We start from the raw sequence: 115343 nt of genomic DNA on the forward strand, positions 1-115343 counted from the left end.
GCTATGCATTGACCCCAAGCACCCATTTATATGGAGAGTATCAATACATCGATTTTGGTGGCGACGTACAAACAGGACAAGACGGCTTTAGCGATGGCTTTGAGCTCAACGACGCTTCTGCTCATGAATTTAACTTAGGCTTACGTTATCAGTTTTAAGGTTTTGTAATTTATTAACTTATCTTAGCCTCGATATTTCATCTGTCTCTAAATACTTAAAACAAATTCTAAATCATCAATCTATCCAAAAGGTATCACTATGAAGATTTCAAAAGCTGCTTTATTAACCACTGTTGTTATTAGTACATTTGCATTGACCGCTTGCAACAACTTACAACCTGCTCATCAAGCTCAAAAGCATACACAGTATAACAGCCATCATCAAGGTGCTGACGTAGTATCAAACGCCAAAGTGATTGAGATTGCCTCTTTCAAACTTAAACCAAGTATCTCTTATGGTGACTTTGCCGTTCTTGATCACAGCGTTGAAGTCAATCATGTGGCAAAACAAAAGGGCTTTGTGTCTCGTGAGTCAGCAATGGGCGAAAACGGCGAATGGGTGGTTGTGGTGCATTGGGAAACGTTAGCGGATGCGGATGCTTCCATGACAAGTTTTACTAAAACACCTATGGCAGCTGAATTTATGGGCAGTATAGATTTAAAGACGATGGCAATGAATCGTTATACCTTAGTAGATTAGTTTGAAATAAACAGCAATTTCAATCAGTTGCAAACCAGTAGCTCGATTAGGGTCAATAGATAGACCCTAATCGACTTTCATTCTAGTTAAGCGAATCAAAGAGGTGCACTATGAAAATCGCAGTTACAGCCGCTAATGGAAAACTAGGGTCTGCCATTATTGAGAACCTACTACAGGCGCATGCCGAAACAGACATCGTGGCGCTGGCACGCACTCCTGCCAAAGCTGAGTTTTTGACTAAGCAGTATGGCATCGAGGTCAGAGCAGGTGATTATGATGATGTACAACAGCTTGAGAACTCATTACAAGGTATAGATAGCGTTTTACTGGTGTCTAGTATGGATGAGCCTGCTAAGCGTATTGGTCAGCACCGCAATGTTATCGAGTCTGCGAAAAAAAATGGTGTGACAAAAATCGTATATACCAGTATTCAGGGTGCTAGTACTCAAACTGCGTTTGCGCCGATTGTGAAGAGTAATCAGCAAACAGAACAAGATATCAAAGATAGTGGTCTCAATTGGGTGATAGGCCGTAATGGTATCTATATCGAGCCTGATGTGGATTATATCGATAGCTATAAGGCGCAAGGTAAGATTGCTAACTGTGCAGGTGAGGGCAAGTGTGGCTATACCACTCATGAAGAATTGGCGGTCGCTTATAGCCAAATGCTAATCAATGCTAAGCACGATGCCAATACTTATAATTTAAATGGTGAATCCATTACCCAGCAGCAGCTCACTCAGTACTTGAATGACAGGTTTGGTGCAACGCTTAGTTATCGCTATATGACTGTGGAGGCGTTCAAACAAGACCGTATTGATGAACTAGGCGAGTTTATCGGTACAGTGATCGCTGGTATTTACGAGCAAATAGCAATAGGTGCTATGCACAACCAAAGCGATTTTGCCAAGGTAGTGGGGCGCGAACATATGAGCTGGACTGAGTACTTTAACAATTAATAAGACCGCGCATACTCAAGCTAGATATTATTTGAACGCTCTTTGATGTAATGCAAAATGTAAGGAAGACTATTATGCCTATGATTACGCCTACGAATAAATCCGTTACCAAATTCGAAGGTTTACACTTGTATCACGCGCCATTTTCCAACTATGCTATGCGCGTAAGGATTGCATTAGCGGAGAAGCAGCTAGAGTGGACAAGCCATCTTATTGATCTATCCAAAGGTGAACAGCGTAGCAAAAAATATCTAGGAATCAACCCTAACGGTGTGGTGCCAACCTTGGTAGATGAGGGTGTGGTTATTATTGATTCGACTGATATCATTGATTATTTAGACACCACCTATGAACCCAATTCGTTGTGTCCTGATAGTGAAGCTGAAATGCAGGCCATGTATGATTGGATGCATATGGCAAAAGATAATCATCTGTCCATAAAAACTTATATGTATTATAAATTAGGGGCCACGGGTCTTAGCGAAGAAGAGCTAACAGAATACCGAAAAAACCAAAGTTATGACAAAGCACTGTTAGCATTTCATGAGAATCGTAGTAGATATGGTTTTAGTCAAGAGGATATTGATAAGGCAACCGCAGTTCTTGACGACTGTTTTGCAAAAATGGACGTGCGTCTCAAAGATCATGATTGGCTAGTTGGCGACACCTTTTCATTGGCGGATATTACTTGGATTCCGCAACTGGTTGTTTTAGGTAGATCAGGCTATCCTTTTGCGCAGTATGCACACTTTGAGCGCTGGAAAAATGCAATTATGGCACGCCCTAGTTTTAAACAAGCAGTTACTGATTGGTTGAAGTAGAGATGAGTAACAATAATCATGTGCCTGAGTGATTAATAGTTCGTTATAGATGTGCTTTGGCTATAGCTTTACCATCAAGTAATAGCATACGCTTAGCCAGTGCATCTCCCTTTGCTTGAGTTTGATATTAGTGATCAAACATAAAAAAAGCGCCCATCATAGGCACTATTTTTTATTCTATTTAATAAGCAAAAATCATGATAGCTTTTTGGTAAAAACTATTTTTAGTAGTTGGCTTTGATTTGTGTTTCTAAGAAATTAGCCGCGACGTCATTGTACAGACTACAATAAACTTCTTCGATGTCAGGATTAGTATTGAAATTCTCTTGGACTCCGCTTTGATTATAGAAAGCACCATATATCAAACCGTTGTATCTAACAGCTGCCACGATCTCGCCATCTTCATCAGTATACCGAGCAGCTGGTAGCTCGTTGTCGATTCCGATGTTTTCTTTGACAAGATTGGTGACAGTATTATACGTTTTCTCGTTAGCAATCCACTCATCTATAGTCATGCTACCTTCATCTTCGTCTTCAGAAAAGGTATAGAAATTTTGATTAGGTGTCTCTAGGAATATATAGCATTGAGAGCCATTAGGAAAAACAGGGTTAACACTGCTAGGAAAAGAAGATAAATCAGTGTCAATACCTGTTTTAGCGTTGGATGGCTGTTTGCCTACGCCTTCAAGGTCAAGGGTTATAATGTCATAAGTTGAATTGACAGAAGCATTTCCTGAACGAATATTTAGCTTGAACGTATCACTATCAACAAAGTTAATGTTATAAAACTGACTATCAAAATCCTCAGGAACCGCAATGAACAAATTTTGGCCAGCGTAAAATTCTAATTCAGAGACATCACCTACGCTGTCCTGATATGCAGTAGGTGAGCTTCCTACAATAGTAGATATTGTCTGCATTAAGCCGCTATTGCTAAGTCTATAAGCGAGCTTACCCCATCCATCTTTATATTGGTTATTTGATATATCAGTAAAGGGGTCAAACTCTGTATAGCTTAGTTCACTATTAACGATAGGACCACCATTTCCATTGCTTGCGACGTACTGACCGTCACTATCTCCACCACATCCTGTAAGTACTAGGGCACTGGCCAATGCGAGGCCCGTATATAATTTATTAATTTGCATATTGTTACCTATCGTTAGCTTCCCGTAAGAAAGTAATCATAGTTAAAGCTATATTAAATTGCAAAACAAAATTTCAGTCTTAACGTTATCGCTACAATTGTAATATATTTTACTTAGTGAGATTGTCCTGATTATTTATTAAAAATCTACAATTTATAAATTGTGTCATTTGAGCAGCTAATAGCAATGGTCTGATTTATAGCAAGATAAAAAGACATTGATACAGGTATTATTGATGGGTAAAAAGTGAATGATTATTAATGGAAAAGATTATCGTATCGTTTTATTAGCTAGCTTTAGACAAGTTATTTATATTTATCATATAAAATATATTCATGGAAAATGATGAATATTTCTGATATACCTAGTTATACTAATTAATTTGGTTAGTTTATCTAATTAAACTAATTGGCTGTATGGATTTTTAATCTTATGTATTGGAGTTAAGCAACCATAAAGGATTGTAACTATGAAATTAGCAAAAGCTGTACTCGCCAGCATCTGTATCTTACCGTTAGCCACCATCGCTTATGCTGAAGACGTTAATACTCAAAACTTACGTATTTCTGAAACCTCAATGATGAGCGTCAATGAAGCAGCACCAGCAACCATGAAAATGCACAATGATAATGATCATATGGGCGAAAAATCGAACGCCATTCAAGACGGCAGCGATGTAGAAGTGGACAAAGAAAGAACGTGGCGCTGGCCTTGGCAAAAGAAGAACAAAGAAGTAGCGACACCTGAGCGTCCAAAGTGCTGTTAGTTCATTAACTATAAAGGACTACCACGATGAAATTATGGAAAGCCATCTTAACTAGCATTTTTATTTTTCCGTTAGCTACCATCTCTCATGCTGAAGACGTCAATACTCAAAACTTACGCATCTCTGAAACTTCAATGATGAGTGTCAAGGACGCTGCACCCTTAAGTATGCAGAAAAAAGAAAAAGTACCGACAGATAATAAATCCAGTGCCATTAATCATTCAAATGATGTTGAAATTGATAAAGAACAAGGTTTCAGATGGCCTTGGCAAAGAAGAAAAGACAAGGCTCTTGAAGCTATCGAAGACTTTAAGAATCAATCAAGACCCTGAAGAGGCTCAAGGAGAAAATCCATCATATGGATCATTTGATGGTAAACCTAACGTAGTTTTTTACAGTGGTTTCAGATGTTCACAGTGATTTATTGATATTAAATACTTTTACACAAGGATGTATATTATGAATATTTATAAGCAAATAACGATACTGACACTGAGCATGTCTTTAGTAGGGCTCAGCCATGCCGCCGATGATATGGCAGGTGCCAAAAATGGTATTACTTTAACTGAGAATAGTGACGTGAGTATCAGAAACCACAACTGGAGCACAACGAATAGAGAACCTAAGCATAAGCGTAAACGTAGTACTGTTAAAGTGAGTGCACCGATGGAAGAAACCGCCTCGCAAGTAGCTCTTACTAAGTTTGCTGAAGACAATAACATGATTGAAAAAAGCTATGGTGACGTTTGTGGCGCTTTTATGGAAAGCCAAATGGCAGAGACTAAATCGCAAGGACATCGCTGGGGCAAGTCTGAGTCACATTGGACCAAAAAATCATTTAAGATTTTTAAAGCACGTGTATTTACGAGTGGTGAAGAAGAGCTGGCGCAAAGCGCAGGTCATCTATTTGGTAAAACTATAAAAAAACATAACTGTATTACTACTAAAGTAGGGATCAATGACGAAAACGTTGAACTTGAGTCCATGAAACTAGCAAAATAATTGAAAAATGCTATATATGCTATCTAGGAGTAGAACAAAGTGACAGTTAAAAATTTAGCTGTCATTTTTTATGTACTAAGCCACATTTTGGAGAGTATTCATGAAAACCTTTTGTTACCTACTGGTGAGTCTGCTTTTTTTGTATTCTGCTCAAGCCAATGCCCTAAATACTAACGAGAAAATGATCAATGAGCTGTATCAGGATACTGAGCTTGATATTGATAATGTAGATGACGTTTTTGCATACGTGTTATCACAGACTGACGATACCCTCACTATTTACCCTTCAGAGGGCTATTATTACTTTAACTTTTACCATCAGGGCAACTTAATAAAAGGCAATATGTTGGTGGGTCATAAGTTAAGACAGCAAGGCAGCTTATCCTTTATATATTTTTATGACATAGCCGGCAAAGAACGAGGTGAGTTTAAAACGCATCATAAACTATATAAGTCATCAGACATATTTAGCTTGAAAAAGTATCAACCTAACTTATATCAATTGACCTTCAAGAATATTAAAAAAAATCTTAAGATTAATCAGATAGAAACAGATGCTGATTTTGTAAAGACGCTTGAGAGTCAAGGTTTTGAAGTCAACCTACCAATGATGGATGATTCGGGAGTCACACTCTATTTGGCATTTCATCCTACTACCAATAACTTTTATTATATTAATCCTTTATCGAGAGATGATGAGTTTTATTATCCTGTTGGCGAGGTACTTAAAGTGGGTGCTAGGACTCAATTTGTCTACCTACCTATGGAAAAATTTGCCATATTAGTAGGCGTTGATGCCAATAATGTTTATAAAAATAACTATTACGATGGCCCTTTTGATCAGCTCCCTGACGAGGCATTAGCTAATATAGAATATAAGTCTTATTTGTATCGAGTGAATCCAAGTTGGAAAAATAAAATATATGATGACGGCTATTTTATAAACGACCCCGACGCCCGTGTTGCACTGACCAATTATTTTGAATATCTATCGCTTGATGAACTCAAAAAAATTCAACCTTGTGCATCTGATAAAAATCCGCTGCAATGTTTAGAAAACAGTGGGATGCGTTTTTGATTTTGCATGATGCTGTTTGATATAAGAACACTGCTAGTTATCGCAATACGTTGCATCACGATTGATGATAGTAGATCAGGCAAAGGTATAGTCTATGGGATTTCCATAGTAAAAAACGCAATATGGCTTAACACTTCTTAAAGTTTCTCTAAAGTAAAAATTGATATTATCTTTTTAATATAATAGATCTATTATTTTGTCACTATAATTTTTTGAATGAGTAACGACAAGTAGCCACGATGGTTAGACAGGTACATAGGTGTATCCTGACTATGGCCAACTTTTAAATATCAATTCAAACGAGAGCGTGTTATGACCCTTACAAAAACGGCTCGAGCTTTCAGCTTGCTGGCTATTGTCACTGCCATACAAGTTTCATCACTGACCTCTGCCTACGCCCATGACCTTAGTGAACATACCATCGCTGCCAAAGAGTGGCAGATCGCCGGCCAGCCTAGTGTCGCTGCTGATTTTATTAAGTTAGAAGACGATACTGTTTATTTAACGGATAGCCATCATCAGTTGCTCTCTTTTGATTTGTCGGACTTTTCAGCCAATGATCAAACCTATATTTTGGAAAAAAACGCTCATATTCAAGCGATCAATCAGCTAGCAGTGATTGAAAATCTAGTAAGTAGTAATCAATTAACGGCTATCCAAAATCCAAGCGATACCGCTGTTATCGCCAATAATAATGAGACTGCACTAAACAAAGCTGATGCGGAAAGTTCTGTTATAACGGATAACAGTGACACGCGCTCTGTTTTATTCTTCTACTTGTTGGGTGGTTTGGTCTTAGCGAGTGGTTTGGTTTTGTTCTATGTTTTGAATATACGCCACAAGAAAAACCGAACCTTAAAAGTAGCTTATTCAGTTTTTGGTGCATTGGGTTCAGCTGCTTTACTTGTCGCCTGTAGCAGTACTGAGACGGCCCAAAATATCGGTGAAAAGACTAAAGAGGCGGTTGCTCATTTGCCAGTACCAGCCAATGATATTGATTTGATGACGTCAGTATTTGGCTCATTCGATAACGTCAGTACTCATCATGATGATAAATATCTGTATGTTGAATCAAATGGTATTCCAAGCCACGAAATGATGACAGGTATCACCAGTTGGCAACAGCAAGTACCTATAGACCAGGATTATACCAATGAGAACAGTTGGGTCATTCCTTTACAGCCTGAGCTTGCCGATGAGCCTTTAATGGCCAAAGACAATTTTATGAAAGGGGCCATCGCTATTGCAGCTAATGGCATTCCTATATTTAACCCATTAAACAATCGTGGTGAGGACGCCAAAGCATTCGGAGAGTTAGACAATTGGGGCGGGCATTCTGGACGCGCTGATGATTACCACTATCATCTTGCACCAACCCACCTACAGTCACAAGTTGGTGAAGGTAAGCCCATTGCTTATGCACTAGACGGCTTTCCTGTCTATGGTGAAACTGATGATGAGCTTGATGAGTATCTAGGCAAATTCAATGAAGACGGTAGTTATGAATACCATGCTACCTCAGAGTTTCCGTATTTAATAGCAGGTTTGCGCGGTAAGGTCACTATAAACCCAGATACAAAAGCGCCAGAAAATGAAATTTCACCGCAAGCACATACTCATGGCGTTCGCCCAGCGCTGACGCCTTTGCGCGGAGCTGAGATCACAGATTACAAGATTGTAAGTCCGACTCAATACAGTCTAACGTATACCTATGACGGTCAAGAGCATAAGCTTAACTATGGTTGGGGCGCTACTGAAGCGACCAAAGATATTTATACTTTTGAATTTATTGATCCAGAGGGTACGACCGTACAGACTTATAAACGCACTGATGACATACAGAAAAAATAGTGTGCATTCAATGATAATGATCAGTTATAGAAATAATAAGCTGAGTTCAAAAACCATCTTATATAATGCTAAGGAATCCTAATGAAACCTATTTTAATACCTGCTTTGCTAACCACGACAGTATCGGCTGTATTGCTGGCGGCGTGTAGCCAAACTCAGATAGACTCAGCGGCTACCGATGCCAATGAGCAAACGACAGCATCAGTAAATAGTAGTGCAGATGCCAGCAGCTATACTGGCACCGCTAGCTTAACCCAAGGTGTTGCTCAGACTGACGTGACAAACGCCTATGAATGTGACCGCGGTCGTCAAACCAACATCGGCAGTATCCAGTCAACTGATGGTAAATCGTGGACGGTACCAGCAGTAACCAATTTGCTCAATACAGATTTCCCAGTGGCGTCTGACTTAAACAACCCTTGTACGGGCAACGACTATCGCACCGCCAGTGAAGCTTTAGCTCAACTTGATGGCTCAGACATCATTGAAATAGACGCAGATGGCGAAGTGTATACCGCTTACGTCTTTGCAGATAATTACTTTGAGATGTACGTCAATGGTGTAGCCGTCGGGCGTGACAATGTACCGTTTACTCAGTTCAATTCAAACATTGTACGTTTCAAGGCAAAAGCACCGTTTACCGTTGCTATGCATTTGGTCGATTGGGAAGAAAACTTAGGTATTGGTTCAGAGAGTAATCAAGGCTCAGAATTCCATGCAGGAGACGGTGGTCTAGTCGCTGTGATCAAAGATAAAGACAATAGCATCATCGCCAAGACTGATGAAACCTGGAAAGCACAAACCTTTTATACCGCACCGATTAGAGACTTGTCCTGTGTTAGTGAGTCAGGTAGCGAACGACTATCTAGTAATTGTGTTACCACAGCTAATGTACAAGACGGTTCGGCAGATTATGGACTGCACTGGGAATTGCCTACCAACTGGCAACAAGCAGACTTTGATGATTCTAGTTGGCCGAACGCCACCACTTATAGTAACCAAACCATTGGGGTAGACAACAAATCAGCTTATACCAATTTCATAGATATTTTTGATAATGAAAAAGCAGATGCTGAATTCATCTGGTCAACCAATGTCGTACTCGATAATGAAGTTATCGTACGTTACACAGTCAATGGATTATAGAATTTTATTTAGATTGGTCAGCCTTTATGACAGCTACTAGGTAGTAAATTTTCAGCTATTAAACGCCTATATTAATAACATTATTTAGTACAACTGAACTTCATGCCTGAGCACTTTATACTTATAGCTAATAGTGCTCAGGCATTCTTTGCTTTGATTAAAGCGAAGTCGACATATATGACTATTATCGTCAAACACTCTCATCCATCTTTGCTTATTCATATGAAAAACAGGCTTATTACTTAGCAGTAGTAAGCCTGTTTTTGATGTAATGATTCTCGCAAATGCGCTACAAGCAGTTTCAATTTTTGGTCCGGTTGCCGTGCCTTGGGGTAAACCGCATACATGCCCATTTTCTTTCTTGTAAAGCGTTGCAAAATCTGGGTGAGCGTATTTTGCTGCATTTCTTCATAAACAAGTGCTTGTGGTAAAAAGGCGATACCTAGGTCGCTGAGAGTCGCTTGTTTAATCGCATTAAGATGATTGCTATGAAACCGCCCCTGTACAGGAAGCAATTGCTCTGTACCATCTATATATAGCGGCCATATACCATTCGCCGTATGATCAAACTTATAGACCAAACACTCATGACTCCGTAATTGTTCAGGGGTTTGAGGTGTACCGTGTCGCTCTAAATAGTCTGGTGTCGCACATATGACCCACTGGCTATCTATAAGACGTCTTGCAATGAGTGATGAGTCTTCAAGCTCTGCTGTCCTTATCGCCAGATCAAATCCTTCTTCTATCAAATCAACCAATCGATTGGTAATCTGTAAATCTACTGATATTTCTGGGTGTTGTTTACAGAATTCGGCAATGGATTCGCTCAATATTAGATTTGCAGAGACCGCTGGCATGGTTATACGTATGTTGCCTTTCATGTCCTCACCATAGCCTGTAACGGCATTTTCAGCTTCCTGAAAGGCAAATTTAGCGATTTTAGCTTTGTTATAAAGCGTCCTTCCTGCATCGGTTAAGCTTAACTTTCTGGTTGTCCTATAAAGCAGCTGTGCATTTAAGCTTTCTTCTAATCTTGCAATGCGTTTACTTACCACTGAATTCGTTAATGACAGCTTTTCAGCGACCCGAGAAAATGACCCTTCATCAACCACTTGGACGAATAAAACCATATCGTCAGCTTTGCCCATACTTGTTCCCCAATTGGTGTAATACGTTTTGGATTATAGCAAAAAAAGAAAATAATATTATCCTTTGATGCAATATATCAATGTATTGACAAGGCGTAGAATATTTTAGGGAATTTTGAGCATTTGACCATTTAATCATTCTATTAATCATGTGACTGACAGAGATTGTTTTCGGCTTCGTCTGACCGACAGCATGAAGTTATAAAAACAAATGCTTAGATGAAGTGGTTCAAGGAAGATTACACGATAAAAAAAGGATTATGATTTTGAATCAAACAATATATGGACTGTTGGCATTACTGCCAATCGTTCTCTGTGGTATTTTTTTGATAGGCTTGCAATGGTCAGCCAAAAGGACCATGCCAATCGTTCTGGCGGTTACTGCCGCGCTTGCCCTCTTTGTATGGGATATGACGCTTAATCGCGTGTCTTCATCTATTATTCAGGGATTGGTCATTACGGTTTCAGTATTGTGGATCGTATTTGGCGCTATTTTCTTATTGAATACGTTGAAGCATACTGGTGCCATTGCTGTTATCCGTGCTGGGTTTACCAATGTATCGCCAGATAGGCGGGTGCAAGCCATTATTATTGCTTGGTGCTTTGGCTGCTTTCTTGAGGGGGCTGCTGGCTTTGGTACAGCGGCCGCTATTGCCGCGCCTTTACTCGTCGCGATAGGATTTCCAGCGCTGGGTGCTGTGTTGATGGGAATGATGATACAAAGTACGCCTGTGTCATTTGGGGCAGTCGGTACGCCTATCGTTATTGGAGTAAATAAGGGGTTAGATACAGTAGCCATTAGCGCCCAACTGGCACAACAAGGACTAGAGTGGGGCGATTTTTTACAACTGATTACCAGCCAAGTAGCCATTATGCACGGTGTTATTGGTACATTTATGCCACTTTTTATGGTGATGATGCTCACACGTTTCTTTGGTAAAAATAAAAGCTGGAGAGAAGGCTTCGCTATTTGGCCATTTGCTATTTTTGCGGGTTTGGCATTCACAGTCCCTTATACCCTAACAGGTATTTTTTTAGGGCCAGAGTTTCCATCATTGGTCGGTGGTTTGGTCAGTATCACTATCGTTGTTAATGCGGCAAAACGTGGATTTTTAGTACCAAAGACCACATGGGATTTTGAACCGAAAAAAAGCTGGCCAAGTGAATGGCTTGGTAAGCTAGTAGTTAGCAAAGAAGACATCACTCCTGCGTTGAGTGATAAAAAGATGTCCACGGTCATGGCGTGGTTTCCTTATTTGTTAGTTGCCCTTTTATTGGTGTGTTCTAGAGTATTAACAGGCTTTCAGTCTTTGCTGAACAGCGCGACAGTAGACCTAACCTCGATTTTAAGTGAGGCAGATATCAGTGCTAGCTTCAGTCCTTTATACTTACCAGGCGGCTTGTTATTAATTAGCGCCTTGGTTGCCGCGGCTTTTCAAACCAAAAGACCTGCCAGTGCACTAAATAGTGCCTTTAAAGAATCAGGCAAGACTGTACTAGGGGCTGGGTTTGTCCTTATTTTTACGATTCCAATGGTTAGGATTTTTATTAATTCAGGCATAAACTTATCAGATGTGGCGAGTATGCCTGTCGCCAGTGCAGAGTTGTTTGCGGGTACTTTTGGTAGTGTTTTCCCTCTAATTAGTGCAACCATTGGAGCGTTAGGTGCTTTTATCGCGGGCTCTAATACCGTATCCAACATGATGTTCAGTCAATTCCAATACGAAGCCGCCATGAGCTTACATATTTCACCTTCTCTAATCATCGCGGCTCAAGCAGTTGGCGCCGCTGCTGGTAACATGATTGCAGTACATAATGTGGTGGCTGCATCGGCAACGGTGGGCCTACTCGGTATGGAGGGCGCCACACTTAGACGTACTATTTTACCTACTATCTATTATGTGTTGTTCTGCGGGATTATCGTCATGGCTGCCATTTACTTCTTTGGTTTTCAAGGGCCTTTAGCATCATGAGTGACACACAATCACCAAATAAAGAGCGTCATATGCCGTCATTAAATAGAGCTTCATCAAACCTTTTCTTATCAAATATAGCGCATCAAGATCAAGACACACTTCATCCTGAGCAAGTGTTAGACAAGCTAACCCATTTACTGGGAGCCGGCAATGTACAGGCCGATCCAGAAAAAAACGAACACTATAGAATGGGGTGGCGCTCTGGTGGCGGCAGCGCTTTGGCTGTTTTGTTTCCACAAACACTGCTGGAGATTTGGCGTAGTCTAGAAATATGTGTGGAAGGCGACTGTATTATTATCATGCAAGCAGCAAAAACGGGACTGACTGAAGGCTCAACCCCGAGCGGTAACGACTACGATAGACCAGTGGTTGTGATCAATACCCTTGCAATGAATCAGTTGTATTTGGTGAATGATAACGAGCAAGTGATTAGCTTACCTGGCGCCACGTTGTATCAGTTGCAAAGTCAGCTTAAAGCCGTAAATAGAGCACCTCACTCGGTCATCGGTTCATCGACGTTAGGTGCATCTATCATTGGCGGTGTCTCTAATAATTCAGGTGGGGCTCTGGTGAAAAGAGGTCCTGCTTATACCGAACTTGCTTTGTTTGCCCAAATAGACAAGCACGGTCAGCTAGTGCTGGTTAATCACCTAGATGTAGAATTGGGTGATACTCCAGAAGAAATACTCACTAACTTGCAAACAGGTAATTTTGACAAAAGAGCATTACCTGACACTGGTAAGATGGCATCTGATAAAGAATATATCGCCAGAGTCAAAGACGTTGATGCAAGCACACCAAGTCGTTTCAATGCTGACAAGCGAAGACTGTATGAAGCAAGCGGCTGTGCTGGCAAGCTGGCGGTATTTGCAGTGCGTCTTGATACCTATCCAACGGCTACAAAAGAGAAAACCTTTTATATAGGTACCAACAGTGTGAGTGAGCTTGCACAGCTCAGAAGGCAAATATTATCGAGCTTCGATAATATCCCTGAAGTGGGTGAGTATATGCATCGTGATATATTTGATGTATCTGCTAAGTATGGCAAGGACACGTTCCTGAGTATTAAGCATCTTGGTACCAATGCTTTACCTCGACTATTTTCTATCAAAGGCGCTATGGATGCAAAATTCCATAAATGGCCATGGATGCCAAAGCATTTCACTGACAAAGTCATGCAGTTCGTCGCCAATATATTTCCAAAGCATTTACCGAAGCGAATGCTAGAGTACCGCGACCAATATGAGCATCATCTCATCTTAAAAATGAGTAATGCTGGCATAGCAGAAGCACAGGATTTTCTGAAGGTATTTTTCGACGCTTCAAATACGGGTAACTATTTTGAATGTAGTCAAGAAGAGTCAGAAAGCGCCTTTTTACATCGTTTTGCCGCCGCAGGTGCCGCATTACGTTATGAAGTCATACATGAAAAAGAAGTCGGCGATATATTGGCATTGGATATTGCTATACCACGTAACGAATTAGAATGGCTTGAAACGTTACCTGAAGATATTGAACAACATTTGGAAAAGAAACTCTATTATGGACACTTCTTTTGTTATGTATTTCATCAAGACTATATTCTGAAGAAGGGTAGTGATGCACATCTTGTTAAAAAAATGATGTTAGAGCTACTGAGCGCCCGCGGAGCCAAATATCCTGCTGAGCATAATGTCGGACACCTATACGAAGCGGAACCTGATTTGCAGAACTTTTATAAAAGTCTAGACCCAACCAATACCTTTAATCCGGGTATTGGTAAAATGTTGAAAACCAAACGCAATTGCTCGTGTTGTTTATAACTGAACTCTATAACTGATATTTAAAACTGGCCATGGGCTGATTATTTATCAGTAGCTAAGTAGCTAAGTAGCTAAGTAGCTAAGTTGCTGAATAGTTCAGTGTTTGTCCATTATAAATTGTTCAATACACCCTCAGAAGCACTGCCGATTGGTAGTGCTTTTTTATTATTTCTCGGTAAATGTATCAGTGGCCTTGAGTTCAGAAGCATATTTATTCAAAATGATTTTGTTATCTATTGTTAAATACCAGTCGATGCTATGTATAATGCAGCACTAGCATAGCTTTCACTCAGTATGGCTTTCACTCATATGCCTTTAATAAGAAGATTACATTATGTCAAACAAGCGTCCTTTATATATTCCTGTTGCTGGACCCGCTCTTTTAGAGACACCTTTACTGAATAAAGGTAGTGCTTTTTCATCAGAAGAACGTAGTAGTTTTAATTTAACGGGGCTATTACCTCATAATATTGAAACGATTGAGGAGCAATCATTACGTGCTTATCATCAACTAAGCTCATTCACTGATGCGATGGATAAGCATATTTACTTGCGTAACATCCAAGATACCAATGAAACCTTATTTCATCATCTCATTGAGCAGCATATCGAAGAAGTCATGCCGCTCATTTATACCCCAACCGTTGGTCAGGCGTGTGAAAAGTTCTCGCAAATCTATCGTCGTAAACGGGGTTTGTTTATCTCATATCCTGAGCGTCACAAAATCGACGATATGCTACAAAATGCCACCAAACAAAACGTCAAAGTGATCGTTGTTACTGACGGTGAACGTATCTTGGGCCTAGGGGATCAGGGTATTGGTGGTATGGGTATTCCAATCGGTAAGTTGTCTTTATACACGGCTTGTGGTGGTATTAGCCCAGCTTATTGTCTACCTATTTTGCTGGATGTCGGCACCAATAACCAACAGTTGCTTGATGATCCTATGTATATGGGCTGGAGAAATCCGCGCATCTCTGGCAATGAATATAATGAATTTGTGGACTTATTTATTCAGGCCGTTAAGCGCCGTTGGCCAGAAGTGTTATTGCAATTTGAAGATTTTGCTCAGGAAAACGCTACCCCGTTATTGAATAAATATCGTGATCAGCTATGCTGCTTTAATGATGATATTCAAGGGACTGCTGCGGTATCGGTTGGTACTCTGATTGCAGCGTGTCTAAATAAAGGTCAAAAACTTAGCCAACAGAATATCGCATTTTTAGGCGCAGGATCTGCAGGTTGCGGTATTGCTGAGCATATTATTCGCCAAATGCAGCGTGAAGGATTGACTGAAGAGCAAGCTCGTAGTCAAGTATTCATGGTTGACCGTTATGGCTTGCTAACAGATGGCATGACAGAGCTGCAAAAATTCCAAGAACCATTAGTACAAAAAGAATCAGCTATTGCAAGCTGGGATAAAAGTAAGAAACTCGGCTTAGCGCAAGTGGTTAAACAAGCAAAAATTACCGTATTATTTGGTGTTAGCGGACAAAAAGGTCTGTTCACCCAAGAAGTGATCGAGTCGCTATGTGCTAATACTGAGCACCCAATTGTACTACCACTTTCAAATCCAACGTCTCGTGTGGAAGCAACGCCGCAAGAAGTCATGAATTGGAGTAAAGGTAAGGCAATTGTTGCGACGGGTAGTCCGTTTCCTCATACCACTTATAACGGTCAGTCTTTTGAGGTTTCTCAATGTAATAACAGCTATATTTTCCCTGGTATTGGTCTGGGTGTTTTAGCAGCACGTGCGACAGGTATCAGCGATAATATGCTAACAGCAGCAAGCCAAGCCCTTGCAGATATATCAATGGAATACGAAAAAGCACCTGGAGCCATCTTACCGCCGATCAAAGTTATCAGAGAGATCAGTGAAAAAATAGCGTATGCAGTGGCATTACAAGCGGCTCAAGATAAGCTAGCACTACCTATCACATCGGAGAATTTACAACGCCGATTAAAAGCGAACTTTTGGTTACCTGAATATCGTAACTATCGCCGTACTTCTTTCTAGGTTAGAAGTTAGATAGGAAAATTCCTAATATTAGGTACATTATCTAAGTAAAATGCTAAATCAAAAAGGTTGCTAGCGCTATATTACATATAGTGTTGGCAACCTTTTTTGTTTCTATCAAAGTCCATTAGTTTATCAAGTTTACTTCTACCATTCCTTCAGTATAGCTAAGCTTAAGTATTCAAGCATGCATCTGCTTAAAGAAAAAGGTAGTGATTAACCGTTGAAGTTAGGAGTACCCCCAATTATTGATTCAACTTTATACGTAAGATATGGTATGGCTTCACAGAGCCCTCTTTACCTTGATTTAACGCAGGGTTAAGATGTAGTGAGTTTTGAGTGATGTATAAGTAGCCATTTTGAATTGAAAACCCATCAGCCCATGATAGTAGATTGTCATCTTGAGCAAAGGTCTTGAAACCATCTTTAGTCACGATACTGACGGCATTTTTTTCAATATCTCCAACGTAGATATCTCCATTATCTGCCATAATCATCCCATCACTAGGACGTTTTTCACCATAAAACTCTATGGTTTTACTCAGTTGGCTGTCTGTTAAATTATCATTGGCAAGTGATGAGGCAGGCAAGCGGTAAATTACACTACCATTCACTGTACCGAAATATACCCATTCATTTTGGGCATCCATAGTGATTGGGTTTAAACTTAGGTAAATTGCATCGGAACTACCATTTTCACGCTTAGTTGCCATTAATGACCCATCAATAGTAAGGTCATGCTCAGGTGCTAAAAGTGCTTTATTTGCTTGAAGAACACGGCGAGAGTTACCTGTGTCTAAGTCAACAACTACAAAAGCAGGTGCAGGTGCTCCTGACAAATTACCGAGACTAGTATCAGCTATGTATATTTTATTGCGCTTAGTATCGATAACAAAATCTTGTAAGAACGAGTTGTCTACAGTAGCATCACTATCGATCTCAATGCGTTTAAAGAGTCTGTTATTTAAGGTATCCCAAGCTACGATTTGAGCAGGCGAATTTTTGCTACCCATATCTAGAATCCAAACCACTCCATCGGGAGTGCTTTCAATACCAATAACTGAAGCAAATCCAACATCCCCTTTATCTGGACCATCAGCCCAATCTATGTTTGGAAAAGGTTTAGTTGAGCCATCACTCATCAATTCAACCACACGGTATTCAGGGTTGTCTAGGGGCTGCATGGATAGAAATGTTCGTCCTTGTTGAGTTACCGTGATATTACCAGGGCGAGTATCATCTATTTGCGCAACGACTTCAATATTGTTGGCATGAGCTGTGCCTAATACCAATGCAGCACTTATAGCCAGTAGTGACTTTAAATATTTCATTTGAATCTCCTGTATTTATTGATGTATATAGGTACTCAAGCATAATATTGAGTGTATGACGTTTAGCACCTAATACTATTTATTCACTAATCGTTATTAATACTTTTAGTTTAATGTTAGTTACTCAATAACGATCATTTCATTCAAAGTGAATTTTTCTATTGCACCTTCAGTGGCTTTTGAGTAATCGTCAAAATGCTTATTACTCATATGAGCTTGCCAAAGTTCACGTGACACCCAATTTTCGTAGAACATAAAATGAGCAGGATTTTCATTATCTTGATGTAAGTCGTAATTGATACACCCTTCTTCAGCGCGAGTAACACCAATCAGTTTTATCAATTCTGTTTTAACCAGTTCGATTTGGTTTGGTTTTGCCATGATATTGGCAACGATGGTTAATCTAGCCATAATAGAATCCTTTTTAATCACTAATGTTAAGTTTTATCAAGTCAAAAGATATCGTTAGTGATCGACTGCTTTAAAACGATTATATATAGCTAGCTATAGTGGAGGTAGAGGCTTAAATCAAGAAACACTTTCAATGATATCTTGAAAGTAGTTGTTGTTTATCATAATTAATGCTGCCGAAATTCTCATTGACCAAACCGAAGTATTAATAATAATGCCTAAGAAAACCAAACTACATATCTGAGCACTTTATACTGATAGCTAATAGTATTTAGGCGTTGTTGCTTTGATCAGAGCGAAGCCTATAAATGGCTATTGTCAATATTACAAACACCATAATATTGAAAGAGGTATTACCTAAAAAACTATGGTTCAGTTAATGTTTTTTCTGATTGGACTGCCATGTATGTAGTATTAAAAGGACGACTTGTATTGTATTTATTTTCTTAGAAAGCAGCTTCCCAAACCCAAAGAAATCACCTTAACTTGAACAGCTAGGGTGATTTTCTGTCTATGCAGTGATATAAAAGTATAAGGTCTGTATGGTCGCTTAGCTTATTTTAGTTATGTATAAATCAATATACGTAAAAAACCCTTGTAGCTCGATGCTTACAAGGGTTTAAATGATTAATACTCATATTTTAACTGGTGTGCTTACTCAGAGTAAGCTGTGGGCTTAACGGTTTTTTATACCAAGCTATATTTCGTGGAATTGTTGAAAGTCCATTTCTACATATATTTATGGTTAGTTCTCTGTAATGGCGAACGGTACAATAAAAATGCTGCATCGAATAGTAATATAGCATTTTTGTTCGATGCAGCGCTATGTTATGTGTCTCTGTACTACTCGTATTTTAGCTTAGAAACTGATTGATATGCTCACCAATTTCATCAGGCTTCTCATCAATCAACCAATGAGCGACATCTTTAATCCAGACAAGCTCTGCATTTGGAATCGCTTCTGCCAGCTTTGGTGCATATTCCGGTTTTTGGAAAGGGTCTTTGTCGCCCCACATAATGAACGTCTGATGTGGAAGGTTGCTAAGTTCGTCAGTAAGGGCCTGAGTATACTCTTTATTCAACCGTCTGAGATTGCGAAAGAAGGCATGCTTGCCATCTTCAGTTGACCAAGGTTCAAGATACATCTCGATAAGCTCATCAGTCATGACACTGTTATCATATACACCTTTTGGTAGGAAACCTCGCATCATGCTCAAAAAGTCCTCTAGACTCATCTCTGACTCGGCACCAGGTTCCTGTAGCGGCTCAAAATCTGGGATAGGCCATGAATCGAAGCAGATGCTATCTATCAAAATAAGCTTTCGAACTTTCTCTGGATAATTGACAGCTATCAACTGAGCAACGCCTCCACCAATATCATGTCCAACAATATCTGCTTGCCGCGCACCTAGGACATCCATGAGTTTTACAATCATGTTGCTTTGCGCATTAATGGACACATCTGCGCTTTTTGGTTTTGCAGATTTCCCATAGTTGAGAAGGTCAGGGGCGATGACCCGATTTGTTTTTGCAAGTTGTGGAATAATATTTCGCCACATGAGGCTATTGGTTGGAATCCCGTGCAGCAGGATTATTGGACTACCTGAACCTTGTTCCAGAAATGCAATCTTATGCCCGTCAATGTATGTATAATTTTCTGTTATTTGAGTGCTCATAGCATCCTCCTAAAGATGAATATTAATAATCTTGGAATCGTTCTACGGAAAGGAGAGACAGTTTTTTCAGCTAGGATAAGGCAATAACTGACCCAACGTTAAAATAGTAATGTGAAGGAATTCTTCAGTAAGTATGCGGTCTCAGTGATCAACGGCAACATGGCTATCAAAAATAGCACTAACTGTTTACGGATCCTTATTTATGAGAAGCTTAGTACCATCACACTATTTCTTCTTCTCACTTATTCAAAAGCCTGATGAAATGGCTTTATTGAAATAACGCGACTTTACAAAAGACTGTTGTAACGAAGGTCGTACTGAAGTTAGATAAACCAACCTGATGAAAGGGATATTAATCATACATTAATAACAAAAGCATTATGGCTTCAGCCGTTATAGGTTTGTAGCTCAACCGTTATTAATCGTTAACTACCGTGTATTAGAAGTAATAAAAAACCCCACAGCATATAAGCTATGGGGTTTTTTATTACTTCTAATATTATTTGATGGTGCGCCCACCAAGACTCGAACTCGGATCGATCGCTTAGGAGGCAACTGCTCTATCCTGTTGAGCTATAGGCGCATTATGGAGTGACATTGTAGAAAAAAGCAGTCATAAAAGCAATCAACAAAAGATAAATAAAGACAATTTATCCTTACTCACCATTGCTAAGCGCGTCAGTGACATCTACAGCATGATCACCTGATGCATTTTTCGCCTGTGAGGTTGGTTTAAATAAGTCATTTACACTGTTCTTATAACCACTAATGTTCTGATAATCATATTTTTTTAGTATATCTTGACCTGTGCTCGATAGTAAAAAATTACGGAAGTTAATAGCAGTTGTATCGTCTGTCAGGATGACACCTTCAAGCGCTTGTTCATCTTTTAGCGCATAGTTAAAGGGATTTAGAGTGTGTATCTTTTTATCTTTGTTATGCGTACTATTATCACTATTTTTATCATATGTATTACTTATATCATTGGCTTCAGTACTTTTTTGACTTTGACCATTTCTATCTTGTGCCCGTTGCAATTCTGATTGTAGGAGTGATACCCGTTCTGTAGATAGGCTGTCGTCATTAGTAATAATCATATCTGTATCAAAAACGAAGTCAGAGAGTTTGTCTTTGGTAGAACCATTACTTGGTACTGTAAGAAGGTCGTTAGAGGGGACATAGCTCGCTAACACTTGCACGTGCGGATAACGAGATTCAAAGCTCACAATGATATCGTCCAATGGTATCTGTAACTTCTCCTCTGCTCGAATGTATAAAACACTGTCAGCAATCTCTCTTGATTCATTCCCTTTCGTACTAGGGTCTGCTTCACTTTCACTTGCCATGATTGGCAATGGGTCTGTGTTTTTTCGATTACTGGTCCACAACCAAATAAAGACTGCGATAAAGATTGTGAGCAGTAGCAAAATTAGCCCAGCCAGCAGTAGTTTGTAGTCTTTCATATATTACTGCTCTTTTATTATTAGTTGATTCATAGCAACGTTTATATACAGGGTGGTATCTAGTTTTTAAAGCTTTTGTTCTAGTACTTCATCGGTTAATTCAGCCAACATGTCTGCAAAGATATCCGTGTCTGCAGAAGGGGTAGATACTTGTTCTTCATTAACTTCACCACTTTCATCAGTATGGCCATTGGTTTGGCGATTTATTAGAGAATCAGGTTGGTCGTTTAATACCTTGGCAGCGGGTGTAGTAGTTTGATGCGCTGCTAACGGCGATTCACCGGTCAACAATCTGTCTTTTAACCATCTAAACCCATGTGTCTCCCACCATGCTTCAAAACGTGGCAACGTGCTACCACGTACTGCTACAGGTAGATCTAGCGTTCTCAATTTCTGCGCAAGGACAGGGTCGCTGATAGCTTGATGGATGCTCAAATAAAGTGAGCTGCTATCATCCGTATATGGTCGTCTGTTTTGCCATGATCTGTCATCGATTTTCATACGTGGCAGTTGCCACAACTCACCGCGATAATACACGACGTATAAGCGTTGTTTTGGATGGACAAAAATGGCATCAATGGGACGCAATGGCATAATATTAAGTAATCCCGTCAATAGAAAGTGTTATTTAGATACAGGTTGTAAAGGCCCATTTAAAAACCGCAATGAGATTATTTCATTGTAAATATGAATGATAGTATAAAACGACACTAAATGTCGCAAGCTTATTATAATATCAGCATCTACACTAGTAAACGATAACCATCAATGGCACACTGATAGCAAATTTGGCATGTCAACGTTATCAATGGATATGTAGAGTTTGCTACTATGATTGTTTTTGTTTACGGCCCTCATGCTAGCAGAAATGCACCATAGTAACGACCATCAAACATAGATTGATGAGTATCGATTTTTGTTTTGTATGGACGTTTTATAGCGTTTTTGACATTGGATACAGACGTCTCATCTATAAGTGAAGCCTTTTTTATCAATCCTAATATCTCACCTTTATTGCAATCAGATTATTGTCTATGTTCACTATTATTCAGTCGCACCGTACCGAAAACCTCGTTGATCAATTGCTTGTACAATACCAGTCCAAGGATCAGCCGGTTTTTGAACCCTTTATTGTCATTGTACCGTCAATGGTATTGGGTGATTGGTTGGACAAAACTATTGCTAGCCGTGCTGGTATTAGTACCTTGGTGCGTACTAAATTTTGGGGCCAGTATCAGTGGATGCTGATGCAAGATGTATTGACCCGCCATAATGCATACTTACTGGCGCAAAACCCTGAAGCGACAACTCTAAACGTGCCCGAAGTGGCAGTGTTATCACCGACAGTAATGCAGTGGCGATTGTTTGGGTATTTGACTTATTATCAGGAGTCGATTGTTGCAGATGAAAAGCATCCAGTTCATCCGTTGCTAGCGTCTTTGATTGATGACCCACAGGCAAGCGCTCAACAAGACAGCTTACAACAGGATAAGGCGCAACAAGATGCTCGTATTTGGCAGCTGGCAAGCGATTTGGCTAGGGTGTTTAACCGCTATTTGACTCACCGTGAGGATTGGTTGGCATTATGGTCGCAAAACAAGCCGTTGAGCGTAAGTGAGTTGATAGCAGATAAAGACGCCTTATCCCTGCGCTTTGATAAGTATGCGCGCGACACACCTGAGTGGTTGGTCGAGCATTATGTTGAGTTAGAAATCGCCCAACGATTCTTGTGGTCGCATTTGTTTGCTGATGTTCATCTACACCGTGTGGCACTGGAGCGTGCGTTCTGGTCGGCTTTGAAAGGTAACAAGGCGAATGAGCGCGATCAGTTACCCAAAGTACTGCGTATATTTACTATCCAACAACTGCCACAGACCGAGTTAGACTTCCTACAGCGCCTGTCGCAATACATGAATATCACGCTATTGCATTACAATCCATCAAAACTGTTTTGGGCGGATATCGTTGATAAATCATGGTTACAGCGTCAGCAGATTATCAACCCTGAGAGTGTCTTTTTACGTGATTATGGTCATAGCTTGCTATCGCGTTTGGGTAAGCAGTCGCGCGATGCGTTTGCCATGCTTGCCAATTTATCAGGTAATGAGCAATACGACGATGCGCTAGTCGAATGGCAAGACAACTTTGATAATGGTGTAGATGATGCGCTCGTTCATGGCATGTATAAAAGTGTCGTCCCTGCTGAAGACGCTGTCAGTACTCAAGATGCGCAAGGTAACCTGAGCTTATTAAAACGTTTGCAAAATGATGTGTTGATGCTTGATGAGCAATCTACCCAGCAGGCGACAGCTGCTACAGTCTCACAAGCGGTAAGTGAGCAGATAGAGTCAAGCTTTAATGAAGCTAAGCCAGCAACGGCTTGGTATGAAGATGAAGCGTTAGAGAATAAGCGTTTTGAGAAAGACCGTTTTTGGGCAATCTCTTCCCAAGATAATAGCCTAAGCATTCATTCGTGTCATAGTTTGCAGCGTCAGCTTGAAGTGCTGCGTATTATGATTGGTCGTTGGCTGAACGAACCTATCAAACTAGGTGAAAAGAAACGTCATATCTCCGACATTGTTGTACTGCTACCTGATGTTGAACGTCATCATGCATTGATTGGGTCTATCTTCGTCAATGGTAAGGGTCAAGACGGTTTGACTTTGCCTGCTAAAGTGACTGGTGTTGTTGACGCTGACATTCGCCAGTTATGGGAAGCGATTATCGGTTTTTACAAACTATTGGGTAGCCATAGTGCCCGTTTTGAAGCAGCTGAAGTCTTAGACTGGTTGATGTTACCGCCCTTGTTTGAAAGCTTTGGACTGACTTATGAGCAGATGAGTCGTGGCTGTGATTTATTGGTAGAGGCGGGCTTTATTCGCGGTTTTGACGAGCTGCATCTTAAACAAACATTGGATAGTAATGATTACGACTATCGCTTTAGCTTTGCACAGGCATTAGACAGATTGACCCTAGGTCTGGTCATGCCAGAGGCTGAGTTGAGTGATTGCTTATATGATCTAAATGACGATGAATGGCCAAGCACTGCGTTACCAGAAATGACCTTGCCGTTACCACAAGTGAGCCTAAATGATGCGTTGATTGTTGAAGCGCTTTGCCGCATTTATACCGGCTTGGTCGCACGACGTGATGATCATACACAAAAAATGAAAGCGGAAGATTGGCTCGACCAGATTGAGACACAAGTTATCCATCGCTACTTTGGCGATGTGGATCAAACGCGTACCATGCGCGCCATCTACAACGCGATGAATGGCTTTAAATCAAGTCTACGAGCCAATCGTCACTACAGGCAGTACGCTAGTGGTGATGTCGACAACAGAGAAGTGGAGCAAAGGCTGGCAGGTGTGGAACAATTGCCACTCAAGCTGAGCTTTATGCTAGACAGTATCGAAAACGAGCTTGAAAGTCAGCAAGTCAGTGCGGAGCCGACGGGGGTGATTACTTTTGGTCGATTCGGTGCACTAAGAAACGTGCCATTTGAGCTGGTGGTGATGCTCAATATGGACCTCTCTGAGTTTCCTGGGCGTGACCGTGATAACCGCTATGATTTGATGAAAGCGACCAATGCACGCCGCGGTGACAGAGTCAGTGAAGATGATGACAATGGCGCATTTTTAGATGCGCTACTGTGCGCGCGCAGTGCATGCTGGATGTTCTATAACGGTCAAAGCTTGACGGACACCCATGAGCATTTGCCAGCCAATCCAGTGAGTGAGCTATTGCAGTTTTTGCAAGGCGAGGTGCAATGGCAGGTAAACTCGCTTGAGACATTACCTGAGAATATTGACCCCACCACCGAAAGCCTCAAGCGCTATTTGCCTAAATTGATTAAACAGTGGTTGGTGACTGAGCATCCTGCACTACCTTTTCATGAGAGTCTGTTTGAGACAGAAATTGAAGGTGCTAATGTTTTTGAGCAAGCGTCTCCTGATATTGATGGCAGTGCTAATGCCAACATTAATATCAATGCTCAGGATATCAGCCCTGTTGATATGATTGATGAGCTGGATACTTTATTAAATACCGCCATGCGCAGAACCAAACTGGCTCAGAAAAAACAGTTTCCTCCTGCACCGCTTTGGCAAGCGGTGTTTGACACATTGAAAGGGCGAGTATCTAATGAGCATAAAGAGTTGGTGGGCTTACCCACGAAGGCGCAGTATGAGTCAATCGCTCAGGTGCTTGGTCAAGGCTTGGGTCAGCTAGGTCAAGTAGACAATCAAACCTTGTCTGCATTGGTTGAACTATTGACGCTAGATACGGTTGTTGATGCTAACGATGTCGGTAGCATGACGGAAGCGCTATCTGATAGCATATTTAACATCGGAGAGATTGATATTGAAGGGGCATTGGCTTACCAAGTGCGCCATCCTGCCAAAGCATTCTTACGGTCTCAGAAGGTGCATGTGGTACAAGGTGAGGAAGCACTGTCGCATCAAGAGCCGCTATTTCTAAACAGTTTAACTACCTATCAAATCAAAGATCATTTGATTAAACAGTTGATTACTGATGAGAATAAGAAGAATGATAGTGATGCAGCGGCTGAAACCACTACGCCAATTTTAATGTATCAAAAAATTATGCCCGCTGGTGTCGCTCGCCAAACCACGCTACCCAATCAACAAAAGAAACTGCAACAGCAATGCTTGGAATTCAAAGAGCAATTAATGGCTAATGGCTTTGATGAAAGCAGTATTCTCAACGAGAGTACGGCAGATATCAGCAGTGTATTACACCTATTGACGCCAACCGCCGAGCACCCTGTTCAGATAGAGCTAAAAAATATACTGAGTAGCACTGACAACGAGTCAAGTAATCAGACGAATATAGAGGGTATAGAAACACTGCTTAAGCTGTTGCCGAAAGTCATTAAGATAAAGGGCTCAGTACCAATATTAGCACCCATATCAGTTATTCAGGCAGGCGTGCCTTATGCTCAGCAATCGCCTAAGCAATGGTTAAATATACTGCCCAATTCTGCTAGCCCTAGGCATTTGCTCAAGTTTTGGTTGTCACATTTGTATTGGCAAGTGGCCAGACGTACCACTGCCGAGCAAGTGGCATTAAATGATGGTGTGAGTATTTGGCGTTTTAATAAGTCCAACTCGCAGGTTAAAAAGTATGACAAAGCAATTGCATTTAAACTAAGCCCAATTGTCTATGAAGACGCTGTGATTGAGCTGATAAAATGGGCAGTTTTTGGCAAGTTAACGGGTCAAGTGCCTATTACGTTATTACCAGAATATGCACTTAACTACCTTGATAAGTATCTAAAACCTGAAGAAGGTGACGGTAGTAGCTACTGGCCAAAACGTGCCGATTTCTCAGACTGGTTAAGACCTAACTATAATTCAGACACGGTATACGATACTTGCTCGCAGCATGCTATTTGGCAGTACGTGCTACGTGACCAAGATGCGTTTAAGGCGTTATCATCAGCGTTGACTACATTAGCCCAGCCATTATACGCACCGATGTTTAATGCGTTAACTAACTTAGATGGTTAGCCAGTTATTTAGAATCGTTCTTTTTGATCTCTTGCTCTAATAAATAATAATTAAAAGTATGCGCCCATATGACAGACCTTAGCGATCCAACCAATACCATTGACTTGTCTACACAACCGAATTTATTTGATGAATATTCAGATGAGCTGCCTTCGTCTGCTGTGTCTGAATGTAAAGCTGATGTCATACCGGCAGTCGATGTTGACCTAACAGGCAAGCACCTAATTGAAGCCTCAGCAGGCACGGGTAAGACTTGGACGTTGACCGGTATTGTACTGCGCCTACTGATCGAAGCGCGACGTGCGCCAGAGCAGATCATTGCCACGACTTTTACTCGAGCTGCCGCTGCTGAAATGCGTCAGCGTATCCATGATCGTTTGGTAGATTTCTATCAGCTATTACAATGGGTCAATAGCCTAAGTGCTGATATTAGCAATAAAGAGAGTCTCTATCCCAACATACTGCAAGTCATGCCTGAGAATGATAAGGATAAGGATAAAGACGCACAAGCAGATAATGACTCAAGTACTGATGCAAATGTTGAAATAGATATTAACGAGTTGAATCAAGACCTTGCTGCTGATAAGCAAGCGGCGGCTGAGCAACGTAAACAAGCAAAAAAAGACCGTGAATATTGGCTGGTTAATCAGGCCAAATATGTGCGCTTAGATGGCATCATGCAAGATCCTATTAACTTGCATCTCGTCGGCTATTTGCTAGATCACGTGTACAGTTATCCAATGGCGGAAGCTATCAGGCGCACTGCATTGGTACTAACTACCCTAGATAAGCTATTCGTAGGCACGCTAGATAGCTTGGCGCAAAAATGGCTGACGGAGTACAGTAGCGAAACTGGTCACCAGCAGGGTATGGGGATTATTGAAGACAGCAGTATTGAGCAAGTTACCGATAGCATTGTTCATGATGAGCTACGTCAGTTTCAAAGCCGCTTATACTATGAGCAGCCTAAACTTTACGCGCTAATGGATCAGCAAGGTAAACTGACTGCAGTTAGCGATCATAAGAAATATGTGACGCGCTCGCTCAACTTTATCTCTGCGCCGATTGATGAGATTTTGGCAAGTGATTTTTCGTTTGATGGTTATGAGCGGCTTATACATACTATTATTGAACGTAGCGATGAGCTTGATATTTTCTTTAGACCTGAGGGTGAGTACTATGAAGTGCCAAAAGGACAGTTATTTAATAATAGAGATACTTGGCCAAAAATAATTGAAACATTACAGGATTTTGGAACAGCTGCTTATAAGTTTGTATCTGATAAAAAGAAGAAAACAAGCAAGTTAATTGAGGCTTTTCAAAAAACTGACAATATTGGTAATCAATTTCGTGTTCCTCAAGATGGCAAAAGAATTAATTTAATATTCAATGAGTTGCAGGTCGTGCGCGACTTTAAACGGTATATTGAACAAAGCAAAAAGTTAGACGAATACATAATAACTGTTTTAGCCAATCTGAACCGTAATATTGTGCTAGCTGTGCGCAATAGACTACCAGTCATTTTAGAAGAGCGCGGCGAAACGACCTTTAGTTTGCAGATGGTACGCTTAAACCAAGCATTAACTGGTCGTCAAGGGGATAAGCTGGCACGTTATATTCGTCATCACTATCCAGTAGCATTGATTGACGAGTCGCAAGATATCAATGGTGAGCAAGCCATTATGATTGAAAGCATTTATTTGCCAAAGAATAAACGCAAACAGTCGGACAGTGATAAGCAGTCAACCACTAAGAAAGCCAATCATGAGTTTCTGCTATTGGTTGGTGATCCCAAACAGGCTATTTATGGGTTTCGTGGCGGTGATGTGGCCAATTATAACTACATGAAAGCCCAGTTTGATAAAAGTGCTCTTTGGACGCTTGATATCAATCGCCGTTCGAATGCCGGTGTGATTAACGCATTGAACTGTTGGTTTGGTATGGCGAGTGCAACAACTACTGAGAACAAACTGTCGCAATTGGGTGCTGGTATTCATTACCAACATATCAAAGCAGCAAAACCAGAATATGAGCTATCTTGGTTTAATGCGTCCGATAGGCTGGACGATGTACTGGTGACAGAAGTGCTTTCTGCTCAGCCAGTAAGCTTATTGCACTTGCCTTATGACAAGGAAAAAGAGTTTGATTATGATGAGCATGAAATAACAGCTCGCCATATAGCCACTTTGCTTAATAGTGGTCAGACACTTAAAGGTAAGCCCATTCAGCCCAGTGATATTGGGGTGCTGGCACGTGCCAAAAAAGATCTGAAGCGAGTCGAAGACGAGCTAGTAAAGCTTAATGTGCCGACCTTGACCACCAGTGACGTCAGTATCTTTGAGACTATTATGGCAGAAGATGTGGCCGCATTGTTGAGTGCTATGCTATATCCGTATCGTCATGACATGATTAATCGGGTATTGACCAGCCATCTATATGGACTGAGTATCAAAAACATCAAAGCCATGATGACGGACCATGAGTCAGGCGTTACTGAAGGCAGCAGTACGCCAAGCGCCCATTCACAAAATTCTAATTCGAAAGTCTTCTCAGCGAATGAAGCTACTGATACTAAAAAGAGCTATCAAGACTTTATTACCTATTTAAAAGAAGGGGCACAGCGTTGGCAGCACTTTGGCATATTATCGGCGCTACATTATTTATTAGATAAAAGCCCTGTGCAGCCGCAAGGCGTTTGGCAAGCACTAGCTGCTCATCCAGAAGGTGACCGTCACATTATGGACTTGCGTCATGTAATGGATATCTTGGCGCAGTATGGTCTAGGCATGGGTGAGCATGAGCTACTGGCGTGGTTCAGGCAGCATATAGATGCAGCGCCTAACAGTGACTGGGCTAAGCAATATCCGCTACCGACAGAGTCTGGTGTGCAATTGATGACCATTCATAAGTCAAAAGGGCTTGAGTTCCCTATTGTCTATGTATTGGGAATGGGTGATGCCAGTAGGAAGTCTGGCAATAAAGAAGACTATGGGCTGTATCTATATAACGTGCAACAAGCGCCTTCAGCGCTAGTGCGGCAGTCGATAGAAGTACAGCAGCCGATAGACAGTCAATCGACGGGAAATCAGCGCCGCTTCTCACCACTGCAAGGCTCTGCTACTGTCGAGGATTATTATACTGATATCGAAACACAAGAAGGTTTTGATGAGATAAGACGACTTGGCTATGTGGCATTTACTCGAGCCAGTGAGCAGCTTTATGTTGTGCTGCGAGATCCGAGTAACAAGACAGGATTTGAGCTAAAACCAGTGTTCTATTGGTTTGAATCGCCAGAAGCAAAATTTGAGCTACCTGATAGACTCAAAGGTATCGTAGGCATGCTTAGAGGGCATAAAGTTAATGAGTTTTATGACAATAGTTACGCAAGCAATGATGCTAACTCAGCAGGTATAAATGACAGTCTTCAATTGGCTATTACCAAATCAAATGCTCATAGGCCTACGACAGAGGCTATTGAGTACGCACCCTTTGCCGAGGTTATGAAAACCAATTATTTCTATGGTTGGGCTAAGACCAGCTTTACCGCTTTGGCGCGTCAGCTAGATGAATCTACACAAGCAATGGCGATAGTGGATGAGCGTATTGATGATGCGATAGACATTGATATGACAGAGTCTTCTGTTTCAGACCTCTCTTTACTTAATAACGACGAGTCTCTCGAACAAGACAGTGAACTAAGCCTCAAGGTAGAAGATGATATCCGCTTTACCTTTGTAAAGGGTGCCAATGCCGGTACGTTTTTGCATGAGATATTTGAACAAATAGACTTTGCCAATAAAGCCCAGTGGCCTCAGGTTATTGATAGAGCGATTAGTAGCTATCAATTGCCGCTGATATATAGCAGTGCGGAACAGCAGAGCCGCAGATCACAAGGTAAGAAACAAAGAGGTAGCGATGGGTTTGATCTTGAGTCAATAGATACAACGAAGCATGAGGCATTAATTAATTGGATTGAAGAAGTGTTGCATGCGCCACTATTGGCTTCCAATCAACCCTTGATTGCTCTTAATAAAGGTAAGCGATTTGCCGAGTTAGAGTTCAACATGGGATTGTCAGAGAATTTTAAAGCACAGGATATTAGTAAGCTTTTTCAACGGTATTTACCTGATGAGATGGATAAGCACGTCACTCTAGTGCCACAAAATAAAGCACATCTATATCGTTATTTGCGTGGTGAGATTGACTTGGTGTATGAGCATGCTGGCAAGTATTATGTGGTCGATTATAAGAGTAACTTTCTAGGAAATAGCCTAAGCGATTACAATGAAGATACGCTCAAGAAAGCAATGTCCAAGGCAGGGTACTGGCTACAAGCAGCAATCTATCAAGTAGCATTGCATCGGTTCCTTGCTATGAGGATCAGTGATTATACGGGTAACGAAGATAAATATTTAGGCGCTGTAGAGTACGTATTTTTACGCGGTGTGTATGACCCGAATGCTCAGGCAACTACTATGCCTACATCGCAAGATGTGGTTCAGTCTAATCACAATAACTTGAGCAGTAATAGTTGCTATGGATTGGTCACTTGGGATATTCCTATCGCCTTTATTAAAGGTCTAGATTCCTTGTTTGGCCTGCCGGACTAATAAACCTTATATAGCAATTAGATAGATAAAAATTGTTATAGCAGTTAATCAGATTAAAAAGAGATAAATATACGATGAGTAATAATAACAACAAGAGCAAGTCAGCCATTAGTTTACAAGAGAGCTGGGCAAGTAATCTCAGTGATTATATTTTGCTGCGCCGTCAGCAAACACATGTAGCATATGACGTGGCAGATGCAAAGACAAACGATGAAAATAGAAGAATCGGTAAGTCAAAAGATAGCGATTTATTTACGGCTCTATTCGTTATTTTAGCGGCTCATTTGGAAGAAGGGCATACTGTATTAACTGTCGATACAGCCGATCATGAAACGCCGCTACAAGGGCAAATTAATGGTGAGTTGGTCAAACTATATGCATGGCAGCAGAACTTACTAGAGATACTGGCAACACCAATTTTTGCGCTGATTGATACTCAGATAAAAACGCAAATAGACACGCAAATAGACGATGACACTATAACGGAGACATCGCTATTTGTATTACTAGATACTTTGTTTGGTCAGCGAGATTACCTGTGGGCGCAGCTAGCACTGAGTAATCATGAAAAAGAGACGTTGATCAAACGTTTTGATGCGATAACTACGTTATACCAGCGCTTTAAAAATAGCGACTTAAATACTTTCGTTCATTCAATCCATGAGCATGCTTTATTCGCTAATGTTAATGCGAACACTAACTGTAACAACAATCAAAATAGCCTAAGCAAAGATAATCAGCCAATTATTTATAACATAACTAAGAATAAAGAAACCCAAAGTTCGAAAATCACATTTTGGCTACACCGCACATGGCAAGCAGAATTTAACTTAGCGCAGCATATCAGTCATATTTTGAATCAGCAGATAGTGCCTTTAGACATTGCCATACCTGAGAACTTAAATGACCAACAGATAGCCGCTATCAATGTGGCGAACAATAATGCATTTAGTATCATTACTGGTGGCCCAGGGACAGGTAAAACATATACCGTTGCTCAATTGGTTATCGCGTTACAACAGGCGACAGAGAGTAGGGGAGATGAGTCTAAACATATCAGATTTAGTACAGACAGTGCTAGCCTAGCATTAGCAGCGCCAACGGGTAAGGCAGCCCAGCGTATGCAAGAGTCTCTACAGGCGGCTTTAGACGACGCAAATGTAGAGCTGCAGTTGCAAGAGGCAAAAACCATCCATCGTCTACTAGGTATCGGTCGAACGGGTAGACCTCGTTATAATGCCAACAACCCACTGGGCGAAGATATTATCATCGTTGATGAAGCATCTATGCTCGGAGTTGAGTTGGCCAATTATCTTGTGAGCGCGGTAAAGCCAGGTGCTAGGCTGATATTATTAGGCGATGCTAATCAGTTAGCAGCCGTCGATGCAGGAGCAGTATTGGCTGATCTCTGTCGTATTCCTCTACTGCAACCTATACATGCAGAACTAACAGAGAGCCGCCGATTTAGCGCCGAGTCAGGTATCGGTAAACTGGCCGCTCAAATTAATAAAGCAGAGACAAGTCTTCAAGCTATTTGGCAATTATTAAGGCAAGACGCTGCTTTGAGTTTTCAATATGTTAATACGTTACAAGCAGAGTCCATATCAAATAATGAGATAAAAAATAGCCTAAGCAAAGAAAAAATTATTTCAAAAGTATCCAATAATTACCAATCATACATAAATAAAGTTAAAAATTTACTGAAAAATCCAATGGAAAAATCCGTGCCAGAATCAGTTAAAAATACTACCTCTTCGTTAATGGAGATATTTAATCAATTTAGAATCCTTACTGCTGGCCATAATGGTGAGTGGGGCGACCACTATATCAATAACTACCTTACTCAATGGCATCTCGCTGAGCTAAAGTTACCATTGGGTCAAAACACGTGGTTCCATGGACGTCCTGTTATGGTGCTACAAAATAACTATGAGCTTGGGCTATTTAATGGTGATATTGGTTTCTGCTTACAAACATCAGATGAAAGCCGCCAGTTAGAGGTATTCTTTGAAAATAAAACACAAGGGATTGCGGTCAACTTGCTAAATGAAGAGGTGATAGCCACGGCATATGCAATGACTATTCACAAGTCACAAGGATCCGAATTTGATCATGTTGCTATTACTTTTGATAATAGTCATGCAAGATTGCTGAGCAAAGAGCTTATCTATACGGCAGTGACTCGTGCTAAGAAGCAAGTAACGATATATAGTACCAAGCACGCCTTAGAAAAAGCAGTTCAAACACCAACTGAGCGTCATACTGGTTTGGCATTACAGTTTTAACGATTCATTCAAGTGATTGTCGGTGCAATAAGTCAGCGCAATAAAAAAGCATCCAAATTGGATGCTTTTTTAGGACTTAACTATTTTAATCAATTAAGTCTAAGACTTAAACTTTGTCTTCTTTGATTGCATAGATACCTGGTAGGTGACGCAAGTAACCATGGAAATCCATACCACAACCGTAAACATAGCGATCTGCAACATCAATACCCACAAAATCTACGTCAAAATCTGCAACTTTGCGATCATGTTGCTTGTTAAGCAATACACAAGACTCAAGTGATAGAGGCTTTTCTTTGCTTAATTCTTCAACAACTGCTTTTAGAGTAATACCTTCGTCAAAGATGTCGTCGATTAACAATACGTGCTCACCTTCGATACTAACATCAGGCTTGAATTTCCAATCAAGCTCATTAGTACCTTCGTTATCACGATAACGAGTCGCATGGATATAATGCATGCGATGGTAGAACGTAAGATGTGTCAGTAGTTGACCAGCTGGAATCAATCCGCCGTTCATCACGACCATAACAATTGGGTTTAGACCAGCATAATGTAGATTGAGCTGAGCGGCCAAACGCTCATAAGCAGCAGCTACTTCGATACTGCTAATAAGGCACTCTGAGTTGCGTAAGGTTTTTTCAATTTCTTGGTTACTGATTTGGGTCATCGGGTGCGCCTTTGGTAAAAAGTGCCGCTTATTTTAGCAAATTTTAGTGAATTTGCCCAACGTCATATGACTTTTGGGACAAAATTAATCCAACTTTTGGGGTGATTCTGGCTTTTCTATAATAAATGGACGGTAATAATTGGCCAATCTATTCAATGAGTCATTTGGTAGGTCAGGTAATAGCTTATTAAGTGCCATACTCATACCTTTATCAATTGCCGATTTGGCAACTGGAACTGACTTACGTTTGATCATGCCTAGCTTTAATGTCTCGGCATAACGACTAATAAAATGGGTCAATGTTTCTTCGTTCATGGTTTCAAGTGCCGTTTTAAATTTGGCTCTATCTACATGCTCAGGCGTGACAGCAGCAAACCCTTCAGTGATAGTATTGGCATCTTTTTCTGATAGTTTAAAGCCGACACGTTTAACACCTTCATTATCAATAAAGGTTGCATGATCTCTTAGAAAATGAAAACTTGGTAATACGTCTTTGTTGTTTTCTTTACCCAGTAAGATATTGAGCAAAGTATCTGTTGCGCGTTCAATCGTTCCAACAATTTTACGCATAGAGGCTTGACGTTCAGGGTTAGGAATAATCTCTACCAAACCAACCAATAAATTATCAGTAAGATCACGCGCTGTCTGATGCGTAAGAGCGTCGCGATAAGGGTAGTACTCTACATTCTCATTTGAAGCAACGACTTGTTCGGCCTCACTGATTAAAGCTTTTAGTTTATCTGAGGGTACGAATCCAAAATAATGTGCCATTGCACTTCCTTTATTTGTTGTTTTTTATGTCTTACTTGCGTTACATTTATCACCAAATCGGTTATTATTCAAACAAAGTTTTAGTCTCAGGCTCATCATACCAAATGCTGATTAGTGACACGCCCTAGTTATAAGATAAATGACTTTGTTGATTGGTAATAATTTTGCAAATTGCTAGAATTTACCTAAACGATAGATGAGCTGAGTCACTCATCGCACACTAATTTAGCATATTTTTCATATTTTAATTCAAAAAGCTTGAACTTATAAGGCTATTGACTACTTGTCTAGGGAGAGATGAGATGAATAGTGCTATCGTACTACTATTCGCCGTTGCCGCTATGCTCTGCGGCTACGTATTTTATTCAAAATTTATCGCCACCAAAATTTTAGCATTGGACAACAGCCGTCCTACACCCGCACATACGATGAAAGATGGGATCGATTATGTTCCCACCAATAAGTATGTATTGTGGGGGCATCACTTTACGTCAGTAGCAGGGGCTGCACCAATTATCGGTCCTGCCATTGCGGTTATTTGGGGCTGGGTGCCTGCCATTATTTGGGTAGTGGTAGGTACTATCTTTATGGCTGGTGTACATGATATGTCTGCTATTTGGGCAAGTATGCGCAATAGAGGTCAGTCGATTGGCTCTATTGCTGGTACTGTCATGGGCACACGTGTTCGCAGCTTGATGATGGTTGTTATCTTCTTATTACTACTGATGGTCAATGCTGTATTTGGCGTAGCTATCGCCAATATGATGATCAAGACGCCATCTGCGGTATTGCCAGTTTGGGGTGCCTTGGTGGTTGCCTTTATCATCGGGCAGTGTATCTATCGCTACAATATGAATTTGGTCTGGGTGTCCATTATCGGGGTAACTGCCTTGTACGGGCTTATCTATCTCGGCCCTATGTTCCCGATTGTGTTACCTGAAACCGTGATGGGCTTGCCTGATAACGCAGTATGGATCTTGATCTTGTTCGCCTATGCGGCGATTGCGTCGTTGTTGCCCGTATGGATGCTGCTTCAACCTCGTGATTATATTAATGGCTTACAGTTATTTGTCGGTTTGATTTTATTATATGCTGCTATTTTTATTGGCACGCCTAATATTGTCGCGCCAGCCGTTAACACTGCATTACCAGCCGATACACCGTCACTGCTGCCATTGTTGTTTGTGACAATTGCTTGTGGTGCCATATCAGGTTTCCATGGTTTGGTCGCAACAGGGACTACCTCTAAGCAGATTGATAAAGAAGAAGACGTTCGTTTCGTTGGTTACTTCGGTGCATTGGGTGAGGGTATGCTAGCACTTGGGGCAATCCTTGCAGCAACCGCAGGTTTTGCGACTCTTGGTGATTGGCAAGCGGTCTATCAAAAGTTCGGTGATGGCTCTATCGGTGCATTCATCGATGGCGGTGCGACCATCTTGAATGCTGGCGTTGGCATCGACATGGTGCTATCACAGACCATGCTTACGGTAATGGCTGCATTGTTTGCTGGTACGACGATGGATACTGGCGTACGTTTACAACGTTATATCTTCCAAGAATTTGGTGAATTTTATAATTTACCCATATTGAATAAGAGTGTCGTTGCAACGTTACTTGCTGTCGGAAGCTGTTTGTTATTAGCGTTCGGTGCTGGTGGTATCGATGGCGCTGGCGGTATGATTATTTGGCCACTATTTGGTACAACCAACCAGTTAATGGCTGCTTTAACCTTGATGATCGTTACCATTATCTTGTTACGTAAGGGCAAGCCAGTTTGGTACACCTTAGCACCATTGTCGTTCTTGTTGGTTATGACTGTCTTTGCACTATTGATTCAGCTCAAAACCTTCTTTACTGATGGTAATTGGCTCCTTATTATTATGGATATTATTATCTTAATCGCGACCATTTTGGTGACGTTTGAGAGTTTGTCTGTACTACGAAAAGAGTGGTCACTACATAAAGGTAAAAGCGGTGAGGTTTAAACGTTAAACCATATTGAGTGTCTGTTTAATAAAAAACGCTAGCAGCAGTTGCTGGCGTTTTTTGTATCATATAGGCATGATAGATCATAAGAATTAAGTAAAATACGAGCACATTATGGAAAATGAAAACACATCGAATGATATAGAAAACGTTCAACCATTAGAGAACACTCAACCATGGTGGCAACGGTTTAAGAGTGGATTAAATGAGTTTTATCACGCGCCTTATCGTCAGACGATGGCACGCGCTGCACGTGATGAAGAAGACTTTTTTATGTTGCTTATGTTTGCTGAGAGCTTGGGTATTGATAATCCCGCCAGCTTTTATACATTAGAGTTGCAACCTCTGTTTTTAGAGAACTTTCATGAGTGGCATACACGTATGGGGATGGATAGATGTCCATTTGACCACGTCGGCTGCTGCTAACAGTAGTGGATTGACTATATAAAAAAGTAGCTAAGCATTTATTAGATAATGAGACAAAACACGAGATAACAATATGGCATTACATCCTTTACATGGATTGGTAGAGCAGTTAGAGACACAACCTATTATATTTATCGGCGGCAAAGGCGGTGTAGGGAAGACCACCACAGCAGCAGCTCTAGCCAGCTACTATGCAAGCCAGCAGCAAAAAACCTTAATTGTCTCAACCGATCCAGCACATAGTTTGGGCGATGTATTGAATGTACGACTCAATAATGAGAGAACGGTGATATCACCCTATCTAGATGCGATTGAGTTAAATCCTGATGTGATTGTCGATGAACATTTTGCTCAAGTCGAACGTACAATTAAAGCTTATGCCAACCCAGATATGATGCCAAAAATTCGTGAGCATCTGAGGTTATCTAAGTCGGCACCTGGCGCTCAAGAAGCCGCGATGCTCGAATCCATGTGTCACCATTTAGTCGAAGCGGCAGATGCTGGGTATGAACACATCATCTTTGATACCGCACCGACAGGTCATACTTTGCGATTATTGGTATTACCGGAAATGATGGGGGCGTGGACGGATGGGCTGCTTGCACAGCAGCGACGACAAGCCAAACTACGTTCGGTGGCGACGCATTTGGACAGTCACAATCAGAAAAACAATCAAAAACAGAGCACACAAAAGAACGACGTGGCCAATCCATTTGCAGCAAAAAAATCAGATCGCTGGGAGCAAGCTGTATCCGTATTAGAAAAGCGCAAGCAACTGTTCCGTCAAGCAGGGTTGCTACTACATGACCGTACACAAACAGCGATTGTGTTGGTGATGACCGCTGATGTTTTACCATTGGCTGAGACCAAACGCGCTATCGAGCAGTTAGAAGACAGTAAACTTACGCCAGCAGCAATCGTCATCAATCAGCTGATAGCTCCCACGCAGTCGGATGAATTTTGGCAGCGTCGGGCAGATAGACAACAGCAAATTATGCAAGATATAGAACAAAGCTTTACCAAGTACCCACTATATCCAATTTATCTGCAGCAAACGGATGTACGTGGTACTGATGCATTGAGTGCTTTACTGAAACCAGTACTTAAATAATAAAGATGAAGGTTTCAAAATGATTATTAAGGTTCATGATTGGCAGGATATTTCTAAGGAATTTTCCGATAGTATTTTACTTGGAAATGGGGCTTCCATAAGCATTGATAAAAGTTTTACATATGATTCATTAAGGAGATATGCTACTGACAACAGCTTACTAAGCGACAGCATTACAACCTTATTTGATTTCTTCAAGACAAGTGATTTTGAGTTAATACTACGTTTGGTTTGGCATGCAACTAAAGTAAATGAAGCTTTAGGAGTAATAGACAGTAAAACTGAAAATGCATATCAACATGTACGTGATTGCCTAATCAACACTGTTCAATGCATTCATCCTGAACATAGTAAGGTTAAGGATCAGTTTCTAGCCATTACTGACTTTCTCAGTTCGTTCAAAACAGTTCTTTCTCTCAACTATGATTTAACTTTATATTGGGTCATGATGTATGCAAAAGGTCTTGATAATAATCATATGTTTAAAGATTGCATGATTAATGGTGAATTCAAATCAGATTGGCAAGAGTTGCGAAAATCGGTAAACCATCGATTTAAAAACACTTCGTTAGTATTTTATCCGCACGGAAGTCTTGTTTTAGCTCGTAATATCACCGAACAAGAGGTGAAACTAGTATCCCATAAAGATAATGATTTATTAGAATCTATTTTGAAGCATTGGCGATCAAGTAATTATATTCCTCTTTTCGTCAGCGAAGGAACTTCTGAGCAGAAGGTAAAAGCTATTAAAAATAGCCATTACCTGAGTATTGTCTATAGAGAGGTTATTCCTTCACTTGGTGATAACCTAACGATATTTGGTTGGGGATTTGGAGAAGAGGATACTCATATTTTGAAGAAATTAAAAGATTCAGGTGTTAAAAGAATAGCCGTATCTGTGTATCAAAATGATCAACTCTACTGTCGTAGAGTTTCTGAAATGATTCATACTCATATTAGAAATAATATTGAAGTTATTTTTTTTGATAGCGAAAGTAATGACTGTTGGAACAAAAAAAACAGCTATGACACTTAAAAAAGTCTTCGAAAACAGATTATGACTTTTCTTAAAACTAATATCTAAAATGTATTATAGTCATGGCTATTCACGCTTGTACGACTGTAGTTTACCTGACAGTGACCATGCCATGTCTGTGCGTAATAACTGAGCTTGTTCGGACTTACCGCTGCTAAGCGACGACCATTGCGGTTTACCTCGAGCTTTTTTTAGCTCACTTGGTAGTTTGTGTGCCGGCCATACAGTAATTGGATTATTGTCTTCATCAGGATTATTATCACTTCCTGATGTTCCAAGACTGCTGTTTTCGCCTTTATATAATAACTGAGTGGCATCTGTAGCAGCATGACCACGATGACGTAATGCCGTAAGTAAGTCTAATGCTCGCGTGGCTAATAGCGTCAACGTAGCAGGATCGATATATAAGCGTTTTACCCCAGTAATCCTATCGGCAATACTGCTGGTATTCGATAGCAACCCTCCTGCGATCCCACCTATTGCGGCACCCAATCCCAGTGTCGTACCTAGGGCTGCTGCATCGATACCTAGTCCTAGAAGCGCACCTGCTGCTGCACCAGAAGTGGTACGAATGCCGTAGCTTTTGAGAAGTTCAGGGTCGAAAGGGTCTTGTTGATAGGCTTGTAGTTCAAGCGGTGTTGCTGCAACCGCATTGTCATAAAACTTATATAGGTTAAGGAGATTGTGCTGCATCGCACGCTCACTTTGCCTGACCGCTTCTTGCATTTGCTGTAGTACAGGAAGTGGGTCGTCATTTTCGTTTATCTCGCGCACGAAAGCGGCGACATTCAATAAAAAATCAGCGATGATGATATTGGCCTCATCATACAGCTGCGCCCAATCCTCCGTTCGACGTTGCATCAACTGCTCAAGCATCTCAGAGTGGGTGAGCATAGTGGCTAGGTTTTTCCATAGACGCATCTCATCCTCAAACTCAAACGCGACCGAATCAAAACGCGTTGAAATATGCAGATTGCGTCTTGCCAGCATCGTTTGCCAGTCGTCGATATTGGCATTCTGACTGTCGGTAAAATTAAAAACAGGCATCACAGGAATCGCAGCCCAAGACAAAATCGATAGCTCGTCTTTATATTTACCCAATACAGGCTCACGAGCATCTACCACGTAAATGGCCATATCACTTGTCAGTAGCTGACGAATTACTTTGGCTTCTTGACTATAATCATAGGGCAAGTCATAGCTGTCTGAACCTTGAGCAATATCCGCCGCCAAAAACTGCTGTAATCGTTCAATACCATCACGGCGACTGGCAGTGTTGTCCTCTAGCCAGTCCATAAGCCCTGAAGCATCTTCCAGACCAGGTGTGTCGTATAATGCCACTAGCACTTCACCAGTTCGACTGTCTGTCAGCTGTGCTTGCTCGACGTGACGTGTGGTTGCCGCTTCGTTTTTGACTTCACCAAAATATACGTCTCGCAATAACGTGCGCAATATAGAGGTTTTGCCTGTATTAGTATGACCGACGACAGCCAATTTAAGCGGTTCACCACTGGCAATCGTTTTCTTTGCCATCCTTGACACTGGTGCTGTCGTTGTTGATGCTTCTGATACAGGTTGATTATCCTGAGTAGCTATTGACTGAGCTACTGTAGGTTTTGTAGGTTTTAAAGTGTTGTCTGAAGGAATACTTGAGACATCAGGGGTTGGCTCATAAGCTTTGTCCGCAAAGAGACCTGCAGGCTTATTATTCTCATGATTATTTTTATTGTCATTATTCATAGTAACGTCTTATATTTATTGATGGCAAAAACACACAGTAGCCATTTATTGTAAAACAAATCTGCTTGGGTAACGGTTATGAATGCGTATTGCCCATATCATAGATCGTAATCTACGCATTGATAATCAGGCTCTAGTCGGTTCAATATACTTTGGATACAAGGAAGGCGAGTGATAGAAGATCGACTATATTAGACAGCACTTGGTGGACGCAGCAGTACCTTTAGCTTTTTCTTAAACCCTTTAGCACGAAAGAACCGCTGCCACATACGGTAAAAGACCCCAAATATCAGGCTAATGATATTATCGTGGCTGGCTTCACCAACGGCACCGTATTTGACTGGGTTGTTGATAGTATCTTCTTCTACATAAGTGCCGAACCAGCGATCAAAAATAATGAGAACGCCGCCGTAATTTTGGTCAATATATTCGTTGTTAGTGCCATGATGGGCACGGTGATTGGATGGGGTATCAAAGACATACTCAACCCATTTGGGAAATTTCCCCACGGTTTCGGTATGGATAAAGAATTGATAAATCAAATCTAACGCATAAAAGAAGAATACCCAGACAGGATGCACACCTAACATCATCAGTGGGACAAAAAATAACCACCAACCCGTCACTGAGTACAGCAGGCTTTGACGCATGGCAGTGGACAGATTCATATAGTCATCCGAATGGTGCACGACATGCGCTGACCAAAACCAATTCATACGGTGTGACGCGCGATGGAACCAGTAATAGCTAAACTCAACCGCAACGAATATAGGGATGGCGGTAAGCCATGTCACCTCAATAGTAAATAAGCGATATTGATATAACCATAAGCAGATAGGTATGACGATAAGCGCTTGGACAATCAATTCAAACCCTAGATAAGAGCCACCTAAGCTAAAATTGGTCATCGCACGGCGCCAACTAAAGCTTTTACTATTGCCGCGCTTGGACTGATAGAGCCATTCTGCCAAAAATAAAAAGAAAAATGGACCACCAGCCAGCGGTAGTAGCCACTCTTGCCAATACGCGGGTAGAATGCTTGCCAACATTGGCTGCCATGACTCTGGCGCAGCCGTTAAGATATTTTGGTTTAACGCCTCTCGGTAACCATCCAATAGTTGACCATACTGACCTAGGGTCATAAGGGGGCTGTCTAAAGAGATATCTGCTGCCATCTTGGGCTCCTAGCCACTATAAAACATCCTTGTCGTCTTGATATGACGTCACAGCTATCAAAATATATCTTAACAACTGTTATATCAATAAGTCTTTAAGCCTGTCTGAGGTGATAGGCCTATAATATTTACTTATTGCATATTATGCTAGCCATGTTAGTCATAATGATAAGTTAAGGTATGAGTAATAGATTAAAAATTAGAATGTATCAAGTATCTATATCAACCAAGCCAATTTTTCGTGCAGAGAGCGCTGTTTGCCACTGTTGATAGCGAACGGCTTGTTTGTCTAATGGCTCATCATCGGTACGAGCGTCAGTTAAGTCAGCAGCAGAGTTGGTATCGCTAAGCAGTTGTACAATAAGACCATCTTTTGCGTGAGCAGCGAGTTGATCGAGTTTGCGTAGCGTACCGCGGTCGGGCAGTGCATTGCTATGAATGCCAATTAAAACTTGCACCGGATGCGCATCTAAGTAGTTTTTAAGCCGTGTCATATCATCACGGTCATCGACGATACCAAAATCCTCAACTTCGCTTGATTGTTCAAAATCATGGTTGCTGCCATCAAGCCCTGACTGCCACCATTTGTCCTGATTTGCAGGGTATTCAAGCAGCGCAACTAACTTCTTGCCCACACTGACCGTCGCTTTTGGAGCGATAGGGGCTGGTGCCTCAGTAAAGTCATCAGCATCCACCACGTGCCGCTGCCAAAAATTTAGGATTTTTTGATAATAGGGTTGTTTGATATCCAAACGCATTTTTTTGCGGCGGAACATCACTGCACAAAACGCCCATGCTATCGCTCGCGGTACAATGCCGTACATCAGCAAGCTACCGACTAGTAACCCTGCCCATTGCCTTGCAACAGAAAGCGGCATCGCTTCGGTAACAAGCCTGCTCTGTGCGATCGCTATACTGTCTGGCACACCAAACCCCACCATACTAGGTAGCCAGCCTAATACCTGAGTCAAGCTCACCAACGCCTGATCGGAGAGTAAGGTTGACTCCCAGCTAAAGCTATACTGACGTACAACCAGCAAAAATATAATCGCAAGCAGCATACCGGTCAATGTCGCAAGCCATAACTGATGGCTAAACCGCCCCAAATACCAACGCATACCGCTGTGCTGCAACTGGCGCTCATACAGATCGACGGCCGCCTTGGTCACATCGTCCTTACCGCGTATGAGATAACTTGGACTGACAAAGCTCGCAAACCAACTGGGCGATTGCTGATCTCGATTGATAAGAGTCATGATGAGCCAGCCACCAAGCATAATGGTATGAAAACCAAGTAGGCAGACCAATACATAAAAGAAGTTCACAACATTAGACTGCAATAACGTAAATAACCCCAAAAACCCTGAGATACACCACACCACGCTCATAACAATCATGATGCCCTTTATACGGCCGTCAATCTTACCCAGTACACGCGCAAGCGCCCCGTTACTATCTATACGTGACGCCCGTCGATGCAGCTTTTGGATAGGCGTACCGTCCTCGCCCTGTAGCTTTTCCGTGATTAATAACGGGTCAGTGGCAAAGACGTGCTGATCGGTCTCTAAAGCACGTACCAGCTCGGTCAGTTGATCTTGGGGTGATAGCATAATGCGATAATATCCGTATGAAGGCGTCAATATAAGAAATAGCAATTCGAAAACAGTCGCTTTAATCGTTATAGATTATTGTAGCGTATATAGAATAAGGATGACTTGTATTATTTCTATCATAGTAAACCCTTATAAAATCAGCCAAAATAAATATATAAAACCAAATCGTGTCAAAGAGCGTATTAAAGAGACATATTAAAAAAAAGGAAGGTGCCATATGAATAGCGAAATGAATAATAAAACCTATCTTATCATCGGCGGAACAGGCGGCATTGGTCAGGCCATGGTACAGCAGCTAATACAAAAAACGACTGTAAGTCAGACGGACAGTCAAAATGAACATAGCCAGAGCACACAAGTATTTGCTACTTATCATCGAAATGAGCCAAACATTGAAACAGAAAACCTGCACTGGCTACCAATGAATGTCAGTGATGAGGACAGCATTAAAAAAGCTGCCGATACCATTAAGCAGACAGTCGGTCACGTGGACTGGGTAATCAACTGCGTGGGATTACTACATACAGAGACAGCGCAGCCAGAAAAGGCCTTGCGACAGATGGAAACTGAGTTCTTTTTGCAAAATATGCAAATCAATGCTCTAGCAAGTTTGCTGATAGCCAAACACATCAAACCGTTGCTCGCCAAGGCTAATCGCAGCGCCAATCATCCTGCTGTTTTTGCGACCGTATCAGCCCGCGTCGGTAGCATCACTGACAATCAGCTAGGCGGCTGGTATAGCTATAGAATGAGTAAGGCCGCTCTCAATATGGGCATGAAAAACTTGAGTATCGAATGGAGCAGATCACTTAAAGATGTATGCGTGGTCGTTATGCAACCAGGCACCGTGAATACTCAGTTGTCCGCACCGTTCCAAGGCAATGTCGCTGAGGGACATCTATTCTCGCCAGCGTATAGCGCGGAGTGCTTATTGAAAGTGCTCTCAGGTATGACTGCTACCCAGTCAGGCAGTTTTGTCGATTGGGCTGGAGAGTCAATACCTTGGTAGCCGTTAAACTGACGCTAGCGTCCTAGTAAGCCATAAATTTAGTACGCTTCAAACAGCGCCATAAACTCATTAACAGGTGTTTGTTCTAGTCTTTCTTGATCGTCGCATAACTCAACGATCTGCTGACAGCGACTTTCGATAAAACGAGTGGCCAGACTGGCATGGAATTTAGCTTCCAGTACAGGGATGCCCTCAGCGCGGCGGCGTTTGTGGCCAATAGGATATTCAACAGCCACTTTTTCTGTACTGCTGCCATCGTTAAAAAATACTTGAATGGCATTAGCGATAGAGCGCTTGCTTGGGTCATGATAGTCTTTTGAATACTGCGCGTTTTCTTCTACAAACATCTTGCTACGTAGCTCATCGATTGACAAATGCTGTTCGTGATAGTCGTCTTCATAGTTCTCTGCCATCAGATCGCCTGTCAACAACGGCACAGCCACCATATACTGCAAGCAGTGGTCACGATCGGCCGGATTGGCAAGCGCGCCTTCTTTTGAAATGATTCGAATCGCTGAGTCATGTGTGGTTAGGACAATCTTCTCAATATCGTCGATTCTGTCTTCGATGTGTGGGTGTAGAATCACCGCGGCTTCACAAGCGGTCTGAGCATGAAACTCAGCAGGAAAGCTTATTTTAAATAAGATATTTTCCATCACGTAACTACCAAAATCTCGCTGGAATTTAAAGCGACGATCGTCTTCAGGCTTGGTTGCTAGATCCTTGTTGGTATGGCTAAATAGCACATCATAAAACCCCCACTGCGGTGCAGTTAATGCGCCAGGGATACCCATTTCACCACGCGCCGTTATATCGACCAGACGTACCGCACGACTGGTCGCATCGCCTGCTGCCCAAGATTTTCGGCTGCCCGCATTGGATGCATGACGATAGGTGCGTAGTGCCTGACCATCGACGATGGCTTGTGAGATGGCTGCCATGATGCGCTCACGTGGCAGCTGATAAAGTTTTGCAACGACTGCTGTTGATGCTAACTTGACCAAAAAAACATGATCGAGCCCCACACGGTTGAATGAGTTTTCTAGTGCCAGTACACCTTGAATTTCATGCGCCATGATCATGGCTTCAAGCACTGCTCTCATGGTCAGTGGTGCTTGTCCTTGGCTGATATTTTTTTGACTAATATAGTCGGCGACCGCCAAGATACCACCCAAGTTATCAGAAGGATGGCCCCATTCAGCAGCAAGCCACGTATCGTTATAGTCAAGCCAGCGCACCATACAGCCAATGTCAAAAGCAGCTTTGATGGGGTCTAGTCTATAGGAGGTGCCAGGGATGCGAGCGCCATGCGGCGTTATTTGATCGGGGCAATCAGGCCCCAAGTGCTTGGTACACTCAGGGAAGCGCAGCGCCAATAGACCGCAGCCAAGCGTATCCATCAGACAGTGGCGCGCAGTATTCCACGCATCAGTAGGGTTTGGAGACTGCTCGTCTATTGAATAGTTGAGAACGTAATCGGCGATTTTTTGAATTTCATCGTCGTATGCTGGACGGACGTTGCTCTCTACCGTCGCATCATTTTTATTTGAATGGTTATCTAAGTGATTATTTGACATGGTTGGTTCCTCATCCTGAGTGTGCTACTTCCTTGACTGATTGTCTCAGCCATCCTTTTAAAGGAATCATCATTTAAAAGTAGCATACTCAATATGGAACAACCAATTTGAATTATGTTAAGAATTAAGACGTTAGCAACGGTCTAAATCATTAAGTACAACAGACCTAAAACAAACAAAGCGGCCATGAGAAACAGCAGGAAACTCAAAACCTTAGTCGTGGTTGACGCAGTATCCGTGCTCTCTTTTTTGATTTTGTTTTTCTTAGCAACATATAGCACCATTTTTACATGCTCGATATTGTCCTCGAGGTAGTGCTCGCCTTCAGGCACAAAACCTAACGACTCATAAAAACTCAGTAAGTAAACCTGTGCCGAGATGATAATCGGGCGTTTTTTGCCATATTTTTTACGGCAGTGAGCAATGGCTTGGGTCATCATTTGCCGTGCTAGACCATCACCTCTATGCTCCGATAGCACAAGCACTCTACCGATAGCAGGCATCGCAGTGTGGTTGGTCTTAATCGCAGGATCAGCTACTGATAGATTGGATTTTAGCTTATTAAACTCAGGTGGGATGATACGGCAATAGCCCACCAATGCTGCGTTTTGATGAGCGATTAGGTGCAAGCAATCAAAATCCACTTCATCCATATCTTGATAGGCACAGTTTTGTTCGACGACAAACACTTGCGAGCGCGCCTTTAAAATATGATAAAGATCAACTGAGGTCAGCTCGTCAAAGGTTTTTAAAGAAAATTCACAAGTCATAGTGGGCTAGCTTCTGGCAATAGGCAGTAAAAGATTGGCATTATAACGATTTGAGCAGGCATTAACCATTCCTAACCGTTTAGGGTTTGGCTGATTTTATCTAAGTTTAGGCTATCAGACATGGCGCTAAAGATTTCAAAGTATTTGCCGCGCTGGGCATAAAGTACCTCATGTGTACCTGTTTCAACCACTTCGCCATTTTCTATCACCACGAGATCATCCGCATCAATGATTTGAGCGATATTGTGCGAGACCATAATGACGGTACGGTCTTTTTTGATCAGATCGAGGCTTTTTTTGACCTGTTGACTGGCGATAGCATCTAGGCTGGCGGTTGGCTCGTCCAAAAATACAATAGGCGGGTCTTTTAAAAACATCCTTGCCAGCGCGATACGCTGCTGTTGACCACCTGATAATGACTTAGCAGTGCTCTCATAGCCATCAGCTAACCCTATGATCTGCTCGTGGATAGAGGCTTTTTTTGAAGCCACGATGATGTCATCTTCGCTAGCATTCATATCGCCATAGCGAATATTTTCACTGATCGTACCCGAAAAAATATGATTGCTCTGTAGGACTAGGCCGATGCGCTGACGCAACTCGTGGGTATCACAATCAGTCAAATCATGACCGTCTAAGCAGATCATGCCAGCGTCTGGCGCATAGAACTTGACCAATAGATTGATAATCGTGCTCTTGCCTGCGCCAGAGAGACCAACCAACGCGGTAATACGATTGGGCTTGATAGTGAAGCTGACGTTTTTTAGCGCTTGCGTACCATTAGGATAGGTAAAATCGACATTTTTAAGCTCGATATGACCCTTTAGGTTTTCGCTACTGATACCGTCGATGTTTTCGACTTGTTTATCGTCTTCTAAAATATCAAAAAAACCTTCGGCATAGGTCAATGCATTATTTATCTGGTCGTAGATGCGGTGCAATTGACGGATAGGGGCGGCGACGTTTTGAAACAGCATGACATGAAACAAAATCATACCAATAGTCATCTCACCTTGTAGAACAAAATAAGCGGTGAGAAGGATGATAACCACCACACCAATCTGCTCGATAAAGGTTTTGATGGCATCATAAATAAAGCCAATACTACGAATGCGCAGCTGATTGTCCGTCATTTCCTTTTGAATGGCTAAGTGCTTCTCAGCCTCTATGGACTCACGGACAAAGGATTTCACCACACTGATCGAATTAATCAAAGAGATCACCAAACCACTTTTGGCTTCTCGAAACCCGCGCATCTGCCGCCGAAAGCCTTGCAGACGCCGTGCTTGCTTTTGGCTGATAAAAAAGTAAATGGGTATGATAATAAGACCGACCATACCAACCCAAAAATTGGTCGAAAACATGATGATAAGTGCCACAATTGCATTGGCAAATAGCGGTAGCATATCGATAAAGAAGTTTTGCACCAGGCTCGTGAGACTGCTGACCCCATAATCAATACGGGTTTGCAATTTACCACTGTCGTTTTCGCTACTGGTATAAAACGCCATGCGATAGGTAAGAATGCGCTCAATGATTTTTTGAGACAAGTCGCGAGACAAGTTGATGCGAATCTTTTCACCAAAAAAACGCTGACCAAAAGAGATAAATATCGACAGTATCTCTTTGGTTAGCAAGACCGCACTAATAATACCCAGCATACGCAGACCCGCCTGCCAGGGATCAGCAAGTGTGGCAATTTCGGTCAAGGTATCAACGGTATAGCGCAGTACAAACGCATTGACCTGTGCGGTAAAGGAGCCTAGGGCAGTCAGCGCTAAGGTGGCGATGATAAGCAAGCGATAAGGTTTAGCAAATACCGCCAGTTTTTTTAGAATATCCCACAGCAGTGCCCGCCGTTCTCTTTTCTCGACTGGCGGTTTTTTGTCTAATTGCACACGGCGGGGTTGGGGAGATGTTGGCATAAAACTCTATCAAAAATTAAAATAAGCCATGACTACGCTTAAAACGCATCCGCTGGCACAAAAATCTCACCGACCATGATACGCCTTGCTGAGCGGCTCATCGACACTTTTTTGGCTTGCCAGCGCCCATCGACCAGTTCGGTTTTTCCGCCGACGAGCAATGTGCCTGATGGGTGGCCAAAACGCACCTCTGTCAGCTCACCAGCGCCTGCTGCTTGATTGACGAGCGTGGCTTGTGTGGTTGCCGCAGCGGCAATAGCGACTGCTGCTGTACCCATCATAGCGTGATGCAATTGACCCATACTCATGGCACGTACGACTAAGTCAATCTCTCCTGCGTTGACCGACTTACCACTAGAGGCCGTATAGCTCTGTGCTGCGCCAACCCAAGCAACTTTAGGAATATGTTGACTGGTCTGTGCTTCAGAGACATCTTTAAATAAGCCCATCGCCACGCCGCCTGTAGCACGAATTTTCTCAAGCTTGGCAAGTAGCTCACCATCGCTATTGATGTCGCCTTGTAATTCAGTACCGGTAAAGCCCAAATCTTCTGCTTTCATGAAGATAGTCGGGATACCTGCACTAATAAAGGTAGCTTTGACATTATCAGCGTTTAGACCGCAGCCGGTAACATCGAAGTCATCGACCAAATTACCCGTAGGGAACATATCGCTGGTAGCATCTACAGGATCGATAAACTCAATTTTGACTTCAGCCGCTGGGAAAGTTACACCGTCTAATTCAAAATCGCCCGTCTCTTGAACTTGTACTTTGTCATTTGCGTCTTTATAGACGGGAACATGGGCAATAATCGTTTTACCGATATTTTCTTGCCAAATGCGTACTTCACAAATACCGCTATTTGCATTGTCATCGATGCTGTTAATAATCTTGTCGGCATCGACCAAACCCATATTAATCGCGCAAGCACCAACCGCTGCAGTCAAGTTGCCACAGTTACCCGCCCAATCAATCATAGGCTTAGCGATATTGACTTGTCCAAACAGATAATTTACATCGTGGTCTGGTCTGTCAGAGGCCGATAAGATAACTATTTTTGATGTACTAGAGCTACCATTGCCCAAACCATCGATTTGCTTGCCGTAAGGATCTGGGCTGCCGATGACCCGTAATAGGAAGTTATCACGTGACTTGCCAGCGACTTGGCAACGCTCAGGTAAATCAGATAATTTAAAGAAAGTGCCTTTTGAGGTACCACCGCGCATATAGGTAGCAGGAACGGATAGTTGTGGGGCGAAAGAGGGTTTTGATTTAGAATTGGTTTGGGCCACTGTATTAAGTCCTTTTTATATTGTTATAAGATTAGGTATGGTGCCATCAGCAAGTAAACATACATGACTAAGAGCGCTCGTTAATAATGATAGCGACAAGAGATAATCGTCAGATAGTTATCATCGACGGCATATACCAAACGATTGGCGTCGTCGATGCGTCTTGACCAAAATCCAGATAGATTTTCTTTTAGGGGTTCAGGCTTGCCAATGCCTTCAAACGGATTACGCTTACATTCGGTGATGAGTTTGTTAATACGTTTGAGTGTTTTTTTGTCCTGCGTTTGCCAGTACAGGTAGTCTTTCCACGCAGCATCTGTCCATGCTAGTTGTTCACTCATTGTTAGACCCTTTTCCTTTGGATGGATTACAGTCTTTGAGTTCAAGCACTTTCAATATCGCTATCCGTATGCTCATTATTATCGCTGCTACCATCACCTTTATCACTATCTTCTACCGTATCTATTAGCTCACGCGTAACCGTCTTGCCAGCTTTATATTGGGCAATAGAGTCCGCTAAGTGAGCCGCATTGGCAGGAGACTTTAATAAATAAACGGTTTCCATCAGGCTATTGTAATAGTCTAGTGACATGACAACCGCATCATCGGCGTCACGGCGGGTCACGATAGTGGCGTTGGCATCATCGTTTACCGTATCTAAGACGGACTTTAGGTGCTTTCTGGCTTCTGAAAAACTAACGACTCTCATGGCTTACTCCTTTCATGATATTCTAGATTACTTGTACAATATATAGTACATATTACGCCATTGGTTAAGTAAAATCAATATTTAGCTACTATCTAGTACTTAGGAGTAAGTGACAAAACTCAGTGTATAGAAAGAAAAAGCAAATAAAAGCCGACGTCATATAAGGTTATACAACATCGGCGATTTTTGTACTTTACTGCTTATCACGCTAAAACCTACAGGATAGCCTTAGACGATATCAAGCGTACCTTCGATAAACTCTTTAGCAAAACGCTGTAGCATACCACCAGCGTTATACATTTTAACCTCATCAGCAGTATCTAAACGGCAGATAATCGGCGTCTCAGTGGTACTACCATCGGCACGATGAATCACTAGAGTCATCAACCCGCCAGCCGAGACTTCACCTGTGACATCAAAGGTTTCCGTACCATCGATATTTAGCGTATGGCGAGTCGTACCTTCCTCAAACTGTAAAGGTAGCGCTCCCATGCCAACTAAGTTTTGACGATGAATACGTTCAAAGTCTTCAGCAACGACGGCTTCTACGCCAGCGAGACGCACGCCTTTGGCAGCCCAGTCACGGCTTGAGCCTTGACCATAGCCATCACCTGCGATGATGATAAGCGGCTGCTCACGGTTCATGTAGGTCTCAATCGCTTCCCACATACGCATGACTTGACCTTGTGGCTCTACGCGAGCCAAAGAGCCTTGAATCACCTCGCCATCTTCATCGCGTACCATTTCGTTCAATAGCTTAGGGTTGGCAAAGGTGGCACGTTGCGCGGTTAAATGGTCGCCGCGATGGGTTGCGTATGAGTTATAGTCCTCAGCAGGCAAGCCCATAGTATCGAGATACTCGCCAGCTGCCGACGAGCCCAAAATAGCATTTGATGGTGACATATGGTCGGTTGTGATGTTATCACCAAGGACAGCAAGCGGACGTAGGCCTGTCAGTTTATTTTTCTTAGCCATTTTGCCTTCCCAGTACGGCGGACGGCGGATATAAGTGGTCATTTCACGCCAGTCATACAATGGGCTTAATGCCTTACCTGTGTCTTTTTTGGCTTCATCAAACATTGGAATATATACCGCATTGAACTGCTCAGGCTTAACGGCAGCAGCGACAATGGCATCCACTTCTTCATCATCAAACCAGATGTCTTTTAGATAGACGTCATTGCCATCTTGGTCTTTACCCAATGAGTCTTTTTCGATATCAAAGCGGATGTTACCAGCGATGGCATAAGCAATAACCAGTGGTGGCGATGCCAAAAATGCTTGCTTAGCGTATGGGTGGATACGACCATCAAAGTTACGGTTACCAGATAGCACTGCTGTGGTAAATAAATCATTATCGATGATTTCTTTTTCGATATCAGGGTCTAGCGCACCGCTCATACCGTTACACGTCGTACAAGCGAATCCAACCACATCAAAGCCAATTTCTTGTAACTCAGGCATCAGGCCTGCTTCTTCTAAGTACATTTTGACGGTTTTTGACCCAGGTGCTAAGGATGACTTCACCCAAGGTTTACGTAATAGGCCTTTAGCATTGGCGTTACGAGCGACAAGGCCTGCGGCTACCATGTTGCGTGGGTTTGAAGTATTGGTACAGCTGGTGATAGCAGCGATAATCACTGCGCCATCTGGCATGAGACCATTTTTTGGTTCAGGCAGTTTCTCGTCAGCACCATGAGCGATACCTTTGGCAACCAAGTCAGTAGTCGATACACGGGCATGTGGACGCGACGGGCCTGCCATATTACGTACCACTGATGACAAATCAAACTCAAGGACGCGTGCGTATTCGGCTTTTTCCATGCCGTCAGCCCATAGTCCTGTTTGCTTGGCGTATTGCTCAACCAATTTAATCTGCTCTTCAGAGCGACCAGTCAAACGTAGATAGTCAGTGGTTTGCTCATCGATATAGAACATCGCGGCAGTGGCACCATATTCAGGTGTCATATTGGAGATAGAAGCGCGGTCACCGACACTTAGCTGGCGTGCACCGTCGCCAAAGAATTCAATATAGGTAGAGACCACACCTGCGTCGCGTAAGAACTCGGTCATCGCCAGTACGAGATCCGTACCAGTGATGCCTTTTTGCAATTTTCCAGTGAGCTTGACACCAACGTAATCAGGCAGGCGCATATATGATGGGTTACCCAGCATGACGCTTTCGGCTTCTAAACCGCCAACACCGATTGAGATAACGCCTAGTGCATCGACCATCGGCGTGTGGCTATCAGTACCAACCAATGTATCGGCAAACGCAACTTCTTCACCCGCTTTATTGTGCACGACCTGTACGACAGGTGACATTTTTTCTAGGTTAATCTGATGCATAATGCCATTACCAGGCGGTACGACGTTCACATTGTCAAAGGCATACTGGCACCAGTTAATAAAGTGAAAGCGATCATCGTTGCGGCGCTCTTCAATCGCACGGTTTTTCTCAAATGCGTTATCTTCGAAGCCTGCGTGCTCAACGGCCAATGAATGGTCAACGATAAGCTGAGTTGGCACAATAGGGTTTACTTTAGACGGATCACCGCCTTGTTCAGCGATAGCATCACGCAAACCTGCCAAATCAACAAAGGCAGTCTGACCTAAGATATCATGACAAACCACGCGGGCAGGGTACCAAGGAAAGTCTAGATCTTGCTTGCCTTCGATATGCTGTTTTAGCGCATCGGTTAACTCTTCTGGTGGGCAACGGCGTACTAGGTTTTCGCACAATACTTTTGAGCAAAACGGTAGCTTGTCATACGCGCCAGCTTCGATACTCTCGACGGCCTCGCGGGTGTCAAAGTAATAAAGGTCAGTACCGGGAAGTGGCTTTTTGAATTGTTCGTTCATTGGTTGTACTAGGGCGTTGTCCATAAGTCACCTTTGGCTGTTGGCTAATTATAATAGGTAGTTAAGCGTTGATACTGGGTAAAAATTCATTCCTTTAGCAAAATCATCGTTCGTTATCATAGGCTTTGCTAAAGAAGCGATATTGAAAATTAAAAGGATATGGTCTATAAAAAAGATAGCGTATGACGATTAAACCTAAAAAAACCATAGCAAGGCTCAATCATCATACCTGTATCAGCTAACACTGCCGCTAGCTGATAAGATTATTTAGCACAAATCATCTTAATAATTGCTAAATAACAGCCGTTTAACGAGCACTCATATCTGGTACTGGGCGCAGCTCTTCACCAGTATATTCTGCACTTGGGCGAATGATACGGTTATTGGCACGTTGCTCAAACACGTGGGCTGCCCAACCAGTCAAGCGTGAACAAACAAAGATAGGGGTGAATAGCTTGGTTGGAATACCCATAAAGTGATAGGCAGAAGCATGGAAAAAGTCAGCATTACAGAATAGCTTCTTCTCACGCCACATGACTTCTTCACAGCGTACTGATACTGGGTATAGCACTTCATCACCAACGTCCGCAGCTAGCTTCTCAGCCCAGCCTTTAATCACCACGTTACGTGGATCTGACTCGCTATAGATCGCATGACCAAAGCCCATGATTTTGTCTTTACGAGCCAGCATACCCATCATATCTTCTTCAGCTTCATCAGGTGAGCTAAAGCCTTCAATCATATCCATCGCCGCTTCATTCGCTCCGCCATGCAATGGACCGCGTAGTGAACCGATTGCACCAGTGATACAAGAATGGATATCAGACAAGGTAGATGCACACACACGAGCGGTAAAGGTCGACGCGTTAAACTCATGCTCTGCATAAAGGATAAGCGAGACGTTCATTACTTTTTCGTGCAGCTCGTTTGGTTTTTCGCCTTTGAGCAAATGTAAGAAATGTCCGCCAATAGTGGCATCATCTGTATTGGTCTCGATACGTACATTGTCATGGGTAAAGCGATACCAATAGTTGATAATCGATGGGAAGGCAGCTAGCATACGGTCAGTTTGATCGTTTTGCTGAGCAAAATCGGTTTCAGTCTCAAGGTTGCCAAGCATAGAGCAACCTGTACGTAGCACATCCATTGGATGCGCATCAGCTGGGATACGTTCAAGCACGTCTTTTAACGCTTGTGGTAGGCCACGCAGGCTTTTGAGTTTGACTTGATAGGCATCAAGCTCGCTTTGAGTAGGCAAGTTGCCGTATAACAGCAAATACGCTACTTCTTCAAAAATACATTTATCTGCCAGCTCTGATACATCATAACCGCGATAGGTCAGACCAGAGCCTGATTTGCCAACGGTAGATAGAGCGGTTTTACCAGCGACTTGTCCACGTAGACCTGCGCCTGAAAGTTCTTTCTGTGCTGCCATGTTTACATTCCTTTTGTTGGTAGCTTTTTTGAGTGAAAACGGTGTTTCTAATAATAAATTTATTGGTCAATGACTGACTATAGCGCCAGTCTAGCGTTATGCAGGCTGTTCAGGCTGTGGACCGTCTAAATCGACGTTACAACGCTCAAATTCAGCTTCAATAGGGCCATTTAAGACTTCCATTGCACTGCCTTCACCTTCTGCATTGTTGATCTTCATATACTTGGCACCCAGTGGCGACTCCATAAATGTCTGAATCTCAGTCATTTCTTCTGGAGTAGGGTCAGCCATTGGCGTTGCCACCTCTTCGCCATTCATGACGCGCAATTGCTCATTGCCAAAAGCAAGCAGTTTTTTCCCTACATCCGACGTATAAAAGTCATCTAATTCTTTTAACTCTGCATCGGTAAACTGACTCTTATAAAAACGATCGACTTCGGCTTTGCCCAAATCTTTGTCGCGTGACTCGAGGCAGCTGACTTGCTCTTCACTGAGCGCGCCGCTATTAATGATTGGTGAAAACAATAGGCTGTTGACGGTATCTAGCGTAATCGTCGTCATGATCAAGTCGTTTTGAGCATCAATCTCTGATGGTGCAGCTTCGCTTTCGCTAACCACAGTTTCGCTCGTATCACTGGCAGTATCGTCAACGGTTTCTGGTGTTTTATCACAGCCCGTCATGAACAACAGCGCCGCAAGCGTGCTACTAAGTAGTGAGGATTTGACAACCGTATGAGCAGTAAAAAATGGCATAAATAACCTAAAGGTAAATAAAGACGGATTTTGAAACGATAAAGCACACAGAGATGGTTTATCGTTTCGGCGTTGCTAATTGGCAGTATTAGTTGTTAACTACTTATTATCAGCAAATAGCTTGTCTAGTGTCTGCTCAAACTCATGATAGTTCAAGAAATCATAGAGCTCCATGCGAGTCTGCATGGTATCGACGACTTTGTCTTGAGTGCCATCATCTAACAAATGCTGATAGACGTTCAATGCCGCTTTGTTCATAGCGCGGAAGGCAGATAGTGGATATAGCACCATCTCGACACCCACGCTATACAACTGATCAGTGGTATATAGATCTGTTTGACCAAACTCTGTCATGTTTGCTAGTACTGGAATATCGAGTACATCAGTGAACTTGCGATACATCTCGATGTCGGTTAGCGCTTCTGCAAAGATCATATCTGCGCCCGCTTCTTGGAAGGCAACGGCACGTTCAACAGCAGCGTCCAAACCTTCTACTGATAGGGCATCTGTACGAGCCATCACTACAAAGTCAGGGTCAGTTTTTGCGTCCAACGCCGCTTTTAGACGATCAACCATCTCTGAGATACTAACAATTTCTTTGTTAGGGCGATGGCCACAACGTTTTTGCGCCACTTGGTCTTCGATATGTACTGCCGCGACACCTGCTTTTTCCATTTTTCTGATAGTTTGAGCGATGTTAAACGCGCCACCAAAGCCCGTATCGATATCAACCAATAATGGTGTATCAACGGCATCGGTGATACGGCGAGCATCTTCTAGTACATTATCAAGGCTGGTCATACCGAGATCAGGCAAACCAAACGAGGCATTGGCCACGCCAGCACCGGAGAGGTACAACGCTTGATGACCAACTTGGGTCGCCATCATCGCTGTATAGGCGTTGATAGCGCCTGCAATCTGTAATGGTTGGTTGTTATCATTTTTTTGAGTGAGAGCACTGCGAAAGCGCGCGCCTGCTGAAGATGAAATCATTTGATTGTCCTTACATGGAGGGGAAATATTATAATTGTTGTAGCTGATTATACTCAATTATTCGTGCCTGAAAAGTTTGGGTTCTCAATTAATGTTTAATTTAAATAATAATTGTATGTAGTATTTTTAATAGTATTTATAATTCAAATAGCATTATGCATTTATTGGTAATTTCTTATAGTAAGTATTCATATTGCTTAAAATTGCAGCTTCTAGAACGTCATGGTTTTTACATTTGGTTACAATTACTAAAGCTGTATTATCTAATTAATATAGTTACACTCACTAAAAAGCCCCAATAGCTAGGCTATCAGGGCTTATGTTTTGCTTAAATAAAATTGTTAAGCGATGAGTTTTATATTAATCAAAAGGTTAAGCAAATAGACCTGCCATATTGGCCAAGAACAATAACGCGAAACCTGCTAAGAATATCAAGCCTGCGATAGACAAAGCATTCATACCTGCTGACAGTTTCTTATGCTTTTTAACCAATGAGTAGTTTAACCAACCGAAAATAGGCGCAGAGACGAACGCCGATATCATGGCAAACTTAAGCATAGCGCCTAATTGTCCTGTGAAGAAAGTGATAATTACTAGTCCGCCACCGATAGCATAGGTCGTCCAAAAAGCGATCTGCTTTTTATTGATTTCGCTTTCACCTTTTAGCAAGCGCCAGCATTCAGCATTAGCGCGTCCATAGCCATCAGCACAGGTGATGGTCGTGCCGAACATACACATAAAGGCGACGAAAGCGACTAGCAATCTCGACCATTCACCAATGGTTGCGGTATACATATTGATCAACTGGTTGATATAAGCCCCGCCGACCAATTCAATCTCTTGTCCTGATCCATACTGGACAAACACACCTAACGATAAGAAGAACAATGCCAATATCGCTGAAACTGCATAGCCAACATTAAAATCTAACAAGCCTTGGCTATGCGTGGTGTGATCTGCTTTGACTTTGGCAGAGGTCCACATAGAGGTAATTGCAGCAAACTCAAGCGGTGCAGGCATCCAGCCCATGAGTGCTACAATGAAGCCCAACGTGGCGAGGTTCCAAGGAGAGGCCGCCACAAAATCTACTGCCATAACGGTTGGCTTACCAGCTGCAATAATGACCGCAGCGACGGTGGCCGTGGTAAGCGCAATCATAATCCACTTAGTCACACCATCGAGCAATTTATAATGCCCTGCAATCAAAAAGAACCAAGAGACCGCGACGATAATGAGAGATAACGCCATTGTCGACAGACCAAGTGAGGCTGGCAACATAAAGCCCAAGATCACGGCCGCAATAAGTGAGACCGCACCCGTACTAATAACCGCTGACAAGATAGAAAGAATAAAATATACCCAAAGATATACCTTTGAGCGTTTGGCATAGCCTGCAATCAAACTCTCGCCAGTATCGTAGACGTAGTCAGTTGCGAAGCGAAAAAACGGATACTTAAACACGTTAGCCAATACAATCATAATGGCCAATTGCCAGCCATAGATAGCACCCGCCTGTGTTGATGAAATCAAATGCGAACCACCAATGGCAGCAGTCGCCATCAAAATGCCTGGGCCAAAGATGCGCCAGCTAAAGCCCTCTTGTTGCGAGGCAACGCTATTGTCAGGGGTACTTGGGTTATTGAGTTGTTGTGTGGACATGAATACCTCGAAATGGTTAAAACAGCAAATTATCACTTACCTGTGTCAGCTTGCCAATGATCATGAAAGAACGTCCTATAAATCGTCTAAATATAAAACGATTTACATCGTATCGACTTTATCACACCAACACTGTCTAGGAGAATGATTATTCTAGTTATTATTACTATTTGTTTGCATTGCTATTCTTGTTAGTTAGCATACTTATAAAATAATATCAATATTTAAAATGAATTATTTTTGGCGGTTCTTTATAACACAATATTCATCGGATATCTGCCCATTTAGGCCTGTGACACAAAATTTTGCTGCCGATAAGTAATGCCGCGCTGTTCGTAGACGTGATAAATGGCTGTGAGCAAGTCAGGTATTTTTGGGTGTACGAAGTCTTTAAGGGTGTGCAAATAAATAGGGGAGGTGACATTTTCATGAACCAAACGTTGGTAGCTGATCTGTTCCGTACGTACGGTTTGCAAGCTGGCAGGCACCAATGTAATGCCTTCTCCTGCCGCGACCAGTCCCAATGCTACCTGCAAATCACTGACTGTCGTGGTCATAAAAGGTGAGATGCCATACTGGGCAAAAAGATGTAATAAAGGCTCAGTAATAGGCTCGCTAGACGCTGCTTCATGAGTAGCAGTACGGTTGACTCTACTTGTAGATAACTTGTCGTTCGCTTGGATTGCTGCCTCTGTCGTCACCGTGGACGATACTGGCAAATGTGTTTGATGGTATAAAATTAAGCGATTGTTCGCTAGGTCTATCAAGCGTTGCTTGCGTACATTGGCAAGCGGGTGTGATTTTGGCAATGCCACCACGTAGCGTTCATGACGTAGCAGAATCTGCTGAATCCATGGATCTTGATGGGCAAATCGGCCAAAGCCAATATCAATCTCACCAGACTTGAGGGCATCCATTTGTTGATATGAGCTAATGTCTTTTAAATTAACGTCGATATCAGGGCTAAACTGTTTAAGCGTGGCAATGATTTCAGGCAACAGGCCGTATAGTACTGAGGGCACAAAACCTATATTTAAAACGCTGCTGGGTGCTGATAGGCGCTGAGTCATACTAGTCACGGTATCAATCTCGGTCAGTATGGTGCTTATTTTATCGTAGAAAAAACTGCCCGCTTCAGTCAGATGTAGTGGCCTGTGGTAGCGATCAATAAGCACCACGCCCATGTCAGTCTCTAACTGTTTTAGCAATCGACTCAGGCTCGGCTGTGACAGTCCTGTTTTGGTAGCGGCAGCGCTAAAGCTGCGCAAATCTGCAACCGCGATAAACGCATTAAGCTGTTTTAAATCCATACTATTGAGCCTGTCATAGTCTATGTTGTCTTCATGATATTTGTTTTTACTTCTTATTTATCCTGTAGTTGAAGACAATTTGCACAAATATTCGTGACATTAAAAAAATTGTGCTTGAAGATAATGGTATGAGCAACTATATTGAGTGCTGATAACACTGTTACACTCTAGCAAGAAAAATCAAAACTTCATCTTAGCAGTCATTTAATGCCAGTAGAACAAACTGGTTTGGTATTATTCTATGAGCGACGAAAAAGAAGACATCGGTACTGATTTTGACGAAAAATTGGCTAAAATCGTTCACCAGAAGTCGCGTAAGCGTAACAACAATGATATCTATGAACGTTTTATTAGTCGTGTTCATAGCTCTGAAGATAGTAACAGAAAAAATTCGAAACCATTGGAAGGCGCACAAAAACTTCCTGCTTTTGAACCATTAAGTACAGAAGAGTTACAGCTGTTTGAAGATCAAAATATCGACGAAGGATCAAAAGTAAATGCAACTTTTGATTTTTCAAATCAAAATGTATCACAAACTCATATACCGAGCACAGAGGATGACGACTATAGTAGTGTTAGTGATGTCGGTTCACATACTGCAGATTCAGAATACACAGAAAATAGTAACGATACGGACTTGCCTGCTGCTACCGCCCATTACAGTGAACCTACGACAGGTATCATGTCTAACAATGAATCTATAAATATTGAAGACTTAGTAGAATCAACCTCTGCTGAGGAAGTAGTAACCAAAAGCAATGTAAAGAGTAGCAAAAAACTTATCGTTATTGGTATAGTTGTTGGCTCAATAGTATTGTCTACTATTATAGTGATGCTTATATTTTCAGGAATATTATCAACTTCTGCTGTTGACGATAAAGGTAACAGTGCTGATACTCATGTAGAGAAAGACAGTACACCAGTTATTGACACTGAGACAATAACACCTGTCGAAAGCCAAACAGTTACTGATGACGTTGACCTTATAAGTGAGCAACCAGCATCCATCCAGCAGAGTGCTTCAGATAATAGCAAACCAGACATGCCAGCTGCTAATGAACTAGAGTTGAATCCTGAAAACTCTACAACAGGAGACGATGTTGCTGTTTCGGGAACTGAGGAAGCTGCTATTACCTATGATGATTTTAGGCAAGAGTCACAAACCACATTGTATAGAGAAACTAACGATTAGAATGGTGATGTTTAGTTGAACCCATTAGAAAACACATAGAATACACGGTCATGTGCCGTTGATAACGTGAGTTGAACTGGTACGTAGCTATGAGTAATTTAAACAACATTAGTAGCGGTAGTGCTACTAAATCAAAAAACATTAGACCACGCAGGCGTTTTTTCTTTATCGCCAGCATGGTCTTTATTGTTCTACTAGCTATGTATCTATTTGACCGTAATGCTTCTACGCTATCTCAAGCATCGTTCACTAATAACGTTTTAACGGCAAGCAATATTGCGACAAAAAGCAGTTTTAATAACATTCCATCACAATCGTATAGCCAAAGCGACTATGTAATCTCTGATATTTATCAAGAGAATGATGTCATTAGTTATGATGACTTCAAACAAGAAGCTCAAAATGTACTATTTCGTGATGAAGGACAGCTTAAACAAGCTGCCTATAGCACACATGGTATTACGCCTACCATTAGCATTGAAGACTTTAGAGAAGCGCATAAAACTTTATATCGTGAATCCAGTTATTAGGGCTGCTATTAGCGCTATGTTATATTGATAGCTATAAATCAGTAAGTGAATAATATTAAGCCCTATTTCTCCTCTATAAACATAAGAGAAGAGAAATGGGGCTTTTTTGTGGGCTCAGTGCTCCATGCTTTGCTGTATGTCATCTGTCGCGCTCAACGCAACCGCTACGAAAGCGGCAGCCGTTGCACTGTGATTGGTCTGCTTGTATTGGATATGCACGGGTATGTGTGTGCTGACGTTGTTTAGCATCATAAAGTGACAGCCATCGCTATACAGTTTGCGTACGCAATAAGGCGCAATCGCTACTCCTAAACCGGCCGCTACCTCGGTTACCAATGTCTGCATGTGCTTGGGTTGACTGATGATATTGGGCGAAAACCCAGCTTGTCTGCATAGCATGATGGTTTCATCAAATAGACCAACTGCTTCATCACGGTTAAAAATAATAAACCTATCACCTTTCAGCTGCGCCAAATCAATGGTTTTTTGATTGGCTAATGCATGGCTCTGGTTCACAATCGCCACCAATTTGTCGATATAAATACTATGGCTGATAAAATCGTCGGCAATAGCGCTCGGCAATGGTCTTGAGAAAGCAATATCGATGCGGTCATTGTTGAACGCTTCTATCTGTTCGGTTACCGTCATCTCAAATAATGACATATGCACATGTGGAAATTTTTCTTTATAACTGCGTACCAGTTTAGCCATAAAGGCCAAACAAGCTGAGCTTAGATGCGCAATATTGAGTGTGCCGACTTGCCCATCATGTGCTCGTTTAACTTGTGTCTTTGCTTGTTCTACTAAGGTCAAAATAACAGCAGCGTCTTTTAGTAGTTGCTCGCCAGCGGGTGTAATAGTCACCTCACGAGAAGTACGGTTAAACAGCACAACGCCTAACTCTGTCTCTAACGATGAGATATGGCGACTGATGGCAGGTTGTACGGTATACAGCTCACGCGCCGCTTCCGAAAAACTCTGGTGCTTGGCCACGGCCATAAAGCTTTTGAGTGTTTTTATATCCATACCATCAATCCCTTTTATTAATATCTTTCATCAAAATCTTGCTCAGTCTTGATTTTTAATCTATACAGTATTTTTATGGATTCAATCACATACTATCATTTTTGTTATGGCTTGATAGATTCTATACTTGCGGCATGATTTACTAAGCCGAACAGTTATATCCGTAATAGATATCGAAACGACTAGGGACACATATGAACCAATTAAAAACCGCAGGTAGTCTTACCTTACTGTGTATTGCCAGTTTGACCATTATGGTCGGTACATTACTGGCACCCGGCTTGGTTAGCATTTCGGTGGGCTTGGGTATTACCGACAACAGCGTGCTATTAATTACCTTACCCTCATTAGGTGCGGTGGTATTTGCGCCACTGGCTGGCAAGTTAATCGATAAATATGGCGCGTACAAACTCTTGATGATTGGGTTGTTTTTATACGGACTTGCAGGTGCCAGTGCTTATCTTTTACATGGGCCCGCGCAGGTGTTTAGCAATCGGTTTTTATTGGGCGGTATAACGGCGGTCGTCATGGCGAGTTGTACGGTATTAATCTCTACGTGGTATCAAGGCGAAGCTCGCTTAAAGATGATTGCCAAGCAAGGGATGTCCATTGAGCTGGGCGGGGTCATATTCTTATTTTTAGGGGGCTTTCTTGCCTCACAGTTTTGGGCATTGCCGCTGTCGATTTATTTGATTGCGTGGGTGTTCTTAGTCATGCTACTGCTGTTTGTACCACGGCATCATGCAGCTACAGCAGAGAATACACAGATTGCTGAAGACGATAGCAAAACTATCATTAGGGGCCTATCTCTAAAAAATGTGTATCTTATCTCAACCTTAGCGATGACCATCTTTTTCACCTCAACCGTGTTACTGCCCATCACCATGCATGAGTTGAACTATAACGAATCGCAAATTGGTCAATTACTGGCCTTTATTTCTTTGGTGGCGGTCGTTACTGCAGGCTTTATGCCAAAAATAATCAAATGGTTGAATGAACCTAAAGTATTGGCATTGGCCTTTTTCGCATTTGCGCTGTCGTATATTTGCTTTACGCAAACCAGCACCTTGCTATTAACATTAGGCGCACTATTGATCGGCATTGGATTTGGCTTTAGTATTCCGCTGTTGAACCATATGACCGTCGAGCTAAGTGCTACTAACGTACGAGGCCGTAACTTATCTTACTTTACGATGGCGGTGTTTTCGGGGCAGTTCTTCACATCATTTATGGAGCACATGCCAGGCGGCGCGCACAACGTGTTTATTATGTGTAGCGTGTTCAGCGTCATTATTAGTATGATTTTATTTGTGAAAGGTCGCAAAGCTGCTTGATAGAGCGTTTATGCTTTCTATAAGGGAACATGAAGGGAAGCAGCTTAGAGTCATCAACAGACACCGAGGCCAAGTACTGATGCTGTTGCTCTTGCTATTTATATTACAATCACAGCATCAGTTAGCTTGTGGGTCGTGTTAAGCCAGTTGCTTTTTGAGCGTTCGTAAACGGCTTTTAAATTCTGAGCGGTCAACATAACAGCCTTTGAGACGACGCTCTCCGACGTTTTCATCAAAGGCGTTACGCCCATGCAGGACTCGGCGGTTATCAAAAACCACCATTTGACCAGATGCTAGTTTTAATTCAATTTTATAGCGACTGTCTTTTAATCGAGCCATCAGCTCTCGATAAGCAAGATAGTAGTCATGCATTACGTCACTTGGTAAATCGAAAACATCTGCAAGATGGGCGTTGTATTTGATTTCGACAATATTGCCAAAGTTGTCTAGATTGATGACAGGGTGGTGCTCAAGGATATCATGGGCGCTGTCATGAAACCGAAAGGGGATGGCATATTCGGCCAGCAAGCGAAAATACTCAGGCTGTTCTTCTCGTAACCCTTCTAACACCTTTAATCCGTCTACGAAAGTAGATTCGCCGCCTATGCTTTCATTACTCAAAAAATGCAAGAATTGATAGCCTGGAGGCAACTCCTGATTTGGCAAGTCGGTATGCAAAGGTAATGAGAGCGAGGTATAAGCCAAATTGATCGGCGACTTTTCTGATATCACATCAAAGGTCATACCGAAGTTAGTCTGCCGCAGATAATCGACTCGCATGGCAGTCTGTACGCCAGCATCAGAGTCATCTGGCATATTATCAATGATAGTAAGCCCATATTTATCCAGCGCACTCATCCACTCATATAAAGCACTGTCACTGGTCATGATGCTCTGCTGGTCATACATGGGGATGTGGTCAATAAACGTGCCATCCCAACTTTCATAAGGACTGCTATGGTCCTTGGCCAATGCACTAGAATACCCAAACTCACGTAACCAACTCTGATCAAAGTGACTGATATGCGCTTGTTCTGACCATTCAATCGTTAGCGTTGTCTCATCAAAAGAGACGGATAGTGGATGGATATCTTTTGAGACACTCAGTAAATCAAAGCTACGCTCGCCAGTGTGCGGATGAAAAGCCGATGGGCAGTTATCACGCAGCCAGATATAGTGGTGCGTACTGTCGATACCATCATTCCAGCGTATTTGAATAGCGCGGTCAATGAGTGCAACGGATTCTATATGGCAATCAATTGCTGCGATGTCTAAAGATGGTGTTGATTGAGGCGTTTCCATTGGAGCAGACCCTACATATACATGAAGTAAAAATATATTTTACGGTATCTTGTTCGGATCGGTTATTCAAACAATGAATTACGAATCACCTAATAGGCAATATCAATCAACGCAGTACTAAACTGCGATTGATATCTGGCGAGATATTTTCTGAAGGGTTTTAAATAATATTCAGGCTTCGCGAACGAAGCCCTAATATTTGCGATAATTGGTATAAGCTTTTTGTTTATTCGAAAGCTACTTATCGAAAAGCTACCTTAACCAGTATTTCGTAACCCTGCAGCTAGCGCATTGATACTACGGATTAATGGATCTTCTACATTAAGGTCGCTATGTGCCGAATCGTTCAGGGTGTCCTGTTGTCTGGCACGCTTTAATAGTTCAATCTGGATATAGTTAATAGGATCTAGATAAGCGTCTCGCCATTGCAGGGATGAAGCAAGGTTTTGCTGATTGGATAATAAAGAATCTTGCTCAAGCAGAGAGTTTAATCCTGAATTGGTCAGCGTGTGTTCATCGGTGACCGCTGTCATGATTTTTTCGCGTAACGGCTCATCATCACACAGTTGGCTATAAGCCTCTGCGATATTCATATTGGCTTTGGTAAAAGCCATCTCGATATTACTGATAAATACGCTAAAGAAAGGCCAATGCTGATTCATCTCTTTCATCAATGCTTCGTCTTTTTTGACGCTATCTAGCGCACTACCGACGCCATACCAAGCAGGTAGGGTAAAGCGTGCCAATGACCAGCCAAATACCCAAGGAATCGCTCGCAATGTGGTCTTACTTGGTAGGCCTTTTTTGCGATGGGCAGGACGGGAGCCAATGTTTAATAGAGAGATTTCTTGTACTGGGGTAACCTCGGAGTAGAACTTATAAAACCCTTCGGTATGATCGGTCAGCTCTCGATAACGTTGTTCACCCGAGTCTGCTAGGCGTGCAAACAGCGCTTCATACTCTGGCAACTCAGTCGGTTGCACCACAAACCTTGTCGAGCAGGCTTTGAGGGTGCCTGTGATAGCCATCGTCAGTTCAAACACAGCAGTATCCGTATTGGCATACTTGGCATAGAGCACTTCGCCTTGCTCAGTCACTTTAATCTGACCATGTAGTGTACCAGCCGGCTGTGCAGCAATGGCTTTGTGCGTTGATCCACCGCCACGGCTGACTGAACCACCACGACCATGGAACAAGCGTGTTTTTATACCATATTGCTCAGCAATACTATTAATGGTCTGCTGGGCACTATACAACTGCCATGCAGAAGTGATAATACCGCCATCTTTTGATGAGTCTGAATAACCTAGCATAATCTCTTGCGTGTTGTCCGTGTTCCGTAGCAGTCCACGATACAGTGGATTATCTAATACGGCAGGCAAGATTTTATCGATATTTTTGAGATCTTCGATGGTTTCAAATAATGGTGCGACAGGTAAGTCAGCAGACAACTGACCTTCGTCATCAATTCTGCATAAGCCTGCAAACCGCATGAGCAGCAATACTTCTAGTAGCTGGCTAGCATTATTGGTCATCGAAATCACATAGCTACCAAAAGTAGCCTGTCCCACCAGTTTGCGTAGAGTAGCGACCGAATTCATCAGTGACAATTGTTCACGCGTTTTGTCTGTCAGGTTATCAGTATAGATAAGCGGCGTGCCTGGTTTTTCTAGCAAGCGCGTCAACCACTCTTGACGTTCGGTTTCGCTTAGCGCTTGATAATCAGGCAGGTTGGAGGCACTGGCAAAGATATCGGCAATCACTTCGCCATGGTATGACGACTCTTGACGGATATCGAGCGCCGCCAAATGAAAGCCGCAAGTTTTGACCAAACGAATGACATCTAGCAGTAATCCATCGCTGTGTGCCGTATCATGTGTATTGACACTTTGACGGATAATGCGCAGGTCTTCTAGTAACTCTTCTGGATTGCGATAAGCATCTTTTTCGGCCTCGATATCCGTACCTTTGCTTTGAATGCGGCGATTGGTGGCTTTGACTTTAGTCAGAATGATAGAGAGCAAGCGACGATATGGCTCATTGCCATAGTCATCTAGGTTATAGTCAAACACACGCTGATCGAGCTCATCATAACTTTTGATTTTGGCATATACGTCAGGTGAGACGGTGACAATGGTGTCACTATGAATCAGCTGTCGGCGCAGTTTTTTGAGTAGTACTTGATAGTGACGCAGCACGGTATCCGCATGCATCAATACAGCAAGTTCTGTGGTCTCAAAAGTCACAAAAGGATTGCCATCTCTATCACCACCAATCCATGAACCAAAGCTCATAAACGCAGGCAGTGGATAGTCTGTAAGCTCCGGATAGATATCGACAATGGCTTTTTTGATATTACGATACACTTTAGGAATGGCATTGAACAAACTGGCATTAAAGTAATGCAAGCCATTGTTAATCTCATCATATACCAACGGCTTACGGGTGCGCACTTCGTCAGACGACCATAATAGATCAATCGTTTGCGCAGTTTGTTCTTTAGCTTGCTCGTAGGCGAAGCTGTTTTCAGACACGTTATTTAAAGCGTCGCTATGCGTGAATAGACTTTGTAAGATATTCATCGTAGTACGGCGACGCGCTTCGGTAGGATGCGCCGTAAATACAGGTGTAAACTTCAGCTGATCAATCAGCTCTTGCATTTGAGCAGGCTCAATATTGCGTTCACGACACTCAAGTAAGGTACGACGAAATGATCCTTCCCAGCTTTGCTCAGATTGCATACGCTGCGCGTGACGCTGCTCACGCAAGTAATTCTCTTCGCTTAGATTGGCTAGGAAAAAATAGATAGAAAAGCCGCGTATGACGTTTTTTAAGGTTTGATTGTCTAAAGAAGCAATAAAATCGATAAGCTGCTGTTTATGTGTCTCATTCGGCTCACGACGCTGTTGAATAAAGCCTTTGCGCAGCGTCTCAATCGTATCTAGCGTCTGCTCACCAGATTGGCGAGAAATAGCATCACCTAATAATGAACCCAACAAGCTGGTGCGTTTACGTAGTACGTTGTTATCTAGTGTCATCTTCAACCTTCCTATCAAATGAATGGATACAATACTATGGTTATCTTATACGTAATATCCTTATGGTTTTTTGCAATTTAACATAAATAGGTGAGGCCTGCTTGATGTTGATAGCAACTTTTTTACTAGTAGATACTGGCAGACCTCTAATGCACTATTATTAGAGCGATTTTTTATGACCATGCTCATTGCTATATTCTATCCAAAAGTCCGCATTATCCACTCCAGCCTTTCTAGGGTCAAAGACAGGGTTTATACCTAATTTCATCTGCTCGTCGTAGTCTTTTAGAACTTTTATAGCAACTTCACTTAGCAGTAAAATGGCAATGAAATTCAAGTAGCACATACTGCCAAACCCTATATCACCTAACGCCCACATCATACCGATTGACTGAACACTACCAGTGAAACAAACGATTAAAAAGACCAGTTTGAGTACATGCTTGAGAATGGGGTAGCGCAGTTTATTGTCCAAATAGACCAACGTAGTTTCGGCAATATAGTAATAAGCAACCAAGCAGGTGAAGGCGAATAAGAAGATAGCAATCGCAACAAAGCCACTTCCATACTGGTTGAAGACAGTAGATACAGCTGCTTGGGTAAATGCCGTGCCAGCTTCAATACCCGGCATATTATCAACTAGGGTTATACCTTCAGGGGTCACCACGTTATACATGCCAGTTGATAGAATCATTAGCGCTGTTGCAGTACAGACAAGCACCGTATCGATGTAGATAGAGAAGCTTTGCACTAAGCCTTGTTTAGCAGGATGTGATACTTCGGCTGCCGCTGAGCTAAAGGTCGCCTCGCCAGCACCCGCAACGTTTGAGAAAACAGCACGGCGTACGCCCCAAGAGATAGCAGTTCCAACCATACCACCAAACACTGCATCCATGCCAAAAGCGCTCTTAAAGATAAGAGCAAACATTGCAGGGATATTTTGAGCGTTAAATGCCAATACAATTACCATCATGAGGATATAACCAATTGCCATGACAGGTACGACTTTTCCTGCAAAATTAGCAATACGCTTCACACCGCCAAATATAATGATACCTAAGAGTACGACAAGGATAATTCCTGTTACAACAGGCGGTATATTAAATGCTGTATTAAAAGAGTCCGCAATGGTATTGGCCTGAACACCAGGCACTAACACGCCGTAAGATAGACAGGTCACGATAGCGACGATGATAGCAAAAGGTTTTAGCTTCAATCCTCTTTCAATATAGAACGGGGAGCCGCCACGATATTGATCACCGACCTTATGTTTGTATACCTGCGCTAAGGTAGACTCAATAAAAGCGCTAGCACCGCCTAGCACGCCCATGACAATCATCCAAAATACCGCTCCAGGGCCGCCTGCTGCAATGGCTGTTGCAACCCCAGCGATATTACCCACACCAATACGTCCTGATAGCGCCATACAGAAAGCTTGGAAGGAGCTAATCCCTGCTGATGAACTTTGTTTGTCGAACAACAGCCTAATCATTTCTTTGAAATAACGGATTTGTACAGCACGAGTCATAATCGTAAAATATATGCCGACACCTAACGCAAGATAAACTAGGGCGTCACTCCAAATATACCCGACGATAGTATTGATGATATTTTCCATAACTTTACTTCCTTGTAGTGTTTTCGGTTATGCTGACTTGGGCGTGGATAGCGGGCAATGTCAGTTTTTAGTTCACCAACCAGATAGTTTTGGTTTGGGTATACTGGGACAACGCCTCTAAGCCATTGTCACGACCGCCGAAGCCAGATAGTTTATAACCACCAAAAGGTGTCGTAATATCGCCCTCAGAAAAACCATTAATCGAGACGGTACCAGCTTTAATAGCGGATGCCACGCGAAATGCGCGATGGATGTTTTGTGTATAGAAGGAAGCGGCAAGCCCATAATTACTCTGATTGGCGAGCTGAATAGCTTCCTCTTCGGTTTCAAAACTTGTGACAGCTAAAAGTGGACCAAAAACTTCTTCTTTAAACAGCGTCATGTCTGGGCTGACATTATCAAAGACGGTAGGCTCGATATACCAGCCACTACCGAGTTCATCGTGGATACGTCCACCTGCGATCAAACGAGCACCCTCCGTTTTTGCAGTATTGAGATGTGATATTACTTTCTCAAAATGCGCTTTTTCGATCATTGGGCCAATAGCGACCTCGGGATCATAAGGATGACCAACCTTCCAAGACTGAAGACCTTCTTTTAATAGCGTTAACAACACTTCTTTTTGGCTAGAATGGACAAGTAGGCGTGAACCACAGCTACAGTTTTCGCTCATATTCCAAAAGGCAGCGGATAAAATATGCTCGATGGTTTGTTCATTGATAAGGGCATCTGCAAAGACGATTTGAGGGCTTTTGCCACCACACTCTAAGACCACTTCCTTGAGATTGCTTTGTGCAGAGTACTGTAGAAACAGTCGACCGACTTCGGTTGATCCTGTAAAAGAAACCATATCAACATCCATATGCTGACCGAGTGCCGCACCTACTTCTTCACCAAGCCCACAGACTAACTGCAACGCCGCTTTTGGCACGCCAGCCTCGTACGCCAATTGTGTTAATCGATATGCTGAGAGCGAGGTCAATTCAGCAGGTTTAACAATGACTGAGTTGCCGGTTATTAATGCGGGTGCAACTTTCCATGCATACATTTGTGCTGGGAAATTCCATGGTAGTACCGCACCCACTACACCGATAGGCTCTTGTACCACAAGGCCTAGCGCATCAGCACCAGTAGGAGCAACCTTGCCAAAAACTTTATCAGCTGTTTCGGCGTACCATTCAAAAGTTTCAATCGTAGCGGGTAGGTCAGTGTTGAGACATTCCGTAATAGGCTTGCCTGCATCGACGCAATCTAAGGCAGCTAACTCATCCATATGCTCATGCATTAACTGACACCAACGCTGCATGATAGCTTTGCGCTCTGCAGGAGACATCCGTCGCCACTCACCATGTTCAAAAGCGTCTCGGGCTGCCGTTACCGCCGTATTAACATCTTGCCGACTTCCATTAGCAATACTACCTATGCAAGTATTATCAATAGGGCTGTAGTTAGGGAGTGTTGTCTCGGATACTGGTACTGTAGTATCTATTAAATGGCCTGCCCAAAGCTTTTGGTTGCTGGCGAGTTCGAAGACTTGCGCTGTGGTCATACTCATTAGATTATCCTTTTCTATACAATGGTAGGAACGATAAGAATGGTGCGATGTATCAAGACAGAAGTGCTAAAAATGCCTGAGCATCTTCTTTTGACATATCAGTCAAAGGTAGTCGTACTGACCCAACATTAATGCTCCCGTTAATGCAGCCTGCTTTGGCTTTTTGGTTATAGTTTCCAGACTCCATAGAGTGGATAGCAGGATACATGGCTGTCATCAGCTCCTTAGCATGGTTCCAATCGCCTTTTTGTGTGGCTTCAAACAATGCGACTTGTTCTGCTGGAAATACGTTAGCCGCACCAGCGATCCAGCTCTTAGCACCCCAAAAGAAGAAATCTACTGGTTGGTCATCACAACCACAAACCACTTCAAAGTTTTCAAAATCAGCCTGTAGCATACGTAATGCATGGCTAAAATCGCCGCTGCTTTCTTTGACACCTACAATATTTGGATGTTTGGATAAATGCGCGACGGTTTCAAACGCAATGCTTACACCGACGCGTGCTGGAAAATTGTACATAATGATAGGTAGGTCAGTGGCATCAGCGACGGTTTCAAAATGCGCAATAATACCGTCTTGGTCTGGTAGGCTATACGGATTGGCTGATAACATTAAGCCGTTGTAACCCAAGTTTTTGGCTTGATGAGCAAGTTCGATAGAATGATTGGTCGATAAACTGTTGATACCTGCAATCAGAGTGACTTTGCCTTTGGCAGCATCAGCGATAGTGGTCAAAACCAGTTCACGCTCTGCAGGCGAGAACGTGTAGTATTCACCCGTTGTACCGCAAGCTACGATTCCGGTAACGCCTTTTTCTACGAATACATTGACCAGTTCGGTTAACTTTTGAGTATCGATATCTCCATTAATATCAAAAGGAGTAACGATAGGGACTAAAACGCCATGAATGTTCATATAAATATCCTTATTTGGAAGTAAAAGCCGTTAGTCAGCCATGAGCTGTTAGCGACGTTGTTGGTTCTATGAGTTGTCATAGAGATAAGATGTTCGATTATTATTTAAAAGACTTACGTTTGAAGCGATTTAGACGATAGGCAGTAGGATCTACCATGGCAGTATCGCCAAAATACAAAGCCGCGATCATCTGTGCGCTTACGACAGCTTGGGTCAGACCTAGATGCTGATGACCAAAGTTTAAAAAGACTGAATTACGTCTATCTATGATGGGTAGTGAGTCTGCTGTAGAAGGTCTAAACCCCATCCATTGCGTATTACTATCACTATTTAGTGGGGTCTTTAGCATTGCTTGAGCTTGTTTCAACAATATGTTCGCACGGTTCATGTTTGCTGGCGCCTCAAGTCCTGCATACTCAACAGTGCCAGCCAAGCGCAGCCCTTTTTCCATTGGTGTCATAATAAAGCGACGGTCCATGCTAGAAACAGGAATGTTGAGACGCTGACTTTCGTTAGGAAGCATTAGATGATAGCCACGCTCTGTATCCATTGGTACTGAGACGCCTGTTAGCTGTTTGGCTAAGGCTTTAGAATGCGCCCCTGCTGCGAGCATAACTTTGCTGGCATGAAGCTGCTTTTGTGTCGTCGTCAAACGAATACCATCAGTTATTACTTCCGCGCTCAGAACACGGCAATTTTCATAAATTTGACCACCAAGCGATCTAAAAATAGTGCTTAATTTATGGGTAATGGCTTCTATATTGGTGATATGACCTGTCTTTGGAAAAAACAAAGCACCCAGTTGATTATCTTTTAATGCAGGCTCAAGATCTGTCAGTGCTGATTGTGAGAGTAGGTTGTTAGAAACCCCTAAACTGTTTAAACGTTGACCGTGTTCAGTCAGAACCTTTAGACTGTTGGGCGTCTCTGCGGTTAATACAGATCCTTGTATTTGTACCCAAGAATGTAATCGCCACTCTTTGGCAAAATCTTGCCAAGCTTGAAGGCTGTGTGCATTTAATGCCAAAAGCGCTTGGTGACTGCGTGCAAATGGTTCGGTACGCATATTAAGTAATAACTTGAAGGCCCATGGTGCTAAGCGTGGAAGGTAGCGCCAATCTATACGCAGAGGTCCTTCAGGGTTGAGTAGCATGGCAGGAACATGTCGCAAGATACTGGCATCAGCGATAGGGAAAACCTGTTCAGTGGCAATGTGACCTGCGTTGCCATAAGTTGCACCGCGACCGATTTTATCCGCTTCCAAAATCGCAACTTTTACCCCACGAGACTGTAGGGTAACCGCAGCACATAGCCCGATAATGCCACCACCGATGATATGTATATCAAACACTTGTGTGTCCATGAGAGTCTCGCTTTTCTGACCTTGCTGAGCAGTGATTGGTTACTTCCTAAAAGCTATATAAACTGGTATCTATAAAGAAATACCCCATTTGAACGGATCGCTGTCTTGAACGATGAGAGAGGTCTCTGCACATACGTAGGCGTACCCTCGGATCGTGGGGATAATAGTATTGATAGGGTGGTTATGAAGAGGGCTATGATTACTAAGTACATCAATAGGCTGATAGCTGGCACTAAAGACACTGCCAATGATGCTTTGTTGATACCAAGTCTCACCAGGTGCGAGTACATTGTCTGCGGCTAAGCAAGCCAATTTGGCACTGGTTCCAGTACCACAAGGAGAGCGATCGTAGGCAGATCCAGGGCATAATACGAAGTTTTTGCTGTTAGTGCCGGCGAGATCGCTCTTGCCAAACAGTTCTATATGATCAATTTCGCCATTGTTAGCGCCCATGATTCCAGACTTATGAAGTGCTTTTTTGATCTTTATGCTAAATTGAGTAAGCGCCTCAACATTATTGGCTTCAATAGCTTGCTTATGATCGTTGACTAAGAAAAACCAATTACCACCCCAAGCGATATCTCCATAGATAGGACCGATATCAGGTACTTGAACTTCTACTTGTTTTTGGTAGCGATAAGAGGGGACATTCTGGACGCTACAACTACCATCATCATGTAAGGTTGCTTTAACTAGGCCTACGCTTGTTTCTAGATAGTGATCACCAGCGGTTATTTTTTGTTGATAAGCTAAAGATGCAATAACGCCGATAGTGCCATGGCCACACATACCTAAATAGCCATGATTATTAAAGAAGATCACGCCAGCCGTGGCACGAGGATCAGAAGGCGGGCACAAAAGCGCTCCGACAAGCACATCATTACCACGAGGTTCTAAAATAATGCTTTGACGCAAATGATCGAAATTCTGTTTGAAGTCTTGAAGTTTTTCTTGAATAGTTTGTCCGCTAAGCTCAGGAAATCCTGCATATACCATACGAGTAGGTTCACCGCCAGTATGCGAATCAATAATCTTAAGAGTAAAAAGCGTATCAAACATGACTGCCTACCTGATTCATCCGTGAGTTAATATACTGTTAGCGTTATCCATAAATGAACAAGGCGTAAATATAGAATGACGTTTTTCAGAAAAGCAGTCTTGATGTTTTTATATGAATAAATGCGTATTTCTGCACAGGTTATAAAGATATTTAGGAGTATAAATATGGTGTAGCACCCTAAAATACCTGAAAAGCTCAACGACAAGCTTGAGATGCTATATGGGAATATACCGATGCGGCCGTTAGTACTAGAAGCACCTACAAAACAACTGTCAAAACACCTAAAAACTTATCAACCAGCCAATTTTGATGAGTTTGTTGGCAATATATCGTTATTGATGCCTCTGTTTGATACTATGAAAAATGTGGTGTTTTTTGTTAAAGATGACCAAGCATGCTATCGATTAGTCAGTAAAACGCTCATTAGACGTAGCGGGCTTAAAAACAAAAAAGCACTAATAGGACTGACTACAGAACAAGTGTTTTTGAAGTCTCAAGGCAAGGATTATCTCAATCAGGATCTGAGAGTGTTAAGGGAAGGCAGGGAGATTGTTGATAAGTTAGAACTTCATAGCTATGCATCAGGACAGCTAGGATGGTGTATCACGCAAAAAATCCCCGTCTATGATGTAGAAAATCATATTGTAGCAATGGTAGGTATATCAGTAGATATTGATGAAGATAACGAGCGGATATTACGCAAACACGCTCGATTGGCAAGCGTAGATCAATACGTACGAGACAATCTTGATCAAAAAATCAATATTGGCGAATTGGCGAAATTGGCAAATCTTAGTCAATCGCAATTGGAGCGTACCTTCAAAGCAGTGCTCAATATGTCACCCATTCAGTTTGTACAAAAAATGCGCTTAGAGCATGCCATTCGACTATTAGCGAATCATAAGCTAACAGTAACTCAGGTCTCTTTAAACTGTGGATACGGTGATCATAGTGCCTTTAGTCGACAGTTTAAGCAGTTTACTGGCATGTCTCCTGTGAGCTTCCGTAAAATACATTTCAAAGAACCATAAATAAAAGCAGAAAATATGGTTCTTGACTCTAAAATAACTCTCTAACGACTCCGAAGATTATCTATATAATCTGCCCAATCTTGCATCATCTGTACCCTAGTATCGATTTCATCAAGTCTGTTGTAAGCTCCGCCATGTGTGTCTTTTATCCTGTGACCTAGCTGTAACTCTGTGACGATGTCAGAATAGCGTAGCTCAGGCTGTTCCATGAGCAAAGTTTTAGCCGATGCTCGAAATCCATGCGAACATTGCACGTCTTTGTATCCAAGCCGGTGGAATATCTGTACCAACGTCGCTTTACTAATATAAGCATTGCTTGAACCGCGCATCGAGGCAAATATATATTCCTTATGCCCAGTAATTGACTGGATGTTTCGTAATCGCGTAATCACTTGCGCGGCCAAGGGAACAACTAAGTGCGAGACCATATCGTCACGACCTTCGCCTTTAGTCGGGGAGAATGCCCATGTATTGTTGTCCCAATCGATGTCACCCCAACGCATTGAGCGCAGATCGATGCTACGTACAAATACGTAAGGTAATAAGTTCATCGCCTCTAATGTAATCTTACTTGCACCTCTAAAATTCGACATATCCTTTAAGAGAGTCGCAAATTGGTCTGGCTTGGTGATGGCAGGCAAGTGATTGCCTGAATTGGCAGGTGCAAGCTCACCACGGGTATCAATTGCCACATTTCTATCGCACAACCCTCGAGCAACAGCGAATGAAAATACCTTTTCAGTATACAGACGAGTGCTTGCACCAACGAAAGTCGCTTGGTTATCATTATTCTGAATCGACTCACACACACTTAGTATCATCTCGCTGGTGATATCGTCCATTCTTAAATCACCAATTTCTTGGCACATATATCCTAGACATAAATCCCAGAACTTAAGGGTTGACTCACTGTATGACGGTTTTTTAGATTTACTTTGATTGCGACCTGCTGTTTTGTGTTCTCGCCATGCTTGGGCAATCTCAAAAAATGGTGCATTTTTTAGGTGAGTATATTTATTGGTTTGCTCTTTTTGCTGGATAGCTTTTGGGTCAGAGCCTTTGGCGACCATATCAAGAATGGTGTCTGCTTTATATTTAACCTCATGTAGACTGATATCCTCAATCTTGCCCAACATCATCCTAGGGCGTTTGCCCTCGATATGCGGATGGGAATAACGTAAGTAGTATTCTTTTTTGCCATTTGGATAAATGCGAAGACTTAAGCCAGCTACACCTGAGACACTGACAAAATAATCTTTGTCTCGGCATTCAAGCTTGTTGATATCGTTTGCAGTGTCGATAGCCATAATATATATCCGTCATATGATAATTAAGGTTAATGATAGGTTTATGATTGATGACTTATAAAAAGTCTATTCTGTAGAAAAATATGGAAGTATTGGACACTGTCATGGACACTGGTATCCATTATTATTTTTATTAAAGCCTTATAGAGTAATAGTTTTAATACTTAATTATTCCCAAGTGAACCTTGGGAATAATTATAGCATAGTGACCAAATATTTAGTAAGCCATACGCTGAGAGGGTTACACGGCATTTCTACCAGTTATTTCGATACATAGTTAAATGCGATTATGGTATCCATGATTGATTCGGCAAGGAGTTGAGCATATTTTCCACAAAACACATGCTCCTGTACTCGCACAGAATATAAAAATCAGGGTCATAGTACTGTTCTGTGCAAATTTAGAACGCACCAATTTTGAGGGGTTTATAGAAAATATATAACGAAATGCTGAATATATTAAAAAATATCAATAGATAGCTTATTTATCTTAAAAATAGCTTGGTAACGATAAATAGAGGGCTACTGTTTGTGGGTAGATAAAATTTATCGCTGCGCAAAAGAAAATAGAGTCAATTCTAATAATTTAACAATTCGTCTGTTATTTAAATTTGAAAGGTTATACGTGATGACTTGGGTATAGCGTTTGAAGGCTAGATAAGATTAGAAATATTCGAAGAAGTTATAACGTTTGGCTGAGTTTTTGCAATTTAATCTATTTTGGCAATATTAGAAGATATCTAACCATACAAATGATGGTTATCAAAAATAGGCTATTAGCATATCTATATTAAAGACTTAGCCGGCGGACATGGATAATAAATAAACCATCGCAGACGAATGGCCATGATTATATCGAATAAAAAGCTAATGACACATTTGGAAATAGCCATTAATATTTTAGCGAAGCATAGAACATTGATAACCAGTTATAGAGTGAGTTCAAGTTTTACCATTTAGCAAAAGTTAAAATTGACTGATGAAATGCGCATCCATGAAAATTATGAAGAATAAACCTTAACAGATGTGAACTATGATCCAAAAGATTCGGTTTAATTAGACATGACAAAGTTAGTCGGCGAGAGCTGAACATTTTGGTAGGATGTTTATATCCAGTAGCATTAGAAGTATCTGATAATCCTGATTCTATAACTAGTAAGACCTGAGCCTACTACTTAATAGACCTTATTTAACATAATATACATTATGCGAAAACAAACCAATGGTTTAAGCAGTTAGGCGAAAAACTATTTATACCATGTCATTCTTGTGCCTTAGATCGGATTTAATACTAGTTATAGACTTTTACTAACGACAAGTTTCAAGTAAATGCTGGCGCAACGTTTTGCCATCCCGATCTAAAACCACATCTGCAACTTGGCAATTTTTATCATTGTCATCACATGACAGCTCATAATAAACATCGCTACCTTGTGCCAAGCTAACCTGAACCAATCCTTGATCAGTTATTGAAAACTTTTTGTCTTGCGTATAGTCAGGATCTTGCGAGTTCCAAAGTACATCGTAATCTATATTGCAGGACGTCTGAGTTTTATCAAAATATTCTTGCTCAAGCTGCATCGCTGCTTGCAAGTCAGCATCAGCATATTGCTGCAGCACTACAGGATGACTCATACCTTGGTCATCAATATCTTGTTGGTACATTTTCGTGATAGTCGCAATCTTTATATCAGCCATGGCATTTTGTATCTGATCTACTTTTGATACATCGGCTATGGCGTTACCGACAGTCATCAGTCCTATGGTCAATAGTAATGTCAGCGATTTATATGTTGGCATCTTATTCTCAGCGAGCTTCTGTCCTATAAGTGTTACGACTATTACATCATACCTATATTCGGACTCTGCTGTAGTATCGTATCATTCAGGTTTACTTACCAAAATATCGATTACATAGCGTTTCTATGGTGTTTTTTACCGGTTCCCATGACAATTTATAGTGATGTTTCTTTCGCTAATAACTGTGCTAAGGATGATTTTATGATGACATTACCTGCTTTTTTTAAGGAAAAATCTGCGACATTAGCCTCTAGCAGCCTTCTGTTATTTACGCTAGCTGCGACGGGTTGTCAGTCTGCTTCTGAGTCTAGTGAAGCTATTGTATCTCAGCCAACCAGTAGCTCATCAACACCTAGTAATGCTGATATCAGCCAGCAAACCCTTAGACAGCAAGCGTTACGTATACAGCGCGCACTGGCAAATAAGGATTTTTCTCGAATCACTAATGATATCCATCCAACACGTGGCGTTCGTTTTTCGATGTACGCTTATGTACGGCCTGAGTCAGACAAAGTCTTTAGCCGAGGGCAATTTGCACAGTATTTACAGCAGTCCAACATCCAATTTACTTGGGGCGAAAAAGACGGTACTGGCGATCTATTGGTCATGCCGTTACCTACTTATTTAGATACTTGGGTGGATGGTAAAAAGTTCAACAATGCTAGCATCAATGCCAATGAATTCAAAAATAACGGTAATTCTATCAATAACTTAAAACAGATATACCAAACATCAGATGTTGTAGAATTTTATTATAAAGGCACGGATGAGTATGATGGTATGGACTGGCGTGTTTTGCGCTTAGTATTTGATGAGTATCAAGGTAAACGGTATCTGGTAGCTATCATTAATGATCAATGGACGGTTTAAGGTGTAGAGAAAGATTGCCCGACAACTTTTATAAGACTTGTTTAAATGAGCAGCCTACTCTATCTGGTGATAAATACTATATATATTCGAGAAAATGTATATAGCAGCTTGTACTACATGGTCTTTGGTATAGTTTTTAATGACAAGCTTTGTCAGTTTTAAGCTCGGAACTTTGTGCGGTTTTTTTGATTAATTTTAGCGCTTGTTGTAGCTTGCTTGAGTTTTTATAGAAGCGCTGTTGATTGAGCGTATAGCCTTGTACTAAGTATTCACGTAGCGCTGCGTTGCCCAACGCCTAAATTGCACGCCTTGAGGAGATTTGATTCGTTAGCCTACTGATATAACCACATCTAAGTCATAAAAAATCACCGGACGGTTTGAATTTGCAATATGCATTTTTTGTATATTGCTTTTTTCAGCGATTTCTTCATCTTTTATGGCATTGGCGATATGACGAGAAATTACTGATTGATCACGACCAAACAACTCAGTCATTTGTGTTTATGACAGCCAGACAATCTCTTGCTCAAAACGTACATCTACTTGCGCCTTTCCATCAGCACTTTCATAGATTTCTACTTTTGCCACATTATCACTTATAGTGTTAGTCACCTCAGCTTCCCCAATTCCAATATGCTTATGCTGTCTTGAATACAGCTTACTATCACCATCTCTATAAATATCATTTATAGCGGCGTCTGACGAAAGAATTTCACCATAATCTGATAAATATCCGGATAAGCATCAACCAGCTTTTGTGGCGTTTCAAAAAACACTTCACTCAGAACAGCAAAAAACTCAGCAGGATTGGTTGCGCCATAACGATCAAGCCCTGACTTGCGATGTGTTTGAAAATCTTCAAAATCGCGGCTCATAATTTGTGTCCAGTTTGCAGGATCCATATCAGGTTGCAGTGGCGGAAAGCCATTGACACGGCCATTCATCATATCGAGTTTATGTACGAACTCATGAATGACAACGTTGTGTCCGTCACGTTCGCCTGAGTGCTTGGCATCTTTCCATGAAAGAATAATAGGCCCTCGCAGCCATGCTTCTCCGCTACGGTGCTGAGTGCCTTCGTGGACGATACCAAACTCATCTACCGTGGTACTGTTGCTTTTGTACGAGCCAGGATAAATGATGATGGATGACCAACCAGCATACCAGTCAAGACCTAAGTTCAAGATCGGCAAACAGGCTTGTAGTGCAATAGATTGTCTGACAGCATCGGCAATCTCAAAACCTTGTGCACCAGTGATAGATTTATCAGCCAAAAATAACGTTGCTAGCTCAAATAAATGCGTCATCTCGTCAACACTTAATCTATCGAGTATCACAATACGCTCAGCCGCCTGCATCCAATCAGCATGGGTAAATTCGCTATTATCTAGTATGCGCTGTTCACGCCAATCTTTTATGATGTCAAACATATACGCCACCCCTATTCTTTTAATATTTCGAACACATTGGTATTACTGAATCTGAGTACTGTAACGGTAATCAGTAATACGCATTTATAATTAATATATTGACATGCATAAGCAAAAAACGCTGCTCATAAATGAATTATTGAGCAGCGCAGTCTGACATTCATACATTAAGATTTAAAATTGATATTGCAAGCCTAGTTGTACTGAGCTGTCTTTATTGTCACGTGCAAAGGTTGTATCGCCATTCAGATATGCATAAACGTTTTTATGAACCTTGTTACTCACACTCAGCTCAAAACGTCCATAGTCATCATCTTTATCTGTTTGGGTAATACTAACGTTTCTCGTTTGTCCATCAGCTAAAGACGTTGTCGATAAACTATCTGTTAAACCATCGTCGATCACATGCATGTAAGCGATTTTACCTTGAAGTTTGGCAGGCGTGCCCATCAAATCAAAACCATACTGTAGCTGGTAACCAAGCTCTGAATTCCATGCCTCGCTAGAGGTGCTATCAACCTTTAACGCAGTGCGAGAGTTTGCATTGCCACTGGTATAACCATCTATGTCTGTATCACTGTAATTCAGACCCAAAAATACACCATGCGCGACGTTTTTCTGAATAAGAAAGTTATAGCCAAGCTCATTATATGCGCTAAACACATCGGCATCAGAACTACCGCGTTCGCTATTGTTGATAATGTTTATGCCGTCATTGCCATCCAGTTTTACCGTTCTATTAACGTCCAAGTCATGTTTAGATAAACTCAAAGACGTGGTATTCCACCAAGCCGTGTCTTTGCCGCCCAGTAACGAATAGGCTTGCACACCATAGCTTGTGTCTTTTTTAATACCGTTTTCTACGCTTTTGTTGTTTTGATTGGCTGCTTGTACACCTGCGCCAACACGCCAGCTCGGCTGTACCATATACTCGCCATATAGACCAATATTAGCGCGAGTGCCCTCTTGCACCTCATTAGCATCCACGTAGCTTTGGGAGCCATCTACCCAAACCTGAGTGCGCGACTCGGCATCAAAAGGCTCCGTATCATCAAGAGTATGCAATGCCAAAGCATTGGCGCGTTCTAGCACTGCTGAGTGTGAGTCGGTGGCATTGGTTTTTAACGCGGTGCCCATCGTGTTTTGCAGATTGATGGCGCTCTTGGTTGAGGCGATGATATCAGCATTGGTTTGCTCCACAATCAATCTGCTAATGATACGTGAGTAGTCGCGCATTCTTTGCGCTATGCGCTCTTCACCGAAGGCTGCAGTAAGCACTTCTTCGTTATCTAATGCAGGATTGTGCCACGTATAGCCGCCTGGAATATCTGGGTTTTCAGTTTGCGTATAACCATCATAATCAGGCCCAAGGCTCCAGTTAGTAGCCTCAAATCCGACAACCTGCATGATACTATCAAAAGATTCCTGATCGCTACAGCAGCCAACGCCATAAGGCTCGTATGGCTCTGTCTCACCTGGTGCAATAATGGCTGGATTGACTTCTAGTGTAATACCAAGCGCTTTAGCAATACGCAGTGCGTTTTCACGCAAACTTACATTGGCAGCCACTTCGTTGCCATCATTGTCATAAGCATTTCGCCCTGCATTGGCATACATTTTATCGCCTGTAATCAGACTGTCTAGGTTAATCATACCCAACGCTGTTGATTTTTCCGCGTCAGTGAGCTGATCAACAAACGCCCTTGAACCATTGAGACCGCCCTCCTCTGCACCAAATGCCACAAATTGGATGTCATGCTCTGTCTCAATACCTGTCAGGTTTTTGGTCAACTCAGTTAAGACGCCAGACCCAGAAGCATTATCGTCCAGTGCCTCTAGATTTGCATAGTTTGGATAGGCAACGGCAGAATCATAATGTGCGCCGACAAATAGCGTTCTGTTGGTATCAGCCCTGCCTTTTTGAGTCACGACAACGTTATTACTCGTTAACGTCTGACCTCTGAACAAACCACGAGGCGCTACGAAATCAAACGTTTGACGATTGACTTGGTTGTTACTGCCATCGATGGTCATGCGCTGCTGCATATAATCAGCGGCTTGGACTTCTTTATCGGAACCTGTATAACGACCAGCATAATCACGGGCGAGCGTCAGCGCCGTTTCTGTCCCATAATCACCGTAGTTGGCCTCTGCAAATACTTGCGAGCCTGTAAGCAGTGTCAGCGCCGCAACCACTGAAATCTTAAGCGGTGATAAATTAGTATCCAAACTGCTTCTCCTTGGTTAAAGAACGGTAAACGATACTGAAAAATAACCTAAAATAATGCAGTTTACAAGATAAAAGACATATGTTTGCTTATTTGATTTTTAAGCAGGATGGTGACTCATCAAAACGCTATGTACCTATGTAGTTACCTATCCGTGACTAATACTTACGGATCACTGTTTGGTATTAATTTCCCCCACCATACTGCTGATTTATCGGTTCATTTAGGAATGATTTACTGATACTTAGCTTTGGTTAGGTCAATGGCATCCAACTGTACTTCAACCACACGAAGTGCCATCGTCTTCCAGTCTAGCTCCAGTCCATCGGCGAACACCACATGGTGACTGATACTGACGTACCCATGTACGATTGCCCAAATATCCAACGCTATTTGCCGACGTTGCGTCATACTAGCATCTTCTGATAAATAAGAACCCGCCACCCGAACCAACTTTGAAAATGCGCTATCTCTTGCTGCAATGGCCTCGATAGAGGGCTGATACCCTGCATCAGATTCCCCAAAAATCAGCCTATAATGCGCTTCATATTTCTCGCCTACATTGAGATACCCTAGGCACGCCTCTAGCACTTGCTCTTTACTTGCCTTGCCTTCTGGAATGACATCCATGGCTTCACGAACGAAATTAAACCCTTCTATGTACAGCGCATCTAGTATGCCTTGCTTACCTTGGAAGTGACTGTATATGCCGATGGTGGACAGTCCTGCCCGCTTGGATATAGCGCGTACACTCAAGGCGTCTCCGCCCCCTTCTAAGAAAAGCTCAGATGCGGCGTTTAGTATTTTGGTTCTGGCATCCATTAGATTCTCACTATGTCTTGACAATTATAACAGTGTTATTCTAGTATATAACACTGTTATGCACAAACAATTATGAATTGATTGTATTGATAAAAACTCAACTTAAGAGTAAGGACGCTATGAGTATTCAACAGCTAGAAACGGATTATCTAATCATTGGTAGTGGCGCGGTGGGCATGGCTTTTGCCGATGTGCTGCTCACAGAAACAGATGCTAATATTATTATCGTTGATAAACATCATAAGCCAGGCGGTCATTGGAACGATGCCTATTCATTTGTCACACTGCATCAGCCATCGTCTTTTTATGGTGTTAGCTCGCGTGAGCTTTGCGGCGGTATGATTGATAAAATTGGTTTAAATAAAGGCTTGTCCGAGCTGGCGTCAGGCGCAGAAGTCATGGCGTACTTCGATAAAGTCATGAAGCATACGTTTTTACCAAGTGGCCGCGTGAAGTACTTCCCGATGTGTGAGTACAAAGGCGACGGCAAGTTTTCATCGTTGCTGTCTGATACCAGCTATGAAGTTAAGGTCAATAAGAAGGTCATTGATGGCACTTATTTTAAGACCTCAGTACCAGCGACCCATACCCCAAACTTTGAGATTGCTGAAGATGTTAAGTTTGGCCCGTTAAATGATTTGCCAAGTCTAACCAAACTCCGTGATGGTTACGTGATTATCGGCGGCGGAAAAACAGGTATAGATGCGGTTTTATGGCTACTAGAAAACCAAATTGATCCAGACCATATCACATGGATTATGCCAAGAGATGCTTGGCTGATCGATCGTAAAAACACCCAACCCTCTCGTGATTTTTTCACCCATACTATTGGAGCACAGGCTACTCAGGCAGAAGCGATTGCTGAAGCTAAAAACATCGAAGACCTGTTTAATCGTTTAGAAAAAGGCGGGGTATTAATGCGCATTGATCCAAATGTACGCCCGCAAATGTTCCATGGTGCTACCATTAGTAGTGAAGAGCTGAATCAGTTACGTAGGGTTAAAAACATTGTACGTAAAGGTCGCGTGACTCGCTTAGATACTGACAAGATTTATTTTGGTGAGGACAGCATTTCAACTACCCCTAACACCATGCATATCGACTGCTCTGCACGAGCGGTACCAGTGACAGAGACGTACGATGTATTCAAAGGTGATACTGTGGTGGTGCAAACCGTACGTACCTATCAGCCTGTATTTAGTGCCGCATTTATCGCCCACATCGAGGCCAATTACGATGATGAAACCATCAAAAACGAGTTGTGCCAAGTGGTGCCAATCCCAAATCATGATACGGACTTTTTGGTTGGCCTTGTTAAACAAATGCAGAATCAGATGCGTTGGTCAAAAGAGCCTACGCTACGTGAATGGATGATCAACAATCGCTTAGATGGCTTCACCAAATTGGTACGAGCCAGCGAAGACCCCCCTCCTGAAGAGCTTGCTATTCTTAAGCGTTTAAAAGAAGCAGGACCAAAAGCCGCTGCAAACATGCCCAAACTCATGGGTGAAATCATGCAGATTACGGCAGCGCGTCAAGCCAAAACTGCTAATGCTTAATCCGACAACTATAAAATAAAAAAGGAAATAACCATGCAAGAATTTCAAACCAACAAAGCAAACCTAACCCAAGCTCGCCTGCAAGAGACGCCTATCCATAATCTTGGCGATAGTGAAGTACGTGTCAAAGTTGATCGCTTTGCCTTTACTGCGAATAATATTACTTATGCAGTCATGGGTGACCAATTACGCTATTGGCAGTTTTTTCCGCCAAATGGTGACGAATCTGAGAAATGGGGCATTATTCCAGTTTGGGGCTTTGGTGATGTTATTGAGTCCAATAGCGACGCACTACCTGTTGGTGAGCGCTTATTCGGTTACTTCCCGCCCGCCAATGAATTAATCATAACACCCAAGCGAGTCACGCAGAGCAGCCTGCTAGATGGTAGTGCCCATCGTGCTGAGCTACCACCCGGCTACAACCTATATCAGCGCGTCAACCATGAGCGAGGCTATGACCGCGCCCATGACGATCAGCGCATGCTGTTGTTCGTATTGCACCTGACCTCATTTTGCTTACATGACCTATTGAAGAGTAATGACTGGTTTGGTGCAGAGCAAGTGGTGATTATCAGTGCATCGAGTAAGACCAGTACTGGCTTAGCATATGGCCTAGCTGATAATAAAGACTCACCGCACGTTATCGGCCTCACCTCAAACCGTCATATAGATTTTGTTAAGTCAATTGACGCTTATGACAGTGTGCTTAGCTATGACACTCTTGAGCATATTGATGCAACTAAGCCGACGGTTATTGTCGATATGTCGGCCAATACTGACGTGCTTAGCCGTCTACATAGACACTTAGGCGACAACATGCGCTATACCAGCAATGTCGGTCTTACGCACTGGGACGAACCACGTCATACTGAAGGTATCATTCAAGAACGTAGCCAACAGTTTTTTGCGCCCAGTCATGTACAGCAACGTATGAAAGAATGGGGCCCTGAAGAGTTCAATAAACGCTCTATGCGTTACATCATGAATAGCACCGCAAAAACTAGTGCGTGGTTAAAGATTCAAGAGCTTGATGGAGTCAATGGCTTACTAGAGGTTTATAAAGATATCTGCGAAGGTAAGATAGCTGCTGATGAAGGTTTGGTAGTCGTCATGGGTGACAGTGAAAAAGACTAAGCTGTAAAATTTATCGACTATTTATCATTACCAAAATGAAAATAAAAAAGTAGAGAGCCTAGTCAATAAGCTCTCTGCTTTTTTTGTGCGTTATCTACTGACTACAGACATACGCCCTACTCATAACTTTTAAAATTAAAAACTGTGGTTTACGCTGTAGTTTACATTGCGGTTTAATGCACCCACCCTTCGTCTTTCAGATAATCATGCAACCCTTCAGCGAACTGTCTATAGCCTGCCGCATTGGCATGAATTTTATCAGATTTCAATGCATCATCTGACAGTACAGTGGACCAGCCATCAGAATACAGAGGTATGCCTTCAGCTTCCGCAATATCTTCATACAGTGGATTATCACTGGCCTTACCAAACAAGGCGCTGGTACTGAGATGCGGCTCAGCGATTAGGACAACATCAATATTTTTGGATTGTAAGGTGTCTATAGTTGCGATGATATTAGCCCGTGTCGTATCAGGCGCAATGCGCTGCAATACATCATTACCACCCACACCCAGTAAAACCAAATCTGGGTTTTGCTCAGTGATCTCATTCACTCGAGTAAGCACATCTGCAGAAGTGTCACCATTGACCCCTGCATTAACGACGTTCCATTTACTTAGCTCTGCTAGCACCGTAGGATACGCTGTTTCATCATTTGCGCCATAACCATAGGTCAATGAGTCGCCAAGTGCGACCACTGTGCTACCAGCGGGCAAGGCCATCTGTGTCGGCTCGCTACCACAGCCAGTCATACTGATAGTCGCTGACAACCCTATACCTGCTAGCATTAAGAACCTACTACGTAGCTTCACGTCTTCTCTCCTCCTGTTTTTATTGAGTTAAACTTATTGGAATTAGCTTCAAGTTTTTAAAAATCTATTATTTAACTCTTGTTGTATATTGCTCATTAACCGTTGTATAGTCAATACAGGAGATAGACTACCTGTTGGGCGCAGTACAAGTGCTACTCTACTTAGCATAGACAGTGTATTCATCATGAAGTATAACTTTACCAAGGATACGTGAGGTATTTATGAATAAAACAGCATCTCAAAGTCAGTCTAAAGATGGAAACCCAGACAAAGAAAAATCTGCAAATCAAAGCCAGAGTCAGAGTCAATCCATCAAAGTGCCCAATGACAATACTAAAAGTCCCGCGTCAACACCGACCGAAGATACCTTAAGAAAAGACACTTCAGAAAAACCTGAGCAAAAACCACAAAGTTTCGATGAATTGCAGATAAGTAAGGGTAAGTATCGCCCAGTGGCACAAGCTGTTGGCCATTGGCTTGATAACATCAACATGGATGCTCTCAATTATCTAAACGAACAAGCAGAAAATATCTTTTATCGTAAAGGGGTCACCTTTACGGTCTATAGCGACGCCAAAAACATCGAGCGTATGATTCCGTTTGATATCATTCCACGTATTATTGCAGCGAGCGAATGGAAACAAATAGAAGCAGGCTGTAAACAGCGGATCACCGCTCTCAATGCATTCTTACATGATATCTACCATGACCAAGCCATCATGAAGGCAGATATTGTCCCTGCCAGCTACGTCTATGCCAGTGGCTGCTATGAGCCATGGATGATGGGCATTGAGCTCGACAAACCTATTTATTCTCATATCAGCGGTATCGATTTAATTCGAGACGAGACAGGTAAATTTTGTGTGTTAGAGGATAACCTGCGTACTCCGTCAGGCGTCTCATATATGCTTGAGAGTCGCAATATATCAGAGACGCTCTTAGCTGATATATTTACTGAAACGCCTATTATGGGTATCAGTGATTATCCTAACCGACTCAAAGCCTGTCTTGCCAGCTCAACATCCAAGTATGATCCACAAGTCGTCATTTTAACGCCAGGTCGCTTTAATAGTGCCTATTATGAGCATGCCTTCTTAGCGCATGAGATGAATGTACCACTCGTCCATGGTTATGATTTGGTCGTTGAGGACAGTAAAGTCTATATGCAAGGCATTCGCGGCAAGGTACAAGTCGATGTGATCTACCGCCGCATTGATGATCCATATATTGATCCGTTAGCCTTTAAATCTGACTCCATATTGGGTGTATCAGGGCTAATGAGTGCTTATCGCGCTGGCAACGTGGTGATTGTTAATGCTCCAGGTACAGGCGTGGCCGATGATAAGAGTTTATATCCTTTTGTACCAGATATGATTAAATTCTACTTAAATGAAGAGCCTATCCTACCTAATATTGAGACATACCAGTGCCGTAAGCCTGACGATCTCAAATATGTGCTCGACAATCTAGACAAGCTGGTGGTAAAAGAAACGCAAGGCTCAGGCGGCTACGGGATGCTTATTGGTCCAACATCGACCAAAAAAGAAGTCGAAGAATATCGCCTGCGTCTGCTTGAAAATCCAGCCGGTTTTATTGCACAGCCAACCATCTCACTATCTACCAACCCCACTGCCGTGAGCGATGGTATCGCACCGCGTCATATTGACTTGCGTCCCTTTATCCTTAGTCATGGTGATGGCACAGTAGATATTGTACCCGGTGGTCTGACACGAGTGGCCATGGTTGAAGGCTCTTTGGTCGTCAATTCATCACAAGGTGGTGGTATAAAAGACACTTGGATTATTGATGACAGTGATTTAGACAGCCAGCAAACCGACAAGTGCTCGCCTTTATCATCAATAGGGGTCAATTCTTCAGGACACGCGAACTACTATGATCGAGTCCAGCCCTTAGAAACAGGTTACGAGAGTTTAGATGATGCGCCCATGATACTGCTACTCTCTACCGCCAGCCACTTGATATGGCTAGGCCGATATAGTGAGCGCCTGTATTACTACGACGATGTGATGAAACAACTCATCAAAGGCGATCTCAAAAAATCACAGATCAGACATCTAATTAGTCATTTAGGGTTTGCTGTTGATGGTGAAGTATCACTGACCACCATGAAAGCACAAATGATGGCCGATTTGGAACAAAACATCATACCAAACATCGTGCAATCGATTGAAGACAATGTCCAAGAGGCCAAAGGTGTCATTGGTAAAGATACTGCTGAGTTATATAACTTGATCAAGCGTTTATCGAGTGCTGGCACGTATCGAGCAGCGACTTTGCAGCTACACGCGTGTAACGCTGCGATGAAACAAGAAAATCCGACAGTGACTTGCTTCTGGCAATTAGGGCGTCACTTTGAGCAGCTTGAGCGTGCCGTCTTGTTGGGAGAGGATTCAACAGAGATCAGTTTTGAATTCAGACACTGGATTAATGAGTTGCCGGAGAACACGCGCTGGCGTGAACTTATCCGCTTGACCAACCAGATGATCAGGTCAAAGAAATTTAGTGATTTTGCGCTGATTAGCAAAGAGTTCAATCTCATATTGCGTCAAGGTGTATAGACAGCTAATGAGACATATGGAATAAACAGAAGATAGAAAGATGCTATAAGGAAAATGCCATGAAACTTCAAATCAGTCACCAAACCAACTATTATTACGATGAGCTGGCACAGCGCAGTGTACAGTATATACGCATGACCCCCATGCAAATGCCGCATCAGACCATTCATAAATGGGATGTGATGCTCCCTAAAGTGGCGACCAACCAAAAGGACGGCTTTGGTAATGCATGGCTCACGCTCAGTCGTAACGAGGCACATAACAACTTACAAATGCAGGCGTCAGGTATCGTTGAGATTAACACCGAAACCGAACGTTTAGAGGATATGGATCATGTCCCCTACCTGCTATTTACCGTACAAACCCCGTTGACCAAATGCTCACAAGAGATGCGAGAATTCGCAGCGCCATACCTAAAAACCCCTACTCATGACAGCTTAAAGGCAATGGCAAATGCCCTTATTATGAAAATGCCTTTTGTTAAAGACGTCACGCATGTGGGTACGACCGCTGCTGAGGCGTTTGCGACAAGTGCAGGTGTGTGCCAAGACCATACGCATGTATTTTTAGGTATCTTGCGCGATCAACAGATTCCAGCGCGTTATGTGTCCGGTTATCTGTATGACGATACCGAAAATCACATGGCCAGTCACGCATGGGCTGAGGTTTGGCTGGATGGTTACTGGTATACTTTTGATATCTCAAATCAAGCATTTACCCCAAGCTCACATGTGTATGTGGCTATTGGGCGAGACTATCTAGATACAGCGCCTGTTCGCGGTGTGCGTATGGGCGGCGGTTACGAAAATCTTTACAGTTTGGTATTAGTCAAAAAGCTATCATAGCGTTTGCTATTTTTTATTACGTTTATTCATCAAGGGTATTTTATGACTTATTGTGCTGCCATTCGTCTAAAAGACGGTATGGTCTTTGCCAGTGACACGCGCACTAATGCCGGTGTTGATCACATATCGACATTCAGAAAGTTGTATCAATATGGCGTTGAGGGCGAGCGCTTTATGGTGTTACAGACAGCTGGCAGCTTAGCGACATCGCAGGCAGTGTTCAATAATCTACAAAGCGACATTGACCAGCGTGCTGAGAGTAACCTCAATACAGTAGCGACGTTGTTTGATGCCGCGCAAATGGTTGGCGAATGTATGCGTGATGTTATGAATCATGCAAAAGCGGTCGCTAATTCTACTCGCGATGGCGCCTTTACCAGCTCGTTTATGCTTGGCGGTCAAATCAAAGGACAGCCACCTGAGCTATACCTGATTTATCCTGAAGGCAATTGCATCAAAGCCACTGAAGATACGCCCTTCTTTCAGTTGGGCGAAAGCAAGTATGGCAAACCCATTTTGGATCGTTCTGTCAGCTATAACACGGATGTAAGACACGCGGCACGTGCGTTGATGCTGTCATTTGATTCCACGATTCACTCAAATCTATCAGTCGGTATGCCGATAGATTTTGTACTTTATGACAATGACAGCCTAGCTCTGCCCAACGGCCGACGTATTGATGAGCGTGACGAGTACTTTAATACCATCCGTCATCAATGGTCAGATGCGTTACGTCGCACTTTGGTTGAATTGCCTAAATGTCCTGATGGTTATTGGGGATAAATAGTTCCGTATAAAATCATACTTTCTGTACTAAAAAGCCCTTTGTAATAGACAAAGGGCTTTTTTATTATCAACTAATAATCAGGCAATAAAAAACCGGAATAGCGCTGAATAAACAGCCCTACTCCGGTTTTGCTTTAAAGACCTTGAATGTCATCATAATGATGTCACACTCAATTGTTGTGTAATCTACCTCATGACCTGGTACATGGAAGACTCACTGGACTGCACCTAGATAAAGGCCCTAGTGCATTAGCTCAATCACGATTGCGTGATTGCGCCAGCGAGCTAATGACACTAGGGCCTTTATCTAGGTATTAGCAGGACTGAAACAGTCTTCCTTGGGTAAAATGTAATGGCTTGACTCGTGGACGACGCAACGTCGCCCCTCACCGTAAACGGTGAAACGCTAAATCTCACAACTCGTTAAGTTTGCCTCATAACAGTTATTATTGTCAATATATAATTGCAAATAAAATCATGCGCGACGCTATATGTCGCAGCCCATATATTTCCTTACAAAAGTCCTTGATATTTTCTGTGAAACGCGCTTTTATGGTGCTACAAAATTACGCGCACTGACAAAATAAAAATTAAGGCAAATTTCTATGAGTCTGTCATTTTCACAAATTCAGCAAGCTTGGCAAGCCCAAGATCCAAGTTTGGTCGATAAATTATGTACATTGGCAACTCAAGCTGATGCGATTCCCGAGACGCCCATCCCCGAGCATGAGCTTACTTTTGATCGGTTTTTAGATAAGATATTTAGTCATCAATTTCGGGAGCAACACCCCGAAGTACAGTTTGCAGAGCGCGTGGCAATGATTGCCAAATTGGAAGCAAACGAAGGCGTCTACCCCCTCCCAGATCGCTATAAGATTCATATAATACTGACCGCACTGTGGGAAGATGGCAGTGCGTATTCTAGAACTATTTTAAAACAAGCTATTACGGCTTTGCCAATCAGCTATGGTGTGTGGAAAGGTTTAAAGCGCATTTATAAGCAAGCAGAATTTTCTCAAGATTATGAGATTTTTGGGCAAATAGCCGCCAAGATTGATTCACAGCGTTTCAATCAAACCGCCAACTCTGCGGTCAGCCTAGCCACCAAAACCTATATGAGCCTCAGAGCCTGGCGTTATTTGCGCCAGCTAGGACAGCAAATGCCAATTGGCTACATTGATGCCGCCGTCTCTGTACTCGCCAGCTATGACGAAACCATGACGGCAGGCAGCCTTGAACAAACGAACAGCTGGGTACTTAATCATATCTGCTTCCATAACAGCCTTGATTATGGGGTCAATCGATTCAGCAGTCGCTCACCTCGCAAGCTCTTTGATGCCAAAGGTCGCGCCTTCTCTGAGGCATGGCAACGAGACCCTGAACCACTTATCCAGCTATTGGCCATCGCCAAAAACGAGGCTGTCAGACAGTTTGCAACCGATAGCCTAAAACATGACTTTAAGACCCAATTACGTGATGTGAGTGGTGAGACGCTACAATACCTATCTGCTGGACAAGCGCACAGCAAAGCGCGTGATGAGATGATAGTTTGGCTATTAGAAAATTCACCGCATTTTGAAAAGTCTAAGTTTCAAGTATTGGGCTTGCATCAAGTGGTGCTAAAGCTACTCCATTCACACTATCCTGCCGCCTATCAATATGCGATTGGCTATGCCAAAAGCTATGCTCAAGACTTATCGCTCACTGAGCTGATGCTACTGGCCATGTCAGATTATGAACCTGTTAGAGCATTTGCCATCAATAGTATCCTGAGTCGTGACCCTGTTGCTGATATTGGTGTCAACGGTTGGGGTCAGCTATTAGATACCGAACATCACTATCAAACCGCGAGCAAACAACTTAGCAAACACTTTACGAGGCGCGATTTAACCCCTGAATGGTTCTTTGAGCGATTGACTAGCGGCAAAACACACAGCGTAAAATTTGCCATAAAAAAACTACCTGAGCTCTATAGTGTCAAAGAGCTAGGGACTGAATACTTTATTCGCATTTCCCAGCAGTTAGATATACCAGAAGTACACGACTTCTCTGCTAATAACGACAGCGACTGTATGAACTTTGTGTTGGATCAGCTCAGACGTTTGGATTTGGGCCAAGTAAATGCGGCAGTATGGCAAACACTGCTATTACATCCACTATCACAATCGACTATTACCGATTGGTTTGATGAAGATATACTGTCAGCCGCGACGCTTGATATGAGCTATTGGCATGCACTTGCCTATGAGCCTGACTGGCAAGTGAGTGAATATATTGAACAGTTAAAATCTACTGATACTCCTACTAAAAACTGGCAAAAGCATTTGGCCTTTGATGAATATTTAGCAGAAACCGTGCGAAATTGGCTGTCTGATGTACGTCGGTTTGCGCCGATAGATTTAGGTTTCGACTGGCTTATGAATCTTGCGCATAGCGATCAGGCACTCTATCGCGAATTTGCTATTGAGCGCATTAACAAAGGGTTCTTGCCTGCCGACTTTGTCGCATATCTTGACAGTAATGAAGACGCCTCTACTGACAACGCTTCCAGTAATAGCATTGACAATAAAGGTTCTGATAGCAGTGCTGCTACTGAAGTAGATTTAACCGGCCAACGCTATTTATTCACGGGCAAGATGCAAAGCATGACTCGTGGCGAGGCCGAAAAAGTTGTGAAAGCAGCTAATGGTGCCATCAGTGGTGCTGTTAATGGCAAGTTGGATTATCTAGTCATCGGTGATGATGGTTCACCGTTATATGGCAATGGCCGTAAAGGTAGCAAGCAAGTGAAAGCCGAAAGCTTAATCGCCGATGGTGCGCCGCTAAAGATTATTTCCGAAACTGCATTTTTACAGATGCTGAGTGGTCAATCGAGAGAGGTGTCTGAAGACGATACTTTTGCAGGTGCCAATGCACTGTGGCATATGGCAACAGATGACGCCACTGCACCCATCAGTGAGCTTGCGATCAGCTACCTCAGTCATCATCATGAACAGATCTGTATGGCACTGACAGACAGACCTGTCGATCCTGATGCGATTGTTCCTTCTTCGTTTTTTGATGCGGAGCGTGTCATTCCTTTACTGCAACACCGTAACAGCCAGCTGCGAGCATTTGGCTTATTACTGAGTGAGTATGAGATGGCGACGTGGCAACCAACGCCAACCCTATGGCTGATGATGGCAGAATCTCCCTATACTGAAGTCACGCAACTGCTGAAGCGTGCGCTATTGGATAAGCCATCCGTTGCCAATCGACGTTATCACGTTCAGTCAGCACAATTGAATGCTGGCATGCTGAATGCGTTGATTGAAAGCAAAGCGCGAGTCGCTCGCCAAATCGGTATCACCCTACTACAGCGTCACGCCAATTTCCAAGATGTGCAGTCTCTATATCGATTGACCCAAAGCACAGACCGAGAAGTACGTTATGCCGCCGTGACCATGCTATGGAAACACTATAAGGCGCGTCACGTATCCCCAAACTGGCAACCAACCAGCACCGATAAAGATGTTGTCAAAAATACAGACAGCAGTAATCAACCAGTCATAACAGAGCAGTCAGATAGACGTTTGGCAAGCTTGCCTGCAGAAATCGATCAGCTACTAATGCTGCTATGCCGTGGTCTTTTTGAGCTACCACCTGGCCGTCTAGGCGGTTCGCAAGAGCCGGCTGCTAGTGACAGCAGTAAGCATAAACAACAACGCTACTCAGATAAAAACTCATCAGAGCAAACTGAGTCAGATAGCAATATCACGCTAAAACCTATATCTGCGAGTCGTGCCAAATTGGCATTGATTGAGACTTTTCGTGATGTGGCATTGGCTGACAGCACCTTTGCAGCGCTCATTATGCCCACACTGTTCACCTTTACGCACTCGGCAGGCAAGATGGAGCGTCATGCGTGTTTGGTTGCCGTTACAAGGCTATTGCATCGCTATCCTGAGCTATCTAAAAATCTGCAGCCAGTGGCATCGGCTTAACGGCTTTGGCAAACAGATATAGATAAATAGCTACTAGCAAGCTTTTATATTCAAAAAAAGATACTCAAAAAAATATGACGTCACCTCAACTGAGATAACACCATGAAAACAATAACACTCCCCTATTGGGGTCAAATTATGGGCTTAGTCAGTAAGGCCAACAGTACCCAAGCGGCAACTCAAAAGACAACCAAGCAAGATGGGCGCAGTCTTTTTATTACTCGCCAGCAGCAAGCATCTGCTACGGTCTTATACGTCCTTGATCAACAAGGTGAACAATTTAGCTTATCGACAACTGCGCTGCCTTGTGCGATGCAAGCCATCACCAAAATAGATGACAGCACTATTATTATGATTGGTGACGATGGTCATCTTTATCAAACGGATTGGCAAGCCAAGAAAGTTAAGAAGACCAGTGCCAAATCCTTACTCGATGCACCTGAAAATAATAACAATGATATAGGCCGTGCCGTAGCCATGGCGCCGCTACAAGATGCACTGGCTATTCTATATCCAAAACATATCGTAGTATGGCCTTATCAAAATAGTCAGGCCAGCAGTACTGTCATCATTGAGCCTTATTCGTCTTCTATAGCAGCATCAAATAAAGAATCCGCATTAACAGCGCTAGCAACCTCAAGTGATGGCTCGTGGTTAGTCGTAGCAGATAAAACGGGAGATGTTAGTAGCTATCAATGGACCTCAGATAGCGCGCAGCTCACTCTAAGTAGCCGCAAACAGCTCCATCAAGGTAAAGTAAACGCGCTGTGTTTTGAACCGGTCGGTCAGTACTTCTTCTCAGCAGGCGTAGATAAGTGCTTGTACCGAACCCATGTCCAAGGCGATCTGCATCCTGTTGATAGAGCCAAGTCTAGCCAACACAGTGAAATGATCACGGCGCTTTGTGTCTCAGACACACGGTTGTTCACTGCCGCCGATGACAAAAGTGTCAAATCATGGACATTTGATAAAGGTCAACCAAACAGCTGTAAAGAGGATCTAACCAAGGCTCGACAGATCGTCTTATCTTCTTACGCTGAGCAACCAATGCTCATCGTAGTCAGTGCCGATCAGAGCCTACGTTTCATACCTGTTGACCATACTAGAAGTGCGTCACAGAGTAGCACCTCACAAAATAGTACGGCACAAAACAGTAAGCTGCTGCCAGTTACTTATATCATCAAAGACGGCTATCAGAAAATCGGCCAGTTACTGACAGATACCTCAAACAATAACGATGTGTCGTTTAAAGAAGGCCTAGCGCTGCTACAGGCGCAAGCAGATAACCAAACGTTAGAACTGGTTAAAAAATTACTTGCTGATAGCGACACGCTCACGGCTAACCAAGCATTGCAATTGGTACAGTGGGTTGCGACTACTAATCTTGATAAAACTGCACAGGTTTTAGAGCAGCAACTAAGCTCGGCGCACAGTGCAAAAGTACGTCTTGCTGCTTTTCATGCCTTGGCCGACCGTGCAAGTACGGCGAAGCGCCCACTGCATTATCTAGAAGAAGCCTTTAAGAACCGTTACTACGAAGAAGTGGTGGCTTCTGCGTTGCAAGGTTACCTAAAGGTCGCGATGAAGGATGCCACGAGCCAGCGCCGCATCTTACCTATTTTAAGAGACGCGTTGTCACACAGTTTTGCGAATATTCGCAAGCAAGCATTGGCCTCACTTGAGACACTGTTGCCAGAGAACAGTCCTCAAGCAGATTTGATGGCATTGGACTGCAATCAGTCAGACATTGTCCAATCAGGGTTAATTCGTCTGTATCAGCGCGGCATGCTAAACCATCTTGAAGTCTCGCGTCAATTGATGCTGCTACAGAATCATCGTAATACAGAGATTAGGCAAACAGCATTTTACGTCTCATTGCTGTCTCAGCCTAAGTTGATAGAGGCATTGAAACAGCAAGGTGACACGCAAACATTACGTACCCTGTCTGATTTTGATGACTTTCGCTTACTGCGTGGCACGCTATTAGATAACGCTAGCAGCACAGCGACCAATGATAAGAGTGTTAAACCATCAGAATCCGATGAGACGATCCGTTTAACCTTATCTACGCAAGATTTTATCTCGCAAGCAGATAGTGCCCAAGCATCTAAGAGTAAGGCTAAAACGGCCAAATCCAAGAAGCCTGCTGCTGAATCTATAAATCTAAGCAATGACACGTTAGAACCCTTATTACAAAGCTTAAGCAACAGTCATGAAGATATCAGTTTCCGAGCGGCTTATGCGCTGGCTTGCCTACAAGACAAACGTGCGTTTGGCACCCTGATTAGTCTGATGAGCCATGATGACAGTGCCATCATCCGTGCTGGTGTCGCCACCGCGCTTGGTCATTTAAATATAGAAGACGCCAAAGCAGTCCTACCGACATTACTAGATGATAAGGACGCTGGCGTGCGACAAGTGGCTATGCAAGCCTATGGCAAATTGGCAGACAATGCATTGTCTTGGGCAGCGACGGGTTTTGCTTCTAAACATCAAGACATTCACGAGCAGTCTTTAGCACTGTTTTTAAAGCATGTTGCAGCAGATAGCTCAAATAATAGTGACAAAAGCGCTCAAATGTCGTCAGAGATGACAGACATATTGCTACAGGCATTGAACAACCCTTTTACCAGTATTCGGCTAGAAGTGGTTAAAGTTCTATTAAACCGCCAATTTAAGCAGTCATCTGACAGCGCCATCGTTGACATCATTGAGCTATTGCAGCAAAGCCTCTTTGAAGATGTGCACCAAGTGGCGATAGAGGAATGGCAACGACTGCTGCTAGCGATGAATTCGAAACATAAAACAAATAAAGTTGAAGAAACTGATAGTCAAAAGACCAATCAAGCTGTCTTAACCTTGTTTTTTGTAGATACGTTTGCCGCTATTCGCAAACAAGCCTTTGACATCGCACTCAAACAAAGCAAGCATTTAGGGTTTGCTGACGTCATGTTGAACGCGCTTGCCAGCCCTTATACTGATACCAAGAAACTGGCCCTTACGACAGTGCAAGCCAGAGCGAATACGACTCAGCTGACACAACTGATGCCAGCTCTCGTGGCAATGTTCGCTGATGACAGTATTGAGCTGCGTAAGCAAGCCTTGACGGTTGCTTTGGCGCTGACAGACTTACAGCCTACTATTTTAGCGGATCACAGTAGCCTAGATGATAGTAGCACCGATGATCAACCGAATCATCACGAAGCATTGATTACCGCGGCCCTCAACAGCCCTTACCCTGATATTCAGCTAACAGTCGCTAAACTACTGGCCAGTCAATCTCGCTTATATGCTGACGAAGAACAGGCACAGCGGAGTGATGAACAAGCGTATCAAGTCTTTAAGCACTACTTAGAGTTGCCTATGCCCTCTCAAGGCAAGAAAAGTGACAGCTATACCCAGTGGCACAATCATGTAAGCCAAGCGCTGTCTGGCTTGTCTAAACTGGCATACCCATCAAAGCATGATGCACTAGGTTGGTATGCTAAATATCTACACCACCCTGATGCTGATTTTAAACCTCTTGCACCAAAGATTACGCAGATAGTTTCTTTTGCAGACATTGATCGACTGGTAAAATGGCAAAAAGATGAGCACGCCATTATCAGTCAATCAGCCAGTTTATGTTTGGCTATTTTGGGTGACGCTCGCGGGCAGTACTTCCTTACTCATGACATTAAAGACGAGACAGACAATCTTAGTACGCTTGTTGCACCGATGACCCCTATGCATTGGCTTCAAGCACAGCATGGCTTGACCATCACTCATGCCCGTCAACTACAGCCTTTGTTTGAGTCAGAGTCCTATGCCGTAGCAGCCAGACTACTATTGATATTTAATGATTTACAGAATGGCTTGCAAGGTGGCAGGCAAGCTCCTGAAACGAACGTTACCAGCACTGTCAGGCCCAATCGACTGATAGAAGCATTAAGCTTTGCGGATAATGACACGGCAGTAGTCTACGCCAATATACTCGCTCGTTACCCGAATGACGTACGACACCCTAATAACCAGCAAGCACTATCATCAGCTTGGCAGTACCTAAGTGATTACTTGTCACGTCAATTAGGCGGTATTTTATCCGCTCACTCTGAAGTCATTGCGATGATGATAGATGCCATGCCAAACATGGCCGATAAAGGTGGTGTTAAAGGACAGTCGAATAGTACGGCCTCTATCCGAGCAAGTATTCTAACGACGGTAAGTACCGAAAACTTACAACAGCTTGCCAACCTCAGTCGACATCAGCAGCCATTAGTACGCGCGCAAACCATTAGTGTCATTTGCCACTTATCTGAATTACTCGCCCATGACTACTATGACGATGAGGACGATGTTTTTGAGACATTACAAAAATGGCAACGCAGTTTACAGGCCTTGTTAAGTGCTCACTCTGTATCAGCCTCTATTCAGGATGTTTCAAACGACGATGCGCAAACAGTAGGTAGCTCTGCTACCGGTCAAAAAGACAGTTCTGAAGTGCATTATCCATACCAATCCCTTGCTTTTGGCGCTTGGATTGGCGTCATACGCGCAGGCGATGATTATTATGCTAATAGCAGCACCACAGACCAAGCCATTCGAGGGCTAATGTGGCTTGCTACTCGACCATCGCAGCTTAACACTAATAACGATGAGGACTGGCGAGACAGTACCAGTCGTGTGTTGTTGCCATTACTCAACCACAGTAGTTTTGACACTCGTGAGCTGGCTTGGGCATGCTTGTATAAGCTAAACATGCCAGCCAAAAAGCTGGCTGACTATGCCATGAGCACGCCCTACCGTGATATGGTCAAACGCGGCTTGGATTTATTGCTAGATATCGCAAATAACAATGCCGTACAGCAACAGAGTAAACCAACGGATACAGCCACTGTCAGTAGTAGCGCTGATCAACAACTCATTGATTTGTTAAAAACCAATAATCACACCTTAGCAGAAGAGACCTATCAGCTGCTAAAAGGTCGACTAGGCCATCTGCCAGCCAGCTTACTTGGGCTACATACCTATTGTCAGTCGTTACTGCCTCAGATCGTTACTGAATGGAAACAGGTCATTGTTACGCCTTTTACAAACAGTCAGTCGCCGTCAGTGCAGCGTCAAGACAAACTGACGTTTTTGCTGCATGCTGTGAAGAGTGATGATTGGAATGCAAAATATCAAGCACTGAGTCAACTGGTCGAGTTTCATGACGTACTCTTTGCGGACAGCACGCTATTTGATAACTTGTTCGATTTTGCTGAAGACGCTCAGGCCAGTAATGAGAAATACCGTAGCTGGCAGCTGCTTGTCGATGCACTCACGTCGTACCAATTCATCCATAAGAACACTTTAGATGGTCGCTTTGAAAGTGGTTTAGAGAGCAGCTTTGATATTGCTACTGCTGAACAAGTTGCTAATGAAGCGCACTTACGATTATTAGCCTTACTTGATGATCCACATATCAACAAACCTAAGCAGTTTATTTATAGTGATATCGCTGACCTACGTAACACGAATCTCGTGGCGCCATTACTACAGCGTTTAGAAAGTCTGTTTGAGCACACGCCGCAAAAAAATAAAGAAGAGCGTAAATATTTATTTGATACCTTAGTAAAAATCAGTGGTTACGATCAAAACATCGATGATTATTTGGACGAGCGCGAAGACACCCGCTGGTTACAACGTCAGCACCCTAGAGACTCGCAAGTCTTGCTGTCACTGTTTACTACGCTTATGACTCATAGTGATTATGCTCATGCCGCGCAGTTATTACCGTCACTGGCATGGGTACAATCGATTGAGAGCGATTTATCCTCGCGCATTGATACTGCTTTGGCGCTAGCCTACGAGCAGATGCCAGCTAAATATATCTTTAAGTTGGTTGAAGCACTGGCATATCGTGCCAAAAGACGACACGGCAGCATTGCTTCATTACAAAATGCCCTGCGTAATAAAGACGCCGATGTGCAATTTGCGGCGGCTGAAGGACTGGCTAAGTGTGGTCATGCTGATGGGGTCAATATCTTGATGGCAACGATAGATTATAACCCTGATGCTGAATTCCGCAGCTGCAGTGTGTTAGCCATTGGCGAGCTGCTAGGCAGTAACAACCAAAGTCAAAATACTCACTCGCCTAATGCTAGCTCGCCTGCGGACAATGCCGATAAAAACTTACAGGTTCATACCTTGTACAAAGCCTATGATAAGTTAATCAAACTGGCTGAAGACGATGAGCATTACCTACAAGACGTGGCTAGCGAAGCCTTAGGTCGCCTTGCACAAGGTGGTGACTTTGAGCATAGTTCGCATATTTTTGAGCTATTAAGATCGCACTTGTCAGACCCCGCAGTCCATTTCACCAATCCTGCCATTGTCCATTGGTTAAATGGACTGCGCTGGCTCAACACAACGCCTGCTTGGGAACAAATTCGCACCTATATCCGCACTCATATCGATAAAGCCATATTCTTCCGTCCACAAAGGCATGCGGTATGGCTACTGCAGATGAATGATAGCGATGCCAATAAAGCATTAATTTTAGATATCTTAAAGCAAAACAACCTAGATTGTGCTGTGCTTATGGCGGCTTATACTGCGGCACAGAAAACCTGGGGCAGCCTCGCATCGCAGGTTTACCCTTATGATTGGGCAGCCATCCAAAGCCATAATGATGACTTTATAGAAGAAACTGAGCATTTGAGTCTAAAGCGTATCATTGATAATAGCAGCATCGATGAGCTGACAGCATTTATCACCCAGCATGGCGCGCACTTACCAGCCGACACCTTGATGGCACTGCAAAATGCCATTATGGCCAAGCAAGACATGCCAACATCGCAGCTTACCGCGTTGATTACCAGTAGTAACACACTGACACAGCATATTGGACTGTGCTATCTGACCCAATATCCGACCAACTATCTAGACAAAGAAATGGTTGCGACGTTGCAGCAGCGTTTTGACACTGCAAGCGAGCAATGGCACACGCTTATCGATACCATCAACCGCAGTCCGACTACTATCAGCAACAACCAGTGGGTTGATATGGTTGAGCAAGTGGGTACCACCATCTCGCAACTGGTTTGGCTAATCATGCGTCATATATCCATTACAACTGCCAAAGGAACTGTCGATAAAATGGCAGCCAAGCAGATTCACGCAATGCTTAGTTGGCTCAATGATGCGCGTCAACCATTGACCATCACCTCTATTCCACTACTCTCTACGACTATTAGCGGTTGGTGGCAGCAAGCGCTGTTGGCACTACTGGCTAGACCAGTCGCTGACGATAAGGTGTTATCAAATATAGTGCCAACATTGAGCAGCGTATCAACTATGGTTCAATCGCCGCTCACTTATGACAACCAAGCCTTACTAGGAACTGTGATTTCTCGTATTGAACAAAGCGGTACATCTACCCAAAAATCCATAATAACGGTAGTAAAGAATGCGCTGAAAAACAGTACGCTAAAACATAAGAGCTCGTCTACCGAGATACCAATCAATCAGCAGCTGCTACAGTGGATCAGAGCAAAAGACGCTGATGCACTCTATCATTGTGCAAGTAATGACAACATGGAGCTGACGGTTCGTATTCGTGCTATCGAAGCGCTTGGACAGCTACATGATCTAAATATTGAACAATGGCTGACGACGCTCATGGCACATGAAAACTCAGACATCCAGAAGCTTGCTTATAAAGTACTACGCCGCTGGCAACGTGCCATGATACGAGCACAACAAAAGCGTCCATTGGCATATAGTCAGGACAGCAGTCAAAAAAGCAATCAGGGTGAAGGAGACAGTCAATGACTATAGACAATCAATTAGACCAAGCATCAGAAACAGAGTTAGAAGTAGCAAACACTGATGGCCTAATGATGCAGTTGGACTACGCCGCACCTAGCCAAATCAGTCAAGTTAACGAATCGTCAGACTCACTGTCGGAGGCGCAAACGACCGAACACACTCAGCATGTGGCACTATTTGCTCAGCTGAATCGATCGGAGGTTAACTTCCACGGTAAGGTCAAATCTCCCCTTGTCTTTCGTGACAGTTTGCTAGCGCTGTTTGATGTGGTGAGTAGTGATTATCGCTATGTACCAAAAGACCGCTCAGCGTATACGGTATTTATGCAGATGCGCCGTGCTAGCAGCAATAAAAACCTATTTACTGCGCAGCGTGATTATTTCACGTGGTTGTTCGACAATGACCCACTGGCTTTTTGTATTTTGGACCCGATTATTCAGGTGCATGAGCAAGGTGTTAGCTTTGAGGTGTTTAGCCGTGATGAAGGCTGCTATGCTCAATTAACCTTGACCAATGAGATTTTTGAGCAAAGTGCCGAAGCTACCCTTGGCACAACAAGCATTGATTACAGTGCGGCGTTGTTCAACGGTATTGAAAAAATACGCGATCATCAGCAAACAATGTTAGACATTGGTCATGAAGCGGTCGGCTTACAGTTACTCGAAACCATGCCAGAGACCGCTGAATCAGATACTGACAGTACAGTAACCACGCCCACCGTAAAAAAACAGATCATAGAAAAGCGTATCAATGTTCCCAAAAGCTGGATCAGAGCACTGTTACAAGTACAGTCTGCAGGTCAATTACCACAAGACATCATTCATCTTGATCCAATCGCACTGTATAACGTATTGTTTGAGCTGCGCATGCATGCTGACATCAAAGGCAAACGCCGTGGATTATTGATTGAGCTTAGACCTCAGCAGCTGCCGGTGATTATATTAGAGCCTTTTGACATCACTGTTACTAGCCAAGTCAGCCAACAGCAAAAGCCCTATCAAGGTCAAAAAGCGAAGCTGATTCGCTTATGGGGTCGCCGTCGTCTCAGCCTATTAAAACGTCTGTTGCCACATACTGGCAGCGTTTCGGTGTCGCTACTGGGGCAAGGCATGCCAAGCTATTGGACACTAAAAGGCAAAGGCTTTCATTTTACCTTTGCTATGACAGGCTTTAGCCAAGCCAATTGGTCACAGTCATTAAACTTTGACTTGTTACTACCCAAGCGCCCATTGCACAATACATTAGCTGCTAGTGAAGGGTTATCAGGCAGTAATAGTAACGACGATAATAATGGCTTGTCCGTATTGATTAAAACCCTGGCAAATACTCCTAGTACGATAGAAGATTTGGTAAAGTCGCTATCAGCAGATGCTTCATTAAAATCTGTGCCTATTTCTCACTCACAAGTGCAGCAATGGTTACTGTCAGGTACTCAGCAAGGCTTAATTCGCTATGAGATGGCGACGCAGCTGTATCACTACAGACCTTTGACCCAAGTGCCGCTTGATATGGTGCAGTTTGCTTACCACAATGAGGCAGAAAAACAGGCCTTTGATTTGATTAGCCGTACGGATGCCGTGCAGAAGTTCTCTGTTCAGACTGTCGCTGTCAAAGGTATTACTATTCGTGCAGATATTCATGTCGAAGAAGACAGACGCACTTATCACAGCCAGCTGCAATTAGGCGATGAAGGGCTAGTAACTAAGGCGGAATGCAGCTGTCCGCAGTACTTGCAGCATCGTCTCACTCATGGTGTGTGCGCGCATCTTATCGCGCTACGACTTCGATATAACCAATACGACCCAAATAACACCGGCAATGATAGCTGGCATGACACTCGTGTCTTGAGTAAACGCGTACCGAGCAAGCGCTTTAATCAACCCAAGAACAAACAAGAAAGCGTACAAGTAAAAGCAACCCATAGCTCGTTAATGACATTACCTGTTGCAACGACACTTGATTTGACGGCCTTAGCACAACCAACCGCCCAGTCACATGCAATTGCAAGCGATAAGACGCAAGCGTTAACCACACAAGAGACCGCTATTGCTTATGTTTACATCACCATTGCCCATAAGAAGATTACCATTGAACAAACAATAGGTGACAAGAATACGCGCCAGCAGCTGGTGTTCAATCAGCCTGCTCAAGCCAAAGCCGCATTTTTACAACATATTGCTAGATTTGAAGCCAAAGGCTTTATCGAAAACCAAGGGATGTAATGTATGACCACACACACAGCTAACAATAACGATTACATCAGCCCTGATCCAGCACCCACTCCTTTTGAGCGTCAGTGGCAGCAACTATGGCAAGATATTGAGCTGGCGGGCGGACGTTACCAATATGTTCAGCAGCAGCTGGTCAGTCAAGGCTTTATGGTCGATCGTCAACCTGTCGACAATATGAGCCCAAAAGAACGTGAACGCTATAAGAAAGCCTTAAAAAAGGAAGCAGTAGAAGAAAAAAGTCTCAAAAAAGCTGCTTGGCAAGCATACAAAGCGCACCACATGGTTTATCTTGGTCGTCATGTATATTGGACGGACGATACCAGTACTGATAAGTGGGATGTAAAAGACGCGGCCAATCGGCTGATTGAAAACAAACTGCCGCTGCTGCGTAAACATAATGAGCTCGCAGAAGCAGTTAACCTCACCATTCCGCAGTTAAAAGGATTGTGCTATCAAAGAGAGGTCGCCACCAATTTGTCTTATTCGCATTTTACTATTGCCAAACGCAATGGCACAGCGCGTCAAATATGGTCACCGATACCACGTTTGAAGTTTGTACAACGCTGGATTTTGCACAATATTTTGAATAACTTAACGACGCATGGTGCCGCCCATGGCTTTGTACGCGGCAAATCTATCGTGACCAATGCAGCCGTACATAGCAATAGCGAGCTGCTTATTAAGCTAGATGTCAAAGATTTTTTTCCTAGCGTGAGCTGGCGCCGTGTCAAAGGGGTCTTTCGTCATGCTGGCTACCCAGAGCAAATTTCGACATTACTGGCATTACTCTGTACGGAATCGCCTAGGCAAGTGGTACAGCAAGATGGTGTTACCTATTATGTGGCGTTAGGCGATAGAGCTTTACCGCAAGGTGCGCCTACCAGTCCGGCATTAACGAACATCGTTTGCCTAAATCTGGACCGCCGCTTGACAGGGTTGGCAGAAAAGTTGGGACTACGTTATAGCCGTTACGCCGACGACTTGACCTTTAGTGTTCCTGCTATTGAAGACATCAAACCCAAATCGAAGGCTAAAACAACGATTAAATCCACGACCAGCATCGCAAAGAAACAAGCCGATACGCAGCACAACAAGCTAATCGGACAACTGCTCGGCTCAGTCCATAAGATATTACGCGAAGAAGGTTTTGCATTAAATAATGATAAAACGCGCGTGATTCGTAAAGGCAATCAGCAACAAGTGACAGGCATGGTGGTCAATGGACAAGGCGTACCTAGGGTATCTCGTCAAATCAAAAAAATGTTGCGGGCGGCGGTACATAATTTAGAGTCAGGTGGCAAATTACGCGCGGATGAGACTTTAAATACGCTGGCAGGATATGCCGCTTGGATAGCCTCGGCAGAGCCAGAATTGGGACATAGTTATCTAGATAGGATTGAGCGTTTGCAAGTGCAGCAAGAGACACCTGCATAGATATTTATTTATATTTACAAAAAATGAGTATTAGAAAAATTCTATTTCTAATACTCATTCAAGTGAAGCATATTAGCGCAGAATTATATTTTCATTAGACTGATAAGAACGGTGCGGTGCGACTGTCTTTTGATTGGGCAACGTCATATGGCGTACCTTGAGCGACGATTACCCCGCCCGCATCCCCTGCCCCTGGCCCAATATCAATGATCCAGTCGCTATTGCTTGCCACCTGCATATCATGTTCAACCATGATGACAGTATTGCCCGCGTCGACAAGACCATTCAGCTGCGTCATCAGCATAGACACGTCAGCAGGGTGTAGGCCAGTGGTTGGCTCATCCAATATGTATAGCGTGTCGCCTCGCTGCGTGCGTTGCAGCTCGGTAGCAAGTTTAATACGCTGTGCTTCGCCGCCTGATAATTCGGTGGCAGGCTGACCCAGACGTAAGTAACCAAGTCCAACTTGTAGCAATGCCTCTAATGCACGCAAAATAGGTGCTTCATCAACAAAAAACTCATGAGCCGCTTCAACCGTTAAGTTTAATACTTCAGCGATGTTTTTATCTCGATAAGTGATTGCCAGCGTTTCATCATCATAGCGTTGCCCATGACAAACCTGACAAGGCGCATAAACACTTGGCAAAAACAACAGCTCAACACTGACAAACCCTAAGCCTTCGCAATTTGGGCAGCGACCTTTGGTCGTATTAAAGGAGAACCTGCCAGCATCATAGCCATGAGATTTTGCTTGCTTAGTCGCCGCAAAAATTTTACGCACATCGTCAAACAGACCCGTATAGGTTGCCAAGTTAGAGCGCGGTGTACGACCAATTGCTTTTTGATTGATATTAATGAGACGACGGACGTGCTCCATACCAGCGACGATCTCACCGCCAGTTACTGACTCAAGCTCTTGCTCAAGTAAATCCGCCTCACCGACAGGCGCTTCTGTAACTGTCTTTTGACCCAATGCTTCATTGATAAGCTCTACCAACGCTTGACTGACGAGACTTGATTTTCCTGAGCCCGAGACCCCTGTGATACTGGTCATGACCCCAAGCGGAAACTCAACGTCTAATCCTGTGATATTGTTTCGCTCGATGTTGGCAAGCTTTAGCCACTCTGTCGGCTGTCTTGTACTAGATTTTGACTGAGCGTGAGACGTAGCACTGGCAAAGAGATATTGGCTGGTATGCGACTGCGTAACCTCACGAAGTCCATCTACAGGGCCACTATAGACAATCTCGCCGCCATGCGTGCCTGCCTTTGGCCCGACATCGACTATCCAATCGGCATGTCTAATGACACTAACATCATGCTCAACGACAAACACTGAATTACCAGCGGCAATCAACTCATCCAATGCACTTAGCAATGCTTGAGTATCAGCGGGATGCAGACCTGCCGATGGCTCATCAAGGACATATACCACGCCAAACAATTGCGAGCGAATTTGAGTGGCTAATCGTAACCGCTGTAGCTCGCCAGGAGAGAGAGTCGGTGTGGTACGCTCAAGCGAGAGATAGCCCAACCCTAACCTTGTCAGCGCTTCAACACGATAGAGTATGTCACTGGCGATACGCTGGGCGACGATGGCTTTTTCGCGGTTTGGTGTCTCATCGGCTACCTTGGTCCGCGCTGTTTTTTCCAGTTTCTGCGCCATTTCCGTCAGTGTTAGCTGTGATAGCTCTCCGATATCGAGTCCTGCAAACTTAACCGATAGCGATTCTTTCTTTAGTTTTTTACCATGACATTCTGGACACTCAGATATCTGCATAAACTGCGAGACACGCTTTTTGGTACGTGGGCTCTGAGTGGTGGCAAAAGAGTGCAAAATGAAGTTTTTGGCACTGGTAAACGTACCCATGTAGTTTGGCTTTTCGCCCTTTTCAATCGCATCACGCGTTTGCTCAATGTTGTATTCAGGATAGACAGGCACCGTCGGCGTATCATCTGTAAACAAAATCCAGTCGCGTGTTTTTTTCGGCAATGTGTGCCATGGTTTATCGATATCATAGCCCAATGTGGTCAATATACGGCTGAGGTTTTGACCTTGCCATGCTGGTGGCCAAGCCGCAATCGCACGCTCGCGTATACTCTTATTGTTATCTGGAACCAGCAGCTTTTCAGTGACCTCAAAGACACGACCGATACCTGAGCAAGTTGGACAAGCACCATCTGGGGTGTTGGGAGAGAATGCGTCAGCGTATAGAATCTCTTGATCAGCGGGATACTCTCCTGCGCGTGAGTACAGCATACGCAGACCATTGGATATCGTCGTTACGCTACCCACAGACGAGCGCACTGAAGGCGTGCCTCGTTTTTGCTGCAAAGCAACGGCTGGTGGCAACCCTTCTATAGAATCAACATCTGGCTCATCAACCTGATCAATGAGTCGTCTCGCATAAGGCGATACCGAATCAAGATAACGGCGTTGCGACTCGGCAAATAGTGTACCAAATGCTAATGACGACTTCCCTGAGCCGGAGATACCAGTAAAGACAACTAAGGCATTGCGAGGTAAATCGACATCAACGTTCTTTAAGTTATGTACACGCGCGCCTCTGACCTGAATATTATCTTGGTCAGGATTATAAAGGGTATTTCTCACTGTGTTTGTTTTACTTGTTTTTTCTTCTAGTTTTTTTGAGTTCGCCATAGCGTTATTGTTCCTATCGAATCGATGTTTATTCTTAACGGGCCTAGTTTTCTTTACTTAATTAGTTGTCTTTATTTAATTAGCAGAAAGGTTAACACGTACTCATGCGTGGCCATGGCTAGGCTTACGTATCAATAGCATAGATAGACAAAACGATAACTCAAGTCACCCAATCATTAATAATAAAAAAACCCGCATCAATGCGGGTTTGGTTTAGCAAAATATGCTATTAAAATACTGACAATCAATTTAGACATTAAGACACCACCAAGCGCATCAATTGGGTGCTGATATAACCACCAAATGTCCCTACTGCGTAACCTAAAATACCCAAAAACACTCCTACTGGTGCTAGCGATGGATGAAAGGCTGTGGCGACAATTGGCGCTGAGGACGCACCGCCAGTATTAGCATTGGAGCCAACTGCCAAAAAGAAAAATGGCGCACGAATGAGTCTAGCGACAGCAAATATGATAACGACATGGATGCTCATCCATAGTAAACCGATAAGCAATAGTCGCCACTGTGAGACGATACCTGCCAGATTGATTTGCATACCGATCGCGGCGATTAATACAAAGATAAATACCGTGCCGATTTTTGATGCGCCAATATGGTCTAACCTACGTATCTTAGTGAATGAAAATATAACGCCTATTAGGGTAATAATTACAACCATCCAAAAGAACGAACTGGCAAAGCTATACTGAACGGCCCAACTATAAGGGGCAAAGAACTCTGCAATCTGACCGCCGACAAAGTGCGCGACCCCGACCATGGCAAAGCATAAGCCAAACATCACCATCAAATCATTGATGGTTGCTGGGCGGGCATGATCACGCTCATAGCTCTCGACTGCTTTGACCACTTTATCAATACTACTCGTATCAGCGCGCAAAAAACGGTCTATCTTATCGCTGTGTTTAGCCATTACTAAGATAGCTAGCAACCACAGTGAGGCATTGGTGGTATCAACCAAAATCATCATACCAAATAGATCATCACTGACTTCAAACAGCTCCTTCATCGCTGCTTGGTTAGCTGCGCCGCCAATCCAACTGCCTGCTACAGCAGAGAACCCACGCCATAGTGTGTCATCGGTAAACATCGCAGGCGATATCCATTTAGCGACTCCCAAACTGATCGGACCACTGATGACGATAGCGATACTCGCAGCAAAAAACATAGCAATCGCTTTCCAGCCTAAGCCCAGTATTTTAGGCACATCCATGGATAAGGTCATCAATAGCAAACTTGCTGGCAGCAAATAAGTGGCAGTAAAGCCATATATCTGCGAACCAACACCATCGGCAAACACACCTAAGCTATTCAAAGTGGCTGGTATAAAGCAGCAAAGTACAATACCAGGCAATACAGCATAAAACCGACGCCAAAACTTACCAGGTAAGCCTTGGGTATAAAAAACCAGACCAATAATGGCCATGATAATGCCAAAGGCTAATGGCAAATTATCAATTGCTAAGTTTGAGTTGGCAGGCATCAAGGCGCTCCAAGAGTTACAACGGGCAAAAGTAAATCAGTATAGACAAGGCAAAAAACTCCTGCAAGCAGCCATCGACTATTAGCTAAGATTGGCTGAGTAGTATTTAACAGAATGAATAGCAAGGTAACGGCTAGGCAAGTAAGGACGTAAGCTAATCATGGCGCCATACAAAACAAGTAAACGCAAAAAAGCCAGATAACAAGTATCTGGCTTTTTTAGTGCTATCTTTAGACGATTAATGAATCAATAATTTTAATCGTCAAATATAGCTGTATTACGAGTTGTTACCACGGTTGCCGCCGTTTGGACGACCTTGGCCACGGCTGTCAGAACGACCAGCTGGACGACCTTGGCTGCCGCTTGGACGACCGCGACCAGTTGCAGCACGCTCACCGCGTGGAACGCCATTGCTATCACCGCGGCTTGGGCCACCAGTGCGCTTGCCTTGATACGGCTTGCCACCTGAACGCTCATTTGGTTTGCCTGACGTGTCACGTGGCTTACCTTGATAACCGCTGTCGTTGCTAGCACGTTGACCAGTTGGAGCACTATCGCTTGAACGACCACGACCTTGACCACCACCGCTAGATTTACCAGCATAGCCACCGCCTGAACGACCACGGCCTTGACCGCCACCGCCGTTAGAACGACCACGACCACGGCCACGACCATTACCTTTGTTTTCGCTAGGTACGTAAGTTTTCTTAGGCTCCATACCTTCGATAACACATACTTCCATTTTGCGATCTAAATAACGGTTGATAGCGTTAAGCTGTGGACGATCATCCATGCTACATAGGCTGATAGCAACACCAGTACGACCAGCACGACCACAACGACCGATACGATGGACGTAATCTTCAGTCTGACGCGGCAAGTCATAGTTGATAACGTGCGAGATAGCTGGGATATCTAGACCACGAGCAGCAACGTCAGTCGCTACTAGGATTTTTACTTTACCATTACGCAAGTCTTGAACGATACGGTTACGCTTGCTCTGTGGCAAGTCACCATGTAGGAAGCTTGCTTTATGGCCTGCTTCTTGTAGCTGTTTAGCCAATTTCTCAGTACTACGTTTGGTAGCAGCAAAGATAATGATCTGTTCCATATCTTGCTGGCAAACGATTTTGTCAAGTAAACGGTTTTTGTGATCAAAATCATCACAGTAGTACACTTTTTCTTCAATGTGTGCAGATTCTACTTTGATTGATACGCGCTCAGGGTTCTTAGTGAAGCTAGCAGCGATTTTACCGACTGGGCCATCCCAAGTTGCTGAACACATGATCGTTTGACGATCGATTGGTGCTGCACGAAGGATATCACTGATATCATCAGCAAAACCCATGTCTAGCATACGGTCAGCTTCGTCAAGTACCAATACTTCTAGGTTTGATAAATCAACGCGGCCTGCATTGATATGGTCAAGTAGACGACCAGGAGTTGCAACGATTACTTGAACGCCTTTTTTCAAAGCAGTAATCTGACCGTTGTATGGTGCGCCGCCAACTAATGGCACACAAAATAGACCACGCATGTCTTTAGAATAAGTGCGAACGCTATCATGTACTTGCTGAGCAAGTTCACGCGTTGGCGTTAGGATAAGTGCTTTGGTTAGTTTGTCAAAGCTAGTGGCACGGCTCAAACGGTCAAGTACAGGGATAACGAAAGCCGCTGTTTTACCACTACCAGTTTGCGCTGACAATAAAAGGTCACGACCGGCTAGAGCAAAAGGAATGGCTTGTTCTTGAATAGGTGTTGGGTTGGTATAGCCACTGCGATCAAGCGCAGTAAGAATTGGCTTAGCAATGCCAAGATCAGTAAAGGTGATTTTGTTTTCTTCAGTGGCGTCAGTAGCAGCCGCTTGAGTATTGTTATCAGTATTTGGAGTGTCAGTGCTTTCGATGATGCCGTTTTCAGCGGCGATTGCAGATAAGATGTCAGTCATAAGAATCCTTGGTAAGTATAAGTTGCTGTAAATTCAGCAAACTTGATGCATACCACTGATAACCGTTCACCACGCTGCTCTTATTAGCATTACCGAGCAACATAAAATTGTCGATAATTAGAAACCAAGCCAATAGAGCTTAGCGTCTTTATAATAAATGCGTTCGTGCTGTCTGACGTATTTTGGTGGTAGTGCCGAGTGTCTTATCCTTGCTTGATATACGCTCATTATCAATGCTTTGTCCAAAGCAGATAAAGGCAAACAGCAACCAATCTAGACCCTAGTTATAGGCCAGTAGATAAGATATGAGTCAAAAATAACTGATATTTTTAAAAGGTTATTTAAGTACACAAAATCATCGGCAACAATTACTTATGGTCATCCTAGACCCAAAATCGCAGGCGATGTTATCAATCTCATAATTCACGAAAGCCTAAGCTAACGTGGCGACGCAGTATAGCATAATAAAAAATTATATGTACCTATTTCTTCAATTACTGAGTAAATAAGCACTAATAGTGTTGATAATAAACAAATTTAGGTAGTTTATTTAATAACTTAAATGAACTACTCGCTATTTATCTATCGTACTACTTTGACTTCTGTTACATAAGTAGGTAGCTGCCATGCCCCGCCTGCCTCGATTAAGCGGCAAAGTCCTGTGGTGCTTTCATGACTTTTTTCAAAGGCACGGCCTGTCCATAACCAATCGGTTTTGCTCATGCAATCACCGATGCCGCGTCCTTTTTGTACAGAGGTAAGCTTGCCTTTATCGTAGCCAGTAGCATTGGTCGTTACCAACGTTGGCTTATAAGGTTTACTGTCATTGATCACCCAAACCCCTGCTCCAGCGTTATAAGCGCCTGTCCAGCACTCATGCTGTGCCAACAGCTGCGAGCCATTTAGACGACTGATACGCCAAGGTGATTTGTCTGAAAGATTGGGACAAACGCTGTCTGCATCTTTCATTGTGCCTTTTACCAACGATGCCAACTGAGAGGACCTCATCACAAATTTTTTGTCATTACCATCGTCCGCTTTGGCACTTGGCACGACAAACCGCAGTACTGGCGCGGCTTTAGGAGGTAATATACCGCCACTAGATTTAACAGCA

77 protein-coding genes, 1 tRNA gene and 1 pseudogene (2 of these 79 only partly in view) are annotated in these 115343 nt (G+C 42.9%); 35 read left to right on the top strand and 44 right to left on the bottom strand.

Annotation, left to right across the window (positions count from 1 at the left end):
- The 4 genes from ACQKCP_RS03265 to ACQKCP_RS03280 all read left to right on the top strand — a co-directional run.
- On the top strand, positions 1–158 hold the end of the coding sequence (locus ACQKCP_RS03265) for an outer membrane protein (protein ID WP_427611273.1). It extends 586 nt beyond the left edge of the window; the window shows 158 of its 744 coding nt (coding positions 587–744); the start codon falls outside the window, past its left edge; the stop codon is at positions 156–158.
- A 100-nt stretch (positions 159–258) separates the two neighbouring features.
- The gene (locus tag ACQKCP_RS03270; RefSeq protein WP_427611274.1) at positions 259–699 is read left to right on the top strand and encodes an antibiotic biosynthesis monooxygenase family protein; all 441 of its coding nucleotides are present in this window, start codon (positions 259–261) and stop codon (positions 697–699) included.
- 110 nt (positions 700–809) lie between these two features.
- A complete protein-coding gene (locus ACQKCP_RS03275) occupies positions 810–1658 on the top strand; it encodes an NAD(P)H-binding protein (RefSeq protein ID WP_427611275.1) in 849 nt (282 codons plus the stop codon).
- A gap of 74 nt (positions 1659–1732) precedes the next feature.
- Positions 1733–2479, top strand: coding sequence for a glutathione S-transferase family protein (locus ACQKCP_RS03280; protein ID WP_427611276.1), 747 nt, complete (start codon positions 1733–1735; stop codon positions 2477–2479).
- A gap of 224 nt (positions 2480–2703) precedes the next feature.
- On the opposite strand, the gene ACQKCP_RS03285 is transcribed toward ACQKCP_RS03280, so the two are convergent.
- Positions 2704–3627 (bottom strand): hypothetical protein, encoded by a 924-nt coding sequence (locus ACQKCP_RS03285; RefSeq protein ID WP_427611277.1) that lies wholly within the window; start codon positions 3625–3627, stop codon positions 2704–2706.
- A 469-nt stretch (positions 3628–4096) separates the two neighbouring features.
- Between ACQKCP_RS03285 and ACQKCP_RS03290 the strand changes: the two genes are divergently transcribed.
- The 6 genes from ACQKCP_RS03290 to ACQKCP_RS03315 all read left to right on the top strand — a co-directional run bounded on the left by ACQKCP_RS03290 (position 4097) and on the right by ACQKCP_RS03315 (position 9470).
- Entirely contained in the window at positions 4097–4393 is a 297-nt protein-coding gene (locus ACQKCP_RS03290) for a hypothetical protein (RefSeq protein WP_201569043.1), read from the top strand.
- Between the two features lie 26 nt (positions 4394–4419).
- The gene (locus tag ACQKCP_RS03295; RefSeq protein WP_427611278.1) at positions 4420–4725 is read left to right on the top strand and encodes a hypothetical protein; all 306 of its coding nucleotides are present in this window, start codon (positions 4420–4422) and stop codon (positions 4723–4725) included.
- Between the two features lie 127 nt (positions 4726–4852).
- Positions 4853–5395: a hypothetical protein gene (locus ACQKCP_RS03300; protein ID WP_427611279.1), complete on the top strand. Its 543-nt coding sequence runs from the start codon at positions 4853–4855 to the stop codon at positions 5393–5395.
- Positions 5396–5495: 100 nt separating this feature from the next.
- Positions 5496–6473 carry a hypothetical protein gene (locus ACQKCP_RS03305; RefSeq protein ID WP_427611280.1) on the top strand — a complete coding sequence of 326 codons (978 nt, stop codon included), beginning with the start codon at positions 5496–5498 and terminating at the stop codon, positions 6471–6473.
- A gap of 312 nt (positions 6474–6785) precedes the next feature.
- On the top strand, positions 6786–8324 hold the full coding sequence (locus tag ACQKCP_RS03310) for a YHYH protein (protein ID WP_427611281.1): 1539 nt from the start codon (positions 6786–6788) through the stop codon (positions 8322–8324).
- A gap of 81 nt (positions 8325–8405) precedes the next feature.
- Positions 8406–9470 carry a hypothetical protein gene (locus ACQKCP_RS03315; RefSeq protein WP_427611282.1) on the top strand — a complete coding sequence of 355 codons (1065 nt, stop codon included), beginning with the start codon at positions 8406–8408 and terminating at the stop codon, positions 9468–9470.
- 242 nt (positions 9471–9712) lie between these two features.
- Here the strand turns inward: ACQKCP_RS03315 and ACQKCP_RS03320 are convergent, their stop codons facing one another.
- Positions 9713–10618 (bottom strand): LysR family transcriptional regulator, encoded by a 906-nt coding sequence (locus ACQKCP_RS03320; protein WP_057760117.1) that lies wholly within the window; start codon positions 10616–10618, stop codon positions 9713–9715.
- A 266-nt stretch (positions 10619–10884) separates the two neighbouring features.
- Between ACQKCP_RS03320 and ACQKCP_RS03325 the strand changes: the two genes are divergently transcribed.
- From ACQKCP_RS03325 to ACQKCP_RS03335, 3 genes are all read left to right on the top strand, one after another.
- Positions 10885–12591 (top strand): L-lactate permease, encoded by a 1707-nt coding sequence (locus tag ACQKCP_RS03325; RefSeq protein WP_427611283.1) that lies wholly within the window; start codon positions 10885–10887, stop codon positions 12589–12591.
- Complete coding sequence (gene dld / locus ACQKCP_RS03330; protein ID WP_427611284.1) at positions 12588–14396, top strand: D-lactate dehydrogenase; 1809 nt, start codon at positions 12588–12590, stop codon at positions 14394–14396. Before ACQKCP_RS03325 ends, dld begins: the two co-directional genes overlap by 4 nt.
- 334 nt (positions 14397–14730) lie before the next feature.
- The gene (locus tag ACQKCP_RS03335) at positions 14731–16413 is read left to right on the top strand and encodes an NAD-dependent malic enzyme (RefSeq protein WP_427611285.1); all 1683 of its coding nucleotides are present in this window, start codon (positions 14731–14733) and stop codon (positions 16411–16413) included.
- A 245-nt stretch (positions 16414–16658) separates the two neighbouring features.
- Here ACQKCP_RS03335 and ACQKCP_RS03340 read toward each other — a convergent pair whose 3' ends face one another.
- From ACQKCP_RS03340 to ACQKCP_RS03365, 6 genes are all read right to left on the bottom strand, one after another.
- Positions 16659–17744 (bottom strand): L-dopachrome tautomerase-related protein, encoded by a 1086-nt coding sequence (locus ACQKCP_RS03340; protein ID WP_427611286.1) that lies wholly within the window; start codon positions 17742–17744, stop codon positions 16659–16661.
- A 120-nt stretch (positions 17745–17864) separates the two neighbouring features.
- Positions 17865–18155 (bottom strand): putative quinol monooxygenase, encoded by a 291-nt coding sequence (locus ACQKCP_RS03345; protein ID WP_347163652.1) that lies wholly within the window; start codon positions 18153–18155, stop codon positions 17865–17867.
- An 854-nt stretch (positions 18156–19009) separates the two neighbouring features.
- Positions 19010–19831 carry an alpha/beta hydrolase gene (locus ACQKCP_RS03350; protein WP_347163654.1) on the bottom strand — a complete coding sequence of 274 codons (822 nt, stop codon included), beginning with the start codon at positions 19829–19831 and terminating at the stop codon, positions 19010–19012.
- A 507-nt stretch (positions 19832–20338) separates the two neighbouring features.
- Positions 20339–20414, bottom strand: a tRNA-Arg gene (locus ACQKCP_RS03355).
- A 73-nt stretch (positions 20415–20487) separates the two neighbouring features.
- Positions 20488–21294 carry a hypothetical protein gene (locus ACQKCP_RS03360; protein ID WP_427611287.1) on the bottom strand — a complete coding sequence of 269 codons (807 nt, stop codon included), beginning with the start codon at positions 21292–21294 and terminating at the stop codon, positions 20488–20490.
- A gap of 66 nt (positions 21295–21360) precedes the next feature.
- A complete protein-coding gene (locus ACQKCP_RS03365; RefSeq protein ID WP_427611288.1) occupies positions 21361–21888 on the bottom strand; it encodes a hypothetical protein in 528 nt (175 codons plus the stop codon).
- A gap of 440 nt (positions 21889–22328) precedes the next feature.
- On the opposite strand from ACQKCP_RS03365, the gene ACQKCP_RS03370 reads away from it, so the two are divergent.
- The 3 genes from ACQKCP_RS03370 to recD all read left to right on the top strand — a co-directional run bounded on the left by ACQKCP_RS03370 (position 22329) and on the right by recD (position 33720).
- The gene (locus ACQKCP_RS03370; RefSeq protein ID WP_427611289.1) at positions 22329–26825 is read left to right on the top strand and encodes an exodeoxyribonuclease V subunit gamma; all 4497 of its coding nucleotides are present in this window, start codon (positions 22329–22331) and stop codon (positions 26823–26825) included.
- A gap of 68 nt (positions 26826–26893) precedes the next feature.
- Complete coding sequence (locus tag ACQKCP_RS03375) at positions 26894–31435, top strand: UvrD-helicase domain-containing protein (RefSeq protein ID WP_427611290.1); 4542 nt, start codon at positions 26894–26896, stop codon at positions 31433–31435.
- Between the two features lie 74 nt (positions 31436–31509).
- Positions 31510–33720 carry an exodeoxyribonuclease V subunit alpha gene (recD, locus tag ACQKCP_RS03380; RefSeq protein ID WP_427611291.1) on the top strand — a complete coding sequence of 737 codons (2211 nt, stop codon included), beginning with the start codon at positions 31510–31512 and terminating at the stop codon, positions 33718–33720.
- 106 nt (positions 33721–33826) lie between these two features.
- On the opposite strand, the gene ACQKCP_RS03385 is transcribed toward recD, so the two are convergent.
- Entirely contained in the window at positions 33827–34390 is a 564-nt protein-coding gene (locus ACQKCP_RS03385) for a hypoxanthine-guanine phosphoribosyltransferase (RefSeq protein WP_057760160.1), read from the bottom strand.
- Positions 34391–34474: 84 nt separating this feature from the next.
- Positions 34475–35161, bottom strand: a complete 687-nt coding sequence (locus ACQKCP_RS03390; RefSeq protein WP_427611292.1) for a hypothetical protein — start codon at positions 35159–35161, stop codon at positions 34475–34477.
- A gap of 302 nt (positions 35162–35463) precedes the next feature.
- On the opposite strand from ACQKCP_RS03390, the gene ACQKCP_RS03395 reads away from it, so the two are divergent.
- The 4 genes from ACQKCP_RS03395 to ACQKCP_RS03410 all read left to right on the top strand — a co-directional run bounded on the left by ACQKCP_RS03395 (position 35464) and on the right by ACQKCP_RS03410 (position 39720).
- The gene (locus ACQKCP_RS03395) at positions 35464–37146 is read left to right on the top strand and encodes a carbon starvation CstA family protein (protein ID WP_102090695.1); all 1683 of its coding nucleotides are present in this window, start codon (positions 35464–35466) and stop codon (positions 37144–37146) included.
- Positions 37147–37261: 115 nt separating this feature from the next.
- A complete protein-coding gene (locus ACQKCP_RS03400; protein ID WP_179799197.1) occupies positions 37262–37573 on the top strand; it encodes a cory-CC-star protein in 312 nt (103 codons plus the stop codon).
- 73 nt (positions 37574–37646) lie between these two features.
- Entirely contained in the window at positions 37647–38684 is a 1038-nt protein-coding gene (locus ACQKCP_RS03405) for an ArsA family ATPase (protein WP_427611293.1), read from the top strand.
- A gap of 19 nt (positions 38685–38703) precedes the next feature.
- On the top strand, positions 38704–39720 hold the full coding sequence (locus ACQKCP_RS03410) for a DUF4917 family protein (RefSeq protein ID WP_427611294.1): 1017 nt from the start codon (positions 38704–38706) through the stop codon (positions 39718–39720).
- Positions 39721–39786: 66 nt separating this feature from the next.
- Here the strand turns inward: ACQKCP_RS03410 and ACQKCP_RS03415 are convergent, their stop codons facing one another.
- The 3 genes from ACQKCP_RS03415 to ACQKCP_RS03425 form a co-directional block, all read right to left on the bottom strand.
- Complete coding sequence (locus tag ACQKCP_RS03415) at positions 39787–41460, bottom strand: DUF3482 domain-containing protein (protein WP_427611295.1); 1674 nt, start codon at positions 41458–41460, stop codon at positions 39787–39789.
- Between the two features lie 191 nt (positions 41461–41651).
- Entirely contained in the window at positions 41652–42635 is a 984-nt protein-coding gene (locus tag ACQKCP_RS03420) for a sterol desaturase family protein (RefSeq protein ID WP_427611296.1), read from the bottom strand.
- Between the two features lie 209 nt (positions 42636–42844).
- Positions 42845–44245: a DUF2868 domain-containing protein gene (locus ACQKCP_RS03425; protein ID WP_427611297.1), complete on the bottom strand. Its 1401-nt coding sequence runs from the start codon at positions 44243–44245 to the stop codon at positions 42845–42847.
- A 220-nt stretch (positions 44246–44465) separates the two neighbouring features.
- Between ACQKCP_RS03425 and ACQKCP_RS03430 the strand changes: the two genes are divergently transcribed.
- Positions 44466–45257, top strand: a complete 792-nt coding sequence (locus tag ACQKCP_RS03430) for an SDR family oxidoreductase (protein ID WP_427611298.1) — start codon at positions 44466–44468, stop codon at positions 45255–45257.
- Positions 45258–45295: 38 nt separating this feature from the next.
- Here ACQKCP_RS03430 and ACQKCP_RS03435 read toward each other — a convergent pair whose 3' ends face one another.
- The 12 genes and pseudogenes from ACQKCP_RS03435 to ACQKCP_RS03490 all read right to left on the bottom strand — a co-directional run bounded on the left by ACQKCP_RS03435 (position 45296) and on the right by ACQKCP_RS03490 (position 60542).
- The gene (locus ACQKCP_RS03435) at positions 45296–46834 is read right to left on the bottom strand and encodes a bifunctional 2-methylcitrate dehydratase/aconitate hydratase (RefSeq protein WP_427611299.1); all 1539 of its coding nucleotides are present in this window, start codon (positions 46832–46834) and stop codon (positions 45296–45298) included.
- 143 nt (positions 46835–46977) lie between these two features.
- Positions 46978–47604, bottom strand: coding sequence for a GNAT family N-acetyltransferase (locus ACQKCP_RS03440; protein WP_427611300.1), 627 nt, complete (start codon positions 47602–47604; stop codon positions 46978–46980).
- A 71-nt stretch (positions 47605–47675) separates the two neighbouring features.
- Complete coding sequence (locus ACQKCP_RS03445) at positions 47676–49529, bottom strand: ABC transporter ATP-binding protein (RefSeq protein ID WP_427611301.1); 1854 nt, start codon at positions 49527–49529, stop codon at positions 47676–47678.
- 38 nt (positions 49530–49567) lie between these two features.
- Positions 49568–50821: a 2-methylaconitate cis-trans isomerase PrpF gene (gene prpF / locus ACQKCP_RS03450; protein WP_427611302.1), complete on the bottom strand. Its 1254-nt coding sequence runs from the start codon at positions 50819–50821 to the stop codon at positions 49568–49570.
- 80 nt (positions 50822–50901) lie between these two features.
- A complete protein-coding gene (locus ACQKCP_RS03455; RefSeq protein WP_037025847.1) occupies positions 50902–51162 on the bottom strand; it encodes a Txe/YoeB family addiction module toxin in 261 nt (86 codons plus the stop codon).
- A 107-nt stretch (positions 51163–51269) separates the two neighbouring features.
- Positions 51270–51530, bottom strand: a pseudogene (locus tag ACQKCP_RS03460) (type II toxin-antitoxin system Phd/YefM family antitoxin); the annotation flags it as partial.
- Positions 51531–51758: 228 nt separating this feature from the next.
- Entirely contained in the window at positions 51759–54392 is a 2634-nt protein-coding gene (gene acnD, locus ACQKCP_RS03465; protein ID WP_427611665.1) for a Fe/S-dependent 2-methylisocitrate dehydratase AcnD, read from the bottom strand.
- Positions 54393–54699: 307 nt separating this feature from the next.
- A complete protein-coding gene (prpC, locus tag ACQKCP_RS03470; protein ID WP_427611303.1) occupies positions 54700–55827 on the bottom strand; it encodes a bifunctional 2-methylcitrate synthase/citrate synthase in 1128 nt (375 codons plus the stop codon).
- Between the two features lie 96 nt (positions 55828–55923).
- The gene (locus ACQKCP_RS03475) at positions 55924–56580 is read right to left on the bottom strand and encodes a DUF2059 domain-containing protein (RefSeq protein ID WP_427611304.1); all 657 of its coding nucleotides are present in this window, start codon (positions 56578–56580) and stop codon (positions 55924–55926) included.
- Between the two features lie 99 nt (positions 56581–56679).
- Positions 56680–57573, bottom strand: coding sequence for a methylisocitrate lyase (prpB, locus tag ACQKCP_RS03480; RefSeq protein WP_201579724.1), 894 nt, complete (start codon positions 57571–57573; stop codon positions 56680–56682).
- A 372-nt stretch (positions 57574–57945) separates the two neighbouring features.
- Complete coding sequence (locus tag ACQKCP_RS03485; protein WP_427611305.1) at positions 57946–59232, bottom strand: NRAMP family divalent metal transporter; 1287 nt, start codon at positions 59230–59232, stop codon at positions 57946–57948.
- A 284-nt stretch (positions 59233–59516) separates the two neighbouring features.
- On the bottom strand, positions 59517–60542 hold the full coding sequence (locus tag ACQKCP_RS03490) for a LysR family transcriptional regulator (protein ID WP_427611306.1): 1026 nt from the start codon (positions 60540–60542) through the stop codon (positions 59517–59519).
- Positions 60543–60783: 241 nt separating this feature from the next.
- Here ACQKCP_RS03490 and ACQKCP_RS03495 point away from each other — a divergent pair, with 241 nt between their 5' ends.
- Both ACQKCP_RS03495 and ACQKCP_RS03500 read left to right on the top strand, forming a co-directional pair.
- Complete coding sequence (locus tag ACQKCP_RS03495; protein ID WP_427611307.1) at positions 60784–61734, top strand: hypothetical protein; 951 nt, start codon at positions 60784–60786, stop codon at positions 61732–61734.
- An 89-nt stretch (positions 61735–61823) separates the two neighbouring features.
- A complete protein-coding gene (locus tag ACQKCP_RS03500) occupies positions 61824–62264 on the top strand; it encodes a hypothetical protein (RefSeq protein ID WP_427611308.1) in 441 nt (146 codons plus the stop codon).
- Positions 62265–62378: 114 nt separating this feature from the next.
- Here ACQKCP_RS03500 and ACQKCP_RS03505 read toward each other — a convergent pair whose 3' ends face one another.
- Positions 62379–63290 carry a LysR family transcriptional regulator gene (locus ACQKCP_RS03505; RefSeq protein WP_427611309.1) on the bottom strand — a complete coding sequence of 304 codons (912 nt, stop codon included), beginning with the start codon at positions 63288–63290 and terminating at the stop codon, positions 62379–62381.
- A gap of 194 nt (positions 63291–63484) precedes the next feature.
- Between ACQKCP_RS03505 and ACQKCP_RS03510 the strand changes: the two genes are divergently transcribed.
- Positions 63485–64624 (top strand): MFS transporter, encoded by a 1140-nt coding sequence (locus tag ACQKCP_RS03510; protein WP_427611310.1) that lies wholly within the window; start codon positions 63485–63487, stop codon positions 64622–64624.
- 138 nt (positions 64625–64762) lie between these two features.
- Here ACQKCP_RS03510 and ACQKCP_RS03515 read toward each other — a convergent pair whose 3' ends face one another.
- From ACQKCP_RS03515 to ACQKCP_RS03545, 7 genes are all read right to left on the bottom strand, one after another.
- The gene (locus ACQKCP_RS03515; protein ID WP_427611311.1) at positions 64763–65926 is read right to left on the bottom strand and encodes a TauD/TfdA family dioxygenase; all 1164 of its coding nucleotides are present in this window, start codon (positions 65924–65926) and stop codon (positions 64763–64765) included.
- A gap of 257 nt (positions 65927–66183) precedes the next feature.
- On the bottom strand, positions 66184–68964 hold the full coding sequence (gene ppc, locus ACQKCP_RS03520) for a phosphoenolpyruvate carboxylase (RefSeq protein WP_427611312.1): 2781 nt from the start codon (positions 68962–68964) through the stop codon (positions 66184–66186).
- Positions 68965–69124: 160 nt separating this feature from the next.
- Positions 69125–70582, bottom strand: a complete 1458-nt coding sequence (locus ACQKCP_RS03525; RefSeq protein WP_427611313.1) for an alanine/glycine:cation symporter family protein — start codon at positions 70580–70582, stop codon at positions 69125–69127.
- Positions 70583–70649: 67 nt separating this feature from the next.
- On the bottom strand, positions 70650–72137 hold the full coding sequence (locus ACQKCP_RS03530; protein ID WP_427611314.1) for an aldehyde dehydrogenase: 1488 nt from the start codon (positions 72135–72137) through the stop codon (positions 70650–70652).
- A gap of 52 nt (positions 72138–72189) precedes the next feature.
- On the bottom strand, positions 72190–73053 hold the full coding sequence (gene dapA / locus ACQKCP_RS03535) for a 4-hydroxy-tetrahydrodipicolinate synthase (RefSeq protein ID WP_427611315.1): 864 nt from the start codon (positions 73051–73053) through the stop codon (positions 72190–72192).
- A gap of 100 nt (positions 73054–73153) precedes the next feature.
- On the bottom strand, positions 73154–74416 hold the full coding sequence (locus ACQKCP_RS03540; RefSeq protein ID WP_427611316.1) for an NAD(P)/FAD-dependent oxidoreductase: 1263 nt from the start codon (positions 74414–74416) through the stop codon (positions 73154–73156).
- 69 nt (positions 74417–74485) lie between these two features.
- Positions 74486–75475 (bottom strand): proline racemase family protein, encoded by a 990-nt coding sequence (locus tag ACQKCP_RS03545; RefSeq protein ID WP_427611317.1) that lies wholly within the window; start codon positions 75473–75475, stop codon positions 74486–74488.
- Between the two features lie 234 nt (positions 75476–75709).
- Between ACQKCP_RS03545 and ACQKCP_RS03550 the strand changes: the two genes are divergently transcribed.
- Positions 75710–76507, top strand: coding sequence for a helix-turn-helix domain-containing protein (locus tag ACQKCP_RS03550; RefSeq protein ID WP_427611318.1), 798 nt, complete (start codon positions 75710–75712; stop codon positions 76505–76507).
- Positions 76508–76548: 41 nt separating this feature from the next.
- Here ACQKCP_RS03550 and ACQKCP_RS03555 read toward each other — a convergent pair whose 3' ends face one another.
- Positions 76549–77814 (bottom strand): tyrosine-type recombinase/integrase, encoded by a 1266-nt coding sequence (locus ACQKCP_RS03555; protein ID WP_427611319.1) that lies wholly within the window; start codon positions 77812–77814, stop codon positions 76549–76551.
- 1308 nt (positions 77815–79122) lie between these two features.
- Positions 79123–79614 (bottom strand): hypothetical protein, encoded by a 492-nt coding sequence (locus tag ACQKCP_RS03560; protein ID WP_427611320.1) that lies wholly within the window; start codon positions 79612–79614, stop codon positions 79123–79125.
- Between the two features lie 201 nt (positions 79615–79815).
- Here ACQKCP_RS03560 and ACQKCP_RS03565 point away from each other — a divergent pair, with 201 nt between their 5' ends.
- Positions 79816–80484: a hypothetical protein gene (locus tag ACQKCP_RS03565; protein WP_427611321.1), complete on the top strand. Its 669-nt coding sequence runs from the start codon at positions 79816–79818 to the stop codon at positions 80482–80484.
- Positions 80485–80811: 327 nt separating this feature from the next.
- On the opposite strand, the gene ACQKCP_RS03570 is transcribed toward ACQKCP_RS03565, so the two are convergent.
- The 4 genes from ACQKCP_RS03570 to ACQKCP_RS03585 form a co-directional block, all read right to left on the bottom strand.
- The gene (locus ACQKCP_RS03570; RefSeq protein ID WP_290176312.1) at positions 80812–80979 is read right to left on the bottom strand and encodes a hypothetical protein; all 168 of its coding nucleotides are present in this window, start codon (positions 80977–80979) and stop codon (positions 80812–80814) included.
- A gap of 191 nt (positions 80980–81170) precedes the next feature.
- Complete coding sequence (locus ACQKCP_RS03575; protein WP_427611322.1) at positions 81171–81914, bottom strand: zinc-dependent peptidase; 744 nt, start codon at positions 81912–81914, stop codon at positions 81171–81173.
- Positions 81915–82088: 174 nt separating this feature from the next.
- Entirely contained in the window at positions 82089–84143 is a 2055-nt protein-coding gene (locus ACQKCP_RS03580; protein WP_427611323.1) for an autotransporter domain-containing protein, read from the bottom strand.
- A 233-nt stretch (positions 84144–84376) separates the two neighbouring features.
- Positions 84377–84964: a TetR/AcrR family transcriptional regulator gene (locus ACQKCP_RS03585; protein WP_427611324.1), complete on the bottom strand. Its 588-nt coding sequence runs from the start codon at positions 84962–84964 to the stop codon at positions 84377–84379.
- Between the two features lie 119 nt (positions 84965–85083).
- On the opposite strand from ACQKCP_RS03585, the gene ACQKCP_RS03590 reads away from it, so the two are divergent.
- On the top strand, positions 85084–86523 hold the full coding sequence (locus ACQKCP_RS03590) for an NAD(P)-binding protein (protein ID WP_427611325.1): 1440 nt from the start codon (positions 85084–85086) through the stop codon (positions 86521–86523).
- A gap of 33 nt (positions 86524–86556) precedes the next feature.
- Positions 86557–87657: a DUF2855 family protein gene (locus ACQKCP_RS03595; RefSeq protein ID WP_427611326.1), complete on the top strand. Its 1101-nt coding sequence runs from the start codon at positions 86557–86559 to the stop codon at positions 87655–87657.
- Positions 87658–87830: 173 nt separating this feature from the next.
- Here ACQKCP_RS03595 and ACQKCP_RS03600 read toward each other — a convergent pair whose 3' ends face one another.
- Complete coding sequence (locus tag ACQKCP_RS03600; protein WP_427611327.1) at positions 87831–88469, bottom strand: GDSL-type esterase/lipase family protein; 639 nt, start codon at positions 88467–88469, stop codon at positions 87831–87833.
- Between the two features lie 221 nt (positions 88470–88690).
- On the opposite strand from ACQKCP_RS03600, the gene ACQKCP_RS03605 reads away from it, so the two are divergent.
- The 7 genes from ACQKCP_RS03605 to ACQKCP_RS03635 all read left to right on the top strand — a co-directional run bounded on the left by ACQKCP_RS03605 (position 88691) and on the right by ACQKCP_RS03635 (position 108118).
- Entirely contained in the window at positions 88691–91048 is a 2358-nt protein-coding gene (locus ACQKCP_RS03605; protein WP_427611328.1) for a circularly permuted type 2 ATP-grasp protein, read from the top strand.
- A gap of 59 nt (positions 91049–91107) precedes the next feature.
- A complete protein-coding gene (locus ACQKCP_RS03610) occupies positions 91108–91893 on the top strand; it encodes a transglutaminase family protein (RefSeq protein ID WP_201568944.1) in 786 nt (261 codons plus the stop codon).
- Positions 91894–91935: 42 nt separating this feature from the next.
- Positions 91936–92676 (top strand): peptidase, encoded by a 741-nt coding sequence (locus tag ACQKCP_RS03615; protein WP_427611329.1) that lies wholly within the window; start codon positions 91936–91938, stop codon positions 92674–92676.
- Between the two features lie 608 nt (positions 92677–93284).
- Positions 93285–96662, top strand: coding sequence for a hypothetical protein (locus tag ACQKCP_RS03620; RefSeq protein WP_427611330.1), 3378 nt, complete (start codon positions 93285–93287; stop codon positions 96660–96662).
- A 102-nt stretch (positions 96663–96764) separates the two neighbouring features.
- Positions 96765–104456 (top strand): HEAT repeat domain-containing protein, encoded by a 7692-nt coding sequence (locus tag ACQKCP_RS03625; protein WP_427611331.1) that lies wholly within the window; start codon positions 96765–96767, stop codon positions 104454–104456.
- Positions 104453–106675, top strand: a complete 2223-nt coding sequence (locus ACQKCP_RS03630) for a hypothetical protein (RefSeq protein WP_427611332.1) — start codon at positions 104453–104455, stop codon at positions 106673–106675. Before ACQKCP_RS03625 ends, ACQKCP_RS03630 begins: the two co-directional genes overlap by 4 nt.
- A 3-nt stretch (positions 106676–106678) precedes the next feature.
- A complete protein-coding gene (locus tag ACQKCP_RS03635) occupies positions 106679–108118 on the top strand; it encodes a reverse transcriptase family protein (RefSeq protein ID WP_427611333.1) in 1440 nt (479 codons plus the stop codon).
- Positions 108119–108212: 94 nt separating this feature from the next.
- Here the strand turns inward: ACQKCP_RS03635 and uvrA are convergent, their stop codons facing one another.
- From uvrA to ACQKCP_RS03655, 4 genes are all read right to left on the bottom strand, one after another.
- On the bottom strand, positions 108213–110780 hold the full coding sequence (gene uvrA / locus ACQKCP_RS03640) for an excinuclease ABC subunit UvrA (RefSeq protein ID WP_427611334.1): 2568 nt from the start codon (positions 110778–110780) through the stop codon (positions 108213–108215).
- Positions 110781–111036: 256 nt separating this feature from the next.
- A complete protein-coding gene (locus ACQKCP_RS03645) occupies positions 111037–112281 on the bottom strand; it encodes a DUF819 domain-containing protein (protein WP_427611335.1) in 1245 nt (414 codons plus the stop codon).
- 277 nt (positions 112282–112558) lie between these two features.
- Positions 112559–114229 (bottom strand): DEAD/DEAH box helicase, encoded by a 1671-nt coding sequence (locus tag ACQKCP_RS03650; RefSeq protein ID WP_179799169.1) that lies wholly within the window; start codon positions 114227–114229, stop codon positions 112559–112561.
- Positions 114230–114811: 582 nt separating this feature from the next.
- Positions 114812–115343, bottom strand: the end of a protein-coding gene (locus ACQKCP_RS03655) for a DUF1176 domain-containing protein (RefSeq protein ID WP_427611336.1). Its footprint extends 761 nt past the window's final position; 532 of the gene's 1293 nt are visible here — the last part of the coding sequence; its start codon lies off the right edge, out of view; its stop codon occupies positions 114812–114814.

The sequence above is a fragment of the Psychrobacter sp. NPDC078631 genome, from assembly GCF_050268165.1.
Lineage (GTDB): Bacteria > Pseudomonadota > Gammaproteobacteria > Pseudomonadales > Moraxellaceae > Psychrobacter.

Bases quoted from the DNA above. Each gene is read 5' to 3' on its own strand.
- ACQKCP_RS03270 (WP_427611274.1), top strand. From the start codon at position 259: ATGAAGATTTCAAAAGCTGCTTTATTAACCACTGTTGTTATTAGTACA.
- ACQKCP_RS03275 (WP_427611275.1), top strand. From the start codon at position 810: ATGAAAATCGCAGTTACAGCCGCTAATGGAAAACTAGGGTCTGCCATT.
- ACQKCP_RS03280 (WP_427611276.1), top strand. From the start codon at position 1,733: ATGCCTATGATTACGCCTACGAATAAATCCGTTACCAAATTCGAAGGT.
- ACQKCP_RS03285 (WP_427611277.1), bottom strand. From the start codon at position 3,627: ATGCAAATTAATAAATTATATACGGGCCTCGCATTGGCCAGTGCCCTA.
- ACQKCP_RS03290 (WP_201569043.1), top strand. From the start codon at position 4,097: ATGAAATTAGCAAAAGCTGTACTCGCCAGCATCTGTATCTTACCGTTA.
- ACQKCP_RS03295 (WP_427611278.1), top strand. From the start codon at position 4,420: ATGAAATTATGGAAAGCCATCTTAACTAGCATTTTTATTTTTCCGTTA.
- ACQKCP_RS03300 (WP_427611279.1), top strand. From the start codon at position 4,853: ATGAATATTTATAAGCAAATAACGATACTGACACTGAGCATGTCTTTA.
- ACQKCP_RS03305 (WP_427611280.1), top strand. From the start codon at position 5,496: ATGAAAACCTTTTGTTACCTACTGGTGAGTCTGCTTTTTTTGTATTCT.
- ACQKCP_RS03310 (WP_427611281.1), top strand. From the start codon at position 6,786: ATGACCCTTACAAAAACGGCTCGAGCTTTCAGCTTGCTGGCTATTGTC.
- ACQKCP_RS03315 (WP_427611282.1), top strand. From the start codon at position 8,406: ATGAAACCTATTTTAATACCTGCTTTGCTAACCACGACAGTATCGGCT.
- ACQKCP_RS03320 (WP_057760117.1), bottom strand. From the start codon at position 10,618: ATGGGCAAAGCTGACGATATGGTTTTATTCGTCCAAGTGGTTGATGAA.
- dld (WP_427611284.1), top strand. From the start codon at position 12,588: ATGAGTGACACACAATCACCAAATAAAGAGCGTCATATGCCGTCATTA.
- ACQKCP_RS03335 (WP_427611285.1), top strand. From the start codon at position 14,731: ATGTCAAACAAGCGTCCTTTATATATTCCTGTTGCTGGACCCGCTCTT.
- ACQKCP_RS03340 (WP_427611286.1), bottom strand. From the start codon at position 17,744: ATGAAATATTTAAAGTCACTACTGGCTATAAGTGCTGCATTGGTATTA.
- ACQKCP_RS03345 (WP_347163652.1), bottom strand. From the start codon at position 18,155: ATGGCTAGATTAACCATCGTTGCCAATATCATGGCAAAACCAAACCAA.
- ACQKCP_RS03350 (WP_347163654.1), bottom strand. From the start codon at position 19,831: ATGAGCACTCAAATAACAGAAAATTATACATACATTGACGGGCATAAG.
- ACQKCP_RS03360 (WP_427611287.1), bottom strand. From the start codon at position 21,294: ATGAAAGACTACAAACTACTGCTGGCTGGGCTAATTTTGCTACTGCTC.
- ACQKCP_RS03365 (WP_427611288.1), bottom strand. From the start codon at position 21,888: ATGCCATTGCGTCCCATTGATGCCATTTTTGTCCATCCAAAACAACGC.
- ACQKCP_RS03370 (WP_427611289.1), top strand. From the start codon at position 22,329: ATGTTCACTATTATTCAGTCGCACCGTACCGAAAACCTCGTTGATCAA.
- ACQKCP_RS03375 (WP_427611290.1), top strand. From the start codon at position 26,894: ATGACAGACCTTAGCGATCCAACCAATACCATTGACTTGTCTACACAA.
- recD (WP_427611291.1), top strand. From the start codon at position 31,510: ATGAGTAATAATAACAACAAGAGCAAGTCAGCCATTAGTTTACAAGAG.
- ACQKCP_RS03385 (WP_057760160.1), bottom strand. From the start codon at position 34,390: ATGACCCAAATCAGTAACCAAGAAATTGAAAAAACCTTACGCAACTCA.
- ACQKCP_RS03390 (WP_427611292.1), bottom strand. From the start codon at position 35,161: ATGGCACATTATTTTGGATTCGTACCCTCAGATAAACTAAAAGCTTTA.
- ACQKCP_RS03395 (WP_102090695.1), top strand. From the start codon at position 35,464: ATGAATAGTGCTATCGTACTACTATTCGCCGTTGCCGCTATGCTCTGC.
- ACQKCP_RS03400 (WP_179799197.1), top strand. From the start codon at position 37,262: ATGGAAAATGAAAACACATCGAATGATATAGAAAACGTTCAACCATTA.
- ACQKCP_RS03405 (WP_427611293.1), top strand. From the start codon at position 37,647: ATGGCATTACATCCTTTACATGGATTGGTAGAGCAGTTAGAGACACAA.
- ACQKCP_RS03410 (WP_427611294.1), top strand. From the start codon at position 38,704: ATGATTATTAAGGTTCATGATTGGCAGGATATTTCTAAGGAATTTTCC.
- ACQKCP_RS03415 (WP_427611295.1), bottom strand. From the start codon at position 41,460: ATGAATAATGACAATAAAAATAATCATGAGAATAATAAGCCTGCAGGT.
- ACQKCP_RS03420 (WP_427611296.1), bottom strand. From the start codon at position 42,635: ATGGCAGCAGATATCTCTTTAGACAGCCCCCTTATGACCCTAGGTCAG.
- ACQKCP_RS03425 (WP_427611297.1), bottom strand. From the start codon at position 44,245: ATGCTATCACCCCAAGATCAACTGACCGAGCTGGTACGTGCTTTAGAG.
- ACQKCP_RS03430 (WP_427611298.1), top strand. From the start codon at position 44,466: ATGAATAGCGAAATGAATAATAAAACCTATCTTATCATCGGCGGAACA.
- ACQKCP_RS03435 (WP_427611299.1), bottom strand. From the start codon at position 46,834: ATGTCAAATAATCACTTAGATAACCATTCAAATAAAAATGATGCGACG.
- ACQKCP_RS03440 (WP_427611300.1), bottom strand. From the start codon at position 47,604: ATGACTTGTGAATTTTCTTTAAAAACCTTTGACGAGCTGACCTCAGTT.
- ACQKCP_RS03445 (WP_427611301.1), bottom strand. From the start codon at position 49,529: ATGCCAACATCTCCCCAACCCCGCCGTGTGCAATTAGACAAAAAACCG.
- ACQKCP_RS03455 (WP_037025847.1), bottom strand. From the start codon at position 51,162: ATGAGTGAACAACTAGCATGGACAGATGCTGCGTGGAAAGACTACCTG.
- acnD (WP_427611665.1), bottom strand. From the start codon at position 54,392: ATGAACGAACAATTCAAAAAGCCACTTCCCGGTACTGACCTTTATTAC.
- prpC (WP_427611303.1), bottom strand. From the start codon at position 55,827: ATGGCAGCACAGAAAGAACTTTCAGGCGCAGGTCTACGTGGACAAGTC.
- ACQKCP_RS03475 (WP_427611304.1), bottom strand. From the start codon at position 56,580: ATGCCATTTTTTACTGCTCATACGGTTGTCAAATCCTCACTACTTAGT.
- prpB (WP_201579724.1), bottom strand. From the start codon at position 57,573: ATGATTTCATCTTCAGCAGGCGCGCGCTTTCGCAGTGCTCTCACTCAA.
- ACQKCP_RS03485 (WP_427611305.1), bottom strand. From the start codon at position 59,232: ATGTCCACACAACAACTCAATAACCCAAGTACCCCTGACAATAGCGTT.
- ACQKCP_RS03490 (WP_427611306.1), bottom strand. From the start codon at position 60,542: ATGGATTTAAAACAGCTTAATGCGTTTATCGCGGTTGCAGATTTGCGC.
- ACQKCP_RS03495 (WP_427611307.1), top strand. From the start codon at position 60,784: ATGAGCGACGAAAAAGAAGACATCGGTACTGATTTTGACGAAAAATTG.
- ACQKCP_RS03500 (WP_427611308.1), top strand. From the start codon at position 61,824: ATGAGTAATTTAAACAACATTAGTAGCGGTAGTGCTACTAAATCAAAA.
- ACQKCP_RS03505 (WP_427611309.1), bottom strand. From the start codon at position 63,290: ATGGATATAAAAACACTCAAAAGCTTTATGGCCGTGGCCAAGCACCAG.
- ACQKCP_RS03510 (WP_427611310.1), top strand. From the start codon at position 63,485: ATGAACCAATTAAAAACCGCAGGTAGTCTTACCTTACTGTGTATTGCC.
- ACQKCP_RS03515 (WP_427611311.1), bottom strand. From the start codon at position 65,926: ATGGAAACGCCTCAATCAACACCATCTTTAGACATCGCAGCAATTGAT.
- ppc (WP_427611312.1), bottom strand. From the start codon at position 68,964: ATGACACTAGATAACAACGTACTACGTAAACGCACCAGCTTGTTGGGT.
- ACQKCP_RS03525 (WP_427611313.1), bottom strand. From the start codon at position 70,582: ATGGAAAATATCATCAATACTATCGTCGGGTATATTTGGAGTGACGCC.
- ACQKCP_RS03530 (WP_427611314.1), bottom strand. From the start codon at position 72,137: ATGAGTATGACCACAGCGCAAGTCTTCGAACTCGCCAGCAACCAAAAG.
- dapA (WP_427611315.1), bottom strand. From the start codon at position 73,053: ATGAACATTCATGGCGTTTTAGTCCCTATCGTTACTCCTTTTGATATT.
- ACQKCP_RS03540 (WP_427611316.1), bottom strand. From the start codon at position 74,416: ATGGACACACAAGTGTTTGATATACATATCATCGGTGGTGGCATTATC.
- ACQKCP_RS03545 (WP_427611317.1), bottom strand. From the start codon at position 75,475: ATGTTTGATACGCTTTTTACTCTTAAGATTATTGATTCGCATACTGGC.
- ACQKCP_RS03550 (WP_427611318.1), top strand. From the start codon at position 75,710: ATGCGGCCGTTAGTACTAGAAGCACCTACAAAACAACTGTCAAAACAC.
- ACQKCP_RS03555 (WP_427611319.1), bottom strand. From the start codon at position 77,814: ATGGCTATCGACACTGCAAACGATATCAACAAGCTTGAATGCCGAGAC.
- ACQKCP_RS03560 (WP_427611320.1), bottom strand. From the start codon at position 79,614: ATGCCAACATATAAATCGCTGACATTACTATTGACCATAGGACTGATG.
- ACQKCP_RS03565 (WP_427611321.1), top strand. From the start codon at position 79,816: ATGATGACATTACCTGCTTTTTTTAAGGAAAAATCTGCGACATTAGCC.
- ACQKCP_RS03570 (WP_290176312.1), bottom strand. From the start codon at position 80,979: ATGACTGAGTTGTTTGGTCGTGATCAATCAGTAATTTCTCGTCATATC.
- ACQKCP_RS03575 (WP_427611322.1), bottom strand. From the start codon at position 81,914: ATGTTTGACATCATAAAAGATTGGCGTGAACAGCGCATACTAGATAAT.
- ACQKCP_RS03585 (WP_427611324.1), bottom strand. From the start codon at position 84,964: ATGGATGCCAGAACCAAAATACTAAACGCCGCATCTGAGCTTTTCTTA.
- ACQKCP_RS03590 (WP_427611325.1), top strand. From the start codon at position 85,084: ATGAGTATTCAACAGCTAGAAACGGATTATCTAATCATTGGTAGTGGC.
- ACQKCP_RS03595 (WP_427611326.1), top strand. From the start codon at position 86,557: ATGCAAGAATTTCAAACCAACAAAGCAAACCTAACCCAAGCTCGCCTG.
- ACQKCP_RS03605 (WP_427611328.1), top strand. From the start codon at position 88,691: ATGAATAAAACAGCATCTCAAAGTCAGTCTAAAGATGGAAACCCAGAC.
- ACQKCP_RS03610 (WP_201568944.1), top strand. From the start codon at position 91,108: ATGAAACTTCAAATCAGTCACCAAACCAACTATTATTACGATGAGCTG.
- ACQKCP_RS03615 (WP_427611329.1), top strand. From the start codon at position 91,936: ATGACTTATTGTGCTGCCATTCGTCTAAAAGACGGTATGGTCTTTGCC.
- ACQKCP_RS03620 (WP_427611330.1), top strand. From the start codon at position 93,285: ATGAGTCTGTCATTTTCACAAATTCAGCAAGCTTGGCAAGCCCAAGAT.
- ACQKCP_RS03625 (WP_427611331.1), top strand. From the start codon at position 96,765: ATGAAAACAATAACACTCCCCTATTGGGGTCAAATTATGGGCTTAGTC.
- ACQKCP_RS03630 (WP_427611332.1), top strand. From the start codon at position 104,453: ATGACTATAGACAATCAATTAGACCAAGCATCAGAAACAGAGTTAGAA.
- ACQKCP_RS03635 (WP_427611333.1), top strand. From the start codon at position 106,679: ATGACCACACACACAGCTAACAATAACGATTACATCAGCCCTGATCCA.
- uvrA (WP_427611334.1), bottom strand. From the start codon at position 110,780: ATGGCGAACTCAAAAAAACTAGAAGAAAAAACAAGTAAAACAAACACA.
- ACQKCP_RS03645 (WP_427611335.1), bottom strand. From the start codon at position 112,281: ATGCCTGCCAACTCAAACTTAGCAATTGATAATTTGCCATTAGCCTTT.
- ACQKCP_RS03650 (WP_179799169.1), bottom strand. From the start codon at position 114,229: ATGACTGACATCTTATCTGCAATCGCCGCTGAAAACGGCATCATCGAA.